Source organism: Microbacterium sp. CJ77 (genome assembly GCF_002911615.1).
GTDB lineage: Bacteria > Actinomycetota > Actinomycetes > Actinomycetales > Microbacteriaceae > Microbacterium.
Genome location: NZ_PQBR01000023.1, coordinates 1 through 115,343, shown reverse-complemented (window position 1 = coordinate 115,343; position 115,343 = coordinate 1). Strand labels below are relative to the sequence as shown.

General features: G+C 67.6%; 96 protein-coding genes and 1 pseudogene (1 of these 97 running past the window's edge). 49 read left to right on the top strand and 48 right to left on the bottom strand.

What is annotated here, in order from left to right; genetic code table 11:
- A protein-coding gene (locus C2868_RS12370; protein ID WP_100812404.1) for a DnaJ C-terminal domain-containing protein crosses the window boundary here: on the top strand, positions 1-532 show its 3' portion. 455 nt of this gene lie to the left of the window's left edge; the window shows 532 of its 987 coding nt (coding positions 456-987); the start codon falls outside the window, past its left edge; its stop codon occupies positions 530-532.
- A gap of 22 nt (positions 533-554) precedes the next feature.
- Positions 555-1,031 carry a heat shock protein transcriptional repressor HspR gene (locus tag C2868_RS12365; protein WP_100812403.1) on the top strand — a complete coding sequence of 159 codons (477 nt, stop codon included), beginning with the start codon at positions 555-557 and terminating at the stop codon, positions 1,029-1,031.
- Positions 1,032-1,042: 11 nt separating this feature from the next.
- Here the strand turns inward: C2868_RS12365 and C2868_RS12360 are convergent, their stop codons facing one another.
- Positions 1,043-2,422, bottom strand: a complete 1,380-nt coding sequence (locus C2868_RS12360; RefSeq protein WP_100812402.1) for a DUF2252 domain-containing protein — start codon at positions 2,420-2,422, stop codon at positions 1,043-1,045.
- A 58-nt stretch (positions 2,423-2,480) separates the two neighbouring features.
- Positions 2,481-3,074 (bottom strand): hypothetical protein, encoded by a 594-nt coding sequence (locus C2868_RS12355; RefSeq protein ID WP_100812401.1) that lies wholly within the window; start codon positions 3,072-3,074, stop codon positions 2,481-2,483.
- Positions 3,075-3,317: 243 nt separating this feature from the next.
- Between C2868_RS12355 and C2868_RS12350 the strand changes: the two genes are divergently transcribed.
- The 4 genes from C2868_RS12350 to C2868_RS12335 all read left to right on the top strand — a co-directional run bounded on the left by C2868_RS12350 (position 3,318) and on the right by C2868_RS12335 (position 9,258).
- The gene (locus C2868_RS12350) at positions 3,318-4,466 is read left to right on the top strand and encodes a glycosyltransferase (protein ID WP_232711354.1); all 1,149 of its coding nucleotides are present in this window, start codon (positions 3,318-3,320) and stop codon (positions 4,464-4,466) included.
- Between the two features lie 9 nt (positions 4,467-4,475).
- A complete protein-coding gene (locus C2868_RS12345; RefSeq protein WP_100812399.1) occupies positions 4,476-5,702 on the top strand; it encodes a glycosyltransferase family 4 protein in 1,227 nt (408 codons plus the stop codon).
- Positions 5,703-5,963: 261 nt separating this feature from the next.
- Positions 5,964-6,956: a GlxA family transcriptional regulator gene (locus C2868_RS12340; RefSeq protein WP_100812398.1), complete on the top strand. Its 993-nt coding sequence runs from the start codon at positions 5,964-5,966 to the stop codon at positions 6,954-6,956.
- A gap of 94 nt (positions 6,957-7,050) precedes the next feature.
- Positions 7,051-9,258, top strand: coding sequence for an ATP-dependent Clp protease ATP-binding subunit (locus C2868_RS12335; protein ID WP_100812397.1), 2,208 nt, complete (start codon positions 7,051-7,053; stop codon positions 9,256-9,258).
- A 50-nt stretch (positions 9,259-9,308) separates the two neighbouring features.
- Here the strand turns inward: C2868_RS12335 and C2868_RS12330 are convergent, their stop codons facing one another.
- Positions 9,309-10,436: an Rv2578c family radical SAM protein gene (locus C2868_RS12330; RefSeq protein ID WP_100812439.1), complete on the bottom strand. Its 1,128-nt coding sequence runs from the start codon at positions 10,434-10,436 to the stop codon at positions 9,309-9,311.
- A gap of 86 nt (positions 10,437-10,522) precedes the next feature.
- On the opposite strand from C2868_RS12330, the gene C2868_RS12325 reads away from it, so the two are divergent.
- Positions 10,523-11,503 (top strand): M15 family metallopeptidase, encoded by a 981-nt coding sequence (locus C2868_RS12325; RefSeq protein ID WP_100812396.1) that lies wholly within the window; start codon positions 10,523-10,525, stop codon positions 11,501-11,503.
- A gap of 42 nt (positions 11,504-11,545) precedes the next feature.
- Here the strand turns inward: C2868_RS12325 and C2868_RS12320 are convergent, their stop codons facing one another.
- The 6 genes from C2868_RS12320 to C2868_RS12295 form a co-directional block, all read right to left on the bottom strand.
- On the bottom strand, positions 11,546-12,427 hold the full coding sequence (locus C2868_RS12320) for a siderophore-interacting protein (RefSeq protein ID WP_100812395.1): 882 nt from the start codon (positions 12,425-12,427) through the stop codon (positions 11,546-11,548).
- Between the two features lie 32 nt (positions 12,428-12,459).
- Complete coding sequence (locus tag C2868_RS12315; RefSeq protein WP_100812394.1) at positions 12,460-13,296, bottom strand: energy-coupling factor transporter transmembrane component T; 837 nt, start codon at positions 13,294-13,296, stop codon at positions 12,460-12,462.
- Positions 13,293-15,143 (bottom strand): ABC transporter ATP-binding protein, encoded by a 1,851-nt coding sequence (locus tag C2868_RS12310; RefSeq protein ID WP_198519617.1) that lies wholly within the window; start codon positions 15,141-15,143, stop codon positions 13,293-13,295. Before C2868_RS12310 ends, C2868_RS12315 begins: the two co-directional genes overlap by 4 nt.
- Positions 15,144-15,265: 122 nt before the next feature.
- The gene (locus C2868_RS12305; RefSeq protein WP_100812393.1) at positions 15,266-15,817 is read right to left on the bottom strand and encodes an ECF transporter S component; all 552 of its coding nucleotides are present in this window, start codon (positions 15,815-15,817) and stop codon (positions 15,266-15,268) included.
- A 73-nt stretch (positions 15,818-15,890) separates the two neighbouring features.
- Entirely contained in the window at positions 15,891-16,937 is a 1,047-nt protein-coding gene (locus C2868_RS12300) for a pirin family protein (protein ID WP_100812392.1), read from the bottom strand.
- A complete protein-coding gene (locus C2868_RS12295) occupies positions 16,934-17,305 on the bottom strand; it encodes a GNAT family N-acetyltransferase (protein ID WP_232711349.1) in 372 nt (123 codons plus the stop codon). The genes C2868_RS12300 and C2868_RS12295 overlap by 4 nt, the downstream gene beginning before the upstream one ends.
- A gap of 120 nt (positions 17,306-17,425) precedes the next feature.
- Between C2868_RS12295 and C2868_RS12290 the strand changes: the two genes are divergently transcribed.
- The 5 genes from C2868_RS12290 (at position 17,426) to C2868_RS12270 (ending at position 27,888) form a co-directional block, all read left to right on the top strand.
- Positions 17,426-20,008 (top strand): RNA helicase, encoded by a 2,583-nt coding sequence (locus C2868_RS12290; protein ID WP_100812390.1) that lies wholly within the window; start codon positions 17,426-17,428, stop codon positions 20,006-20,008.
- Positions 20,009-20,236: 228 nt separating this feature from the next.
- Positions 20,237-22,285: a DNA helicase RecQ gene (recQ, locus tag C2868_RS12285; protein ID WP_232711348.1), complete on the top strand. Its 2,049-nt coding sequence runs from the start codon at positions 20,237-20,239 to the stop codon at positions 22,283-22,285.
- A gap of 691 nt (positions 22,286-22,976) precedes the next feature.
- Entirely contained in the window at positions 22,977-25,091 is a 2,115-nt protein-coding gene (locus C2868_RS12280) for an acyl-CoA dehydrogenase (RefSeq protein WP_100812389.1), read from the top strand.
- Between the two features lie 118 nt (positions 25,092-25,209).
- On the top strand, positions 25,210-25,470 hold the full coding sequence (locus C2868_RS12275) for a DUF6458 family protein (protein WP_100812388.1): 261 nt from the start codon (positions 25,210-25,212) through the stop codon (positions 25,468-25,470).
- A 72-nt stretch (positions 25,471-25,542) separates the two neighbouring features.
- Complete coding sequence (locus tag C2868_RS12270; protein WP_100812387.1) at positions 25,543-27,888, top strand: excinuclease ABC subunit UvrA; 2,346 nt, start codon at positions 25,543-25,545, stop codon at positions 27,886-27,888.
- Between the two features lie 35 nt (positions 27,889-27,923).
- On the opposite strand, the gene C2868_RS12265 is transcribed toward C2868_RS12270, so the two are convergent.
- Genes C2868_RS12265 through C2868_RS12255 form a run of 3 tightly spaced genes read right to left on the bottom strand, consistent with a single transcriptional unit; the run spans position 27,924 to position 31,218 of the window.
- Positions 27,924-28,409 carry a recombinase family protein gene (locus tag C2868_RS12265; RefSeq protein WP_146048066.1) on the bottom strand — a complete coding sequence of 162 codons (486 nt, stop codon included), beginning with the start codon at positions 28,407-28,409 and terminating at the stop codon, positions 27,924-27,926.
- 55 nt (positions 28,410-28,464) lie between these two features.
- Positions 28,465-30,204, bottom strand: a complete 1,740-nt coding sequence (locus C2868_RS12260; protein WP_100812386.1) for a sodium:proton antiporter — start codon at positions 30,202-30,204, stop codon at positions 28,465-28,467.
- 6 nt (positions 30,205-30,210) lie between these two features.
- Positions 30,211-31,218 carry a malate dehydrogenase gene (locus C2868_RS12255; protein ID WP_100812385.1) on the bottom strand — a complete coding sequence of 336 codons (1,008 nt, stop codon included), beginning with the start codon at positions 31,216-31,218 and terminating at the stop codon, positions 30,211-30,213.
- Positions 31,219-31,299: 81 nt separating this feature from the next.
- Here C2868_RS12255 and pip point away from each other — a divergent pair, with 81 nt between their 5' ends.
- Positions 31,300-32,313 carry a prolyl aminopeptidase gene (gene pip / locus C2868_RS12250; protein ID WP_100812384.1) on the top strand — a complete coding sequence of 338 codons (1,014 nt, stop codon included), beginning with the start codon at positions 31,300-31,302 and terminating at the stop codon, positions 32,311-32,313.
- Between the two features lie 35 nt (positions 32,314-32,348).
- A complete protein-coding gene (locus C2868_RS12245; RefSeq protein WP_100812383.1) occupies positions 32,349-33,719 on the top strand; it encodes a glutamate decarboxylase in 1,371 nt (456 codons plus the stop codon).
- Here the strand turns inward: C2868_RS12245 and C2868_RS12240 are convergent.
- The 3 genes from C2868_RS12240 to C2868_RS12230 form a co-directional block, all read right to left on the bottom strand.
- Positions 33,716-35,446, bottom strand: coding sequence for an aldehyde dehydrogenase family protein (locus C2868_RS12240; RefSeq protein WP_232711346.1), 1,731 nt, complete (start codon positions 35,444-35,446; stop codon positions 33,716-33,718). The two genes, C2868_RS12245 and C2868_RS12240, sit on opposite strands and share 4 nt — an antisense overlap.
- A complete protein-coding gene (locus C2868_RS12235) occupies positions 35,427-35,693 on the bottom strand; it encodes a glutaredoxin domain-containing protein (protein WP_100812435.1) in 267 nt (88 codons plus the stop codon). Before C2868_RS12235 ends, C2868_RS12240 begins: the two co-directional genes overlap by 20 nt.
- An 85-nt stretch (positions 35,694-35,778) precedes the next feature.
- On the bottom strand, positions 35,779-36,990 hold the full coding sequence (locus C2868_RS12230; protein WP_100812381.1) for a glycosyltransferase family 87 protein: 1,212 nt from the start codon (positions 36,988-36,990) through the stop codon (positions 35,779-35,781).
- A 190-nt stretch (positions 36,991-37,180) separates the two neighbouring features.
- Here C2868_RS12230 and C2868_RS12225 point away from each other — a divergent pair, with 190 nt between their 5' ends.
- The 5 genes from C2868_RS12225 to C2868_RS12205 all read left to right on the top strand — a co-directional run bounded on the left by C2868_RS12225 (position 37,181) and on the right by C2868_RS12205 (position 42,946).
- Complete coding sequence (locus C2868_RS12225; protein ID WP_100812434.1) at positions 37,181-38,326, top strand: glycosyltransferase family 2 protein; 1,146 nt, start codon at positions 37,181-37,183, stop codon at positions 38,324-38,326.
- Positions 38,327-38,437: 111 nt separating this feature from the next.
- Positions 38,438-39,592, top strand: coding sequence for a glycosyltransferase (locus C2868_RS12220; RefSeq protein WP_100812380.1), 1,155 nt, complete (start codon positions 38,438-38,440; stop codon positions 39,590-39,592).
- Entirely contained in the window at positions 39,585-40,418 is an 834-nt protein-coding gene (locus C2868_RS12215; protein WP_100812379.1) for a phosphatase PAP2 family protein, read from the top strand. The genes C2868_RS12220 and C2868_RS12215 overlap by 8 nt, the downstream gene beginning before the upstream one ends.
- Positions 40,419-40,500: 82 nt before the next feature.
- The gene (locus C2868_RS12210; protein WP_103663412.1) at positions 40,501-42,351 is read left to right on the top strand and encodes a polysaccharide biosynthesis tyrosine autokinase; all 1,851 of its coding nucleotides are present in this window, start codon (positions 40,501-40,503) and stop codon (positions 42,349-42,351) included.
- Between the two features lie 4 nt (positions 42,352-42,355).
- Positions 42,356-42,946 (top strand): low molecular weight phosphatase family protein, encoded by a 591-nt coding sequence (locus tag C2868_RS12205; RefSeq protein ID WP_157814027.1) that lies wholly within the window; start codon positions 42,356-42,358, stop codon positions 42,944-42,946.
- On the opposite strand, the gene C2868_RS12200 is transcribed toward C2868_RS12205, so the two are convergent.
- Both C2868_RS12200 and C2868_RS17265 read right to left on the bottom strand, forming a co-directional pair.
- On the bottom strand, positions 42,943-44,094 hold the full coding sequence (locus C2868_RS12200) for a glycosyltransferase family 4 protein (protein WP_100812376.1): 1,152 nt from the start codon (positions 44,092-44,094) through the stop codon (positions 42,943-42,945). The two genes, C2868_RS12205 and C2868_RS12200, sit on opposite strands and share 4 nt — an antisense overlap.
- Complete coding sequence (locus C2868_RS17265) at positions 44,091-45,401, bottom strand: O-antigen ligase (protein WP_146048064.1); 1,311 nt, start codon at positions 45,399-45,401, stop codon at positions 44,091-44,093. Before C2868_RS17265 ends, C2868_RS12200 begins: the two co-directional genes overlap by 4 nt.
- Positions 45,402-45,509: 108 nt before the next feature.
- On the opposite strand from C2868_RS17265, the gene C2868_RS17490 reads away from it, so the two are divergent.
- A complete protein-coding gene (locus C2868_RS17490) occupies positions 45,510-46,709 on the top strand; it encodes a glycosyltransferase (protein ID WP_181003466.1) in 1,200 nt (399 codons plus the stop codon).
- Here C2868_RS17490 and C2868_RS12185 read toward each other — a convergent pair.
- Genes C2868_RS12185 through C2868_RS17485 form a run of 5 tightly spaced genes read right to left on the bottom strand, consistent with a single transcriptional unit; the run spans position 46,706 to position 52,011 of the window.
- On the bottom strand, positions 46,706-47,704 hold the full coding sequence (locus C2868_RS12185) for a glycosyltransferase family 2 protein (protein ID WP_157814025.1): 999 nt from the start codon (positions 47,702-47,704) through the stop codon (positions 46,706-46,708). The genes C2868_RS17490 and C2868_RS12185 overlap by 4 nt on opposite strands.
- Complete coding sequence (locus C2868_RS12180; RefSeq protein ID WP_181003465.1) at positions 47,701-48,855, bottom strand: glycosyltransferase family 4 protein; 1,155 nt, start codon at positions 48,853-48,855, stop codon at positions 47,701-47,703. The genes C2868_RS12185 and C2868_RS12180 overlap by 4 nt, the downstream gene beginning before the upstream one ends.
- An 8-nt stretch (positions 48,856-48,863) precedes the next feature.
- Entirely contained in the window at positions 48,864-50,036 is a 1,173-nt protein-coding gene (locus C2868_RS12175; RefSeq protein ID WP_181003464.1) for a glycosyltransferase family 4 protein, read from the bottom strand.
- Positions 50,033-51,163, bottom strand: coding sequence for a glycosyltransferase family 4 protein (locus tag C2868_RS12170; RefSeq protein ID WP_157814024.1), 1,131 nt, complete (start codon positions 51,161-51,163; stop codon positions 50,033-50,035). The genes C2868_RS12175 and C2868_RS12170 overlap by 4 nt, the downstream gene beginning before the upstream one ends.
- Entirely contained in the window at positions 51,160-52,011 is an 852-nt protein-coding gene (locus tag C2868_RS17485) for a hypothetical protein (protein WP_157814023.1), read from the bottom strand. Before C2868_RS17485 ends, C2868_RS12170 begins: the two co-directional genes overlap by 4 nt.
- A gap of 192 nt (positions 52,012-52,203) precedes the next feature.
- Between C2868_RS17485 and C2868_RS12165 the strand changes: the two genes are divergently transcribed.
- The 4 genes from C2868_RS12165 to C2868_RS12150 all read left to right on the top strand — a co-directional run bounded on the left by C2868_RS12165 (position 52,204) and on the right by C2868_RS12150 (position 56,409).
- Complete coding sequence (locus C2868_RS12165; RefSeq protein WP_100812370.1) at positions 52,204-53,412, top strand: polysaccharide ABC transporter ATP-binding protein; 1,209 nt, start codon at positions 52,204-52,206, stop codon at positions 53,410-53,412.
- Positions 53,412-54,230: an ABC transporter permease gene (locus C2868_RS12160; RefSeq protein ID WP_036298092.1), complete on the top strand. Its 819-nt coding sequence runs from the start codon at positions 53,412-53,414 to the stop codon at positions 54,228-54,230. Before C2868_RS12165 ends, C2868_RS12160 begins: the two co-directional genes overlap by 1 nt.
- Before the next feature lie 8 nt (positions 54,231-54,238).
- Entirely contained in the window at positions 54,239-55,285 is a 1,047-nt protein-coding gene (locus C2868_RS12155; protein WP_103663411.1) for a glycosyltransferase family 4 protein, read from the top strand.
- Between the two features lie 224 nt (positions 55,286-55,509).
- Entirely contained in the window at positions 55,510-56,409 is a 900-nt protein-coding gene (locus tag C2868_RS12150; RefSeq protein ID WP_157814022.1) for a GT-D fold domain-containing glycosyltransferase, read from the top strand.
- 51 nt (positions 56,410-56,460) lie between these two features.
- On the opposite strand, the gene C2868_RS17480 is transcribed toward C2868_RS12150, so the two are convergent.
- From C2868_RS17480 to C2868_RS12125, 6 genes are all read right to left on the bottom strand, one after another.
- Positions 56,461-57,351 carry a glycosyltransferase family A protein gene (locus C2868_RS17480; protein ID WP_181003463.1) on the bottom strand — a complete coding sequence of 297 codons (891 nt, stop codon included), beginning with the start codon at positions 57,349-57,351 and terminating at the stop codon, positions 56,461-56,463.
- 41 nt (positions 57,352-57,392) lie between these two features.
- Positions 57,393-58,859: a hypothetical protein gene (locus C2868_RS17475; RefSeq protein WP_157814020.1), complete on the bottom strand. Its 1,467-nt coding sequence runs from the start codon at positions 58,857-58,859 to the stop codon at positions 57,393-57,395.
- A 76-nt stretch (positions 58,860-58,935) separates the two neighbouring features.
- Positions 58,936-60,414 carry a hypothetical protein gene (locus tag C2868_RS12140; RefSeq protein ID WP_100812367.1) on the bottom strand — a complete coding sequence of 493 codons (1,479 nt, stop codon included), beginning with the start codon at positions 60,412-60,414 and terminating at the stop codon, positions 58,936-58,938.
- A gap of 91 nt (positions 60,415-60,505) precedes the next feature.
- Positions 60,506-61,672, bottom strand: coding sequence for a GNAT family N-acetyltransferase (locus tag C2868_RS12135; RefSeq protein ID WP_100812366.1), 1,167 nt, complete (start codon positions 61,670-61,672; stop codon positions 60,506-60,508).
- 40 nt (positions 61,673-61,712) lie between these two features.
- A complete protein-coding gene (locus C2868_RS12130; protein ID WP_146048061.1) occupies positions 61,713-62,972 on the bottom strand; it encodes a GNAT family N-acetyltransferase in 1,260 nt (419 codons plus the stop codon).
- Between the two features lie 251 nt (positions 62,973-63,223).
- Positions 63,224-63,829, bottom strand: a complete 606-nt coding sequence (locus tag C2868_RS12125; RefSeq protein WP_100812364.1) for an acyltransferase — start codon at positions 63,827-63,829, stop codon at positions 63,224-63,226.
- A gap of 115 nt (positions 63,830-63,944) precedes the next feature.
- On the opposite strand from C2868_RS12125, the gene C2868_RS12120 reads away from it, so the two are divergent.
- Genes C2868_RS12120 through C2868_RS12110 form a run of 3 tightly spaced genes read left to right on the top strand, consistent with a single transcriptional unit; the run spans position 63,945 to position 67,128 of the window.
- On the top strand, positions 63,945-65,003 hold the full coding sequence (locus C2868_RS12120) for a Gfo/Idh/MocA family protein (protein ID WP_232711345.1): 1,059 nt from the start codon (positions 63,945-63,947) through the stop codon (positions 65,001-65,003).
- Positions 65,000-66,001: an SDR family NAD(P)-dependent oxidoreductase gene (locus C2868_RS12115; protein WP_100812362.1), complete on the top strand. Its 1,002-nt coding sequence runs from the start codon at positions 65,000-65,002 to the stop codon at positions 65,999-66,001. The genes C2868_RS12120 and C2868_RS12115 overlap by 4 nt, the downstream gene beginning before the upstream one ends.
- A complete protein-coding gene (locus tag C2868_RS12110; protein ID WP_100812431.1) occupies positions 65,998-67,128 on the top strand; it encodes a DegT/DnrJ/EryC1/StrS aminotransferase family protein in 1,131 nt (376 codons plus the stop codon). Before C2868_RS12115 ends, C2868_RS12110 begins: the two co-directional genes overlap by 4 nt.
- Here the strand turns inward: C2868_RS12110 and C2868_RS12105 are convergent.
- Positions 67,125-68,027: a glycoside hydrolase family 16 protein gene (locus C2868_RS12105; RefSeq protein ID WP_146048060.1), complete on the bottom strand. Its 903-nt coding sequence runs from the start codon at positions 68,025-68,027 to the stop codon at positions 67,125-67,127. The genes C2868_RS12110 and C2868_RS12105 overlap by 4 nt on opposite strands.
- Positions 68,028-68,355: 328 nt before the next feature.
- On the opposite strand from C2868_RS12105, the gene C2868_RS12100 reads away from it, so the two are divergent.
- The gene (locus tag C2868_RS12100) at positions 68,356-69,462 is read left to right on the top strand and encodes a DegT/DnrJ/EryC1/StrS aminotransferase family protein (protein WP_100812360.1); all 1,107 of its coding nucleotides are present in this window, start codon (positions 68,356-68,358) and stop codon (positions 69,460-69,462) included.
- Between the two features lie 43 nt (positions 69,463-69,505).
- Here C2868_RS12100 and C2868_RS12095 read toward each other — a convergent pair whose 3' ends face one another.
- Together C2868_RS12095 and C2868_RS12090 are read right to left on the bottom strand one after the other, a co-directional pair.
- Positions 69,506-70,501, bottom strand: a complete 996-nt coding sequence (locus tag C2868_RS12095) for a GNAT family N-acetyltransferase (RefSeq protein WP_157814019.1) — start codon at positions 70,499-70,501, stop codon at positions 69,506-69,508.
- A 121-nt stretch (positions 70,502-70,622) separates the two neighbouring features.
- Positions 70,623-71,699, bottom strand: coding sequence for a glycosyltransferase (locus tag C2868_RS12090; protein ID WP_157814018.1), 1,077 nt, complete (start codon positions 71,697-71,699; stop codon positions 70,623-70,625).
- A 151-nt stretch (positions 71,700-71,850) separates the two neighbouring features.
- Here C2868_RS12090 and C2868_RS12085 point away from each other — a divergent pair, with 151 nt between their 5' ends.
- Complete coding sequence (locus tag C2868_RS12085; protein WP_198519616.1) at positions 71,851-72,675, top strand: polysaccharide deacetylase family protein; 825 nt, start codon at positions 71,851-71,853, stop codon at positions 72,673-72,675.
- A 47-nt stretch (positions 72,676-72,722) separates the two neighbouring features.
- Here the strand turns inward: C2868_RS12085 and C2868_RS12080 are convergent, their stop codons facing one another.
- Both C2868_RS12080 and C2868_RS12075 read right to left on the bottom strand, forming a co-directional pair.
- Positions 72,723-73,718: a glycosyltransferase family A protein gene (locus tag C2868_RS12080; RefSeq protein ID WP_157814017.1), complete on the bottom strand. Its 996-nt coding sequence runs from the start codon at positions 73,716-73,718 to the stop codon at positions 72,723-72,725.
- A gap of 143 nt (positions 73,719-73,861) precedes the next feature.
- Positions 73,862-74,818, bottom strand: a complete 957-nt coding sequence (locus C2868_RS12075) for a glycosyltransferase family 2 protein (protein ID WP_100812355.1) — start codon at positions 74,816-74,818, stop codon at positions 73,862-73,864.
- A 148-nt stretch (positions 74,819-74,966) separates the two neighbouring features.
- On the opposite strand from C2868_RS12075, the gene C2868_RS12070 reads away from it, so the two are divergent.
- The 3 genes from C2868_RS12070 to C2868_RS12060 are packed head-to-tail and all read left to right on the top strand — an operon-like array spanning position 74,967 to position 79,044.
- Positions 74,967-75,869, top strand: coding sequence for a glycosyltransferase family 2 protein (locus C2868_RS12070; RefSeq protein ID WP_100812354.1), 903 nt, complete (start codon positions 74,967-74,969; stop codon positions 75,867-75,869).
- Entirely contained in the window at positions 75,862-77,082 is a 1,221-nt protein-coding gene (gene lhgO / locus C2868_RS12065) for an L-2-hydroxyglutarate oxidase (RefSeq protein ID WP_100812353.1), read from the top strand. Before C2868_RS12070 ends, lhgO begins: the two co-directional genes overlap by 8 nt.
- Positions 77,083-77,091: 9 nt before the next feature.
- Positions 77,092-79,044, top strand: coding sequence for a glycosyltransferase (locus C2868_RS12060; protein WP_100812352.1), 1,953 nt, complete (start codon positions 77,092-77,094; stop codon positions 79,042-79,044).
- Here C2868_RS12060 and C2868_RS12055 read toward each other — a convergent pair.
- Positions 79,037-80,182, bottom strand: coding sequence for a glycosyltransferase family 4 protein (locus tag C2868_RS12055; RefSeq protein ID WP_103663410.1), 1,146 nt, complete (start codon positions 80,180-80,182; stop codon positions 79,037-79,039). The two genes, C2868_RS12060 and C2868_RS12055, sit on opposite strands and share 8 nt — an antisense overlap.
- A 68-nt stretch (positions 80,183-80,250) precedes the next feature.
- Here C2868_RS12055 and C2868_RS12050 point away from each other — a divergent pair, with 68 nt between their 5' ends.
- Both C2868_RS12050 and C2868_RS12045 read left to right on the top strand, forming a co-directional pair.
- Positions 80,251-81,279, top strand: a complete 1,029-nt coding sequence (locus C2868_RS12050; protein WP_100812350.1) for a glycosyltransferase family 4 protein — start codon at positions 80,251-80,253, stop codon at positions 81,277-81,279.
- Positions 81,276-82,394 carry a glycosyltransferase gene (locus C2868_RS12045; RefSeq protein WP_100812349.1) on the top strand — a complete coding sequence of 373 codons (1,119 nt, stop codon included), beginning with the start codon at positions 81,276-81,278 and terminating at the stop codon, positions 82,392-82,394. Before C2868_RS12050 ends, C2868_RS12045 begins: the two co-directional genes overlap by 4 nt.
- A 36-nt stretch (positions 82,395-82,430) precedes the next feature.
- Here the strand turns inward: C2868_RS12045 and C2868_RS12040 are convergent, their stop codons facing one another.
- Positions 82,431-83,999, bottom strand: a complete 1,569-nt coding sequence (locus tag C2868_RS12040) for a sugar transferase (RefSeq protein ID WP_100812348.1) — start codon at positions 83,997-83,999, stop codon at positions 82,431-82,433.
- Positions 84,000-84,410: 411 nt separating this feature from the next.
- Here C2868_RS12040 and C2868_RS12035 point away from each other — a divergent pair, with 411 nt between their 5' ends.
- From C2868_RS12035 to C2868_RS12025, 3 genes are all read left to right on the top strand, one after another.
- Positions 84,411-86,135 carry an amidohydrolase gene (locus tag C2868_RS12035; protein WP_100812347.1) on the top strand — a complete coding sequence of 575 codons (1,725 nt, stop codon included), beginning with the start codon at positions 84,411-84,413 and terminating at the stop codon, positions 86,133-86,135.
- A gap of 28 nt (positions 86,136-86,163) precedes the next feature.
- The gene (locus C2868_RS12030; RefSeq protein ID WP_181003462.1) at positions 86,164-87,324 is read left to right on the top strand and encodes a class II glutamine amidotransferase; all 1,161 of its coding nucleotides are present in this window, start codon (positions 86,164-86,166) and stop codon (positions 87,322-87,324) included.
- A gap of 172 nt (positions 87,325-87,496) precedes the next feature.
- Positions 87,497-87,868 (top strand): hypothetical protein, encoded by a 372-nt coding sequence (locus tag C2868_RS12025; protein ID WP_100812345.1) that lies wholly within the window; start codon positions 87,497-87,499, stop codon positions 87,866-87,868.
- A gap of 53 nt (positions 87,869-87,921) precedes the next feature.
- Here C2868_RS12025 and C2868_RS12020 read toward each other — a convergent pair whose 3' ends face one another.
- The 8 genes from C2868_RS12020 to urtA all read right to left on the bottom strand — a co-directional run bounded on the left by C2868_RS12020 (position 87,922) and on the right by urtA (position 95,802).
- A complete protein-coding gene (locus C2868_RS12020) occupies positions 87,922-88,506 on the bottom strand; it encodes a TetR/AcrR family transcriptional regulator (RefSeq protein ID WP_100812344.1) in 585 nt (194 codons plus the stop codon).
- Positions 88,507-88,534: 28 nt separating this feature from the next.
- The gene (locus tag C2868_RS12015; RefSeq protein ID WP_100812343.1) at positions 88,535-89,101 is read right to left on the bottom strand and encodes a TetR/AcrR family transcriptional regulator; all 567 of its coding nucleotides are present in this window, start codon (positions 89,099-89,101) and stop codon (positions 88,535-88,537) included.
- On the bottom strand, positions 89,101-90,855 hold the full coding sequence (locus C2868_RS12010; RefSeq protein WP_374935781.1) for a purine-cytosine permease family protein: 1,755 nt from the start codon (positions 90,853-90,855) through the stop codon (positions 89,101-89,103). The genes C2868_RS12015 and C2868_RS12010 overlap by 1 nt, the downstream gene beginning before the upstream one ends.
- A gap of 67 nt (positions 90,856-90,922) precedes the next feature.
- Positions 90,923-91,606, bottom strand: coding sequence for an ATP-binding cassette domain-containing protein (locus tag C2868_RS12005; protein WP_103663409.1), 684 nt, complete (start codon positions 91,604-91,606; stop codon positions 90,923-90,925).
- 1 nt (position 91,607) lies between these two features.
- Positions 91,608-92,429 (bottom strand): urea ABC transporter ATP-binding protein UrtD, encoded by an 822-nt coding sequence (gene urtD / locus C2868_RS12000; protein ID WP_103663408.1) that lies wholly within the window; start codon positions 92,427-92,429, stop codon positions 91,608-91,610.
- The gene (gene urtC, locus C2868_RS11995; RefSeq protein ID WP_103663407.1) at positions 92,426-93,526 is read right to left on the bottom strand and encodes an urea ABC transporter permease subunit UrtC; all 1,101 of its coding nucleotides are present in this window, start codon (positions 93,524-93,526) and stop codon (positions 92,426-92,428) included. The genes urtD and urtC overlap by 4 nt, the downstream gene beginning before the upstream one ends.
- The gene (gene urtB, locus C2868_RS11990; RefSeq protein ID WP_100812339.1) at positions 93,523-94,407 is read right to left on the bottom strand and encodes an urea ABC transporter permease subunit UrtB; all 885 of its coding nucleotides are present in this window, start codon (positions 94,405-94,407) and stop codon (positions 93,523-93,525) included. The genes urtC and urtB overlap by 4 nt, the downstream gene beginning before the upstream one ends.
- A 93-nt stretch (positions 94,408-94,500) precedes the next feature.
- Entirely contained in the window at positions 94,501-95,802 is a 1,302-nt protein-coding gene (urtA, locus tag C2868_RS11985; protein WP_100812338.1) for an urea ABC transporter substrate-binding protein, read from the bottom strand.
- Positions 95,803-96,267: 465 nt separating this feature from the next.
- Here urtA and C2868_RS11980 point away from each other — a divergent pair, with 465 nt between their 5' ends.
- The 9 genes and pseudogenes from C2868_RS11980 to C2868_RS11940 all read left to right on the top strand — a co-directional run bounded on the left by C2868_RS11980 (position 96,268) and on the right by C2868_RS11940 (position 102,950).
- Entirely contained in the window at positions 96,268-96,570 is a 303-nt protein-coding gene (locus C2868_RS11980) for an urease subunit gamma (protein WP_100812337.1), read from the top strand.
- Between the two features lie 26 nt (positions 96,571-96,596).
- Entirely contained in the window at positions 96,597-96,947 is a 351-nt protein-coding gene (gene ureB, locus C2868_RS11975) for an urease subunit beta (protein ID WP_100812336.1), read from the top strand.
- Positions 96,934-98,631, top strand: a complete 1,698-nt coding sequence (locus C2868_RS11970) for an urease subunit alpha (protein ID WP_100812335.1) — start codon at positions 96,934-96,936, stop codon at positions 98,629-98,631. Before ureB ends, C2868_RS11970 begins: the two co-directional genes overlap by 14 nt.
- A gap of 12 nt (positions 98,632-98,643) precedes the next feature.
- On the top strand, positions 98,644-99,324 hold the full coding sequence (locus C2868_RS11965) for an urease accessory protein UreF (RefSeq protein WP_100812334.1): 681 nt from the start codon (positions 98,644-98,646) through the stop codon (positions 99,322-99,324).
- Complete coding sequence (gene ureG, locus C2868_RS11960) at positions 99,317-100,081, top strand: urease accessory protein UreG (RefSeq protein ID WP_100812333.1); 765 nt, start codon at positions 99,317-99,319, stop codon at positions 100,079-100,081. The genes C2868_RS11965 and ureG overlap by 8 nt, the downstream gene beginning before the upstream one ends.
- Positions 100,078-100,827, top strand: coding sequence for an urease accessory protein UreD (locus tag C2868_RS11955; RefSeq protein ID WP_232711343.1), 750 nt, complete (start codon positions 100,078-100,080; stop codon positions 100,825-100,827). The genes ureG and C2868_RS11955 overlap by 4 nt, the downstream gene beginning before the upstream one ends.
- A 1-nt stretch (position 100,828) precedes the next feature.
- Positions 100,829-101,860, top strand: a complete 1,032-nt coding sequence (locus tag C2868_RS11950; protein ID WP_219811479.1) for a HoxN/HupN/NixA family nickel/cobalt transporter — start codon at positions 100,829-100,831, stop codon at positions 101,858-101,860.
- A gap of 76 nt (positions 101,861-101,936) precedes the next feature.
- Positions 101,937-102,020, top strand: a pseudogene (locus C2868_RS11945) (IS5/IS1182 family transposase); the annotation flags it as partial.
- 243 nt (positions 102,021-102,263) lie between these two features.
- On the top strand, positions 102,264-102,950 hold the full coding sequence (locus C2868_RS11940; protein WP_100812332.1) for a hypothetical protein: 687 nt from the start codon (positions 102,264-102,266) through the stop codon (positions 102,948-102,950).
- Positions 102,951-103,205: 255 nt separating this feature from the next.
- Here the strand turns inward: C2868_RS11940 and C2868_RS11935 are convergent, their stop codons facing one another.
- Both C2868_RS11935 and C2868_RS11930 read right to left on the bottom strand, forming a co-directional pair.
- Positions 103,206-104,954, bottom strand: a complete 1,749-nt coding sequence (locus C2868_RS11935; RefSeq protein ID WP_100812331.1) for an ATP-dependent endonuclease — start codon at positions 104,952-104,954, stop codon at positions 103,206-103,208.
- A gap of 226 nt (positions 104,955-105,180) precedes the next feature.
- Positions 105,181-106,392, bottom strand: a complete 1,212-nt coding sequence (locus C2868_RS11930; protein ID WP_100812330.1) for a Fic family protein — start codon at positions 106,390-106,392, stop codon at positions 105,181-105,183.
- Between the two features lie 699 nt (positions 106,393-107,091).
- Between C2868_RS11930 and C2868_RS17470 the strand changes: the two genes are divergently transcribed.
- The 3 genes from C2868_RS17470 (at position 107,092) to C2868_RS11915 (ending at position 111,609) form a co-directional block, all read left to right on the top strand.
- Positions 107,092-107,832: a GNAT family N-acetyltransferase gene (locus C2868_RS17470; RefSeq protein ID WP_036298075.1), complete on the top strand. Its 741-nt coding sequence runs from the start codon at positions 107,092-107,094 to the stop codon at positions 107,830-107,832.
- Positions 107,833-107,999: 167 nt separating this feature from the next.
- On the top strand, positions 108,000-109,175 hold the full coding sequence (locus C2868_RS11920) for an ATP-binding protein (protein ID WP_036298077.1): 1,176 nt from the start codon (positions 108,000-108,002) through the stop codon (positions 109,173-109,175).
- A gap of 1 nt (position 109,176) precedes the next feature.
- Entirely contained in the window at positions 109,177-111,609 is a 2,433-nt protein-coding gene (locus C2868_RS11915; RefSeq protein WP_081766254.1) for a S8 family serine peptidase, read from the top strand.
- 956 nt (positions 111,610-112,565) lie between these two features.
- On the opposite strand, the gene C2868_RS11910 is transcribed toward C2868_RS11915, so the two are convergent.
- From C2868_RS11910 to C2868_RS11905, 3 genes are all read right to left on the bottom strand, one after another.
- Positions 112,566-113,714, bottom strand: a complete 1,149-nt coding sequence (locus C2868_RS11910; RefSeq protein WP_158497526.1) for a site-specific integrase — start codon at positions 113,712-113,714, stop codon at positions 112,566-112,568.
- On the bottom strand, positions 113,701-113,898 hold the full coding sequence (locus tag C2868_RS17835) for a helix-turn-helix transcriptional regulator (protein WP_374935787.1): 198 nt from the start codon (positions 113,896-113,898) through the stop codon (positions 113,701-113,703). The genes C2868_RS11910 and C2868_RS17835 overlap by 14 nt, the downstream gene beginning before the upstream one ends.
- A gap of 87 nt (positions 113,899-113,985) precedes the next feature.
- Entirely contained in the window at positions 113,986-115,227 is a 1,242-nt protein-coding gene (locus C2868_RS11905) for an IS256 family transposase (protein WP_100809640.1), read from the bottom strand.
- Positions 115,228-115,343 lie beyond the last annotated feature (116 nt).

The following is a 115,343-nucleotide window of genomic DNA, read 5'->3' as shown; positions in this document are numbered from 1 at the left end:
GGCGCGCACCACGGTCGACTTCGTCACGGCGACGAAGGGCGAGACGATCACCCTGCAGGGCGAGGACGGCAGCCCGTTCAAGGTCAAGATCCCCGCGGGCGTGGCGGACGGGCAGAAGATCCGTCTGCGCGGGCGCGGACGGCCCTCGCCGGACGGTGGTGAGACCGGCGACATCGTCGTGCAGGTCACGGTTCGACCGCACCCCGTCTTCACGCGCGATGGGCTCAACCTGCGGGTGACGGTGCCGGTGACCTTCACCGAGGCCGCGCTCGGCGCGACGATCGAGGTCCCGACGCTCGGGGGCGACCCCGTCAAGCTGCGGGTCGCCCCCGGGACCCCCTCGGGACGCGTGCTGCGCGTCAAAGGGCGCGGTGTGCAGACACAGAAGGGCACGGGCGACCTTCTCGCCGAGGTGCAGGTGGCGGTTCCTTCGCACCTGGACGATGCGGCACGAGAGGCGCTCGAGCGCTTTCACGAGCTCGAGCCGAAAGAGAACCCGCGCGCGGATCTGATGTCCAAGGCGCGGGGCTAGGGGCGCCATCACGATGAACGGAATGCGCGGCGACGAGATCGACGAGGATGCCCCGATCTTCGCGATCGCGGTTGCCGCCGAGCTCTCGGCGATGCATCCGCAGACCCTCCGGCAGTACGACCGGCTGGGTCTCGTCGTCCCCGCACGTACGCAGGGCGGCTCGCGCCGCTACTCGACGCGTCACGTGGAGCAGCTCCGAGAAGTCGCGCGGCTGTCGTCCGAGGGCATGAGCCTTCCGGCGATCGCGCGCATCCTCGAGTTGGAAGAGGATGTGCGGACCCTGCGTCGTCAGGTGCGCGACCTCGAGTCGCGCATCCGAGCCGAGGTCGAGAACCGGCCCGGCGCCCGTGTCTTCGCGGCGGGGACGGCGGGCGCGGTCATCACGCTGCGCCACGGCAAGCGGGTCCGGCGGGCGACCGAGCTGGTCGTCTGGCGCCCGCTGGATCGTCGGGCCCCGCGTGCCTCCGAAGACGACGTTCCGAAAGCCGGCGAGGGCTGACCGGCGCGAGCTCAGGCGGGGGCGTCCAGGTACGCCGCGTAGTCGTCGCGGGAAGTCTGGGCGTACGCGTACGACCATTCGAGAATCGATTCGCCGACGATCCGCCCGTTGCCGATGTATCCCGCCACCTCGGCGGCCCGTGGGGATTGGCTGTGCGCGCGAGCCAGCGTCACGCCGCACGATGCGGCGTAACGGACGAAGGGCGCGTCGTCGATCGTCGCGACGTCGATGCCCCCTTTCATGTCGTGGAACTGCCGCACGTACAGGTCGCGCTCGCCCGTCTGCACGTGCCCGAGGAACGGGTCGGACACGCCCTGCAGCACACGCTGAAGCGCGACGACACGTGCCCCGTGGCCCCCGCGTTCGACGATGGTCGCCAGAGAGCGCGGTTGAGCGATCCCGCCGAACTGTTCGAGCACGCTGCGCACCGCCTCCTTGGCCTGGAGGATCAGGGCGTGTCCGTCGCCGTCCTCGAACGCGACGACGTAGCAGCGCGTTCCCACGCTCCCGACGCCGACGACTCGCAGGCACACGTCCACCGGGTCGTACTGGCTGGTCAAGAGCGCGATGTCGACGTTCGTCGATGTCTCGTATTCGCGGGTCATCGGCACCACGGTCGCCGCGATCTCGGGGTCGGCGCGCACCATGGTCGGGGGTCGTTCGATGAACCTCAGGCGCCCGTCGGGTCCGGTCTCGGTGAGCTTGCGCACCGCCCGATTGGACGTGCGGCGCGTGGCGTCGCGGGCCGCCGAGCGCAGAACACGCCGCGAGGCGGGGTCCATGGCGGCTATCGCGGCGTCGACATCGAAGTGCTCGAAGTAGCGATCGAGCGGGCTGCGGGCGACAGCGGCAGCCATCGACCTCGCGTAGGCGCGGGTCGCGGCCAGCGCAGCCGTGCGGATCACGTCGTCATCACGGGACGTCGACTGACCACCGACGACGATGCTCGTCACGAGCCGCTTGACGTCCCACTCCCAGGGCGCCCAGCCGGCCTCGTCGAAGTCGTTCAGATCGAAGACCAGCGAACGCTGCGGCGACGCGTAGAAGCCGAAGTTCGCGACGTGCGCGTCGCCGCAGGACGCGACCACGATGCCCGAGTGCGGGTCGGCGGCGAGATCGGCGGCCATGACGGCCGCGGTTCCGCGGTAGAAGGCGAAGGCGCTCTCCGACATCCTCTCCCGCCGCAGCGGAAGCAGTTCGGGCACACGCGTGCTGTTCTGTTCATCGAGGATGCCCGACGCGTCGCGTGCCGCGTCGGATCGCCGGGCCAGATTGCTCCGCGGGGTCCGATCGCGATGGCGCTTTCCGAGCGCTCGGGCCTCCGCGAGCGGCAGCCGTCGTGTCGACGCGGTCGCTGTGCCCGCGGCATCGGGGGCATCCACATCCGTCATGCGCACATTGTGGCACGGCCCCCGTCGTGGTCGACCGCGCGTGGGGGCCCGGTGATCATCAGGCGGGGTCGATCCGGAGCGTCCGAGTGCCCTCGCCGACGCTCAGGTCGTCGATGAGCCGGATGCTTCGGGCCACCTCGTCGATCGCCGGTAGTACCGTCCCGAACCGCGTGCGGTCGCTGCACACCGCGTTGACGGTCACGAAGTGCGTGCCCGTGTCCCACGTGTAGGTGGCGAAGGGCGGCGTGCGCTCGTCGACGGGCAGGTTCATCACGAGCCGCTCGCCGAGGCCGAGATAGGTGCCGCGGAACGATTCGGTGTCGTCGTACTCCATCGGCATCATGGCACGCGCGGCCCTCAGCTGAGCCGTCGCCTCCTGCACCTGCGCGAGCATGACGACGAGCTCGGGGTCGGACTTCCAGACCCACACGAGCACACGACCCTCCGCGCGGCGCATCAGCAGCGGAGCGGCCTGACTCATCGCCCACGCGGCGAAACCGGAAGAGGGACGCTCGGTCGCCCCCATCGCGCGATTCGCCTGCGACAGCAGCATCCCGATGGCGGCCTTGCGGTGTCGCCGACCGCGCCAGCCGAGCGACCCCGTCACCGCCACCCAGCGGTTCGGATCGGCATCGGCCTGCAATCTCGCCATGTCCCCACAGTAGGACGGATGCCTGGGGGTCCGCCCCGCCGCGGGCGCGGGACCCCGGGCGTGCCAGGACGCTCGGGTAGAGTGGGCCGCGCGCAGCACCCGACCGTGCGACCCCGTTCCGCCGCACAGATTGGCACCCAGCATCCCGTGAGTTCCTCCGAGACCCACGGCGTCCCTCGCGAGTCCGCCTCGGCGGTGCCCGCCGGGGATGCGACCGCTTCCGCGCGTCCGTTGACCGTCGTGATGGGCTGCGACACCTTCTTTCCCGACGTGAACGGGGCCGCTCGTTTCAGCGAGCGACTCGCCGCGGGCCTCGTTCAGCGGGGACACGATGTGCATGTCGTGGCGCCGAATCAGGCGTATCGCCGCAAGGCACCCGGCATCGAGATCATCGAGGGCGAGCCCATGACGGTCCACCGGCTGCCGTCGGTGCGCTGGCCCCCGCACGACTGGTTGCGCTTCGTCTGGCCATGGCGCAGCAAGCACTACGCCCGGCAGGTGCTCGATTCCGTCAAGCCCGACGTCGTCCACATCCAGTCCCACATCGTGATCGGTCGTGGTCTGACTCGCGAGGCGGTCAAGCGGGGCATCCCGGTCGTCGCGACGAACCACGTCATGCCCGAGAACATCCTCGATCACACGACGCTTCCGGGGTGGATGGATCGTCTGCTGGTGAAGTGGGCCTGGGCGGACGCCAACCGCACGTTCCAGATGACGTCGGCCGTGACGACACCGACCCGCAATGCCGCGAACTTCCTCGAGGCGGCGATCGACATCACGGGCGTCGTACCGATCAGCTGCGGCATCGCCGCGTCGAACTATCGGCCGGACCTCACGCCCCGTGATCGCAACCGCGTGCTCTTCGTCGGCCGGTTGACGCGCGAGAAGCAGATCGATCTGTTGCTCGAGGCGATCGTGACGCTCGACCCCGCGCTCGACGTGCAGGTCGACATCGTCGGCGGCGGCGACCAGCGTAAGCACCTCGAGCAGCTCGCCGAGCGCCTCGGGCTCGCGGATCGCGTGACGTTCCACGGACGCGTCGAAGAGGAAGAGCTGCGGGCCCTGTACTCGCGTGCGAGCGTCTTCGCGATGCCCTCGGTCGCCGAGTTGCAGTCGATCGCCACCATGGAAGCGATGGCCTCGGGCCTGCCCGTCGTCGCGGCCGATGCGATGGCCCTCCCGCATCTGGTCCACGACGGCGAGAACGGCTACCTGTTCGATCCGTCGTCGTCCGCGGACCTGGCCGCGAAGCTCACCGCGGTGCTGACCGCCGCACCCGAGGAGCGCCGACGGATGCAAGAGGCATCGCTCGAGGGCGTCCGCATCCACGACATCGACCGGACGCTGCGCACGTTCGAATCGCTGTACCGGGGCGAGCCGGTCGAGGACTGAGGTCACCCCGTGAGCGAGGTTGCGCGTCGGGTCGCGCTGGTGTGTGACTACTCCCTCGACTACCTGGGTGGCGCACAGAGCGCTTTTCTCGACGAGGCCCGGTTGCTGCGCGAGCGCGGGCATGAGGTCGTGATCGTCGCACCGGCCTCGCACCGCTCCGATCGGGGCGCTCTCGGGCGCTGGCAGGACGAAGGCGGCGACGTGATGGCCGTGCGCGCCTGGGTGACGCTGCCCGGAGTGCACCTGCCGGTCATCCGCAATACGCGGCGGTTGCGCGCTCGTCTGACGCGCGAGATCGAGCAGCGCGGCATCGACGTCGTGCACGTGCATTCCGAGTTCGGGTTGTCGGCGGCGGCCGTCTCGGTCGCCCGGGCGCGAGGCATCCGCACCGTCCAAACCGTGCACACGTTCTTCTGGCGGGCCGACATGCCGAGGGGATTCCGGAGGGGGGTCGCGGCTGCCATCGGCGGATTCGGCCGATGGTTGCGCGGCTTTCCCACGACGCGCACCGAACTCGCCCCCACTCCCGTCGACTCCGCGCTTCGCAACCTGACCCTCTCCCTCGCCCTGCGCACGGACGTCGTGGTCTCGCCCTCGGCTCACCAGGGAGAGCGCCTCCGCGCCGCCGGGGTACGAGTCGTGCGCGTCGTCCCGAACGCCGTGACACCCGGTCCCGCGGGCGAGCCCCTCACCGACGCCGGACCCCCGCTGCGCATCCTCTGGGTCGGTCGTCTCGTTTCCGAGAAGCGCCTGATCGAGTGGATCGATGCGGTCGTACAGACCGCGGCGACCGTGAGGCCGGAGAGCTTCGAGGTCGAGATCGTCGGCGAGGGCCCCCTGCGCACCTTGGCCGAGCAGCGAGCGGGCGATGCCCCGGTGCGATTCCTGGGGCGCCTACCGCGGGACCAGGTGCGGGAAAGGATGCGGTCGGCGCACCTCGTCGCGCTGACGTCGTTCGGGTTCGACAACCAGCCGGTGACGATCGTCGAGGCGCTCGAGGCTCGGCGCGGGATCTTCTACGTCGATCCGGCGCTCACGGAGGGCACCGAGCTCTCGGGCATCCGTGCATTCGGTCCGGACGTTCGCGCGATGTCTCAACTGCTGACGACGCTCGTGCGCGACCCGCGGCCGGTCCTCGAGGCATCCGCCCGCGCGGCCGAAGCGGCGCGGGAGTTCGACCCGGTGCTGCACGTGGCCCGCATCACCGATGCGTACTCGGCGCCAGCGTCCGCGTGACGACGTTCCCGGCCGGGTGACGGGGCCCGCGAGGTGACGGGGCCCTCACGGAAGGCGTGAGCGGTCGGTGGGTGTGGCGCGATAGCCATCGCGGCGGACGGCGACGACCGTGGCGGCGATGCCGACGACGGACAGGGCGGCGAAGAGAATGAGAAGGATCATGGCAGAAAAGCTACGGCAGGCCTGATAGTGTCACGAGTGGCAGGAAGGCCGTGTATCGTATGAATCCTGCCAGTAGCGCCGGTGCAGCGAGGAGCGCACATGAAGACTGTCGCCGTGATTGTGCAAGAGGGGTTCGCCCCGTTCGAGTTCGGGGTGGCCTGCGAGGCTTTCGGCCTCGACCGCTCCAACGACGGGGTGCCGAACTTCGATTTCCGCATCGTGACCCCTGACCCGGGGGCGGTCGCGTCGAGCCTCGGTTTCTCGATCAACGTCGACGCGGACCTCTCCTTCGCGTACGAAGCCGATCTCGTCGTCGTATGCCCGATTCCTCGGAAGACGTGGGGCAGCGTCGATTCCCGCGTTCTGGACGCCGTGCGCCATGCCGCCCGGCGTGACGCATGGCTGCTCAGCGTGTGCAGCGGGTCTTTCGTGCTCGCGGCCGCCGGCGTTCTCGATGGCGGCCGCGCTACGACCCATTGGCGCTACACCGACACCATGGCGGCGATGTACCCCGGGGTCGAGGTCGACCCCGACGTGCTCTACGTGCAGGACGGCCGGATCATCACGAGCGCCGGCACCGCGGCCGGTCTGGATGCCTGCCTGCACCTGCTGCGGATCGAGCTCGGTGCCGCACTGACGAACATCATCGCGCGGCGGATGGTCGTGCCCCCGCAGCGGGACGGCGGTCAGGCGCAGTTCATCGCGCAGCCCCTTCCCGAGGCTTCCTCGCTGTCGCTGTCGCCCGTGACGGACTGGATGCTCGAGAACCTGCGGCAGGACCTGAGCGTCGAGGACCTCGCGGCACGCGCGCACATGTCGCCACGGACGTTCGCCAGACGGTTCAAGGCCGACCTGGGCACGACCCCCGCCGCCTGGCTCGCGCGACAGCGAATCATCCACGCGCAGCGGCTGCTCGAAACGACCGACCTCGCTCTGGACCGCATCGCATACGAGTGCGGGTTCGGCTCGGCGGCCGTTCTGCGTCAGAACTTCGCGCGGGTGCTGGGCACGACGCCCACCGCGTACCGCTCGACCTTCAGTTGCTCGACGGATGCGGCGCCCGTGCCGATTCTCGAGGGCTCCGCCGCCTGATCTCCTCACGAGATCCCTTGTCGTCGCGAGCGACCCCTGATAAACTTGAGTCAACCAGGCTCAAGTTTATGGGCCGCAGATTTCGGGAGAATCAATGAACGCCACGCAGCAGCCCGGGCAAGAGGAGCAGCAGAGCGCTCTCGAGCAGTTCGGGATCAACCTCACCGACCGGGCGCGCCAGGGCAAGCTCGACCCCGTCATCGGACGCGACGCCGAGATACGGCGCGTCAGTCAGGTGCTCACCCGCCGCACGAAGAACAACCCCGTGCTGATCGGTGAGCCCGGCGTCGGCAAGACCGCCGTCGTCGAGGGACTGGCGCAGCGCATCGTCGCGGGCGACGTCGCCGATTCGCTCAAGGACAAGGAGCTCATCGCCCTCGACATCTCGGCCCTCGTGGCCGGTGCGATGTACCGCGGGCAGTTCGAGGAGCGCCTCAAGAGCGTGCTGAAAGAGATCACCGAGTCCGACGGGCGGATCATCACGTTCATCGACGAACTGCACGTGCTCATGGGCGCGGGCGGGGGAGAGGGCTCGGTTGCCGCATCCAACATGCTCAAGCCCATGCTCGCCCGCGGCGAGTTGCGGCTCATCGGTGCGACCACGCTCAACGAGTACCGCGAGTTCATCGAGAAGGACGCGGCGCTCGAGCGCCGCTTCCAGCAGGTCTACGTCGGCGAGCCGTCGGTCGAGGACACGATCGCCATCCTGCGCGGGCTCAAGGAGCGGTACGAGGCGCACCACAAGGTCGCGATCGCGGACGCCGCGCTCGTCGCGGCCGCAAGCCTCTCGAACCGCTACATCCCGAGCCGCCAGCTGCCCGACAAGGCCATCGACCTGATCGACGAGGCCGCCTCGCGCCTGCGCATGGAGATCGACTCCGCTCCGCTCGAGATCGACGAACTGCGGCGCCACGTCGACCGGCTGAAGCTGGAAGAGATGGCGCTGAAGAAGGAGAAGGACGAGGCATCCAAGGAGCGTCTCGGGAAGCTCCGGACAGACCTTGCCGCCCAGAAGGATCGCCTGAGCGAACTGCAGGGGCGGTGGGAGCGCGAGCGCGCGTCACTCAACCGCGTAGGCGATCTCAAGACGCGCCTCGACGCGGCACGTGTCGAGGCCGAACGGGCCCAGCGCGAGGGCAACCTCGAGCGTGCATCGCGCCTGCTCTACGCCGATATCCCCGCGTTGGAGCGCGAGGTGATCGAGGCAGAGCGTGCCGAGTCGACCGAAGAGCGCATGGTGAACGACCAGGTCACCGACGAAGACATCGCGGCCGTCATCGCTGCCTGGACCGGCATCCCCGTCGGGCGCCTGCTGCAGGGAGAGACCGAGAAGCTGCTGCACCTCGAGGCCGAGCTCGGCAAGCGCCTGATCGGGCAGAAGGATGCGGTCAAGGCCGTTTCCGACGCCGTGCGCCGTTCCCGCGCGGGCATCAGCGATCCCGCCCGGCCGACCGGATCGTTCCTCTTCCTCGGCCCGACGGGCGTCGGCAAGACCGAGCTCGCCAAGGCGCTCGCCGCGTTCCTCTTCGACGACGAGCACGCCATGGTGCGTATCGACATGTCCGAGTACGGCGAGAAGCACTCCGTCTCGCGCCTGGTCGGTGCGCCTCCGGGCTACATCGGGTACGAGCAGGGAGGTCAGCTGACCGAGGCCGTGCGCCGACGCCCGTACAGCGTCGTGCTGCTCGACGAGGTCGAGAAGGCGCACCCCGAGGTCTTCGACGTTCTGTTGCAGGTCATGGACGACGGGCGACTGACGGACGGCCAGGGTCGAACGGTCGACTTCAAGAACGTCATCCTGATCCTGACCTCGAACCTGGGTTCGCCGATCCTGATCGACCCGACGCTGACGATCGAGCAGAAGCGGGAGGCCGTGCAGGGGCTCGTGCGTCAGGCTTTCAAGCCCGAGTTCATCAACCGTCTCGACGACATCGTCATCTTCCACGCGCTCACGCAGGACGATCTGGCGCAGATCGTCGAGCTGTCGGTCGATGCGCTGCAGCGGCGTCTGCATGACCGTCGACTCACCCTCGCGGTCACGCCCGATGCCCGGGCCTGGCTGGCCGAGCGCGGATACGACCCGGCCTTCGGTGCGCGGCCGTTGCGTCGCCTCATCCAGTCCGAGATCCAGGACCGCCTCGCGATGGCGATCCTCGCGGGCGGGGTGCGCGACGGCGACACCGTGCGGGTGGATGTCGCGGCGGACGGTTCTTCGCTGGTTCTGACCAGCGCGGGTCCGACCGCCCCCACGGCGCCCGCGGCATCCGACGACGACGTGATCGAGGCCGAGATCGTCGAGTAGGCGCCGGCGCAGGCGGGGTGTCTCGCCCGGGTTGGTGCGACGGCTTCGTGTCAGAACAGGGTCGGCGGGTCCACGTCGAAGCGCGGGCCCGCCGTCGACGGTCGTCCCGGCCGGCTATCGCGGCGTGCCGACCACACCGGTCCACCCGCGGACCTTGCCCCGGCCGACGGCGTCGTGATGACCGGACCCGGCCCGCGCGCCCGCATCGTCTGTTCCTCTTCGGCACGCCCATCGAGTTTGTGCGCCCGGATCAGCGGTCGCACGCGTTTCGCGAGCCACTGCCGGTACCCCTTCGGTGCGTTCGCGGTCGCGCCCGGATACAGGCCGCGGTACGACGAGACGAGCTCCGGATGCTCCCGCTCGAGCCACTGCATGAACCAGGGTTTGACTCCCGGACGCAGGTGCAGTGCGCCGTAGACGACCCGCACCGCTCCGGCGTCCTTGATGCGGGCGAGCGCGTCGTCGAGCGCGGGGATCGAGTCGGTCAGATGCGGCATCACGGGCATCATGAAGACCGTCACCGCGAAGCCGGCCGCGGTCGCCGCTCGCACGGCCGCGAGGCGTGCGGTCGCCGTCGGCGTTCCGGGCTCGATCGAGCGCTGCAGGGTGTCGTCGAACACGGCGATCGAGAAAGCCAGATCGACGGGCACCTGTTCGCGCGCGGCGGACAGCACGCCGAGGTCGCGTCGGATCAGTGTTCCCTTGGTGAGGATCGACAGGGGCGTGCCGGACTCGGCCAGGGCTTCGATGATCGACGGCATCAGTGCATAGCGCCCCTCGGCGCGCTGATACGGATCGGTGTTCGTGCCGAGGGCAACGTGCTCGTGCTGCCAGGATCCGGCACGCAACTCACGCCGCAAGACCTCGGCCAGGTTGGTCTTGACGATGATCTGCGAGTCGAAGTCGGCTCCCGCGTCGAGGTCGAGATACTCGTGCGTGCCGCGAGCAAAGCAGTATGAGCATGCATGGCTGCAGCCCCGATACGGATTGATCGTCCAGTTGAACGGCATCGCCGAAGCGCCCGGCACGTGGTTCAGGGCGGACTTCGCGAGCACCTCATGGAACGTGATCCCGGCGAACTCGGGGGTCGTGACGGAACGCACGAGCCCGTCCATGCGCTCCAGACCGGGAAGTGCGGATTCGTCCGCAACTCCGAGTTGTTGTCCCCGCCAGCGCATCCCATATTCGAACATAAAGCCGAAGCATCCGTCAACCGCCACTTCGTCGGGGGCGAGCACCCAGGCTGATCGGACAGAATGATTGGATGACCTCCGCGACCGGGTCACCCGAATCCCGCCGCGCTGCCCGGAACTCAGCACCTCGATCCCCGAGCGCGCGTCGGCTCGCCGCTGCCTCGGTCGTGGTGGCACTCGCCGTGGCCGCTGTGGCGGGCATCGGCGGCGCGCTCGCCGCCCCGCGCCAAGGCTCGTCGCAGAACGCGGCCGAGATCGTGACGCCGCCGCCCCCGGCCGCTACGGCGATCCCGGTGCCGACCCGCTCTGAGGTGCCCCTGGCAGAGGTCGCGTTGTGCGACCGCCCCGAGGTTCAGGCTGGACTCGCGGCCGGCGACGACAGCGCCGTCATCGGCGCGGCCGGTGGGGGAGAGGGGCTCCGGCAGGCGGTGATTCGCGGTATCGCGCCGTGCATCGACCTGCGCGACCCGTCGCACGTGTGGTTCGTCGTCAACAAGGCCATGCCGATGGAGCCGATCGACTACGCACCCGCCGATTGGGTGGCGCCATCGAACGTGCCGCTCGGCAACCTCGCCGCCGTGCGGACGGACATCGCGCCGACCGTCACCGCGATGTTCGAGGCATCCGTCGCCGCCGGAACCGGCCGGATCGGCATGCAGAACGGTTATCGCGGCTACTCCGTGCAGCAGCGCATCCACAACGACCGCGTCGCGTCGCTCGGCAAAGAGGCCGGTGAGCGCCTGGCCGCGCGGCCGGGGTACAGCGAGCACCAGTCGGGCATCGCGATGGACGTTTTCGGATGCACGCCGGGATGCTCGTCGTCGGAGCAGTTCGGGACGACGGCGACCTACCAGTGGGTGGTCGAGCACAGCTGGGAGTTCGGCTGGATCATCCGCTACGAGGACGGCCAGACCCCCATCACGGGGTACGACCCCGAGGCCTGGCACCTGCGCTACATCGGGCCTGAGCTCGCCGCGGCCTACCACGCGGGCGGATTCCACACGCTCGAGGAGTTCTTCGGTCTGCCCGCGGCACCCGGCTACCTCGACTGAGCCCGGCGCGACTCATCGCGCGCCCTTGTGTGTGGCCGCGATTCATCGCGTGCTCTTCTCGGCGGACTGTGGCCCGGCTGCGGAGTGCGCCCCGACGCGCCAGTATCCGCAGAAGCTGATGAGCGACTTGTCGAGCCCGCGCTCCGCGATCAGGTGCCGACGAGCGGCGGCGGGCAGCGCCTGTTCTCCGACGACGTACGCGTGACAGGATGCCGCGGGCACATCGTCTCCCGTCAGTTCGGCCAGTGCCGACAGCGCCAGCGTTCCCGGCACCCGCGCGTAGTCGTCGCGGATGAGCCAGCGCACCTCGACACCGGCGGGTCGGTCGAACGCGAGTGCATCTTCGGCCGAGGGCACCTCGATCAGGGCCAGGCCCGAGGCGTCCGCGGGCAGGCTCGCGCAGATCCCGGCGATCGCGGGTAGGCCGGTTTCGTCCGCGACGAGCAGCACGTTCTGCACGCCGCGTTCGGGGTTGAACGCGATCCCCTCGTCGATGATCACGACGCTCTCGCCGGGCACGCAGGTCTCGGCCCAGCTCGACGCCGGTCCCGCGGTACCGTCCTCGGCCGACCCGTGCAGGACGAAGTCCACGTCGATCTCGGCGCTCGCTGCATCCGTCGCGGGGCGATAGGCACGCACCGTGTAGTTGCGCATGACGGGCCGATCGCCCTCGGGGATGCGCAGGAACCGCAGGTAGCCGATCAGCTTGTTCGCCTTCGCCGGGATGCGCTCGAGCCCGGCTGCACCACCGACAGGAAGGAACAGGCGGAACCACTGGTCGTAGCCCATGGGTACAAAACGATCGACTTCGCCGGCGCCGAGCGTCACCCGTGCCCGGTGCCGCGAGAGGCGCTCGGCGCGGAGCACCTCGAGGCGGATGAGCCGCTGTTCGGTGGGCTTGACGAGTCTGCTGGCCTGCGCCATGCGGCTCCTTTCGAGAGGTGCGGTCCGGGGGGTCACGCCCAGGGGCGGAGAGTCAGGAAGATCGCCGCGGTCGCGCTCCAGAACAGCGCGATGAACACGACGTCGCGCGCCCGGAACGGTATGCGGTACCTCTCGGTGCGGCGGGGGTATGCGCCGAACGCCCGCGAATCCATCGACAGCGCGACGCGCTCCGCATGCCGGATGGCTCCGGCGAGCAGCGGTACGACATACCCCATCCGGCGGCGCACCACGGCGATCGGGCCGCGACCGTGCGAAGCGCCGCGAACGCGGTGCGCCGCACGGATCACCTCGAGCTCGTACCCGAAGCGCGGCACGAAACGGAACGCCGCGAGAGCGGTGTATCCGACACGGTAGGGCACGCGCAGCTGTTGGATCATCGAGCGGGTCAGGTCGGCGCCCGTCGTCGTCAGCCCGCCGACCAGGGCCAGTGTCAGAATCGCCCCGAGTCGCAGCGCGGTCGCGAAGCCGACCTCGAGCGCCTCGCCGTAGAGGGTCCAGGACCCGATCTGCAGGACGACGACGTCGTGCGAGATGCGCGAGGCATCCGTCCACAGCGAGAAGGCGATGCCGATGACGATCAGGGACGCAGGCACGGCCAGCAGCAGGACGGCCAGCATCCTGGCCGACAGGCGCGCCCCCACGAAGATGACGGCGTACGCGAGCACGAGGAACGCGGTCGGCGTCTGCAGGTCCCGCACCGCGAGCAGCGCGAGCATCGCCGGCACGGGTGCGGCGATCTTGGCGAGGGGATTCAGAGCGTAGAGAAAGCGCTCGCGCGGGGCGCGGTCGAGGTGGCGGACGTCGTCGGGGTCGTTCCCGCGTGCGCGCACCGGCGTGGCGGCGGTCATCGCGCGACCCCCTCGGTCGATCCGGGTCGTGTTCGCGCCTCTTCTCCACGGACATGGCCCGAATCCGCGGGGAGCGCCCCCGGCAGGTCGGCCATCCGCACGATGCCCGAGAGTTCCGGATGCGTCGGCAGGTCGGCCAGCGCAGACGCCAACGGAGGCCGGCGCAGTCCCGCGGACCGCAGCAGCTCACCATCCGCGAAGACCTCCGCGGTCGGCGCGTGCGCCAGCAGTCGCCCCTCGGCGACGACCGCGGTGTGCGTGGCGTACTCGGTCACGAGCTGCATGTCGTGCGTCACGACGATGACCGTCGTACCCTGCGCGTTCAGCCCCGCGAGGATCCCGAGCAGTTCATCGGCGCGCGCGCGGTCCTGGCCGAACGTCGGCTCGTCGAGCGCGAGCACCGGCGCGCCGGCGATCAGCGCCGTGCCCACCGAGAGCCGCCGCTTCTGCCCGCCCGAGAGCAGGAAGGGATGGGATGCCTCGCGTCCGGTCAACCCGAAACGCTCGAGCATGTCCGCGACCCGCGCCTGGATCTCGGCCTCGCCCGTGCCGCGCAGGCGGAGTCCCTGCGCGAGCTCGTCGAAGACGGTGTTCGTGATGAACTGGTGCTCGGGATTCTGGAAGACGAAGCCGATCCGTGCGGTCAGCGCCGCGACATCCGCGCGTGCCGGGTCGACGCCGTCCACGAAGACGCGTCCACGGGGCGGCGGAACGACTCCCGCGATCGCCTGCACCAGCGTCGTCTTTCCCGCGCCGTTCGGCCCGACGACCGCGAGGAACTCGCCGGCGTGCACGTCGAGGTCGATGTCGTGCAGCACCGGGGTTCGTCCCCGCCGCACCGAAAGGTCGCGGACGCGGATGATCGGCTCGGGTGGGGAGATCTTCGCGTCGTACGGCGCCGGGCCCGGAGCATCCGTTCGCGTGACATGCGGCCGTGCCTGATCCGCCCCGGGCCGGGGGGCGCTCTCGAGGGCTGCGCGCAGCTCGGCCGCGGTGAGGGGGAGAGGGTCGATCGCATAGCCCGCCGAGCGCAGCCGGAGCGCCGCGAGCGTGGACACCGGCAGCCACACGCCGAGCCCGCTCAGCTCGGCGGCGCGTCCGCGCAGCACGTCATCCGTGGGCCCGTCCGCGACGAGGCGCCCGTTCGCATCGAGCGCGATCACACGGGTGACGAGCTCGATGATGGCGTCCAGGTTGTGCTCGACCATCACGATCGAACGATCGCCCACAGCCACGACGTCGGCGAGAGCCGCAGCGACATCGTCGATCCCCCGCGGGTCGAGATTCGCCGTGGGCTCGTCCAGAACGACGAGGCCCGAACCCATGGCGAGCGCGGACGCGATCGCGAGTCGCTGCCGACCGCCGCCCGACAGGCGGTCGGGGTTGTCGTCACGTCGTTCCCACAGGCCGACGCGACGCAGGGATGCCTCGGCTCGCGCGAGGACCTCGTCAACCGGGAGGGCGAGGTTTTCGGGACCGAAAGCCACCTCGTCCAAGACGGTCGATGTGACGATCTGCGCATCCGGGTCTTGGAAGACCATGGCGACGTCGGTGCTCAGCTCGGCGACCGTTGCCCCTGCGGCGTCCCGTCCGCCGATGCGCACGCTGCCCACGACATCCGCGGGAATCGCGTGGGGGATCAGGCCGTTCAGGGTGAGCGTCAGGGTCGACTTACCGGATCCGCTCGGACCCAGAACGAGGACCACCTCGCCGACGCCGATCGAGAACGAGACACCGTCGGGCGCCGCGTGCTCCGCACCCGGGTATCGGACGGAGAGGCCCGCCGCGGTCACCGAGACGCCCGCGGGACGAAGCTGCGCGGGAGGGGTGTCGTGGGGTGTGGTCACGGAGTCCTCGGGTCGGAACCCAGCGAATCGGGAACGCCCTGATTCATACCCCAATTTAGCTGAGCCTTACCTTGCCCGGCAACGAACGCTCTCACGGGGGGACGCGCGTGGCGCCGACCGTTTCAGCGCGGGACGCGCGCGACGCCCGCGCGACGCAGGGCGGCGCCGATGCCCAGTCCGACGGCGGTCCAGGCGATGGGTCCCAGGATCGAGAGGGCGATGTAGAGGACGCGCGCCCACGGAGCGAGCTGTTCGAGGGGGACCACGAAGCCGACGACGACCGCGATGATGATCCCGATGATCGCCGCCGAGACGAAGAAGCGCCACGCGCCCCACGCCCGATAGCGGGTCAGGGCCGCCACGCCCTCTTGGATGAGGCCGAACAGCAGAGCCGTGCCGAGAAAACGCGGAGCCCACGCGGGGTTGAATGCGCTCGCGACGAGCGCCGCGATCAGATGAGTGAGCAGCGCGACGAAGGGCATGCGCAGGAGTTCCTGCGCGATGATTCCGGCCAGGACGTGCGAGCCCAGCACCAGGCCGTAGGCGACGCCAGCTGTCGCGATGATCACGACCGGCGTGAGCCATCCGGCCACCGCGCCGACCAGACCCGTTGCGACGCCGATCGCCGCGCACGTGAGCAGCACGCGCGTGGTCAGGGGGCTTCGGGTCCGCACCCCGTCAGGTTATCGCCCGGCGGGGCCACGCGGGCGACGCGTGCGCCGGACATAAACGTGCCCCGCGGATGAATCAGGCGCGTCTGCGCCGCGGGGTCAGTCGCACGGCGGGCAGCGGCGGCGCCGGGACGCGCTCGTCGCCGTGATCGACGACATGACCGAAGCGAGCGGAGCCCGCCTCCCACGCGTCCCGGGCTTCGACGATCTCGTCGTGGCTGCGCCCGACGAAGTTCCACCACATGACCAGATCGGATTCGAACGGCTCGCCGCCGATCAGGAACAGGGTCGCGGCCTCGCTCGCGGTCACATCGACGTGGTCGCGGTCGAGGCCGAGATACAGCAGCTCGTGGGGGCCGAGCGGTGCGTCGTGGTGGTCGGCGGAGGGCGGGGCCGACGCATCCGTCCCGGTGTTGAATGGAGCCGTGTTGATCGGAGTCGTGTCGACGCGGGCCGTGCCGAATGCGCCCACGAGCGCGTACTCCCAGTCGCGCCGGAGCGGGATGCGAACTGTCGATCCCGTCGCAATGGCGATCTCGGCGCCGACGAGCGGTGTGAAGGCGCTCGCCGGAGAGGTGGTGCCGCCGAGCTCTCCCATCACGACCGTTGCGGTGCCGCTGGGGGTGCCGTCGGGCGCGGTCAACCCGAGTGTCGGGAGGTCAGTGTGCCGTTCGAAGGCGGGTGCGCCGTGGCGGCGGGCGTCGGGCAGGGCGATCCACAGCTGCAGGGCATCGAGCGGGATCGGTCCGTCGCCGACCGAGTACTCGGAGTGCGAGATCCCCGCGCCGCTCGTCATCAGATTGAGTTCGCCCCGCGTGACGACCACGTCGCTGTCGACGCTGTCGCGGTGGCGCACCTCGCCGACGAAGGGCCACGTCACCGTCTGCAGGCCGATGTGCGGGTGCGGTTCGACGCGCATGAGCGCGTCCTGCGGGCCGAAGCGATCGAGGAAGCACCAGGCGCCGACCATCGGCAACTCGCGGTGCGGCAGGATGCGACGCACCTCCATGGCCCGAACCCCGCCCAGGGGCACGTCGCGTGCCTCGAGGCGGAGCGCACGCGGGCCGTCGCAGTCGGATGCGTGCTGCACATCCTCGGCGCCGGCGGCGTCCAGCCGGGTCATCCCGCAGACTCGCCCGTCGTTGCGGACTCCTGAGCGTCGGATTCCTCCGGCCAGTCGACGATGCCGCCCGGGACCTCATGGTCCTTCAGATAGCTGGCGATGAAGGGGCAGAGCGGGACGATGATCTCGCCGCGGCGTGCTGCGTCCGAGAGTGCCTCGGAGGCGATGATGTCGCCGAAGCCGCGACCGCGGAAGGCCTTGTCGACCTCGGTGTGGGTGAACGCGATGCGCCCGCCCTCGCTGACTTCGAACACGGCGAACCCGGCGACCGCGTCGCCATCCTTCAGTTCGTAGCGGCTGCGTTCTTCGTTGCGGATGACCGTCGGGGCGGCCGGGGACTCGTTCATAGCGCTGCCGTCGTGGCTCATGGAATTCCTTCCCTCGGTTTCTCCAACGTATGCGCCGGACCCGGTGTTCCGCCACGGGGTAGACGGCGCATGAAAGGGCATTCGGTCCGGTTCTCTCGCCGCATGGGGAAGACTCGACGGATGGACCTTCTCGCGCGGATGCCCCCGAGCGCGGACGCGAACGCGCATGCCAGCGCGGACGAGATCTACGATGCATTCGTCGACTGGGCGTCCGAGCGCGGCCTCGGCCTCTACCCGGCGCAGGACGAGGCGATAATCGAACTCGTCTCGGGCGCGCACGTGATCCTGTCGACGCCCACGGGCACGGGCAAATCGCTCGTCGCGGTCGCGGCTCACGCGGCATGCCTTGCTCGTGGCGGACGCACGTATTACACCGCGCCGATCAAGGCGCTCGTGAGTGAGAAATTCTTCGCGCTCGTCGAGATCTTCGGCGCGTCCAACGTGGGCATGGTGACGGGGGACTCGTCGGTCAATCCGGATGCTCCGATCATCTGCTGCACGGCCGAGATCCTCGCAAACCTCGCGTTACGCCAGGGCGCCGACGCATCCGTCGACCAGGTCGTGATGGACGAGTTCCACTACTACGGTGATCCCGACCGCGGGTGGGCCTGGCAAGTGCCGCTGCTGCTGCTCCCCCGCGCGCAGTTCCTGCTGATGTCCGCCACGCTCGGCGACGTGACGCCGATCGCCGAGGACCTCGAGCGCCGCACGGGGCGGCCGGTCGCGCTGGTGACAGGTGTCGAGCGGCCGGTACCGCTGCACTTCTCGTACTCGAAGGACCAGATCCACGAGGCCGTCGAAGAGCTGCTCGAGACGAAGCAGGCGCCGATCTACGTCGTCCACTTCTCGCAGGCCGCGGCGATGGAGCGGGCGCAGGCGCTCTCGAGCGTCAAGATCGTCTCGCGCGCCCAGCGCGACGAGATCGCCGACGCGATAGGCGGATTCCGCTTCACGACGGGCTTCGGCAAGACCCTCTCGCGTCTCGTGCGCGCGGGGATCGGCGTGCACCACGCCGGCATGCTGCCGCGCTACCGCCGGCTCGTCGAGACCCTGGCCCAGCGCGGGCTGCTGCGGGTCATCTGCGGCACCGACACCTTGGGCGTCGGAATCAACGTCCCGATCCGGACGGTGCTGATCACGGCGCTGTCGAAGTACGACGGGCAGCGGATGCGTCAGCTCAGCGCCCGCGAATTCCACCAGATCGCCGGCCGTGCCGGCCGCGCGGGGTACGACACCGCCGGGACGGTCGTCGTGATGGCGCCCGAGCACGAGATCGAAAACGAGGCGGCTCTGCGCAAGGCCGCGGCCAAGCAGGCGCAGAACCCCTCGTCCAAAGCGAAGAACATCGTCCGCAAGAAGGCGCCGCAGGGGTTCGTGTCGTGGGGCGAGGCCTCGTTCGACAAGCTCGTCGTGGCCGAACCCGAGCCTCTCGCGCCGCAGATGCAGCTCACGGCCGCGATGCTCATCAACGTCATCGCGCGCGGGGGCGACGTCTTCGCCAACGTCCGATCGCTCGTCTTCGACAACCACGAGCCTTTCGCGCGGCGATTCGCGCTCGCCCGGCGGGCGCTGGCGATCTTCCGCACGCTCCGCCAGGCGGGCATCGTCGAGCTGGCGCCGGGTGGCAGCATCCGTCTGACCGTCGACCTGCAGCCCAACTTCGCGCTCAACCAGCCGCTCTCGCCGTTCGCGCTCGCCGCGATCGAGCTGCTGGACCGGGACGACGGTCCGGGCGCCGCGGGCACGGGCCACTACGCGCTCGATGTGCTGAGCGTCATCGAGGCGACGCTCGACGACCCGCGACCCGTTCTGTCGCAGCAGCAGTTCCGCGCGCGCGGCGAGGCGGTCGCCGCGATGAAACGCGAGGGCATGGAGTACGACGACCGCATGGCGGCCCTCGAGGAGGTCACCCACCCGCAGCCCCTGGCCGAACTGCTCGCCCAGGCGTACGAGGTGTTCGCGTCGAGCCAGCCGTGGATCCGCGACTTCGAGCTCTCGCCCAAGTCCGTCGTCCGCGACATGTACGAGCGCGCGCTCTCGTTCGGCGAGTTCGTCTCGCTCTATCAACTCGGTCGCAGCGAGGGCCTCGTCTTGCGCTACCTCAGCGATGCCTACCGTGCGATCCGGCAGACCGTCCCGATCGAGGCGCAGACCGACGACCTGCTCGACGTCGTGGCGTGGCTCGGCGAACTCGTCCGCCAGGTCGACTCGAGCCTCGTCGACGAGTGGGAGAGCCTGATCAACCCGGTGACGGACCCGTCCGCGCCCGTCGTGCCCCCGCCGCCGCCCTCGCTCGTGCGCAACCGGCGCGCTTTCACGGTGCTCGTGCGCAACGAGCTCTTTCGGCGCATCCGGCTCGCCGCCCTGCAGCACGACGACGAGCTCGTCGAACTGCGCATCCGGCTCGCCGCCCTGCAGCACGACGACGAGCTCGTCGAACTCGATCCCGACGCCGGATGGCCCGAGGCGCTCGATGCGTACTTCGATGAGCACGACGAGATCCTCACGGGTGGGCCGGCACGCTCGCCCGGCCTCGTCACGATCGACGATACGGATGCCGCGGACGGAATATGGCGTGTCGAGCAGACCGTGGACGACCCTGACGGGAACCACGACTGGCGCATCCGCGCGACGGTGGACCTCGAGGCATCCGACGAGGAGGGCGCCGCGGTGCTTCACGTCGACGAGGTCCTCCGCCTCTGACTTCGAGCCCCCCGAGCCCTTCGCCTCGGTGCCCCGACGTGTCACTCGCTGAGCCCGGTGTCCGCGCAGGACGCTGATGTCCCACATCCCTGGTTGTTGTCCCACTTTCCCCGGTTGTTGTCCCACTTCTCCTCGGTGTGGGCGCCTGATAGTGCTGGAAAGTGGGACATCCCCCGGGCTGGGGAGAACGTCGGCCTCAGCGTCGGGGGCGCTCGTTACACTCGACAGGTGCCCCCCGCCCCCGCTGACCCGACCGCCGCGGGAGACGCGTGGGCCGGTGCGTGGGACGAACCACCACCGGATGACTGGGCCCCCGAACCCGACGACTGGGTGCCGCCGCCCGACACGGGCGCACCCCCGCCCGACTGGGCCGCCTCGACGCCGCTCGCCACCGGCTCCAACCGCCCGGCCGCAGCGACGACCGATCCTCCGCGAGAGCGCCGCGCTGCCGCATCCGGGTACACCACTCCGCTCGACGCCCTCCGCACCGTGTACGGCTACGACGCCTTCCGCGGCGATCAGGCCGAGGTCATCCAGCACGTCGTCGCGGGCGGGGACGCGATCGTCCTGATGCCCACGGGCGCCGGCAAGAGCGTCTGCTACCAGGTGCCGGCGCTCGTGCGTGAGGGCACAGGGCTCGTCGTCTCGCCCCTCATCGCGCTCATGCACGACCAGGTCGATGCTCTCCGTGCCAACGGTGTCCGGGCCGCGTACCTCAACTCGACGCAGGCGCCCGACGAGCGCGCCCAGGTCGAGCGGGCCTACCTCGCGGGCGAGCTGGACATGCTCTATGTCGCGCCCGAGCGCCTCAACACCTCATCCACCGCGCGCCTCCTCGAGGGCGGCAAGCTCAGCGTCATCGCGATCGACGAGGCGCACTGCGTCTCGCAGTGGGGGCACGACTTCCGGCCCGACTACCTCGGGCTCGGCGACCTGGCCGAGCGTTTTCCCGGTGTTCCCCGCCTCGCGCTGACCGCGACGGCAACTCCGGCCACGCACGCCGAGATCGGCGAGCGGCTGCGTCTGCCCGAGGCTCGGCACTTCGTCGCGAGCTTCGACCGTCCGAACATCCAGTACCGCGTCGAACCCAAGGTCGAGCCGCGCAAGCAGTTGCTGGCGTTCATCCGTTCGCAGCCCGAGGGTGCTGCCGGGATCGTCTACGCCCTCAGCAGGAAGAGTGTCGACCAGACCGCGGCATACCTTCGCACGCAGGGAATCAATGCGCTGCCGTATCACGCGGGTCTCGATGCCTCGACGCGCGCGACACACCAATCGCGCTTCCTTCGCGAAGACGGCGTCGTCATGGTCGCCACGATCGCCTTCGGGATGGGGATCGACAAGCCCGATGTGCGCTTCGTCGCCCACGTCGACCTGCCGAAGTCCGTCGAGGGCTACTACCAGGAGACGGGGCGTGCGGGCCGCGATGGCGAGCCATCCGTCGCCTGGATGGTCTACGGCCTCGGTGACGTGGTGCAGCAGCGCCGCATGATCGACCAGAGCCCCGGCGACCGGTCGTACAAGACGCGGCTGGGTCAGCACCTCGACGCGATGCTGGCACTCTGCGAGACGGTCGGATGCCGTAGGCAGAACCTGCTCGGATATTTCGGTGAGGCATCCGGTCCGTGCGGCAACTGCGACACGTGTCTGACGCCCCCGGAGACCTGGGACGGGCTGGTCGCCGCGCAGAAGCTGCTGTCGACCATCGTTCGCCTGCAGCGCGAGCGGGGTCAGGCGTTCGGCGCGGGCCATCTCGTCGACATCCTCCGCGGGGCGTCGACAGACCGCATTCGTCAGCAGGGACACGACAAGCTCTCCACCTACGGCCTCGGGTCCGAACTCAGTGACCAGGACTGGCGGAGCGTCATCCGGCAGCTCTTGGCTCGCGGAATCCTGGTGGCGCAGGGCGAGTACGGCACCCTGGCTCTCGGCGAACCGGCCGGCGCGGTGCTGCGCGGCGAAGCTCCCGTTCCCTTGCGTCGCGATGTGCTCGGGCGGACGGGAGGCGGCGGTGGCGCCTCGCGCTCGCGTCGTGCGGCGGCTTCGGCTGACGTGGATGCCGCGGACCAGCCGCTGTTCGAGGCGCTTCGGGCGTGGCGCGCCGAGACCGCGCGCGAGCTGGGCATGCCGGCGTACATCGTTTTCGGTGACGCGACCCTGCGCGCCCTCGCGGAGCACCGCCCCTCGTCTGCGGCGGAACTCGACGGCATCACGGGCATCGGCGCCAAGAAGCGCGAGGCGTACGGCGAGGCCGTGCTCGCGGTGATCGCCTCCGCCTGACCACGTGTGTGGGGAGCCGATGACCACCCGGCGCACAGGGCGTACCTCTCGTCCGCTCGCGTTATGCGCGTCCCACCCCTTCGTCGAGCACCCGCTCGTCGAGCACCCCTCGTCGACCACCCGCTCGTCTTGGGGCGTCAGAATCACCGCGGGGCGTGGGGTCCGGCGCCCCGCGGTGATTCCCACGCCCCAAGTGCGGGGAAGCGGGGACTCGCGGGTCGTCCCAAGGCGCGGAGCGGAGCCCAGGGTCGCCCCGAGTGCGGGGAGTGGCATCCGTGGGTCGCCCGGAGGCGGGGAGTGGAGCCCGGGGTCGCCCCGAGTGTGGGCCGCGGAGCCCGCCCGTCGCCCACTTGTGTGGGGAGGCGACAATCGGCCCGCGGACGTGGCCGCGCACTTGGGGCGTCAGAATCACCGCGGGGCGTGGGATCCGGCGCCCCGCGGTAATTCCCACGCCCCAAGTGCGGGGGAAGCGGGACTCGCGCGTCCCCCCGAGTGCGGGGAGTGGCATCCACGGGTCGCCCGGAGGTGGAGCGCGGAGCCCGCCCGTCGCCCACTTGTGTGGGGAGGCGACAATCGGCCGGCGGGACGGGGCCGCGCGCTCTTGGTGCTTACGTACAGCCTTGTTGGGTCATCGTTGTCGCAGTCCTACGATAACGACAGACCTCAAGTTTTCCCTGTCGAGAGGACAGTCATGGCTGACACCGCCGTTCGCTCCCCCAAGCCCTCGAGCGACAAGCGCACCCCCGCGGGTGGTGCGGCTCACGCGCCCAACAGCGCCGCCGAGGCGTCCGATCCGCGCATCGATATCGAGCATGTGACAGACCTGCTGCTCGGCACGTGGGCCGACACCCGCCGCGTCGCGCGCGAGATGACGAAGAATCCCGAACTCTGGCGTGACGACTCACTCGCGATGGACGAGCACCGCGCGCGGGTGCTCGGGCAGTTGCATCTGCTCGTCGAGCAGGGCGGCGTGCACCGCGCCTTCCCGAAGGCGTACGGCGGCGAAGAGAACAACGGATCGAACATCGCGGGCTTCGAAGAACTCGTCACGGCCGATCCGAGCCTGCAGATCAAGGCGGGCGTCCAATGGGGCCTGTTCGGTTCGGCGGTGCTGCAACTCGGCACGAAAGAGCACCACGACAAGTGGCTGCCCGGCATCATGAGCCTCGAGATCCCCGGCGCCTTCGCGATGACGGAAACGGGTCACGGATCGGATGTCGCGGCCATCGGTACGACAGCGACGTACGACCCCGAGACCGAGGAGTTCGTCATCCAGACGCCGTTCCGCGGCGCGTGGAAGGACTACCTCGGCAACGCCGCGCTGCACGGCATCGCGGCAACGGTGTTCGCGCAACTCATCACGAACGGCGTCAACCATGGCGTGCACTGCTTCTACGTTCCGCTCCGCGACGAGAACGGCGCCTTCCTGCCGGGCATCGGGGGCGAGGACGACGGCCTCAAGGGCGGGCTGAACGGCATCGACAACGGTCGCCTGCACTTCGACGGCGTGCGCGTGCCCCGCACCAATCTGCTCAACAAGTACGGCGACGTCGCCGCGGATGGCACCTACTCGAGCGACATCTCCAGCCCCGGGCGCCGTTTCTTCACGATGCTCGGCACCCTCGTCCAGGGGCGCGTCTCGCTCGACGGCTCCGCGATGTGGGCCTCGGCTCTCGGTCTGAACATCGCGATCACGTACGCCACGCAGCGTCGCCAGTTCGACTCCGGTACGGGCTCGGAAGAGGTCGTGCTGATGGACTACGGCCGGCACCAGCGTCGCCTGCTCCCGCGTCTGGCGACGACCTACGCGGGCCTCTTCGCGCACGACGAGTTCCTGCAGAAGTTCGACGCCGTCTTCAGCGGTGTGGCCGACACCGACGCCGACCGCGAGGATCTCGAAACCCTCGCGGCGGCGCTCAAGCCGCTGTCGACGTGGCACGCCCTCGACACGCTGCAGGAGGCGCGCGAGGCATGCGGGGGCAACGGTTTCCTGTTCGAGAACCGCCTGGTGGGCCTGCGCGCCGACCTCGACATCTTCGCCACGTTCGAGGGTGACAACAACGTGCTGCTGCAGCTCGTCGGCAAGCGCCTGCTGACCGACTACGGGCGCCAGTTCAAGGACAAGGATGCGCGGGCCCTCGCTGCCTTCGCCGTCGGGCAGACCGCGGGCAAGGTCTTCCACGGTGCGGGTCTTCGTCAGCTCGGTCAGGCCGTCACGGACTTCGGCTCGACGGCACGAGCTGTCGAGCGAGGCCTGCGCGCCGACCAGCAGCACGAGCTGCTCGCCGGACGCGTGCAGCAGATGGTGGCAGACATCGCCGGACGCCTGCGCCCCGCCGCGAAGCTGCCGCGCGACGAAGCCGCGGCACTCTTCAACGCCAACCAGTCCGAGCTGATCGAGGCGGCCCGCGCTCATGGCGAACTGCTGCAGTGGGAGGCGTTCACGGATGCCCTGGCGCGCGTGACGGACGACGGAAGCCGTCAGGTGCTGACGTGGCTGCGCGATCTCTTCGGCCTCAGCGTGATCGAGAAGCACCTGGCTTGGTACCTGATCAACGGACGTCTCTCGACGCAGCGTGCCGGGGCGGTGTCGAGCTACATCGACCGCCTGTGCGTGCGGCTGCGGCCCCATGCACTCGACCTCGTCGAAGCCTTCGGGTTCGCTCCCGAGCACGTGCGCGCGCCGATCGCGACGGGCGCCGAGAAGGTCCGACAGGACGAGGCGCGGGCGTACTACGCGAATCTCGAGGCATCCGGATCGGCTCCCGTGCCCGAGAAGAAGGCGACGACTCCCGCGCGCGCCTGAGTCTTTATCGCATGCCGAAGACCGGGCGCAACCCATCGCGCCCGGTCTTCGGCATGCGTATGGTCGTGCGCGGCACGCCGTTCGGCGGTGCCGAGAATCGGCGAAAGCAGGCACCCCAATGAGCATCGGATTCGGCATCTTCCTCTTCGCGGTCGGCGCGATCTGCGCCTTCGCGCTCAACGTCGACCTGGGCTGGATCGACATCAAGACCGTGGGTTACATCCTGATGGGCGCGGGCGTGATCATCACGATCATCGGCATCGCGCTGCTGGCACGCCGTCGTAGCGTCGCCTCGACCACCCGAAGCGGTGTCGACCCGGTCTCGGGTGAGCGCATCACGCGCAGCGAGACCAGCGCCCCCGAAGACCCCCGGGTCTGAGCACCGAGCACACCGCGGACACATGGCGACCGCGGAGTGCGGCACACTGGACCCCGAGCAAGGGGGGCACAGATGGTCGATCGGTCGGCAGGGCACATCGCGGACGCGCACGAGGTCATTCGGGTCATCGGCGCGCGCGAGAACAATCTGAAGGACGTCTCCCTCGAGATTCCGAAGAGGCGATTGACGGTCTTCACGGGGGTGAGCGGGTCGGGCAAGTCATCGCTCGTCTTCGGCACGATCGCCGCCGAATCGCAGCGGCTGATCAACGAGACGTACTCGACGTTCATCCAGCAGTTCATGGCCGCGCCCGACCGTCCCGATGTCGACGCGCTCGAGAATCTCTCGCCCGCGATCCTCGTCGACCAGGAGCGGATGGGCGCGAACGCCCGCTCCACGGTCGGCACCGCGACGGACGCGCACGCGATGCTGCGGATGCTCTTCAGCCGTCTCGGAGTGCCGCACATCGGCTCGCCGCAGGCCTTCTCGTTCAACGTTCCGTCGGTGAGCGGCTCGGGCGTGATCAAGAAGGACGACGGCACCCGTGAGGCGCGATCGTTCACGGTGACGGGAGGGATGTGTCCGCGCTGCGAGGGGCTCGGCGAGGCGAGCGACATCGACCTGGACGAGCTGTTCGACGCCGACAAGTCCCTCGTCGAGGGTGCCCTCACCATCCCCGGATACAGCGTGGACGGCTGGATGGTTCGCATCTTCACCGAGTCGGGCTTTCTCGACCCGGACAAGAAGATCCGCGACTACACCGAGCAGGAGCGCCAGGACTTCCTCTACAAAGAGCCCGTCAAGGTCAAGATGCGCGACTTCAACATGACCTATGAGGGCCTCGTACCCAAGGTCACGAAGAGCTTCCTGCAGAAGGACCGGGACGCGCTGCAGCCGCACATCCGGGCATTCGTCGACCGGGCGGTCAAGTTCACGGCCTGTCCCGCGTGTGACGGAACACGGCTGAGCGAGGCCGCTCGGTCGTCGAAGATCGGCGGGGTGAGCATCGCGGATGCCGCGGCCATGCAGATCACGGACCTCGCCGCCTGGCTGCGCACCGTCGACGATCCCGAGGTCGCGCCGCTTCTCGCGGGGCTCCGGCACCTGGTCGACTCGTTCGTCGAGATCGGGCTCGGGTACCTCTCGCTCGACCGCTCGAGCGGCACGCTCTCGGGCGGCGAGGCGCAGCGCACCAAGATGATCCGCCACCTCGGCTCGAGTCTGACCGACATCACCTACGTGTTCGACGAGCCGACCGCGGGCCTGCACCCGCACGACATCGAGCGCATGAACGATCTGCTGCTGCGCCTGCGCGATAAGGGCAACACGGTGCTCGTCGTCGAGCACAAGCCCGAGGTGATCGCGATCGCCGACCACGTCGTGGACCTCGGTCCGGGCGCCGGGCGGAGCGGGGGCCGGATCACCTACACCGGGGATGTCCCGGGCCTGCGTGCCTCGGACACGCTGACGGGCCGTCACCTGGACCACCGCGCCCGCCTCAAATCGTCGGTGCGCGCATCGAAGAGCGCCCTGCAGATCCGCGGGGCGACGCAGCACAACCTGCAGAACGTGGATGTGGATGTCCCGCTCGGCATCCTGACCGTCGTGACCGGGGTCGCGGGGTCGGGCAAGTCGTCGCTGATCCACGGGCACCTGCCCTCGTTCGATGACGTGGTCGTCGTCGATCAGGCCCCGATCCGCGGCTCGCGTCGGAGCAACCCGGCCACGTACACGGGCGTGCTCGACGGCATCCGCTCGGCCTTCGCGAAGGCGAACGGCGTCAAGCCCGCCCTGTTCAGCGCCAACTCGGCCGGCGCCTGCCCCGTCTGCAAGGGCCTCGGCATCATCATCACCGAGCTCGGGTTCGCATCGACGGTCGAGACCGTCTGCGAGGTGTGCGAGGGCAAGGGCTTCTCGGACGAGGTGCTCGAGTACCGCCTGAACGGCAAGAACATCCACGAGGTCATGTCGATGTCGGCGGCCGAGGCATCCGAGTTCTTCGCGTCGGGGCCCGCACACACGACGCTCGCCCGGATGGTCGACGTGGGGTTGGCGTACATCACGCTCGGGCAGCGCCTGAACACCCTCTCGGGCGGCGAGCGGCAGCGCCTCAAGCTCGCGATCAGCATGGCCAAGAAGGGCGCGGTGTACGTGCTCGACGAGCCGACGACCGGCCTCCACCTGGCCGACGTCGACAACCTGCTCGGCCTGCTCGATCGTCTCGTCGACGCCGGCAACTCGGTCATCGTGATCGAGCATCACCAGGCCGTCATGGCGCACGCGGACTGGATCATCGACATGGGCCCGGGCGCGGGGCGCGACGGCGGCCGGGTCGTCTTCGAGGGCTCACCGGCCGATCTCGTCGAGTCCGGCGACACGCTGACCGCCCAGCACCTGCGGGCGTACGTCGCGGACTGATGTCTCGGGCCGGCACCGACCGGGGTCGGCCGCGGTCAGCGTCCCGTGTCGAACAGGTGCCGACCGCCGTGGCTGAGGACCTTCACGACGACACCGCGGGCGTGCAACTCGCTGACGGCGCGTGTCTCTTCGTCGATGTCGCGCCCGAGGGCGTGCACATTCGCGACGACGAGCACATCGCCGTGCTGCAGCGTCGCGAAGAAACGAGCGAGTCGGTCCGACCAACCCTCGAGGATCTCGGGTGCGGGGTGGCGGAACCCCGCGATCGGGACCCCGAACCGGGTGAGCTCGTCGCGCTGCTCCGTGACCGAGGGCATTCCCTCCCGCGCGACGACGAGCCCGACGAGCCGGGCGCCGGCGGGCCGAGCGAGCCACCAGTCGCGGTCGCGCTGGAGCTCTGTGAAGCACTTCGGGCATTCCGCGGCGAGATGCGGAAGATTCAGGGGAGCCGTGGCATCCGAGCCGTCGGCCGAGGGCGCGTGCGAGAGACTGTCGCCGACACTGTCGATCGTTTCGCTCATGGGTGCTCCCTGCTTACCGTCCCCGCATGATCAATTGTGCACGAGCACGAGCCCGCTATTCGTCACCCTCATCGAGTCGCATCCGGATGCTGAGTTCGTCGGCGTCGAGGGCCTCCAGCGAGCGGCGCAGCGCCGCGGTGCTGTACGTTCCGTCGCGCCTGAGCTCCAACAGGCGCTCACGCATGGCGCGGATGATCTCGAGTCTGAGCTCGCTCATCTCCACTGCGTGCGCGCTGGACTCGTCTTCGGTCGGCTGCAGGATGCGTGCTCTCACCCGAGAGACGACGTCGGTGTCGAAGGGCGTTCCGCTCGCGCGGCGCAGATCCGCCGAAGCCAGCGCCTGCGCGGCGGCCGTGCGGAGTTCGTCCTCGAGGCCGTCACGTTCCTCATCCGAGGGCCCCCCGCCGGTGCCCGCCAGCCCGAGCCGGCGAGCGAGCCACCCCAGCGTCGAGCCCTGGATCAACAGGGTCCCCGCGGCGACGAAGAACGCCACGAGCAGGAGGGTCGCGCGGCTGTCGGTGTCGCGCGGCAGCGTCTGCGCTGCGGCGACGGTCACGGCGCCACGCATGCCGGCCCAGACGATCAGGGAGCCGTGACGCCAGCCCAGGGGGGACGCCTCGTAGTAATCGAGGTCCGCGCGCGCCCGTGTCATGCGCGTGCGGAAGATGTTCATCCGGCGTGGATTCTTCACGCCCCGCGCGTTGATGCCGCGCGATCCATGGCCCGGCGGGGCATCGGATGCCGCGGCATCCGTGACCTCCTTGTCCCAATCGTCGAAGCGCCCGCGTACCGACGAGATCCGGCGTGCCCGCCGGCTCTGCGCCCAGACGAGGGGCGCGACGTAGACGATGCGGACGGCGAGCACCACGAGGATCGCAACCGACGCGAGGGTCATCGCGTGCCAGACGCCCTCGTGCTTCTGCTCGCTCTCGACGACGAGCCCGTACAACTCGAGCCCCATGATGAGGAAGACGGCGCCCTCGAGCACGAGCTCGACCGTCCTCCAGTTGAGGGTGTCCGACATGCGCTGTTCGGCCGAGAACCAGCGCGCGGATCCCTGGCCCGTCACGATCCCCGCCACGACCGCCGCGACGAGTCCCGAGCCACCGAAGTGCTCGGCGGGAACGTAGGCGAGGAAGGGGATGGTGAAGCTCAGCGCGGTGTTCGCGGTGGGGCTGGCGACCCAGGCGCGAACGCGCAGGTTGACGAACCCGACCACGGCCCCGACGAGGACGGCCCAGAACACGGCCCACCCGAAGTCCAGCACGCTGTCGAAGACCGAAAAGGATCCCGTCACGGCGGCGAGGGCCGAGCTGAGCAGCACCAGCGCCGTCGCGTCGTTGAGCAGGCTCTCGCCCTCGAGCACCGTCACGATGCGCGGCGATATCCCGAGCTTGCGCACGATCGAGGTCGCCACCGCGTCCGTGGGGCTGAGGATGGCCCCGAGGGCCACCGCGAGCGCGAACCCGAGCCCGGGCACCAGGAGGGCGAAGACGCCGCCCAGCACGAGCGACGAGATCAGAACGAGTCCGACCGAGAGCCCGCCGATCAGCCCGAAATCGCGCCGGAACTCCACCGCGGGCAGTGATACCGCCGCCGAGTAGAGCAGCGGGGGCAGGATGCCCGCCAGGATCCACTCGGGCTCCACTTCGAACTCGGGGACGAAGGGCAGAAAGCTGACGACGATGCCCAGCGCGACCAGCGCGAGGGGTCCTGCGACGCCGACGCGCGGTGCGAGGGCCGTCACGAGCGCTATCGCGACGATGCCGCCGGCGACCAGCAGGATCAGATCCATGGCGTTCTACAGGGCCCCGAGGCTGCGAACCGCGTCGCGCTCGGCCTCGAGTTCGGCCACCGAGTGGAACAGCCGGGCTCGCGCACGCTCGTCGAGCGCGAGACCCTCGACGACGTGCCACGACCCCTCCGCGGCCGTCACGGGAAACGAGCAGACGAGTCCCTCGGGCACGTCGTACTCGCCGCGCGAGACGAGGGCGGCGGATGTCCAGCCCGCGGTCGTCCCGTTGACCCAGTCGCCGACGTGCCGGATCGCCGCGTTGGCCGCGCTCGCGACCGACGACGAGCCGCGCACCTCGATGATCTCGGCCCCGCGTCGCGCGACCCGGGGGATGAAGACGTCGTCGAGCCAGGCCCGTGCCGCCTCGGCGGCGCCCAGGCGTTCGGCGAGGGCGTCGATGACCGGGCGTCCGGACACGGTGGCATGCGAGACATCCGGGAACTGCGTCGCCGAATGATTGCCCCAGATCGTGACGTCGCGGAGAGCCGAAGCGGGAACGTCCAACGCCGCGGCCAGCTGTCCGAGTGCGCGATCGTGGTCGAGGCGGGTCAACGCCGTGAATCTTTCCGGCGGGATGTCGCCGGCCGACGAGGCCGCGATCAGAGTGTTCGTGTTCGCGGGGTTGCCGACCACGACGACCCGCACGTCGTCCGCCGCTCCCTCACCGATCGCCGCGCCCTGGGGGCCGAAGATGCCCGCGTTCGCAGCGAGCAGGTCGCCGCGTTCCATACCCGGGCCCCGGGGGCGTGCGCCGACCAGCATCGCGATATTGCAGCCGTCGAACGCCCGACCCGGGTCATCCGTCACCTCCACGTCGCGCAGCAATGGGAACGCGCAGTCCTGCAGTTCGAGCGCCGCCCCCTCGGCCGAGCGAACGCCGGCCGGGATCTCGAGCAGGCGCAACCGCACGGGGCGGTCACCACCCAGCATGTCGCCGGCGGCGATGCGGAACAGCAGGGCGTAGCCGATCTGCCCACCCGCGCCGGTGATCGTGACGGTCGTCGCGTGATCCATGCGATAGAGCCTAGAGGTCGGTGTCGATCGACCACGGGAGGGCGTCTCGGTGTTCGGCGGGGGACGCGATAGCGTGGCCGAATGGTGTCCACCCCCGACGAGAGCTCCGCGGCGCACGCCTCGCCGCATCCCGTCTCGTCGCCCCTGTACCCGCCGATCGAACCCTACGAATCCGGCGAGCTGCTGGTGGGGGACGGCCAGCGCATCTACTGGGAGTGCAGCGGCAATCCGGAGGGCAAGCCCGTCGTGTTCCTGCACGGCGGACCGGGCGCGGGAACATCGCCCTGGCACCGCCGGCTGTTCGACCCCGAGAAGTACCGCATCGTGCTGTTCGATCAGCGCGGCTGCGGGCGCAGCACGCCGCACGCGAGCGACCCCGGCGAGGACCTCCGCTACAACACGACCTGGCACCTAGTCGCCGACATCGAACTGCTGCGCAAGAACCTCGGCATCGCGCGCTGGCAGGTCTTCGGGGGCTCGTGGGGGAGTGCCCTGGCGCTCGCGTACGCGCAGACGCATCCGGCTGTCGTGACCGAGATCATCCTGCGCGGCGTCTTCACCTTGCGTCGCCACGAGCTGGAGTGGTTCTACGAGGGCGGCGCCTCGGCGATCTTCCCGGACCTGTGGGAGGAGTTCATCGCGCCGATCCCGGTGCTGGAGCGCTCGCGCATGATCGATGCCTACCACCGGCGCTTGACCGACCCCGACCCGAACGTGCACGTGCCGGCCGCCATCGCGTGGAGTCGCTGGGAGGCATCCACCCTCACCCTGCGGCCCGACGCGGCACTCGTCGAGCAGATGACCCAGCCCGCGGCCGCCACGGCCTTCGCGCGCATCGAGAACCACTACTTCGTGCACGGCGGCTGGTTCCGCGAGGGACAGCTGATCGAGGATGTCGGGATCCTCCGCGACATCCCCGCCGTGATCGTGCAGGGTCGCTACGACATCTGCACTCCCGCGATGACGGCGTGGGACCTGCGCCGGGCCTGGCCCGAGGCGCACTTCGTGCTCGTCGCCGACGCCGGTCACTCGGCGACGGAACCCGCCATCCAATCCGCGCTCGTTTCCGCGACGGACCGCTTCGCTTCACGCTGACCGGATATCCTCCTCTCCTCCGCCCCGAACCAGGAGTGCACGTGACCGACTCTGAACTGATCCCCGTCTTCTCACGCACGACGCGCAGTTCGTCGGTCGCCCGTGATCGCCTCGGTGCCGAAGAGATGCTTCCCGACACGGCGTACCAGATCGTGCACGACGAGGCGCTCCTCGACGGCAACGCGCGCCTCAACCTCGCGACCTTCGTGACCACGTGGATGGACGATCAAGCCGACCGCCTCTACGCCGAGACGGTCGACAAGAACATGATCGACAAGGATGAGTACCCCTCGACCGCAGCAGTCGAGAATCACTGCTGGCGCATCCTCGCCGACCTCTGGCACGCGCCCTCGGTACCGGATGCCATCGGCACCTCCACGACCGGATCGTCCGAGGCGTGCATGCTCGGCGGGCTGGCGTTCAAGCGCCGCTGGCAGCAGCGCCGTCGCGCCGAGGGCAAGTCGACCGAGAAGCCGAACCTCGTGATGTCGAGCGCGGTGCAGGTGTGCTGGGAGAAGTTCTGCAACTACTTCGAGGTCGAGCCGCGCTTCGTGCCGATGACCGAGGCGCACAAGATCTTCGACGGTCATGACCTCGAGAAGTACGTCGACGAGAACACGATCGGCGTCGTCGCGATCATCGGCGTGACCTACACCGGCATGTACGAGCCCGTGCGCGAGATCGCGGCGGCGCTCGATGCGATCCAGCGCAAGACCGGTCTCGACATCCCGATCCATGTGGACGGGGCATCCGGTGCCATGGTCGCGCCGTTCCTGCAGCCCGACCTGGAGTGGGACTTCCGCCTCGAGCGCGTGCACTCGATCAACACCTCGGGCCACAAGTACGGGGGCGTGTACCCGGGGCTCGGCTGGATCGTGTGGCGCGAGCGGCAGTGGTTGCCGGACGACCTCGTGCTCGACGTGTCGTACCTCGGTGGACACATGCCGACCTTCGCGCTCAACTTCTCGCGTCCCGGCGCGCAGGTGCTGCTGCAGTACTACCTGTTCCTGCGGCTCGGGTACGCGGGGTACACCGAGATGCAGCAGTCGTCGCAGGATGTCGCCGTGCACCTGTCGTCCGGGATCGCCGCGATGGCACCCTTCGAGCTCTGGAGCGACGGAACCGACATCCCGGTGTTCGCGTGGATGCTCAAAGAGGGCTACACCGACAAGTGGTCGTTGTACGACCTCAGCGACCGGCTGCGGATGCACGGATGGCTCGTGCCCGCGTACCCGATGCCCGTTCACCTCACCCACATCACGGTGCAGCGCATCGTCGTCCGCAAGGACCTCAGCCTCGATCTGGCCGACAAGTTCCTCGCCGATCTCGCAACCGAGGTCACCTACCTCGAGGCCCTGAAGTCACCCATGCCCGACATGGGTCGGCGCGCGGGCTTCCACCACTAAGCCCGAAGCGCCAGCGCGAGCGTGCGTGCGAGTCCCGCCGCGTTGTGCGTCATCTGGTACCGCGTGAACCCCTCGCTCACCTCGGCGCCGGTGCGCGCCGTGACGAACCACGGCGGCTTCGGCAGGACGGTCCGCTCGGCGGGGTCGCGCACGTCGCCGAGCGACCGCGGGAAAGGCCGGAACGGCCCGTGCACGACGGTGCGCTCGACGCCCTCGAGCAGGAGGGCATTATGGACGATCCCGATGCCGCTGCCCACGTCTTCGAGCGTGCCGCCGGGGAATGCCCCCCAGGTGCCGTTGGCGAGCAGGAAGTTGAAGCCCGTCCACGCGTTGATCGCGATGGCTCCGTAGCGCAGCTCGGCGATCGCCCGATCGAATCCCGCGCCGAGCGAGGCGCGGGTCGCGGGGTCGATCAGCAGGTTCGCTCCGAGTGTTCCGGTGAGCCGGTCGTTCGCGTAGGTCACCGCGGCGTCGAGGAACCGCTGCCCCGTGCCGGGGAGGTCGACGACGCCGAGGATCGGGGCGAAGTACTCCGTGGTCTCGAGCGCCGAGGCATCCTGATCCGCGTCGAGCACCATGAGCACGCGCTCGCCGCCGCCGTCGTATGTCTCCGCCACGGGTGTGCTCGCCGCGACCTCGGCCACACGCTCGGGCGCGTGCGGGTACCAGGTCGGGCGGTGCGGAGCGCGCAGGTAGGCGGCGCGGAGTTCCGAGAGGAAGGCGCCGCGCTGGGCCCAGTCGCGCGAGATCACGACCATCTGGCCTGCGATGCAGTTGTGTCCGGCGTTCTGCAGACGCATCGTCGCGACGTGCTCGGCCTGGAACCGCAGATCTGCGGCGGTCCATTCGCCGGGAACGACGATGACGGGCGAGACGCCACCGAGCTCCGCGGTGATCGGCTTGGCCAGGGCGGGGTCGTGGTCTTGCCGACGCCGCGCGGCCTCCTCGTCGGTACCCCACACGATCGCGTCGAAGGTGACCGCGGAGCCGGTGATGTGCACGTGATCGATCCCCGGATGCGTCGTCAGGGCCGCGCCGACCGCGCCATCGCCCGTGACGATCCGCACGAAGCTGGCCGCGATGAGCGGAGCCAGCGCTCGCCGGAAGACCGGGGCCAAGGCATCCATCGTCGGGTTGAGCTTCAGGATCGCGACGCGGTTCGCGGCGATCAGCTCGTAGAGCACGTCGAGGACGGGAATGGCCGTGACATTGCCCGCGCCGAGGACCAGGCCCACGCCCGCGCCGACCGCGGGATGCTTCTGGCCGAGGCCAGCCGCGCTGCGGGCGTCGACAGCGGTCACGCCCGGGCGCAGCCACACGTCGGCGGTGAAGCCGGAAAGCAGCAGAGCGTCGGCGCGCGTCGCCGGGAAGGCCGGCACGGTCACACGGCCACCGGGGGCCGTGCCGAGTTTCAACCCGTCGATCGGGCTGTGCCCCTCGCTCAGGGCCGTGAGGGTGCGGATGTACGCGTCGAGGGCGACGATCACCGCATAGGGGCCGCTCAGCCACTCCTCACCGCGCAGAGGGTGCCGACTGTCGAGGCCCTTGATGAGTGCCGCCTGCTCGGCCCAGTCCTGCGCGCACGAGACCACGCTGGCGCGCACGCGCTCGAAGAGGCGCGCGCGCTGCTCGAGCGTCAGGTGGGTCCAGGACGGAAGCCCGGCGCGGAGCGCAGCGACGTCGCGATCGAGCGCGACACCGATCGGGTCAGACGAGGTCGAGCTCACGGAGCTTCGACTCGACGTCGGCGTTCGACGGCTCGACCTGGAACGAAGCATCCGGATACACGACCACGGGGATGTTGGTGCGCCCCGAGATGTCGCGTGCGACATCCGCGGCCGACGGGTCGGCGACGAGGTCGACGTAGGTGTACGCGACACCGAGTTCGTCGAGCTGATTCTTGGTGCGGATGCAGTCGCGGCACCAATCGGCTCCGAACATCGTGATGGTTTCGGGAGAAGTCTCGGTCGTCATGCTGCAAGCCTAGAACCGCGGGGGAGCTTCGGCGCGATTCTCGCGGCCGACGTCTCGTCAGCCGACGCCAGTGACGCTGGGGCGCTCAGGAAGCGGGGCCGTTCGGGCGCGGCTCGATCGCCGTGCGCGGGACACGTCGCCACCGCATCGGGTAGCGCTGCTCGACGACGAACGCGGCCGTGCACACGGAGGCCGCGAGAAGCACCAACGCAGCGAGGATCACGATGGCGAGTTGCGGAGGCTCTCCGCTGCTGCTGCTGTCGAGGGGCGTCCAGCGGAAGGTCACCCCGAAGAACACCGCGCTGATCGCTGTCATGACCCAGTACCACGGCATGCGCGGGCGCGCGAGCAGATGGGCGACCCAGACCCAGACGAGCGGAAGCATGAGCAGGCGATAACCGAGGTGCGAAACGGGGATGAGGAGGATGACCGCGCCGGCGACGTTCCACATGGCCAGCGAGTCGGTCCCGGGCCGTCTCAGGATCAGGACGAGTAGCGCCACGACGGCGACTGCGAGGGTCCAACTGACGATCGCCCCGACCGGCTGGTGCGCCCCGAAGAGATGTCGCCCCACCCCCCACACCGAGTACGCGAGCAGCTGCTGATCGCTGAAATCGATCGTCCGCCTGATCCAGTCGGGAACGGTGGACGGGCCGCCGACGACGGTGATGATGAGGAGGACGGAAGCCGCCGAGATCGCCGCGACGAGGATGCCGCGAGCGGGGCGCGGTGCTCCCCTTCGGAGGAGCCACAGGCCGAGGCCGGCGGCCCATGTCTTGAAGAGGGCCGCACCGACCACCCCGACAGCAGACAGGGCCGCCCTCTGCCGAGACGCCGCGAGGACCGCCAGAGACGCTGCAAACATCACGAGGACGTCGTTCTGACCGAGCCACAGCTGGAGGGCCGTCACGCTGTTGAAAAGCAGCGTGACGAGGGCGACGCCCGCCAGGAGGGGACGCTGCCACCAACTGAGCATGGCCCAGAGGGCGGCGATGACCGCGGCGACCGTCGCCCAGCACGCGGCGAGCGAGAAGACCGTCCACGGGACGATCGCCGACTCGAGGCTCCCGAAGGGAATCATGAGCCAGGCGAAGGGGGGCAGGTACACGTACCCTTCTGCGGAATAGACGCTCTGTCCCGACGCGGCGTACCGGGCAGCATCTACGAAAACCGCCAGATCGATCCCGGGGTCGCCCGCGATCGCGCTGCGAAATCGTTGCTCCGTGAGCAGCGCGCCGACGGCGAGGACCGCCAGCCAGAGCACCGCGCGCACGATGTTCGATATGCGGTCGGACATGAGCGATCCCCGTTCTCAGTGCGTGGGTGAGCACCCGCGATTACGCTATCGGCCCGACGAGGTCCCGCGACACGTCGCATCATGGGGCGGTTCGCTTCAGGTTCTTGCGGCTTTCGCCGGCGTTGGTCGTCATGCCACTATGGAATCCGTCGCTCCACGGGGAGGAGCGCGCAGGCGTAGGGGGCCGCTCATCGAACTCTCGATCATCGTTCCGACGTTCAATGAGGCGCCCAACGTGGCGGAGCTCGTGCGTCGCATCGAAGCCGCTGTCCGGGGGATCGACTGTGAGGTCATCTTCGTCGATGACAGCACCGACGACACCCCCGAGATGGTGCGTACGGTCGCAGCCACGGCGCAGCTACCCGTCCGACTCATCCACCGCGCTCGTCCTGTCGGCGGTCTCGGTGGTGCGGTGATCGACGGGTATGCCGCGGCAGCATCCGATCTATGTCTCGTCATGGATGGCGACCTGCAGCACCCACCGGAGAAGATTCGGGAGCTGTACGAGCGATTCCAGCGGGGAGACGCGGACGTCGTCATCGCATCACGCTACGTCGGCGGGGGGACAGCGGGTGGGCTCGCAGACCAGACCCGTGTGCTCGTCTCGAAGGCTTCGACCATGGTCACGCGGGCGATGTTCCCGGTGCGTCTGCACGACGTCACCGACCCGATGACCGGCTTCTACCTCATCGACCGGCGCGCGATCGACCTCGAGGGGCTGAGGCCTCGTGGGTTCAAGATCCTGCTCGAGCTCCTGGCACGACAGAGCCTGCGCATCGCGGAGGTGCCCTTCGACTTCGCGGGCCGTCATGCCGGCGAGTCGAAGGCGTCGTTGCGCCAGGGTCTGCATTTCCTGACGCAGCTCGCGACGCTGAGGTTCGGCAAGATGTCGTTGTTCGCGATCGTGGGCGGACTCGGCGCGGTGGCGAACGTGCTCATCGTCTGGCTCCTGACGGCGATGAACGTCGATTACATCGTCGCCGCGATCATCGCCGCAGAGCTGACGATCATCGGGAATTTCATCCTCATCGAGCGATTCGTGTTCCACGACATGCGCGATCAGGCGTCGAGCGTGTGGTCACGGTTCGCGAAGTCGTTCGGCTTCAACAATGTCGAGGCCGTCATCCGGATTCCGATCCTGGCGCTCATCGTCGAAAACCTGCACATCTCGAGCGTGCTCGCGACGGGGATCACGCTCGTCGTCGCCTTTTTCGCTCGCTTCGTGTTCCATTCCCTCGTCGTCTACGCGCCGACGAAGGCTGACGCCAGGACCACGGCTTTCCGGCAGGCTGTCGTGAAGATCGATGAGCAGGTCATGCAGCCCGGCGAACTCTAGCCCCGAGGGTGAGGGATCTTTCGAGGACAACCGTGGTGGCCGAGCCGCGGGCGGCCTGAGTAAGGTGAGGGCTTGCGATCCGATCGGGGACGATCGCGAACCGGAGGGCGCATGACCTCGGACGACACGACGATCCAGCCCGTCGACGGACTGACCATCGCGGTCGCGCACGACTATCTGACCCAACGTGGCGGGGCCGAGCGAGTCGCGCTCGCGATCGCTCGGACGTTCCCCCGGGCTGCCTTGCACACATCGCTGTACGATCCGTCGGCGACATTCCCCGAGTTCGACTCGATCGATGTGCGCACGATGCAGGTGAACCGGTGGGGGGTGCTGCGTCGACACCATCGTCTGGCATTGCCCTTCCTCGCGCGGGCAGTTTCGGGTCATCACGTGGACGCCGATGTGCTGGTGGCTTCGTCGAGCGGCTGGGCCCACGGGATCCCCACCAGCGGACGGAAGATCGTCTACTGCCATGCGCCGGCCCGGTGGCTCTACCAGGCCGATCGATACGCGGGTGACCCCGGCTCTCGAGGACTACGGTCCCGTGCTGTCTCCGCTGCGACGTCGATCCTGGGCCCGGGGCTTCGGAGGTGGGACCAGGCCGCTGCGGCATCGGCCGACCGCTATCTCGTCAACTCTCGCGTCGTCCAGGCGGCCGTTCGCGATGTCTACGGGATCGACGCCGAGGTCCTCCCGCCGCCGCCCGCGCCGTTCGACCGCTCGGCCGCGCCCGAAGCGGTGCCGGGCATCGAGCGGCCCTTCGTGCTCTGTGTCGCGCGTCTTCTGCCGTACAAGAACGTCGACGTCGTGATCGAGGCCGTTGCCGCGGTGCCCGACATCGACCTTGTCGTGGTGGGCACCGGTCCCGATCACGCGCGCCTCGAGACGCTCGCGCGTGCCGTCGGTGGGACACATCTCCTCGGACGTGTCTCCGATGCCCGGTTGCGCTGGCTCTACGAGAACTCGTCGGGCCTGGTCGCGGCCTCCTATGAGGACTTCGGTCTCTCGCCGCTGGAGGCGGCCTCATTCGGCAAGGCCACCATCGCCCTCCGCGACGGTGGCTACCTCGACACAGTCGAGGAGGGGGTGAACGGTGTGTTCTTCGACCGCGTGAATCGGGATGCCGTCAGCGCCGCTGTCGAACAGGCCATCTCCGCGGACTGGGATGCAGAACGCATCCGTGCCCATGCCGATACGTTCTCCGAAGAGCGGTTCTCCAACCGGCTCAGGCAGATCGTCTCCGAGGAGATCGGTCGTGGCTGACCGCCCGGTCGCGCTCAGACCCTCTCGTGTCCGCTCCTCGATACTCGCCGCGGTGTGCGCCGTCGGTTTCATCGCCCTCTACGCGACCGCGATTCTCACACCGTCGGGGCAAGCCTTGGACGCCGCGTCCCTTGGCACCTTCCCGACGTTCCGCGGCGAGGGGTGGCTTGCCGTATACGGAGCACGAGACCTCCTGCTTCTGGCCCTCTTGGGCGCTGCCGCTGTCGCGGGTGTCGAGTGCATCATCCGTCGTCGATGGGTTGCAGCGATCGCGGGCTGCGCGCTGATCGGAGCGACAGCGGTGGCCGGTATTCTCCTCAAGTCGGGCCTGCCCCGCCCTGATCTCGGTGAACAGGCGTATCTTTACCAGACCTTTCCGAGCGGGCACGCTGCCGTCGCGCTGGCCGCCGTCGTGGCGACCATCTGGTTCGGACCGCGCTGGTTGCGCCCGATCGTAGTTCTGGTCATGGGATCGGTCGCCGTGTTCATCGCGATGGCTTCGCTGCTGTCCTTCGCCCATCGCGCGAGTGACATCCTCGGTGGCGCGCTGATGGTGGGTGCCTTCGCCGGAGCCACGTCGGCGATTCTCGGTTCGCAGCGCGTCCGCTTTCCGAGCGCGCGTGCCGTGGTTTGTCTTCTCGGGAGCGGGAGCGTTCTCGTCGGTGCGGCCCTCTACGCGATGGCGCTGGCGGTGCTGGCGGCAGGTCTCGCCGGAACTATACCGATCCTCGACGTGATCGCCTCGTCAGTGACACTGACGGTGGGCGGCGTCATGGCGGTGGTGCTGGCCGATCAACACCCCATCCGAACGGCCGCAACATCGTAGCGGGGATCTCCAGGGTACGTATGGTTGTATTAGTGGGCGTTCTCGCGCGTGTGCTTGAGAACGGAGGGGGCTAGGGACTTAGGTGACACTTCGACAGGTCTTGGACGTGCTGTGGAAGCGCAAGTGGACGATCGTCGCGGTGATCGCCATCGCACTTGTCACCGCTGTCGCGTACCTGCAGCTGCGGACCGTCTCGTACCAGAGCGCGGGAATCGTCCGACTGAATTCCGCCGTGACGCAGGCGGCTCTCGCGGGCGAGATCGGTGGCATATCGGTCGAACTCGATGCGGACGTCGTGACGTCGGCCGCTGTTCTCGATCCGGCTGCGGCCTCGCTCGGAGATACCTCGGACGAGCTTGCTTCGGCGGTCCTCGTCGAGGCGACGAGCGACGAACGACTCGTCCGAATCACCGTCTCGGCCCAAGGACCCACTCCCGACGTGGCCCAGTCGCGAGTTCAGGCCGTCCTGGTCTCCTACCAGGCCTACGTCGACGCACAGATGGCATCCGCGCTCACCTCCCTGCAGGATCGACAGCAGGACGCGATCGCCGAGGTTCGCAATATCCAAGCCCAACTGGAGGCGGCCCCCGGCGATCCGATCGCCAACGTCAACCTGGCTACCGAGCTGTCAAAGATGACGTCTGCGACCGGTGCCATAGAGGTGCTCACAAACGCCGGAACGAGTAATACGACGGTGGTCGCTGGGCCCTATCCCGGGGAGCTGACGGTACCCACCCCTCTCGTCATCTTGTCGCTCGCGCTGCTGACGGGTCTCGTCATCGGGGTCGCCATCGTGCTCATCCGCGACCAGTTCGATGACCGGCTCCGAGGCGAGGACGAAGTGGAAGCGCTGACGGGTGTGCGATCCATCGGCGAGCTCAGCTGGGACCGCAAGCTCGGCCGGTTGGACCCGCCATTGCCGGTGGCGCACAACGAGCGGACGGACCTCAGCGAACGTTTGCGGACGCTGCGTTCCAATCTCGCCGTTTCTCTGCCGGCAAGAGGGGCGGCTTTCGTTGTGACGAGCGTGGAGCCGGGCGACGGCAAGTCCTTCGTCTCGGCGAATCTCGCCCTCGCATGGGCGAGAGGGGGCAAAAAGGTCATTCTGGTCGGTGGAGACCTGCGGCGACCGAATCTTGGTCGTTACTTCGGTGACGCGGCTGACGGTGAAGGCCTCAGCGATATCCTCGAAGAGCACGAAGACGGCGCTGACCTCGCGGTCGGGTCGGTCGAGTCTCGGCTCAACTCGACCCGGTACCGAAGGCTCACGATCCTGCCTTCGGGCGCGGAACCTGCAGAGCCGGCGGACCTGTTCGCAACGCCGATCTTGGGAAGCCTGATCCTTCAGCTTCGGACGCTCGCGGATATCGTCATCATCGATTCCCCGCCGGCGATCGGAATCACAGATGCCGCGCTGCTCGCGGCACATACCGATGGCGCGATCGTCCTGGCGTCCGCAAACCGCACGGACCGCGGGCGCCTGGTAGAGACGATCGACGCGCTGCGTGCCGCGGGCACGGAGGTCATCGGCGTCGTCGTCAACCGCAGTCGCCGCAAGCTGCCGAAGTCGTACGCGAGTTACTACCTCGCGGACGAGAAGGATGTGTCGCGCACGCCGTCGTTGTCCCCCGTTCCGTCGGCGGTCGGCCCCGTATCCCGGAGCGAGATGGATGACGAGGAGGCGCCGTTGAGGCGCAGTCGAGTCGGGACGGGTGAGGCGACGGACGACGGGCAGTTAGACGATGAGTTCCTCGATGAGAGCTTCGAGGACTTCGACGACTTCGATGACGAGGATGACCTAGCGGCCGAAGAGTTGTCGACAGGCGACGCCCCGGAGCATGCCGATGCGGAATCAGATCTGTCCGGGTCCGCAGCCCGGGGCGATTCAGCCGCACCATCTCATGACCCCCAGACCCCTCGAGTCCGTGAATAGGGGCATGCTGAGCTTTTCATTCCCCGTCAGGTCACCGGACCCCGAGCCGGGCATCGCGCACGTGCTGATCGTGTGCCAAGCCAACCAGTGCCGCTCCCCCTATGCGGCCGCGATCGCGCGTCAACGCGCGGGGGAGGGGTCCGTCCGTTTCGAGTCGGGAGGACTTATCCGGGGCGGTCGACCGATGCCGGAAACCGGTCGCCTCCTCGCGCCCCAGTACGGGCTGGACTTCGACGCGCACCGCAGTCGGGAGGTGGACCTCGCTGACTTCCGCGGATTCGATCTCGTGCTGGCGATGGCGCGGGAGCAGGCGCGCGAACTCGTGGTCGCCGACCCGGATGCCTGGCCGCGGATCTTCACGGTGAAGCAGTTCGCCCGATGGATCGAGAAGAACCCTCGTCCACCCGGAGTCGACCTGGGTCCCTGGCTCGACACCGTGGCCGCCGATCGACCTCGAACGTCCTTGATCGGATCGGACGAGGCCGATGATGTGGCGGACCCGGTCGGTCTTCCGGCCGCGGCCTGGCACAGCATGATCGCCGAGGTCGCCGCCAACGTCGAGGTGATCGTCGACGGAATCTCCCGCGTCCGCTAGGGGCATGAGACGCGGTCCAGTGTTGACCGCAGCTGCCCCCACGCCCATCCCCAGGTGCGTGATTCCGCGCGGGCACGCGCGGAAGCGGCCAGGCGAGCGCGCTCCCCCGAGTCGGAGGCGAGATGGTCGAGCGCCTCGGCGAGGGATCCGGGATCATCCGGGGGGACGATGATGCCGGCATCACCGATGACATCGGGGATGCCTCCGGTCCGGGCCGCGATCACGGGGAGTCCGGTCGCGAGTGCTTCGCCGGCGGTGAGCGCGCTCGGCTCCGCCCACCGGGAGGGCACGATGAAGACGTCGGCTGTCCTGAGCAGTTCCGGGACTCGAGCCCGGTCCGCGAACCTCTCGAAGACGACGGGACCACGCACGTTCGCCGCGTGGTCCCGCAGGGAGGACTCATAGGCGGTCAGGGGGGCCTCCCGGTCGAAGCCGGCGCTTCCGACGATGACGATCTCGATGTCGTCGCGCTGCAGCCGGGAGGCAGCCTTCAGAAGGATGTCTGCTCCCTTCTCTGGTACTACTCGGCCGACGAACATGACGCGGAGACGGGTCCCCGAGGTGGTCTGCGCCGCCGGATGGAAGGTATCGATGTCGACGCCATTCGCGACGACATGCACGCGAGCGGCGAGGTCACGAGGCAAGCGTGCGACTGTTCGGTCGGCAAGGAATTCGCTCACGCACACGATCGCACGCACGTCCCCGAGGGAACGCCGTGCCTCCGCGTGTCCGATCGTCCGGAGGATGTCGTTGTGGGCATACAACACGACGTCGTGCTCCTGCGCCCTCAGCAAGCGCGGCAGAGCAGGTGCGTTGTGGGCGAGCACGATCGACCGCTCGATGCCCTTCATGACATCGGCGAGCGGCTGGAACGCACGCGCGGCGGATGGTCGGGGAAGCCCCAAGGTTCCCAGGGCGGCGTCCACCGCACGAGCCGCGCGACCAGGATAGGGCGCTCCCTCGTACTCTCGGATCGCAGCGGAGGGATAGCGTGGCTGGAAGGTCGCCGCGTCGAGGAGAACGGTGTGTTCGGCATCCTGCGCCCGCGTCGCGGCTCCCGCGAGCCCGTGCACCACTGTCGGGATCGCCGACCCCGTGCGAGGGGAGAAGTGATCTCCCGGTGTAATCGCGTGGACGACGGGATTCATCGGGTACGGGCCCCTCGTGTACGCCGCCAGACGGTCTGCACGGGGTGAGGTGTGCGCACGATGCCCTCGGCGCGATCGCGCTCCTTCACGCCGTAACAGATCCCCGCGACGATCCACAGGAGCGAAGCGTGACCCGCGACCCAATAGAGGTCGAGCTGGCCCTGCGCGAGACGGGCGACGACGGTCGCCAATCCGATCGTTCCGTATACGGGATCCATGCGCCACAGCAGCCAGATCGCGGCCCCGAACATCCCGAGGAAGCCGATGAGTCCAAGGATTCCCGTCGTCGTGAGGACTTCGAGTTCGGCATTCGGCGGTTGGAAGCCGCCGTATCCCGTATGCCCGGTCGTCCACCAGCGGTGCCCGACACCGTAGATCGGAGACATGAGCCAGACGGCCAGGGAGTCGACATACCAGAGCAGGCGTTGTGAGGCGGAGTTGAACGGGTTGTCCTCGGTGAGCTGCTCGACCACGGCTAGGTAGATGAACCACGCGGTGGGGATCAGCAGGAGCGGCATCCACCGCGAGCGCTTCCCGTTGTGGAACCGCGGGCGCGTGCCGATGATCAGCACGCCGATCAGCGTCCCGACGAGGGCCTGGCGAGAGGACAGCATGCCGAGACCGCAGAGACCGAAGGCTGCGTACGCCCAGATCGGTCTCCAACCCATCCACGGGGGATTGGCGAACGCGATGATCGCACCGTACATCAGGAAGGCGCCGATCGCGTTCTTATGCCACGGTCCGACATATCCGCCGCCGCCTGTCAGGTTCGAGGCGATGGCGAAGAGCGCCATGACGGAGCACAGGACGACGAACAACGAGAGAGCGAGCCTCGCCTTGCCCTCCCGACCGATCACGAAGCCGACGAGGGCGGCGCCGATGACGAGCAGCACCTCGTGCGCCCACTCCACGTAGTTCTCGGTGTAACGATTGAGCACCAGTTGGGGCAGCGTCAACGCCAGGTAGAACGCGCCTGCCCAGAGCAGCGGCTGCAGCGTCTTCACTCCACGGCCCCGAATCATGAGGAGCGCGACGATCATCGCCAGTCCGAGGGCGAGATCCGCGACGCTCATCGGGCCCGCGCGCACGAAGACGAGGACGCTCGCCAGGAAGCCGATGACCAGAACATACGTCAGGTCGATGAACGCGATGGCCAGCAGCAAGAGGACGATCGCGGCAGGGACCGCAAGCTCGGGGTAACGTCCGCTCAGGTATCCGGCAAGCACACCCGCTGCGGCGATCGCCGCGATGCCCGCCGCTCCCCGCACGACGGTGGGAACCGTACCGGAGGGGAGCAGGGTGCGCACGTCCCCATGGTACGGAGCGGAGACGGATTCCGCTTGGCCGCATGCTGCTCGTGCGGATGTGGTGTGATCGATGTCGGAGTACGGGTCGGCAGAGGGAGGGGCGCGGACGTGCAACACAACACCGAGCCGGTTTCGGTGCTCGTCGTGTCCCACACGGGCGAGCTCGGCGGCGCCGAGCGTGCCCTCCTGCGCTTGATCGCGGCAGCCGATGGCCGATTTGAGATCCGGGTCCTGACGATGGCCGACGGAAGCTTCGCGAACGAAGTGCGCGCGGCGGGCTTCCCGCTCAGCGTGCTGGACGGGGGCGATGCCGTTCGTGTGACCCGCGCTCAGGTCGCATCTCTCGGAGGAGCCGCCGGCAACTTCTTTGGCACGCTGTCGCTCTCTCGGAGGCTGCGACGCGCCATTCGAGAGATCGCACCGGATCTCATCGTTGCCAACTCGCTCAAAGCCGCCGTGCTCGTGGGAGTCGTCGCGGGTCGACGACGCTGGGTGTGGCACCTCCACGATCGCCTGGCCTTCGACTATCTCGCCGCGCCGATCGCCATCGCGCTGCGGCTGCTCGCACGGATCGGGCCGCGTCGCATCGTGGCGAACTCCGTCGCGACGGCCGCCACGGCGGGGCGTCTGCCCGCCGGTCGTGTCGCCGTTGCGTACCCAGGGCTCGAGGCATCCGTGTTCGCGCGTCCGAAACGCTCGCCGGGCCGCGGACCGGTCGGGATCGTCGGGCGCGTCGGAGCGACGAAGGGCCAGAAGCAGTTCGTCGAGGCTGCGGAGCGCGTTGCGCGTGTGTATCCGAGATTGCGGTTCCGCATCGTGGGGACAGCGCTCTTCGAGGACGCTCCGTACGCGTCCGCGCTCACCCGGCAGATCGCGTACTCCGAGATCTCCGACCGCGTCGAGCAAGCGGGCTGGTCCGATTCACCCGCGACGGAGTTCCGCCAGCTCGGCCTGCTCGTGCATGCTTCGCCCGTTCCCGAGCCGTTCGGACAGGTGATCGTCGAGGCGCTTGCGGTGGGGACCCCGGTCGTTGCGACGGACGGCGGCGGCGTAGGCGAGATCCTCGACCCACGACGGGAGTCGACCGTCATCGCGGATGGAGTCCGCCGGGGTGCATTCGGGCTGCTCGTGCGCCCCGGAGACGCAGGAGCACTCGCTGTCGCGATCTCGTGGATGCTCGAGCATCCCGGTGACTCTGCCTCCATGGTTCGGGGAGCTCACCGGGATATCCGTGATCGCTTCTCGATCGAACGGACGTGGTCGGTCGTCGCACGCGTGTGGCTGGAGGCGCTCGGCCGCGGAGACTAGGGCGTCCCCACCCCGGCCCGACGGTCACGGCGACGTCCGTCCCATCCCGCCCAGACCCCGGCCGCGAGGCCTGCCAGTTCGACTGCGGAGCGACTGAGGATCACGGGTGCCGTCAGCCGCCGCGTCAGGGAGACTCTCGCGCCGTCCTCATCGACGCCGCGCAGCATGAATCGGGCAACTTGCGCGTAGTAGTGCCGCTGCTGGCGGAGCGCGGTCCGGCCGTACCGTGGCAGGTACGCGCTTCGCCATCCGAAGACACGGGCCAGGAGCATGACATGGTTGCGACGCGAATAGTAGAGGTAGCGGCGGTCGAAGCGCTTACCGCCGATCTGGTACGGAGCCGCGACATGCCGGACCAGAACGGCAGGGTCGAAGATGAGTCGTAGCCCCGCGGCACGAAGCCGCAGGCAGGTGTCCGACTCCTCGCGCAAGCAGGTTCCGGGGTAGTTCCCGCGGATGCCGCCGTGTTCGAGCAGAACGGCCCGACGGTACGTCTGATTCGCTCCCAGGAAATGGTCGACGTCGATCCGTCGTCCGGGGTTTGCGGCGAAGTAGCCGGTGATATCGCCATTCGGCAGAAGCCGTCCGATCGAGGCCAATCCCACCGCATCTTCACCCGGGATGCCGTTGTCGGCCCTCCCCCCGACGCCGGCGACCGAAGGGTCCGCGTACGCAGCGACGAGACGGTCGATCCAATCCTCGGCGACGTAGGCGTCGTCGTCGATGAAGGCGATGATGTCGCCGGTCGCCGCAGCGAGGCCGATCTGACGGGACTCCGACATCGTGCCCTTGCCGAGATCGTTGCGCAGGTACAGGACGTCGGGGTGATCCGAGGCGATCAGGTCGCGCGTACGCGCGTCCGGCGAGCCGTCGACTGCGATGATCTGGTGCGGCGCCGTTTCGAGAGCTCGGAGGTGGCGGATGCACTCCGCGATGTAGTCCGGGCGGGCATACGTGATGATGACGACGGAAACCGTTGTCTGCTCGGGATTCACTCGGGTCTCCTCCATCGGTCTGCGGGTGCCTCGGCGGTCACGGCTCGCAGGACATCCTCGTAGGAATCCGAGACCGCTCGCCACGAGAATCGTTGTGCCGATGCGCGCCCGGCGCGCCCGAGCCGCCTCTGCACGACCGGTTCGGATGCTACGCGAATAAGCAGGCGTGCAAGTTCGGTGATGTCTCGGGGCTCGAAGAGGAGACCGTCTACATCATCGGTCACGAACTCCGGTGGCCCTCCGTGCTTCGTCACGATGACCGGTATGCCGGACCTCCAGCCTTCGAGCACGACGATTCCGAACGCCTCGACGCGACTGGGGACGACGTGAGCGACCGCGCCGTCCAGGAGAGCCCGGATCTGCGCTCGCCGTTGGGATCCGACGAAGTGCACACGTTCCGCCACCCCCAATCGGGCAGCGAGCGTTTCCAGAGGCCCCCGCTCGGGGCCGTCCCCGGCGATGACGAGATCGACACCAGCAAGCGCGGGGTCCGTGTGGGCCTCCGCATAGGCGCCGACGAGGTGATGGAATCCCTTGTTCTCGACGAGCCGTCCCACGCCCGCCAGGTAGCGAGCGGGAAGCGGGGCGTCCACGGGTTCGCTCGACAGGTCCAGGTCGATGCCGTTCCCGACGACGGTCGGGGGCACGGATGCGCCGAAACGAGCGAGGTCTGCGGCAGCGAACCGTGAGCAGGATACGACGGCCGCCGCGCGCGCGAGGGTGCGCCTCAGCGATCGGCGCATCAACGCCGACGCGTCGAACGCCCCGTGGGCGTCCATGAACGTCTCGCCGTGATTGCTGTAGATCAGCGGCGTGTTCGTGCGGCGCGCGAGAAGCGTCGCGTAGGGGCCGTTCGCTCCGAAGCACTGGATGACGATGACATCGGGTCGGTCCAGGCGGTAAGCCCTTCGCCAGGCGCGCCAGGCCCGCGGAGCAGACACGGCCCAACTCAGAAGCCCGCGCAACGAACGGTTGGGCAGCGGAGTGGGCAGATAGCGCAACGGCGTCCCGTCGTCGTCCGCGGGGGTGGCATCGCCTTGATCGACGGCCCAGATGGTGACCGCGTGGCCGTTGGACCTCAGTTCGTGAGCAAGGAACGAGACGTGCTCCTCGACGCCTCCCACGCGGGGGAGGAAGGAGCTCGTCGCCAACGCGATCCTCATGTCGGCTCGACGATCGTTCCCGGGTCGTGCCGCAGCAGAGTCGTCAGCGCGCCCGCCGCGACATCCCAGGTGAAACGAGCGGCCTGCGCCGTTGCGGCCTCTTTCGCGGCGTCCAGCATGTCCTGGTCGGTCGCCAGCGACTCGAGCGCGCGTGCGACGCTCGTCGCGTCCGGTTCGACGATGATCGCCGCGTCCCCGACCCATTCGGCGACACCCCCGAGCGGAACAGCGACGACAGCGCACCCGGAAGCCATCGCCTCGAGCCCTGCCATGAGGAACGGGTCGGGAACCAGGGGGAGGACGCAGGCGACGTCGAACGCGCGCAGTGCCTCCGGAACGTCGTGTGCGGGCATCCAGCCGGTGAACGTGCCGCCGGCGCGGCCCACGGCGTCCTCCAGCGCCCGCATGTAGTCATCCACGGCGCTCTCGTCGTAGCCGAACGTGCGCCGACCACCGATGATGGTCAGCGAGATGTCCGTGCGACCGGCGGCGCGAAGCGCGGCCACGGCCTCAGCCGCCACCAGAAAGCCCTTGTTGGGGTCTATCCGCCCATGGCAGACGACGCGCATCGGACCGGGCGCGCGCTCCGACGGCCCCGGGTGGAAACGGGCGGTGTCGACACCGTTGTGGATCACGGAGATGCGAGCGGGATCGAGCTCCTGCTGCTCGGCGGTCCACCGGCGCACGGCATCGCTCACCGCGACGATCCGGACCGTCGCGGGCAGGTCGCGCAGGGCCCTCGCCGGGGCACCCACGAGATAGTTGTGCAGCCAGAGCACAACGGTGCGCCCCGGATGATGCCGTGCCAACAGCCCGGCGAACTGAGGGTCGTTGGCTACGACGACCGCGTCGGGATTCGTGTCGGTGAGGATCTGCGCGACCTCTCGCAGATACCGTGGTCGCCACGCGCCGTGTGCTCGCCGGATACGTCCGCACGCGGCGTACCACGCCCGTCGGGCGATCGGGAGGTCGCCGGTACCGGCCAGCCAGTCGACTCGGCCATCCGAATACGGAGTTGGTGATTGCGAGCGTGGGCTGATCACCGATGTCGATGTGTGCTGCCGATCGAGAGCTATCACCAGTTCACGGGTGACGGTCGCGATCGCACCGCCCGACGTGGAGTAGCGCTCATCCTCCGGAAGTACGAACGTGATGTCGATAGGCGTCACGGTCCGCCCCTCAGCGTCTCCCACGTCTGCTGCCACGAAAGCTCGTTCGCACGCTCGCGCGCGCGTGACGCGAGATCCGCCCGTCGCTGGGGGTCGTCCAGCAGTGCACTCAGCACGCGCGCCAACGCGGACGGGTCCTCGCGGGGGAACAGCACACCGGCATCCATGACGAGCTCCGGCGAGCCGCCGGTTGCACTGACGACGACAGCTCTTCCGAGAGCCAGACCTTCGAGAGTGGTCAAACCGAACGGTTCATCCCACCGCGAGGGGACGACGTGGATGTCCGTCGCCGCGATCGCACCGGGAACGCTCTTGCGAGGGAGGTGGCCCAGGCGAACGACCTCGATTCCCGCGTGCTTCAGCTCCTCGGCCTGCGCGTCGATCAGCCGGCTGTACGGGCCCCCGTCCGACCGACCCCAGTTGGTGTCCCCGACAAGCTGGACTCGGAAGTCGCGGCGGGACTCCGCGATTTCCAGACAGGCGGCCAGCAGGACATCGACGCCCTTCTCGACCGCCACTCGTCCCACGAAGCCGATGGTCGTGAGATTACCGGTCGGCAAGGGAACGGCTTCGCTGAACGAAGCACCGTTCAAGACGTGCGAGACGCTCAACGGCGTCAACCCATACGCTGCCTCGACCGCGCGTGCGAGATACCGGCTGACCGCCACCGATCGGATGTTGCTCGCGGCGAATCTCCGCCGGAATCGGTCTCCTGCGAGTTCCAGATTGTGGAACCAGTGCACGACGTGTGCGGAGGGAAACGCGCGGGCGAGGGCGACCGCGACCTCCGGATCGTTGTTCACGATGATCTGCCGCGCGTTGAGCACGCGCAGCGCCGCACGGACATCGCGGGCGTATTCGCGCTGGTCCGGGCGGGCCCAACCGTCGACGCGGCGGCGCGCGCGTCGGATCTGTTCTCGGACGCGGCCGTGCGGACCGCTCTTCGAGGGCACGTAGACGAGGGGGTAGCCGGTGATGGGTGATCCGGGCCCTTTGCGCGAGATCACGGTTGGCGCATCCTCACCGGCTACGCGAACGACTTCCAGGATGCAGGTCGCGATGGCGCCACTGTGCGATGTCGTGTATGTCTCGCGGCTGTTGTTCACGATGACCGTGCCGCTGCTCAATCGAACTCTCCCCGCCAGTAGCGCTGCTGTGGGGGAAGCGAAGTCAATCGGAATCGTTCGGTGGGTTTCGCGAAGGGCGTCGCGACGACGGCGGCGATGGGGTGATCCTGTCGAGTGCGCCATCGCGCCAGCTCGCGCGCGTAGTAGTCGGCGTGCGCCGACCATGCGGACTTGCGCTCCATGTAGTCCTGGCTGCGCACCCGCGAATAGTGCCGGATGCCGGCCTCGACCGGGATCACGCGATGCACGACGGCGTCACGGGCGTGGAGGGGGCTTGTCGAATCGGGACGGAAGTCCGTTCGGTACAGCGCGACCTCCGCCTGACGTGCATGGACGAGTCGGCTGCCTGCGCGGACGGCCATCGGCGCCGGGTAGTGCGCGTAGGGACGCCACCACCTTGTCGATGTCTCGAGGAGTCGGCCGCTGCTCGATCGACCCATGAAGTAGCGAGACGGGTAGTCGAGGCCGCCGGCACCATGTCTCTCGGCCTCCTCTATGCAGGCGACGAAGGTCTCCAGATTCCCGACGACCTCGTCGCTGTCGAGCTGGATGACCCAGTCGGCGTCAGCGGATGCCCGTCGGAGCGCCTGGGATCGCTGAAGTGTCTCGGCCTCGAGCGCGTGAATATCGGGTCGGGCGAATGACCCGGGTACGAAGTCGAGCTTGCCTGCGGAATCGATACGGCGTAGTCGTCGCAAGCACTCCTCGACGGGGATGGGTCCGCCTGACCACGATGTGGCGTTCTCGTCGTACGAGACGACGAGGCGATCCACGACGTCGTAGTAGGACAGGACGCTCTCCTCGATCCACCAGGGGTCGGCGGCGAGGACGTATCCCGTCAGACGCACGTACTCTCCTCGGTGTGATGTGTGATCTCGCGCTCGCGCTCGGCCACACGCACATCGTATGCCTCGCCGTGGAAACGTGCCCGTCGCGGATCCCGGAGGAATCGATGCACCTCGTGCGATGCTATCGTTGATCGGCGTGCGCTCAGGTTGCTCCGGGGCCGCGGTGGCATCTTATTGGGGGATCAGAGCCGAATGGTTGACAGCGCGATCACTGTGTCCGACCTGTCGAAGTCGTACCGCATTCAGGTGGCGGGTGAACATGTCGACCGCATCACGACCGCGGTCATCAACCGCATCCGTCATCCGCTGACGCGGACGCACTTCGAGGACTTCGAGGCGCTGCGGGACATGTCTTTCGAGATCCCGTGGGGCGAAGCCGTCGGCATCGTTGGTCGCAACGGAGCAGGCAAGAGCACGCTGCTGAAGCTGCTCACCCGGATCACCGCGCCGACCGGCGGCATCATCGACCTCGGAGGACGAGTCGGCTCGCTGCTCGAGGTCGGAACCGGCTTCTCCGGGGAGCTGACGGGACGCGAGAACATCTATCAGAACGGCGCTCTGCTGGGCATGGGCCGCAAGGAGATCAAGCGTCGGTTCGACGAGATCGTCGACTTCTCGGGGGTTGAGAAGTTCCTGGACGTACCGGTGAAGCGCTACTCGTCGGGCATGTACGTGCGACTCGCCTTCTCGGTCGCGGCGCACCTCGACACCGAGATTCTCGCCATCGACGAGGTTCTCGCCGTGGGCGACGCCGAATTCCAAGCCAAGTCGCTCGCGAAGATGCGCGACGTCGCGCGTGACGGTCGCACAGTGCTCTACGTGAGCCATCAGATGAACACCGTGACGGCGCTCTGCACCTCGGCGATGTTCCTCGACAAGGGCACGCTCGGGTATTACGGCACCGTGGACGGGGCGATCAAGCACTATCGCGACACGTTCGAGAAGTTCCAGCTCGAACAGTTGGATGCGCACAAGCGTCCAGGTTCCGGACAGCTACGCCTTTCGCGCGTCGCCGTGACCGAGCAGACGCAAGAGCCTGACGACGACAAGGTCATCGAGTTCACCGTCGGGCGCAACGTGGATGTGGTCGGTAAGTACTTCGTGTCGGCGCACATCACCGACGTCAACGGTGCGGTCGTCGTGCAGTGCGATTCCCGCCTGACCGGCCAGTGGTTCGATCCGTCGGACGAGCAGTCGGGCGTGCTCCGGATCAAGAACCTGTGGCTCAAGCCCGGTCGGTACACCGTCGACGTGTTCGTCTGCCAGTCGGGCGTCTTCGACGCATGGGAAGGTGCCGACGTCATCGAGGTGATCGAGCACAGTCCGTATCCTGAGCTCACCACCGATGACGCCCTTGCGCACGGCATGGTGCTCGCCGACTTTGAGTACGAGGCCCGTTGATGAACCGCACGATCGTCACGCCTCCGGGCAAGTTCAACATGCCGAACTGGCGCGAGCTCTGGGCGGCGCGCGAGATCGCCTTCCGGTTCGGCCAGAAGGATATCCTGCTCCGCTACCGCCAGACGGCGGTGGGCGTCGCCTGGGTCTTCGTGCAGCCCCTCGTATCGGCCGGTGTCTTCACGATCGTCTTCGGCGGTATCGCCCAACTGCCCAGCGGCGGAGTGCCCTACTTCATCTTCGCCTTCGCCGGGCAGCTGGGCTGGAACCTCTTCAGTAACATCGCAAACGGTGCGGCATCGTCTCTCGTCGCCAACCAGTCGCTCGTTTCCAAGGTGTTCTTCCCCCGGCTGATCGTGCCGTTGTCCGGGCTGATCTCGATCATGCTCGACTTCCTCATAGCCTTCGGTCTCTTCGTCGTGCTGCTGTTCGCCTTCCAGATCAATCCCGGTTGGCCGATCCTCGCGCTTCCGCTGTGGGTACTGCTGACAGCGGTTCTCGCCATGGGAATCGGCCTCGCGGCTTCGGCGGGGATGGTCAAGTACCGCGACGTCGCATACTTCCTGCCCTGGGTCTTCCAGGTGCTCATGTATGGCTCGCCCATCGCGTATTCGCTCGAAGCCGTGCCGCCTGACCTCCTCTGGCTCTTCAATATCAACCCGATCACGTGGCTGATGGAGGGCTATCGCTGGTCGCTCCTCGGGCAGTCCGCCCCGGAACTCTGGCAGGTGTTGAGTCTCATCGGCGCCGCGCTCGTCAGCATCGTCGTGGGACTGATCATCTTCCAACGCGCGGAGCGTGCGTTCGCGGACATCATCTAGGCGCGCCGGTGGCGGCGGAGGGCGCTCCTTTGCGCATCGCGATGATCTCGTATTACCTGCCCAGCGGCAGCAAGATCGGCGTTGGCTATCAAGCCCACGAGTTGGCGAACGCCCTCGTCGCGAACGGGCACCATGTCGACATGTTCTCGGCTTGTCCGCCGGTCGATGGGGCGCTATACGGCCATCGTGAGATCAAGCTGTCGGGGAATCTCCAGACCTTTCGATTCGCGCGCGCGCTCCGGCGCGTCGATTTCGTTTCGTACGACGTGATCCACGCCCACGGCGACGACTACTGGTTGTGGCGCCGCCGCGTGCCCACCCATGTGCGCACCATGCACGGGACCGGGTTCGAGGAAGCCCTGCGCATCCCGGGGTTCAAAGAGAAGCTGCGGATGCTCCTGCTCGGACTGACCGAGGTGCTCGCTTCGCTCGTCGCGGACGCTACCGTCGCCGTTTCGCCGCAGACGAGACGATGGATGCCCTGGGTGCGGCGCGTCATCCCGAACGGTGTCGACACGGGGCGTTTCCGGCCAGACCCGGCGAGGCGGGGGGGCGCTCCCACCGTCCTCTTCGTTGGCACGTGGGGCAACCGCAAGCGCGGGAGCTCGCTCGCACAGGTGTTCCAGCGCGATGTCCTTCCCGCGCTCCCCGACGCCCGGCTCGAGATGGTCTGCCGTGACGCACCGGACGACCCCGGGCCGGGCATCACTGTGCTCGGGGAGCTGACGGATGCTGAGCTCGTCGAGGCGTATCAGCGGGCATGGGTGTTCTGTCTCCCGTCAGAGTACGAGGGGTTCGGCATTCCGTATGCCGAAGCGATGGCGTGCGGCGTGCCCGTGGTCGCGACACCCAACGTCGGTGCGCGGTATGTCACCGATGAGGGTCGGGCAGGCGTGCTCAGTGACCTCGATTCACTCGGTGGCGCGCTTCTTCGAGTGCTGACGGAGGACGACGAGCGCGCGAGACTCGCGGAGGTGAGCCGTGAGCGGTCGCAGGCATTCGCCCTCTCATCGGTTGTCGCGGCGTACGAGGCGGTCTACCGTCGGGAGCGCTGAGCCCGGCCCCTGGCTCGGAACCGCGGCGTCTCGCTCGGTTGGTCGATCGGATGCTGAATCATTCGTGGTGCGCGGGCGGATACGGTGTTCGTGCGTCACCGGAAGCATGCGCTCCGCCGTCGCTCGTGGCGGCAGGCCGCCCGTCCTTGTCATGGGATGATGGCGCGCGGGTGACGGGTGTGCGTACTCTATTGGCCGACTACTGGAGACGCGAGGGGAAGCCCGTGACGTACTACATTCTTCTGCTGCTGGCGAAGCTCATCCCCGGTAGCACTCGTCGACAGCGGTTCGTTGCGGCGGTGCGTCAGCGGTTCAGCGTGAGGGCTATCATCGACGCGGCCATAGCAGAGCAGCGCGCGTCACTCGAAACTCTGATCTACCGCACCCAGATGGCCGAGGCGCCTGTGACCATGACCGTAGACCAGACCCTGGATGCTCTGATCGAAGGCAAGTCGATCGCGCGCTTCGGCGCAGGGGATTTGTCGACGATGGATGGCTGGTTCGAGATGTTCCAGACCCCCGGGGTCGAGCTGACCCGACGACTGCGAGAGGTACTCGTCTCAGACGAGAGCGATCTGCTGGTCGCGATCCCGAGCTTCGCCTATGAACTGAGCCCCGAACTTCTCGAGGGCATGCGGGACTATTTCCTGCGCTGGGCACCCCACCTGCGCCGGATTCTGAATCCGTATCTGCGAACCAGCAAGAGGTACGCGGCCACGGAGGTGTCGCTGGGACACAGCACGTTTGGACCGGGGTTCGACCGTCGCGCCTACTTCGAGAGGTGTCGGCAGATCTGGGACGGCGCGCCGGTCGTCCTCATCCATGGCGAAGGCATCTTCGACGGCTTCACGCATGACATCTTCGACAACGCAGCCTCAGTGGATCACATCCTGGCACCGAGGCAGAACGCGTTCGACGAGTACGACGACATCCTGCGCCGCGCTTCGCTGGCGCCGAAGGAATGCCTCATGATCGCGATACTGGGCCCCACCGCGACCGTACTCGCCTACGATCTCCACCGCGCCGGCTACCGTGCCCTCGACCTCGGCCACATCGCCAAGTCCTACGAATGGTGGCGGAACGAAAGGACAGCGGCGACCGAGGAGTTCTTCGCCGCGGACTGAGGAGACGGACTCGCTGAATCCGCCGGCCGTTCCTGTCTGCAGCCGGTCTACCTATGCGCGCGTCTCGCGCAGTCTTTGAAGGATCGCGTCGGCCGGTGCGAGCGGCGCGAATCGCAGCGCCCAGAGCACGTCGGAGGCTGCTGATCCCCAGCGCCTCGCGCGTGCCTCCGCGCGTGCATGCCGGAGCGCTCCCCACCATGCATAACGGCCATTGGCGCGGAGGCTTTCGCGGTGCGCAGAGACGAGTGGTGCATCGCCGCCGGCTTGTGCGCGTCTGAGATGGGCGCGCACGATGCGGTGGATCGAGTGGGTGAGCTCTCGGTGGCGAGAGGTCGTGTTCGCTCCGTGCAATCGATAGTCGAAGAGCGTCTCGGGCGAAAACACGAAATCGCCACGCTCAGAGAGGCTCAGGACGAGATCGAGGTCTTCAGCGAGGCGCAGTTCGACGTCGAAGCCGCCGACCGCCTCGAAGTCGGCGCGACGGATCATTAGGTTGCCCAGCAGGATCCCGGTGCGCCGCCGCGCGACGTCGAATCGATCGCGCACGGCGGTCTGATCGGCCTCGATGAGCACGTTGTCGTCGGCATCGATGGTGCGCATGCCGCAATAGCACGCGACGGCATCGGGCGCGGACGTCAGCTGAGCCGCCTGCCGTGCGAGTCGTTCGGGGTGGGACAGGTCGTCGTCGTCGAAGAATACGAGCAGCTCTCCGCTCGCGGCGGCGGCTCCCGCATTCCTCGCCGCCGATACCCCGGCGGGAGCGTGACGTAGTATTCGCGCGGACGGCAGCGCGTTCGCGACGGCCGCGTCTATTGCGGAAGGATCTGGAGAACCGTCGTCGACGACTATCGTCTCTACACGCGGATGTGTCTGGACGGCCAGCGAGCCGAGGGCCGCGGACAGGAAGGGGCTCACGCGATTCGTTGCAACGACGACGCTCACGAGCGGCGCGTCAATTGCCGAAGAATCGACCGGTCCCCGGCTCACGATGGGGAGGGGACGCCTGTGGGAAGCTGCACGGGCCATCCCGCATCCCAGATCGGGGCGAAGCGGGGGCTGTCGAGAACTACCGACATGTGCCGAGTCCTCAGGTCGAGGGCATCGGACCGGCGGAACCATGCGTGGGCGAGACCGACCTGGATGTCGCGAAGGACCCGGCCGAACTCGGAGTCTGCGGGGACGTATCCCGTGCCGTAGATGTCGGAAGTGATGTCCCGCACTCTCATGAGAGTCTCGCGCACAGGCATACCGACGGTGTGAATCCACGCCGCCTCTTCGCTGGTGAACACCCCCGCGCGTTCCGTACGCACTCGATCTATGTACTGGGCGTAGCCGCGCAGGCCGAGGGCCAGCATGTCGAGGGAACTCATCGCATCGGCCAGGGCCGTGACATCGTGGGAGCCGGTGTTCACGCCTGCCTGGCGCTTCGAACGGACGAGCTGGAGGGTCAGGTCGACGAGGTGCTGCGCTGCCCCGACCATCACTCCCATGAACGGGAAGAAGTGTGCACCCGTGTCGCCCGTGATCTCGAAACTCCAGCCGCGCGGCACTTCTACGGGTCCGGTGAGTTCGTAGGAAGCGCTCCCCGATGACCGCAGGCCGAGCGGATTCCAGTCGTCGATCTGACGGAGCTTGTCTGAAGGCACCCAGACGCCGATCGCCTTGTGTACGCCGGTCGCTTTGTCGATCACGGGCTCGCCCGCTGCGTCGAAGACGTTTGCCCCCGCGAGCCATCGATCGGCATGGTAGCCGCCGCTTCCGAGCCGCCAGCGCGCCTGCTCGATCCGGTACATATCGGTGCCAGTCTCGATGGCGCGCGCGGGCGGAGTTGCCGAGAAGACGGTGGGGAGGTCCAGGCTCGGATACAGCTGGGTGAAGGACTCCTCATCGAGACGACCGGCGAGTTCGCTGTGAGAACTCAACCAGTGCACCACCCATGCCATCCCGGCGTCGATGCGCGCCACCTGTGACACCGCCTCGAGCCGGTCGGCGTAGGGCGCATCGAGTCCCCCTCGATTGGCCGGGAACGTCCAAAGGTAGACGCCGGTAGCCCGCAGAGCGCCGCCGGCGAGCGGTGTGGTTCGGCCGATTCGGTCGCTTTCGGGAACCTCCTGCCTGAGGAGGGGCTTGATCTTGTCCAGGTTGCGGAAGACCGCGGCGATCGACAGGGGCGCCTCAAGGCCGAGCGCGATGATGCGCGGATCGTCCCGCACGACGTCACCCTTCGGAACGGGCTCGTCGGCCGTGTTCGACCGTCCGGCCGACGCGCGTGGTGGCGTTGCGGGTGCTGCGGGCGGCACTGTGACCGGTGCCGACGTTCGGCGGGCTCGGGGACGACCGCGAAGTCGGCGGATCAAGAAATAGAACAATCCACCGCCCGCGATGAGCGCGAGGCAGAGCAGCGCCGAAACCATAGTCACGAGCAGAGCGAGGAGTTGGTCGGTGGTCACGAGCACCCTCTCCGTTCGCGGCGACGCGCTTGCGCGCGCCCCCGCGCCCCAGTCGCTTTGTATTCTTGCATGATCATCAACGGTTCTCCGCGGAGTCGGGCCCGTCGGCAGCGACACGCGGCCACGGGGAGTCCCACACGCCGGACGAGGTTGAGCCGGTGAGCACGCCGTGAACCCGCTCTCGCTTGCCGGGAGTGATGGTGAGACGGAAGAGCACGTGCGCCAGGATGACGTCGATGTCGCGAAGCGCACGCGCGAACTCAGACCCTGCCGGCACGTAGCGCGTGCCGCTGAGATCAGTGCTGATGCCCCGGATCTTCAGCAGTAGGTCGCGCACCGGCACGCCGGCGCTATGCACCCAGTTCGATTCGTCCACCGTCAGTGCGCGAGACGTGCGCGCTTCGCGTGCTCCGTCGATGTATGAGGCATACCCGCGAAGCCCCAGGACGAGCATGTCGAGAGACGCCAGTGCATCACCGAGCACGCTCGCGGCGTAGGCGTCCACGGGCTCGGTGCGCGGACCGCTCAAGGTCTCGACGGTGAGGTCGATGAGATGTTGAGCTACACCCATGGCGATACCGAAGAAGGGGAAACGGAATGGCCGCAGATCGCGAGTGTCGTTGTAGGTATGATGCCGCGGGATCTCGACGGCCTCGATCAGTTCATACGACGAGCTTCCCGATGAACGCACTCCGAGCGGATCCCAGTCATCGATCTGGCGCACCTTGTCCGCCGGCAGCCAGGCGCCGATGACCTTCTGCCAGCCCGTCTCTTCGTCGAGGACGGGATTGCCGGCGGCGTCCCACACTTTGGCCCCGCCGATCCATCGTTCCGCGTGATAGCCACCGCTGCCCAGCCGCCAGCGCGCGGGCTCGATGAGATACTTGTCGCCGGCGATCTCGATAGCGCGAGCGAACGGGACCGCCGAGTAGACGGTCGGCACGTCGGCAGTCGGATACAGGTAGGCGCATGCCTCGTCGTCGAGGTATGCGACGCAATCTCCGTGGCTGCTGAGGATGACCATCGTCCACGCCATCCCGGCGTCGATGCGCGCGACCTGCGAGGCTGCTTCGAGCCTGTCGGCATGCGATGCATCGAGACCGCCGCGCTCGGCGGGAAAGCACCACAGGAAGAGACCCGCCGATCGTAGAGCACGGCCCGCCAGTGGCGTGGTGCGAGCCATTCGGTCGCTCTCAGCAGCCTCGGCGCGCAACAGCGGCTTGATTTTCTCGAGGTTGCGGAACACCGCTTCGGTCGAGGTCGGCGCTTCTAGTCCCAGCGCGATGATTCGCGGGTCGTCGGCGGGTGCGTCGCCCCTCGGCACCGGTTCCGATGCCGGCCGTCCGCCGCCGCGCCCCGCGCCGCCGCTCCGATTTGACTCAGCCGCCGTCGCATCCGTCACCGGTGTTTTCCTGGATTCGCGTAGCGGACGCGGATGGGCCCGCCGCCAGCGTCGCCACAGCAGGATGCCGACGATCATCCCGCCCGCGAGCGCGACGAGCAGTAGCAATCCCACCATCAATGCGACCAGCGTTATGAGCGCATCGGTCGTCATTTCATCCTCCTCGTCGGCGGTGCGGCGCGTGCGGATTCACGAGCGTAGCCCCAGAGCCACATTCTGGCACCCGCGGCGGCCCGGTATCGCGTCACGTCTTCGGCTTCAGACGCCGCTGCAGACCGTTGAGCGCCCGCATTGCGAATCGGTCCGCCCTGCTCATCGCGATGAGCATCTTCCGCAGTAAGGGCGACTTCTCGGCTCGAGGAAGCAGCCGAACGGCAAGGGACGGTACGACGCCGATCCCGACGACGATGTCGGCGAACTCCCGACGATCGGGGAACACCTTCATCGCCTCATCGTCGGTGTAGTAGTAATAGCCGGGGTTCACCGCGTCGAGGCGCGGCAGATGCCGCAGATGGGCGCTTGCTGCGGTGCGTCCGAGCTTACCCGCAGAGAATTGGCCGTACTCGTGCTGATAGGCGTCGAGAATACCCAGCGCGACATTTCCCGACACCACGTAGACGTGCGAGTAGACGAGCTGCGCCCCAGCTCGCAGTTCCAGCACGATGAGGTCGCCGGAAGCGCGGAACGCGTCGGCTTTCCCCCGGAACGCCCGTTCGCGCTCGGGATCCAGCGCGACGGCGTAGCCGCCGTTGTCGCGATCTCCTTTCCATCCCGACGCCTGCATCGCGACGAAGCGGTCGATCGCCGCCGGATCGTCGCTCGCGTCGTGCAGCGATAGGGGACCGCCGCCCGCTTCGGCCAGTCGCCGCGCCGAACGACGGAGTTCCTTGCGGGAGCTGACACTGCGATGGTCGGGATCGGTCTGAGCGACGAAAACCCGTTCATCCGGCGCGTGTTGCCCTGGGTGGACATCCACCCATGGTGCGCTGTTCGTCGCGACGACGATCGCACCGAGCGCCGGTCGTCGCTGGAGCCTCTGCATTGCCTCGGCTAAGGGCCCGAAGGCGGGATAACCCTGCAAAGGGAGATAGCCGCTGTGCAGGAGTCGACGGACCCCCCGCGCGATCACGGTCAGAGCTTCGACGGCGTGAGCTCGATCCAGCAGGGGGTAGGGCGGGCCAAGGTCGGAGGGTTCGAGGGTGCCGTACGACGCGATAGGGAGCGTCGCGGACACGTTAATCGAGAACACCCGCACCAGGCCGAGCCATTCATCGTCCTCCTCGGCCACGACGAGAAGGTGGCCGCCGCTGCTTTCACGGTCGGGACGGAGGAATCGGGGATCGAGCGCAGCGTTGGGTTCGGCGGCGCGCTCCGCCAGCGCCGTCCAGCGCTCCCATTCGTCGTCGCTCACCTCCGCTAACCGCAGCAGTCTCGCCCGCACATCCGCCTCCTCAGGTCTTCGGTTTCAGTCTGTGACGTGCGGCGCCCACGACGCGCATCGCGAACTGGTCGGCTCGCGCCAGCGCGAGGAACACCTTTCGCGCAAGCGGCGACGCTTCCGCACGCGGCAAAACTCGCACGATGAGCGACGGCACGATGCCGACACCGATGACGACGTCGAGGAACTCTCGACGGTCGGGATAGATCGTCGCAGCATCGGGGTAGTAGTCGTAGATCCCCGGGCTCACGGCGACCAGCGGCGGCTGTCGATGGGATTCCGCCAGGTGAGCGTATGCTGCCGTTCGGCCCAGCTTGCCCGCGGAGAAGTCGCCGAACTCGTGCTGGTAGGCGTCGAGAAAGCCCTCGGCGATGGCTCCGGTGACCAAGTAGACCGACGCGTAGACGCACCGCTCACCTGCCCATAGCTCCAGGACGATGAGGTCGCCGTCGGCACGGAAAGCTGCAACCTTCTCACGGAACTTCAGCTCTACCTGCGCCTCGAGGGCTACTGCGGTTCCGCCGCGCTCGCGATCACCCTTCCATCCCGAGGCCTGCATTGCGATGAAGCGGTCGATCGCCGTAGGGTCATCGCTCGCGTCGCGCAGGGTGAGAGGGCCGCCGCCGGCCTCGGCGAGCCGCCGGGCCGCGCGGCGTAGCTTCTTCCGGGTGTCGGAGCCGTGATGATCGGGATCGATTCGGGCGGGAAAGGTGTTGGTATCCGTTGCCGACCCGGCGTGGTGCGAGGTCACCTCCGCCCACGCCGCCGCATGCGACCCGATGATGATCGCGCCCAGGACCGGTCCGCGGCGGATCTCCCGGAGCGCCTCTGCGAGCGGGCCGGATGCGGGATAGCCACGCAAGATCAAGAAGCCACCTCGCAGATGTCGGCGGACGCCACGCGCAATCGCCGCGAGGGCATCAACGGCGCGCGAGTGATCGAGGAGGGGATGGGATGCGCCGAAGAGCGGCGGATCCCATGTGCCGTATGTCGGGACGCTCATCGTCGAGGAGACGTCCATCGCGAAGACGCGCAGTAGTCCGTACCATTCGCCGTTCTCCTCCGCGACGACGAACAGGTAATCGACGTCACCGCCGGAACCCTGTTCCGGGGTGAGGAACCGAGGGTCAAGCGCGAGGTTGGGCTCGGACGCCCGCTCTGCAAGTGCTCGCCAGCACGCCCAGTCCGCTTCCGTCACCTCAGCGAGCCGCAACAGCATCGCCCGCACGCCCACCTCCTGGACAATGTGCCGATCCCGGGAGGTTCCCGACACGCACACGCCTAGTATGACGGCACGAACACGGTCGCATGGGTGAGTCGCAGCGGATGGTCGTTGTCTGGGTGTGGACGTGGTCTCGTCGCGCCCTCCAGAGGTCGTGGAAGCGAGACATGCCGCTTTGGCTCGTCGCGTTCGCTCGCGATGAGAGAGCCAGGCCGCCCGGAATCGCCCTCAGGGATCCTGTCCCAGACAGGACTCGGCAGGTTCCTGCTGTCGTCCCACCGATGCATCCGCTGCGCCGGGGGTCAGCCCTCCGCGTTCCGTAGAGCACCCCCCACTTCGCGGAAGCGCTCGCCCGAGCGAGGGCACACCCACTCGTCCCCCTGGCGCTCCAGCGGCGCGCCCGCACGACCGACCCAGCCGATACGCCGCGCGGGGACTCCCGCGACGAGGGCGAAGTCGGGGACGTCTTTCGTCACGACGGCGCCGGCGGCTACCAACGCCCAGCGCCCTACCGTGGCGGGCGCGACGACGACGGATCGGGCGCCGAGTGAGGCGCCTTCGCGTACGGTCACACCGACGGCCTCCCAGTCGCTGGCGTCCTTGAGAGATCCATCCGGGTTGACGGCTCGCGGATAGTAGTCATTGGTGAAGACGACGGCCGGTCCGATGAAGACCCCGTCCTCTAGGACGGCGGGTTCGTAGAGAAGCGCATAGTTCTGAACCTTGCATCGCCTGCCGAGTCGGGTGCCCGGGCCGATATAGGCCCCGCGGCCGATGACGCACTCCTCGCCGACGAGCGCGTTCTCACGTATCTGAGCCAGGTGCCAAATGACGCTGCCGGCGCCCACGACGGCGCGCTCATCGACGTCGGCGGAGGCGGCGACTCGAGGTTCGGGTAGGTTCGTCAAGTCTTCTCCAGGTCATGGCCGAAACGCAGGCCGACTATGGTCGCACACTATCGGAACGCGGCATCCCGTACCATGGGCGCGGGAGAGGGTCGATTCGATCCGGTCGGGGGGCTTCGTGGGCAACGGTCAGCTGGGTGTCGTCGTGGTGGGCGCGGGCTACTGGGGTCCGAACCTCGTGCGCAACTTCAATCTCGGCGATGACTGGCACGTCATTGCGGTGTGCGACCTCGATCTCGAACGCGCCGAGCGGCTCGCATCGACCACACGCACCGCAGTCGCGGTCAGCTCGATAGAAGAGGCCCTCGCGCTGGACGGCGTCGATGCTGTTGCGATCGCCACGCCGGCCCGCACGCACAAGCCGATCGCCCTCGCCGCTATTGCCGCGGGCAAGCACGTTCTCACCGAGAAGCCGCTCGCCGACAATGTCGAGAGCGGGGAGCAGATGGTCGCCGCGGCCGCGGCGGCGGGCGTGATTCTGATGGCCGATCACACGTTCTGCTACACGCCCGCCGTCCTGAAGATCGCCGAACTCATCCAGGCAGGTGAGCTCGGCGACATCACGTTCGTCGACTCGGTGCGAATCAACCATGGACTCGTCCAGCCGGACGTCGATGTGTTCTGGGATCTCGCGCCGCACGATCTCTCGATCCTCGACTTCATCCTGCCGGGAGGACTGCGACCCTCGGGCGTCTCGGCCCACGGCGGCGACCCACTGGGCCTCGGCAAGGCATGCGTCGGGTATCTCGTGATGCAGCTGGGAAATGGGGTCATCGCCCACGTCCACGCCAACTGGCTGAGCCCGACGAAGATCCGTCAACTCATCGTCGGAGGCACGCGTCGGACCCTGGTATGGGACGACCTCAACCCCACCCAGCGGGTGAGCATGTACGACCGCGGCATCGATTTCATCACGGCGACCGGTGACGCCGAGCGAGCTGCGGCTCAGGTGTCGTACCGTTACGGAGACACGTGGGTGCCGGCATTGCCCGAGAAAGAGGCACTCTCGCTGATGGTGGCCGAGTTCGCCGCGTCGATCCGCGAAGAACGCCCCCCGCGTACCGACGGCCTGGCGGCCCTTCGTGTGCTCAACGTCCTGGATGCGACCACGCGGAGCCTGGACGCAGGCAGCGCGCTGGTTACTGTCGACAGCGATATCAAGGAGAGTGTCGTATGACCGAACTCGCAGGCGCCAACGTCCTCGTCACGGGTGGAGCCGGCACAATCGGATCGACCCTGGTCGACCAGCTCCTCGACGCGGGGGTCGCTCACGTCGACGTTCTGGACAACCTCGTTCGTGGCCGGGTCGCGAACCTCGACGACGCGCTCGCGTCCGGCAGGGTCACCCTCATCGAAGGGGACGTTCGCGATCGCGACACGGTGCACGACACGGTGAGGGGGAAGGACGTCGTCTTCCATCAGGCGGCGATCCGCATCACGCAGTGCGCGGAGGAGCCCCGCCTGGCGCTCGAGACGATGGTTGATGCGACGTTCAACGTGCTCGAGGCGTCTGCGGAGCATGGGGTTGCCAAGCTCATCGCCGCCTCATCGGCGTCCGTGTACGGGATGGCGGAGTCTTTCCCCACCACAGAGCGTCATCATCCCTATAACAACGACACCTTCTACGGCGCGGCGAAAACCTTCAACGAAGGCATGACGAAGAGCTTCCGGGCGATGTACGGTCTCAACTACGTGCTGCTCCGCTACTTCAACGTGTACGGACCCCGAATGGATGTCCATGGGTTCTACACCGAGGTACTCGTGCGCTGGATGGAGCGCATCGCGGACGGCAAGCCGCCGATCATCTTCGGTGACGGAAGGCAGACGATGGACTTCGTCGTCAGCACCGATATCGCCCATGCGAACATCCTTGCCGCGCAGAGTGCCGTCGACGAGGGCGTCTACAACATCGCGAGCGGCACCGAGACAAGTCTTCTCGAGCTCGCCGAAATGCTCCTCAAGGTGATGGGCTCGGACCTTTCGGTCGAGTTCGGGCCCGCTCGCGGCGTGAACGATGTCGTGCGCCGTTTGGCAGATACGTCCTCGGCAGAACGTGACCTGGGATTCCGGGCCACGACCGACTTAGAGCAGGGCCTTCGTGAGCTCGTCGAGTGGTGGCGGCCGTTGCGGGACGAGATCTCGGCGGGACGCACGACCGCGAAGACCGGCGCATGAGTCGGATCAACGTCATGCGTCCCTGGCTGGGCGCGGAAGAGATCGCGGCGGTGACCGAGGTGATCGAGTCGGGTTGGGTCGCTCAGGGCCCGAAGGTCGCGGCATTCGAGGCTGCCTTCGCCGAGAAGCAGCAGGCGGCGCACGCCGTCGCCGTGTCGAACTGCACCACCGGCCTGCACCTGGCGCTCAAGGTCGCCGGCGTGGTCGCGGGGGACGACGTGGTGGTGCCGTCCTTCTCGTTCATCGCAACCGCGAACGCTCCCACGTACGTCGGAGCCAATCCGGTATTCGCCGACGTCGACCCGGTGACCGGAAACCTCACCGCGGCGACGGTCCGGGAAGCACTCACACCGAGCACCCGCGCCGTCATCGCCGTGGATCAGGGCGGCGTTCCCGTCGACATCGACGCGATCCGTGCCGTGTGTGACCCGCTCAGCATCGTCGTCGTCGAGGACGCCGCCTGCGGTGCGGGATCGACATACAAGGGCCGTCCCGTCGGTGCCGGCGCCGAGATCGCCGCGTGGTCGTTCCACCCGCGCAAGATCTTGACGACCGGCGAAGGCGGGATGATCACCACTTCGCGCGCCGATTGGGCGGATCGGGCACGCAAGCTCCGCGAGCATGCGATGAGCGCCTCGGCGGCCGCGCGCCATGCCAGCGTCGTGTCGCCCCCCGAGGAGTACACCGAGATCGGCTTCAACTTCCGCATGACCGATCTGCAGGCGGCGGTCGGGCTCGTCCAACTGGGGAGACTCGACGAGGTCGTTCAGCGTCGACGCGAGATCGCGGCGACCTATGCGAGCGCGATCTCCGAGATCGATGGCCTCCGCGCGGTCGCCGATCCTGAATATGGCACCGCCAACTTCCAGTCGTTCTGGGTCGAGGTGTGTAGCGAGTACCCGCTCACTCGAGAGGAACTGCTTGTCGCTCTGGGAGATGCCGACGTCTCGGCGCGTCGTGGCATCATGTCGACGCACCGGGAACCCGCCTACGACCACATCGACGTCGTGCTTCCGGTCACCGAGCGGCTCACGGACAACACCCTCATCCTGCCCGTATTCCATCAGATGACCGCCGTCGAGCAGGATCGCGTGATCGACGTTCTTCGCGGAGCCTCAGCGCGCTAGTCCGCCGGAGGTGGCAGCCACGACTGGGGTACCTCGTGAACCTCGGAGTCGTACACGCGGACATAGTCGACGAGATAGTCCGCGGGAAGCAGTTCATCGGCGATGCGCGGGTCTGGCCATCTCCCTCCGACGGCGATGTTCATGATGATGTGTGCCGGGTTGTCGAAGCTCCAGAGCTGGTCGGACTCGAGGTCCGCCTTGCGGATCACGCCGAGTGTTTGATCGTCGACTGAATAGGTCACCGAATCCGCCGTCCATTCGACGGCGTACACGTGCCAGTCTCCGCTCCAGCCCGCGGGGTTCGGATGCGACTCGACCCGACTCCAGGCAGAGCCGTCCTTCTTCGCACCGACGACCCCGTTGTTCAGATCACGGGCCTGATCGACGTACTCCATGAGGTCGAGTTCGCCCACGCCAGGCCAGCTGGCGTCCGGGGCGCTGAATGTACCGAGCATCCAGAACGCCGACCACAGGCCCGAGGCAGCCGGCACCGCGATGCGCGCCTCGATGCGACCATAGCGGAACGCGGCGTAAGTCATCAGCCGTGCCGAAGTGTAGTCCGACGAGGTGCCCGATGCATCGACGGAGGGCGCTTTCCTCGCCACGATGTGCAGGATGCCGTCGGCGACATAGGAGTTCTCGTCGGACGCGGTGTAGTTCTGCAACTCCTCGTTGCCCCATCCGCCCGCGCCCTCCATGCGCTTCCAGAGCGTCGACGGCGACCCTGGTGTGTCGAACTCCTCCGACCAGACGAGCCCCTCGCCGGCCTCGACAGGCTTCGTCGGCGAGCCCGCCGACGAAGACGGTGACGGCGCGCCGGTGTCCGGCGACGGTCGGCCGACCGCGGGCTGCGCCGAACAACCGCTCAGCAGCAACGCCGCCGCGGCAATCACGCTCACCGCCGATCTGGAGCGGGGCGACAAACGACGGTCACGCTCGCGCATACGGCCGGAGGGCGTAGCGGGCGTCCCTCTGGTCTCCCCCGGAACCATCGGATGGCACCCCGTCATCTATTCCGGCCGACCCGCCCACACGCTTCTTGGTCACCTGGTACCCCCTCGGATGCAATGGTACAAGCGTTCAAGACCTCACCGGCCTGCGCACGGAGGTGATGGAATCGGCTGGAGCGCAGTCGCATCATCGTGGACGTCGGTCGCAGCGCGAGGCAGTGGGGAAAGCGGCGGTAGTGTCGGTGTCAGACCGTCCTGGAAACGAGGAGTTGTCAGCATGACCGAACGGCGTACCGTCCCCTTGGTCGATCTGGGCTGGCAGACCGCCCGCATCCGTGCCGAGGCGGATGCGGCGATCGGGCGCGTCATCGACAGGTCGAGCTTCATCCTCGGCGACGACGCCGATGCCTTCGAGCGCGCCTTTGCGAGTTATAGCGGTGTCGAGCACTGCCTCGGCGTCGGCAACGGCACGGACGCCCTCGAACTCGCCCTCGAGGCTGCTCACATCGGAGAGGGCGATGAAGTCATCCTCCCGGCGAACACGTTCGCCGCGACCGCGGAGGCCGTTGCGCGGGTCGGCGCCGTGCCGGTGCTCGTCGACTGCACCGACGACTACCTGATCTCGGTAGAGGCCGTCGCCGACGCGCTGACGCCCCGCACGCGGATGGTGGCGGCGGTCCACCTCTACGGACAGGCGGCGCCGGTCGAGGCGCTGCGTGCGGTGGTGGGCGACGGGGTCCTCATTCTCGAAGACGCCGCGCAGTCGCAGGGCGCTCGGCGCTACGGCGAGATGGCCGGGAGCCTCGGCGATCTCGCAGGGACCAGCTTCTACCCGGGCAAGAACCTGGGTGCGTTCGGCGACGCGGGCGCGGTTCTGACGAACGACGGAGAGCTCGCCGATACCGTCCGAAAGCTGCGTAACCACGGGGGCGTAGCGAGGTACGAGCACAGTCTGCTGGGACGCAATTCACGACTCGACAGCATTCAGGCGGTTGTCCTGACGGCCAAACTCGCTCACCTCGACGAGTGGAACCGGTTGCGGCGTGAAGCCGCGAACGTATACGGCGAGTTGCTGGGCGGCGACGCGCGCATCCGGCTCCCCGGCGTCGCCGATGGCAACGAGCACGTCTTCCATCTGTATGTCGTCCGGGTATCCAACCGGGATCGCATGCTCGCGGGACTCTCGGACGCCGGGATCGGCGCGGGCATCCACTACCCCAGGCCCATCCACCTGCTGCCTGCCTTCGGGTTCCTCGCGCAGGGCCCGGGCAGCTTCCTGCGAGCCGAGGCGTTCGCCGACGAGATCGTGAGCCTGCCGATGTATCCGGGCATCACGGTCGAAGATCAGCAATACGTCGCGGAGACCGTGCTCGCGCTGCTCTAGACGACGTGCTTCGCGCGCGGATGCTAACGAACGGCGCGCCGTGTCACCGACGTGCGAGCCTGCGGAGCCCGCGCTTCGTGGATCGCGCAATGTGCTCGGCACGCTCAGCCATACCCGCGGAGAAGATTCGCGGCTCGATCTCCACCCCGTACGCGACTCTTCCCGCTGGGGTGAGGCGGCGCTTGTAGTGGTCGTGGTAGCCGCCGATGTCGACCTTTGCCAGTCCGGCGCTCCGAGCCGCATTGAAGCACTCGACGGCGACTCGAGTGCCGACGGATCCGGTGGAAGTCGGCATCGCCACATCCCGAGCGGTGATCAGTCCCACGAGCGTGTCGCCGTCGATGATATTGACCGTTGACGCCACCGCGCTGCCGTCGGGCATGACGAGCGCGGTCGACATGAGCCGCTTCCTGCGCAGCAGTTCGGGCCACAGCGCCCGCAGATCGTCGGCCGCACCGGCTTCGTCATTCGGATGATCGGTCCAGCGGCCCTCCCACGTGTCGATAGACCACTCCAGCGTCGCTGGGTCGTCGTGCACGATGTCCCACTCCGCTGTCTTGCGCTCGACGCGTCGGAGGTCTTCCCACAGCCGGGTGGAGCGCCAGTACGCCTCGAAGTCGAACCCGTTCAGCGTCGCGACATAGGAGTCGAACGGTACGAGGCGGTGACGCGCGAAGTCCGCGTGCGCGTCACCGACGTGATCCACGATGAGAATGCGCAGCCCGAGTGAGGATAGGGCGGGCTCGAGCATCCCCTCTAGACACGGGATCGGCAGCGTCGGGGCGACGGTCGTCGTCGCGATCTCCCAGCGGTCCTGGCGTGCCCGGACCGTCGTCGCCAGGATCGGTTCACCGCGCTGCATCACGATGACGTTCTTCTTGGGCACGCTCGTCGGCTCCGAGAGCGTGCGATGCACGAGGCGCGCGACCTCATCGTCGGCTGGTACGAGATGCTCGAGCGCGTCCTGGAACTCGGCGCTTGGCGTCTCCTCGATGACGACCCGCAGCCCCCGCAGCCGAGCCCGCAGCGATTCGGTCATGAGGCTCAGACTCTCGACCGCACCCAACGTGGTCCCGCCTTCACTTGGTAGCATCACCGTTCGCCCTACAAGCTAGCAGTCGCTGGAGAGGCGCTCGCGCGGAGCGTGCCTGCGTGACACATCAATGGACGCCGGTGTCCTCGTTGCGGACGCGTCGGCGCCCCGTCGCGAGAACACGCGGCAACACCACCAGGCTTCGCGCCCCGGTGCGGGTGAGGATGCGCGCGAGGCGTCTGCGAGTGCCGGAGGCCGCCCATGCGGCACGCAGCCTGGCGGTCGGATCCAGGGTCGCCGCGAATGTGACGAGCTCATCGATGTACTCGCCGGATTCCGGGGACGAGTCCCGTTCGATCCGCGCGAGAAGAAGCGCGTACTTTGCCGCGCCGCGCCGCGCGACTGCAAGATACCGTTTGCCGTGAGCGAAGCACTTCGAGGCAGACTCGAAGGCGTCCATCCGGTGACGCAGCTCACGCAGCTGTCGTCGCTCGCCGGTCATACCGCCCTGAGTCATGGACATGTTCGAACCGTGCACACGGTAGTACGCCTGCACGGTGCCGGCGATGAAGCCGACCTTCGCGCGCGCAGCGAATCTGAGCCACATCTCCACGTCGGATGTGTACGGCAGCGCCGGATCGTAGTCGCCGACCTCACGCATCGTGGAGGTCCTGACGACCGCCTCCGGTGAATAGATCTGGTTTTCGGCGTTGCGATACAGGCGACTCGCCCATTCGACGCCGTCCCAGATCACCCAGTGGCTTGCGGGGTCCGGCACTTCCTGGGGCAGCTCCGCCTCGGTGGTGTAGTTCACCGGACCGTAGGTGAGCCCGACGTCGGGATTCGCTTCCATCAGCGCCGCTGCACGCGCGAGTGCGCCCGGCGCGAGGGCGTCGTCGGCGGATATCAGCAGCGCGTACGTGCCGGTGACCGTCGCGAGACCCTTGTTTGCCGTGCCGATGAGACCGAGGTTTTCCTCATTGCGGACGACCCGCACGCGAGAAAACCGCGACGCCAATTCTTCGGCGACGTGAAAGCTGTCGTCTGTCGAGGCGTCGTCCACGATCAGGACGTCGACGTCGACGCCTTCTTGGGTAGCCACGCTCTCCACGGCGTTCGGGAGGAAGTGCCCGTAGTTGTAGCACGGGATGACGACGCTGACAGTGGGCCGCGTCGTCAACGCGATGGGCTCGGCCTTCCTCATCGGTGCGGATTCCCTCCGGTGACGACGCGTAGAGGTTAAGTCCTCGACGCCGAGCCGATCGTACCCCACAGTCAGAGTCCGCCCGGCGGGGTCCACCTGTGGACGCGATCCGTCGGATGAGATGATCGCGACGCGCTGTAGAGTCGGACCGGTGGACATCCGATTCGGGCTCGGGATTCGCGAACGGCTTGCGACGGTAGGCGAGGGCGTCAAGAACACGGTAGGCGCTGCGCGTCTGTACGTCGATCGGCATGCGTTGGCTCGCTTCGGCCGAGACTCAGGACGTTCGGAAGGTCGGATCCTCTGCTATCACTCGCTGGACCAGCCCCGGTGGGGCGTCAATGACGTCAGTCAGGTTCGGTTCCGCCAGCAGATTGAGCTGGCGCTCGAGGCCGGCTATCGTTTCGTTCCCGCATCGGAGCTCGCTCGGACGGGTGGCGGACCGCGGGACCTGAGCATCACCTTCGACGACGGCCCGCGAAGCGTTCTTTCGGCGGCGGCGCCCATTCTGGGGTCCTATGACATCCCTTTCTCGGTGTTCGTCGTGTCGAGGTGGTCGGAGGAAGGGCTGGGAGGGAACGCGCTCAGTTGGTCTGATGTCAGCCGCGTCGCCGAGCTGGGAGCAGAGATCGGCAATCACTCTGCCACCCATCCCGACTTCTCCCGGGTCACGAAGGACCAGGCGTTGCAAGAGATCCGCGACGCGGAGGAGCTGATCGAGAAGCGCACAGGTATTCGGACGACCACGTTCGCCATCCCGTGGGGGCAGTCGGGCAACTGGCCCGTCCACGCCGATGAGGCGGCGCGGGAACTCGGGTACGACGTGCTCTACGCGCAGGCGGAGCAGACGCGCGCGCCAGGTACGGTCGCTCGCACGTTCGTGACCAAGTTCGATTCGCCGCGCGTCTTCGACGCGCTTCTGCGTGGCAGATATGACCGGTGGGAGGAGTGGATCTGGCCCGCTCGCAAGCGTTGAGCGGACGTCTCATCCCGCTCCGTCTCAGCGTCGACGCTGCGTCTGCGTCATCCGAACGGGCGTTCCGTGTCGAGATACTCGTGAGCGAGCGAAGCGGGAAGCTGCCGGTGGGACGTGTCGATCCTGCCGAGATGTCGTCCCAGTGAGAGCCCGAGGGATCTGGCTGCGCGGATGCGTGATGATCGCACCACACGACGCACGAAGTGTCGTAGCTCGTCCGGGTCGCGGAGATAATGCGCCAGACGTCCGAGCCGTGAGGCGGGCGCTGGCACCCCGACGGCATCCACCGAGTTCACGACGACGCCGACCTCCCAGTCGCGCTCCTGTGTGGGCGGTCCTCCGCGCGCAGCATCGAACTCGCCGATGACGAGCGCGTAGCGGTGTTGCAGTTGGCGCCTCCCCTGCTGGTATCCCATGAACTGGCGCACCGTCGCAGCGAACCCCGCTCGACGACTGTGGTCGATGATCGCGCTGCGGCACTCGGTGAGGGGGTAACCCCCTAACTGGAGCCGCCACGAGAGGTCGACGTCCTCTGCAGTGCGTAGTGTCTCGTCGAATCGACCGACGTGGTGAAAGGCCTCGGCATGGACGGCGAAATGTGCGCTGCTCCCGAACGGCAATTCGGGCAGGAACGGCATACGCAAGGTCGTGACCAGGTCGAACAGGGGGCGCTCGGTCGTGGAATACGTCGACTCGATGCGTGCGCACGTCACCACGAACGGATTCTTTGAGAGAACCGGCAGGAGATGTGCGAGCCAGTCGTCGGTGACCGCGTCGTCGGCGTCGCAGAAGGCGAGCAGCGGCGCGCGCGCCGCGATCGCTCCCGCGTTCCGCGCGGCGGATGGCCCGCGGCGGGAAGAAGCATCGATGATTCGGAGCGGCAGTCGGCCGATCCACGCGCGCGCGACCGCAGCTGTGCGGTCTGTGGAACCGTTCTCGCTGATGATCACTTCCCACTCGACATCCATGCGCTGTCGCGACAGGGCCTCCAACTGCCGACCGAGGGTCGCCTCCGCATTGTAAGCAGGGATGATCACGCTCACGACCGGCGCAGATGCTGCGATTGGAGCGCTGTCGGGGGCCACCCGGCGATCGTAGCGTGGACGCGAGCGCGGGCGCCTTCCGATCATGGACTGCGGTCAGGTGCGCACATGCACTGGCGCCTGTCGCGTGACTTCGATCGTGCTCACGCGGTCGGGAGACGACGGGGGACCGGCAGCTGCGCAACGCCGTCGACATTCTCCCTGCGGTATCCCCATCGGAATGCGAGGGCGGCGAGGTAGGGGGTGATCGAGACCGGGTTGCGTATCACTTCGAGCGCCTTGCGGGGGAGCCGGCCCAGCCTGTCCAGGGCTCCTGCGAGCCGGTGCGCACCCTTCGCTGGCACGGCGACGGGTGCGGCCACCTGTGGGGCGACCTGGCGCGCGTAGGCGGCGCGAACGAGCGCGTACCGATACGTGAGCACTCGTGTCCCCGCCCCTTTGGCGCGTGCCTGCCGGATCGCCGCCAGGATTCCGGCGCGCTTGCGATAGTGCACGACAGCTGACGGTGCATCCACGAGCCGGTTACCGGCGAGTTGCACTCGCCAGGAGAAATCGAGATCTTCGCCCGCAAACAGTGACTCGTCGAACCCGTCCACCGCCGCGAAGACGTCGGCGCGCACCCCCATGTTGTTGGACCCGCACGCGGGCAACTGTGGCAGAGCCGGGTCGTGGAAGGTGGGTCGGTCCCAGCCGTAGTCCCACTCCCGTCCGGGATTCAAGAGCTTGTGTTCGACTATGCCCGCGACGAACGGTGCGTCCGCGAGCGCGTCGTGAAGCGCACGAGTCCAGCCCGCCCCGACGACGTCGTCGGCATCGCAGAACAGGAGCAGTGGCGCGATAGCGGCCCCGGCTCCGATGTTGCGTGCCGCCGAGGCGCCGCGGCGGCACGAGGCATCGACGAGCCTCAGGTTCGGCATCCGATCCACGAAGGCGCGGACGATCGACGCAGTGTCGTCGTTCGAGCCGTTGTCGCACACCAGCACTTCGAACGGGAAGTCGACATCCTGGTCGGCGAGCGCCTCCAGTTGCTCGCCGAGGAAGGCCGCCGCGTTGTACGCGGGGATGACGATGCTCACGACGGGTCGTGCACGCAACGCCATCGTCCTCTCCTCTCGTGCGCGCCGACCGCCGGTGCCGCACCGTTGATTCCATCATGGGGGATCGGAGGGCGGTAGTCGGTGCTCCCATATGCTGGACCGTAGCGGCGCCGATAGGCAGGCGGGGTGCCGGAGCGCAGCGGGGGGTGCGATGGTCGGCGATGAGGGGGCGGCATCCGCGGCGTTCGACGACGTCGAGATCGTGGTCGTCGCCTACGGCGCTCCCGAACTACTGCGCGGCGCCCTCGCGCCGGTGCGCGGCTTCGCGGTCACGATCGTGGACAACTCTTCGATGCCCGAGATCGAGAGTATCGCGCGCGAGGAGGGCGCTGCGTATTGGGACCCGGGCGCGAACCTCGGATTCGGCGCGGGCGTGAACTACGCGCTCGCGCGTCGTCGCCTGCCCGGAGCCGACGTGCTCCTGCTCAACCCCGATGCGGTCGTGGCGGCCGAGGTCATCGGCAGATTGCGCGAGTCGTTGCATGCCGAGCCGCGGATCGCGGCGGTGGGGCCCGCGCAGGTGTACGCCGATGGCAGCCATCAGCAGGTCACGTGGCCGTATCCTCGGCCGCTCCAGTACCTCGCGAGCGCGGTGATGCTCGGCGGGCTCGTGTCCGTTGAGCCGCGCTACGTCATCGGCTCGGTCCTGCTTGTCAATTCCGCGGCGCTTGAGGAGGTCGGCGGGTTCGACGAGGACTTCTTCCTGTACGCCGAAGAAGCCGATTGGGAGTACCGCGCGCACAAGGCGGGCTGGCGCAACGTCGCTGTCGACGATGTCACCGCGCTTCACGTCGGTGCCGGCACGAGTCTCGACCTCGACCGCCGCGAGGTGTTCCTGCACGCCGGTCTGGAGCGTTTCCTGCGCAAACACTACGGGTGGTGGGGGTGGCAGGTCGCGCGATGGTCGATCGTCGTCGGCGGCATCCCGAGGGTGCTGGTATTTCGCGGTCAGCGCGGGCGCGCGGCGCGCGCCCGCGCTGACTTGTTCCGGCGGGGACCCGTAGCGGTGGAAGCGTCGATCCGTCAGCGACCGGGGGTGCGCGTCGATGACTGAGCGTGTAGGCGTCGTCGGGGGCGGCATTGTGGGAGTCGCTCTCGCCCGACTGCTGACCGGCCGGGGCGATGACGTGACCATCTTCGAGAAGGAGTCGCACCTCGCTCAGCACCAGACCGGCCACAACTCGGGCGTGGTGCACGCGGGACTGTACTACAAGCCTGGTTCGCTGAAGGCGACTCTATGCGCGTCAGGTCGGGTCAAGATTCGCGAGTTCTGCGAAGAGAAGCGTCTCCCGTACCGGGAGGTGGGAAAGCTCGTCGTGGCGGTCGACGCGTCGGAGCTCGCAGCGCTCGCCGAAATCGAGCGTCGCTCTATCGAGAACCGTGTCCCCGATCTCGCACGGATCGACGACATCGTCCGCCTGCGCGAGATCGAGCCACACACCGCCGGCGTCGCGGCGGTCCACTCGCCGCACACGGCGGTCGTCGACTACTCGACGATTACCGAGGCCATGGCGCAGGATGTGCGCGCGGCGGGCGGGCGCATACTGCTCAGTCACGAGGTGACGGGTATGGCTGAGGAGAACGGTCGAGTGCGCGTGACGACGCCCGTCTTCGATGATGTCTTCGACCGTGTGATCGTGTGCGCGGGGCTTCACTCGGACGCGGTCGCACGATTCGTCGGTGCGGATCCCGCGCCCAAGATCCTTCCGTTCCGTGGCGAATACTGGGAGATGACGCCCGAGAGTGCGTCGCTCGTGCGCGGCATGATCTACCCCGTTCCCGACCCGCGGTTCCCCTTCCTGGGCGTGCATTTCACGCGCGGCGTCTACGACGCCGTGCATGTCGGCCCGAATGCGGTGCCCGCTCTCGCGCGCGAGGGTTACCGCTGGCTGCGGATATCGGCGAGGGACACGTGGGAGTCGCTCTCCTGGCCGGGAGCATGGCCGCTCGCGAAGCATCATTGGCAGATGGGGGTCGACGAGATCTCGGGCTCGCTGATCAAGCCGCTGTACTACCGAAAAGCGCGCCGATTCCTGCCGGAGTTGAAGATCTCGGATCTGTCACACAGGGCTGCTGCGGGTGTCCGGGCTCAAGCATGGGGACGCGCGGGAGAACTGATCGACGATTTCGCCGTCGACCAGGTCGGAGCCGTCACGCTGCTGCGTAATGCTCCTTCGCCTGCTGCGACCTCCTCGATCGCGATCGCGGAATATGTCGCGGAGCACTACCTCGCCCCGACGCCGCGCTCGCGACACCACCGTCGCTAGGCTCGACGGGTGAGAGTGCTGCGGGTCGCCCACCATGCCGTCGTGTCGGCGTGGCGCGAGCGCGAACGACGGCTGCGCGGTCTCGGCGTCGATCTGAAGCTGATCTCGGCCAAGCGCTGGAACGAAGGCGGCCGCGATACCGACCTCGAGGCGGACGGTGACCGGTTCGTCGCGGCGGCTTCGACGCTCGGCACACACCCGAACGCCTTTCTGTACGATCCGCGCCCATTCTGGCGCTCGCTGAAGGCCCGTCCCGACATCATCGATCTGCACGAGGAGCCGATGGCCCTCGCGACGGCCGAACTGCTGCTGCTGCGCAAGCTGAGGGGCACCAGGGCGCCCTACGTGCTCTACTCCGCGCAGAACATCGACAAGCGCTACCCGATCCCGTTCCGCTGGTTCGAGCGTGCGGCGCTCCGGGGCGCCGCTGGCGCCTATGTGTGCAACCGGGAGGCGGGGGAGATCCTCGTGCGAAAGGGCCTGCGCGGACCCGCGCGGCTCATCCCCCTCGGAGTGGACACGGCGCGATTCTCGGTCGCGGAGCGGGACGAGCCCGGGGACGCACCGATCATCGGATATCTCGGGCGTCTCGAGCCGTACAAGGGCGTCTCGACGCTCTTGCGCGCCGCCGCTGATCGTCCGCGGTGGCGCATCGAGATCACCGGCGACGGGCCGCAGCGAGCAGAGCTGGTCGCGCTCGCCGCGGAGCTCGGCATCGCCGACCGGGTCGCGTTCCTCGGCTTCGCGCAGGGCGACGAGCTCGCCGACCGGTATCGTCGCGTCGACGTCGTGGCGGTGCCGTCCGTCCCGTGGCCGGGGTGGCTCGAGCAGTTCTGTCGTGTGGCCGTCGAGTCCATGGCCTCGGGCGTTCCCGTCGTCGCGAGTCGCTCCGGCGCCATTCCCGACGTCGTCGCCGAATCCGGCATCCTTGTCGAGCCCGGGGATCCCGAGGCGCTTCGCGACGGCATAGATGCGGCGCTCGTGCCGTCGCGCTGGAGAGACCTCCGAGTACGCGGAGTCGCTCGGGCGGCGGACTTCACGTGGGAGCGCGTTGCGGAGCAGCAGCTCGCCCTCTACCGAGAGGTGTCTCCCGAAAGAGATTCCGGGGCGGCCCGCCCGCCTCAGGTCGTCGCGGTCGCCTATGGCGACGCCGACATGCTCGACGGCGCGCTCGAAACTCTGGGCGACGGGTTCGGCCTGACGATCGTCGACAACTCTTCTTCGGGCGAGACACGCGCGATGGCCGAGCGGCGCCGCGCGCACTACATCGATCCCGGAAGCAATCTCGGCTTCGGCGCAGGCGTGAACGTGGCTCTGAAATCGCTCGCCGAGCGCGGTCTTGCGGCGGACGACGTGCTTCTGCTGAACCCTGACGCTCGGATCGGCGTCGACGCGGTGACCGAGATGCACCGCCTGCTGCACTCGGGCGCGCGCATCGCGGCCGTCGGGGCGACGCAGACCGAGCCCGAAAGCGGGGAGCGGGTGCGCGCTGCCTGGCCGTTCCCGAGTCCGTTTCGCGCGTGGATCGACGCGCTCGGACTCGGCCGCTTCGACCGCGCGCAGCACTTCGCGATCGGATCCGTACTGCTGCTGCGCGCCGAGGCGATCTCGGCGATCGGCCTGCTCGATGAGCGGTTCTTCCTCTACGCCGAAGAGGTCGACTGGCAGAAGCGCGCGACGGATGCGGGCTGGCGCATCGCTATCGCGCAGGTCGACGCGACGCACATCGGCGCAGGAACGGGCGGCGACGGCACGCGGCGGGAGGCCCTGTTCTTCGCGAGCAACGAGGAGTACCAGCGCAAGCACTTCGGCGCAGCGGGGTGGCAGTCGTTCCGCATCGCCGTCATGCTCGGCGCGGCGGTACGCGGCGCTCTTCTGCGGGGGGCACGTGGTGTCGATGCCCGTAGGCGCCTGGCGATCTTTCGCGAAGGGCCGATCGCGCATCTTCGCCGTATCAGCTGAGCGTGTGCCCCGCGAGCTTCTCCTGGTGGACGCGCTCGTAGACGGCGAGCGTCTGCTCGGCGACGGATTCCCAGGACGTGTAGCCGGCGGCATCCCTGCGTGCTCGCTCGCCCATCCGGCGCCGTAGGTCGCGGTCGTCGACGAGCGGACGCAGCGCCCGGGCGATGGAGGCCCCGTCGCGCTCGATGACCGCACCGTTCTCACCCTCGACGATGAACTCCTCGGCCACGCCGAGGTTGGTCGCGACGAGGGGGAGCCCGGATGCCGCTGCCTCGAGTTCGACGAGCCCGAACGGCTCGTACATCGTCGGGAAGACGAAGATGTCGGATGCCTGGAAGTAGTCCTCGACGATGGGGGAGTGGCCGACGAACGTGACTCTGTCGGCCACGCCGAGTTCGGCGGCGCGCGATCGGAAGGGCCCAGGGTCGTCGCCACCGACGACGAGCAGCTTCACCGTGGCCGGCAACGCGGGGAGGGCGTCGATGATCGCGCGCAGGCCCTTGCGGCGAAACTCCTTGCCGACGAACAGCAGCACGACGTCGTCGTCGATGTAGCCGTGCTGAGTGCGGATGCGGGCGCGGCGGGCCGCGGCATCCGTCGGCTGGAAGCGCGTCACGTCGACGGCGTTGGGGATCACGGTGATGAGGTCGGGGTCGACGCCGTAGTACCGCGTGAGCTCGCGTCCGACGGTCGGGGAGACGGCGATGGCCCGGCGCACGCCGCCCGGCCGGTAGTTGCGCTGTTCAACCCGCAGCACCGCGTGGTGGAAGGGATTCGCGAGTGCCCGCAGCGCTTCGCCGTTGCGGAACTTCATCTCCCACCAGGCGCGGTGGCAGCTGTGGGCGGTGATGACGTCCTGCACGCGCGTTGCGCAGCCGCCCTGGTTGTGGATGATGTCGAAGCCCTGGCCGGCGAGCGCTCGCGTGGCCGCGGCCGAGTATGTAACGGGCACGATGAAGCCCGGTCTGCTGCGCGCCTCGACCCGCAGCCACTTCAACGGCGGCTCGGGGTGCGGATCGACATCGGTCGCCACGAGCGTCAGATCGATACGGTCCTGGACCCGCAGCGCGAGTTCGTACGACGCGCGCTCGATGCCACCCTCGTTGTTGAACCGGAAGGACGACATCGCTACACGCACACGGCAATGCTAGCCAGGCACGAGGCTGCCTCGGTTGCTCATAGACTGCAACGGGATTACGCGAGGGGGTGACTGACGTGCGGGTAGTGCACCTCGTCTGCTCGACGGGCTTCGCCGGCGTCGAGAACTACATCGTCAACGTCGCCTCGGGGCTGGCCCGCGACGGAGTCGACGTCACCGTCATCGGCGGGTCGTCCGCGCAGATGCAGAGGGCGCTCGCAGCGACGGATGTCGACTGGCTTCCCGGAGACGACATGCGTGGCGCGCTGGCATCGCTGCGCAGGACTGCGGCCCCCGACATCCTTCACACGCACATGAGTCAGGCCGACCTCGTCGGATGGCTGCACCGCCGCTGGCGTGGCCGCAAGAGCCGACAGGTGAGCACGCGCCACTTCGCCGGTATGCGCGGTACCAGCACCCTCGCACGAGCAGCCTTCCGCCCGGTCGGCCGCTCACTCGCTGCCCAGATCGCCATCTCGGAGTTCGTCGCTCACAACGTCGAGCCGCCTACGGAGGTCGTCTACTCCGGAGTCGAGTCCGCGGATGCCGCGATGTCCCGTGAGCCGTTCGTTTTCGCGGCTCAGCGCCTCGAACCCGAGAAGCGCACCGCGGATGTGATCGAGGCGTGGGCGCGCTCGCGAGGCGCCGACGAGGGATGGACGCTGCGGATCGCGGGCGACGGCTCGGAACGCGGTCAGCTCGAACAGCTCGCGCGCACGCGGGGGGTCACGGGAAGCGTGGAATTCCTCGGGCATCGCTCCGATGTTCCGGAACTGCTCGCGCGGGCCGGACTGGTCGTCGCTCCGACTCCGCGCGAAGGGCTCGGAATCCTCGTGCTCGAAGCCATGGCCCAGGGAACCCCCGTCGTCGCATCCGCGGGCGGGGGACACCTGGAGACCGTCGGCGTCGCCACGCCCGATCTGCTCTTCGCCCCCGGTGACGCGACCGACGCGGCCCGCGTGATCGATGCACTGCTCGTCGATCCCGGGCTTCGTTCGGAGGCGGGAAGCGCGCTCCGCCGCCTTCAGCGGGACCGCTTCACGATCGGTGGCCAGGTCGCAGGAACCCGCGCGGTCTACGAGCGGGTGCTCGCGTGAATCGCGACCTCGTCGTGCTCTCGCTCGAGCCATGGGATGACGTGTGGCGCCGCAACCAGTACCTCGTGGACGGACTCCTGCGCGCCGATCCGACCCTGCGCGTGCTCTTCGTCGAGCCTTCGAACGATCTGCTGCACTCCGTCGTCGCGGGCCGGGGTATCAATCGCGGCCGAGGCCTTCGGATCGCGGACGGGTACGCCGGTCGCCTGAGCCTGTTCCAGCCCGACAAGGTGCTGCCGCGATTCGCGGGGCCCGCCGCCGACGCGCTTCTTCGACGGGACGTGCGCCGGGCGGTCACGAGAGCGGGACTCGTGGAGCCTGTGCTCTGGGTCAACGACCCCAGCTGGGCCGGTCTGGTGGCGAGGACGGGCTGGCCGAGTCTGTACGACATGACCGACGACTGGCTCGCCGCCGACCGCGGCGAACGTGAGCTCCGTCGGATCGCCGCGAACGAAGCGGTGCTGATGCAGCGTTGCCGCGCCGTCGTGGTCTGCTCCACAGGGCTCTTCGACACGCGCAGCGAGGAGCGGTCCGTGGTTCTCATCCCCAACGCCGTCGACGTCGCTCGCTATCGCGTGCCCCATGATCGGCCCGCTGACCTGCCGGAGCGGTCCGCTCTCTATGTCGGCACGCTCCACGAGGACCGGCTCGACGTCGATCTCGTCCTGCGGACGGCGGATGCCGCGGCATCCGCTTCGGGATCGGTCGTGCTCGTCGGTCCTTCGGCCCTGGCCGCCGCCAACGTCGATCGACTCGCGGCTCACCCCGCGGTGGCGCTGCTCGGCCCGAAGTCCTTCACCGATGTTCCGGCGTATCTCCAGCACGCCGCCGTCCTGATCGTGCCGCACATCGTGGACGCGTTCACGGACAGCCTCGATCCGATCAAGCTCTACGAATACCTCGCGGTCGGCCGACCCGTCGTCAGCACCCCCGTGGCGGGGTTTCGTACGCTGGCGAGCGACTCCCTGACCGTCGCCGATGCCGCCGCATTCCCGGATGCGGTGTCCGCGCTCCTGGCGGATCCCGCACCGTCCGTGGTCGTGGAGGACGTCCCCGACTGGAAGGACCGGGTCGCGGCCTACGTCGAGGTGCTCGCGCCGCTCAGGGCGGAGTGAGGCGGTTGCCAGGGCGGACGGCTCCGGCTGGCGGGCTCAGTAGGCGCCGTCGGCCTTGAGGACCGAGCCGACCGTACGCCAGACGAGCCGGAAGTCCCCGACCACGGACCAGTTCTCGACATAGCGCAGGTCGAGGCGGACGCTCTCCTCCCAGGAGAGGTGGCTGCGGCCGCTCACCTGCCACGGGCCGGTGATGCCCGGCTTGATGTAGAGACGTCGATACGTCGAGGTGCCGTATTCCTTGGTCTCGGCCAGGAGGGGCGGGCGCGGACCCACGATGCTCATGTCGCCGGCGAAGACGTTCCAGAACTGCGGCAGCTCGTCGAGCGAGTACTTGCGCAGGAAAGCGCCCACCCGCGTGACACGAGGGTCGGACTTCAGCTTGAAGAGCGGACCGGATCCCTCGTTCTGCTGCTTCAGCTTCTCGAGCTGCTGCTCGGCATCGACGTGCATCGAGCGGAACTTGAGCATGAAGAACTCCACGCCGTCGCGTCCCACGCGTCGCTGGCGGAAGAACACCGGTCCGCGGCTGTCGAGCTTGATCGCGAGCGCGATGAAAGGAGTGGCGAGACCGATGAAGAGCAGCGCGATGGAAGAGAGCGCGACATCGAAGGCTCGCTTGGTCAGGTGACGCCCACCCTCGAAGGTCGGGATCTCGACCTGGATGAGAGGCAGGCCCTCCATCGGCCGGAGCGACATGCGGGGTCCGGCGACGTCGACGAGCGGGCTCGAGAGGACGAGCTCGGCCGCGGTACCCTCCAGCTGCCAGGACAGACGCTTGATGAATCCGCGGTCCTCGTCCGGAGTGCTCGCCAGGATGATCGCATCGGCGCCGAGCGCCGTGGCCTGCGAGGCGATGCTCCGGAGGTCGCCGTACGCGCGGTAGTGCTCGCCGCCGACGACGATCTCGCTGTCCTCGCCGGTGTCGAGCGTGATGCCCACGACGTGGTAGGCCATGCGGCCGTCCGCTTGGAGCGAGGAGAGGACGTACTCGACATCGTGGCGGTTGCCGACGACCATCGCACGCGAGACGTAAAGGCCCGCCACCCGCTGGCGCTGAAGCCATCGGCGCCACAACCAGCGGCTGAGCACGAGGCCGACGATACCGACGGGCATCGCGATGAGGAGCTGTGACCGGATCCCCTGCGACTGCATCAGCACGAAGCCGATCGCGAGGATGCCGAACGCGAGACCCGTCGCGTGCAGGACTCGCTTGTACTCCGTCATCCCCTGTCCCATGACGCGCGAACTCCGCGACTGGAAGAGTGCGAGCAGTAGCAGCCAGATGGCGGCGGTCACGAGGAACACGCGACCGTACTGCCACGGTGCATCGGTCAGGTCGACCTGCGCGATCGTGTCGATCTGGATCCACGCTGCGAGTCCGGCGGACGCCAGGACGATGACGAAGTCGGTCCAGACGAGCCGCATCCGGTAGTAGCGCTCCCAGCGCTGCCGCCGCTCGAGCGCGGCGGTCGTGACGGGAGACGCGATCGCCCGCGTGGCCGGTGCGACGATGGCCGGTGCGACGATGGTCGGCGCGGCGACGGGCGTCGCGACGAACGATGAGCGCAGCGCGGCAATCCGCGCGTTCTCGACGGTAGTCATGGCTTTCCGTCACCCACGGAAGCCGCAATTGCAGATGCCTGCACGTGTATCCCCAGTTTTTCCCCAGATCGCGGCGCCCAAGCCACGACAAATTCCCCAAGTGCATCACCAAGAGGTACCCCTCGGATCGAACCCCACGTTCAATCACCCAGAAAGACCCAACCCCAAGTTCGGTCTTTCCTGACAGCTGGTGCCAGGTGATGCAGTGTTGATGCTACCGGAGTCCTGCGACGATCCGGAAGCGGAGAATCCTCAGATTGTGCTCAGTTTCCGCGCAGCATCGGATCGAGGCCCGTCGCGAGCGTATGCCGAACAAAGGGAACGGTTCGGTATGCGCCATCATGGGGGAGACGATCTCCGATCGTCTTGTATTGGGTTCATGCACGAGGACGGCCCTACATGGAGGCCCCAATGACCGACTACATACTGACCGCCGGTGCCATCCTCACGATGGACCCGAAGAAGCCTCGAGCAGAAGCCGTCGCGGTGTCGGGCGAGCGGATCGTCGCGGTCGGGTCGCTCGACGAATGCCGGTCGGCACTTCCCGGTGCCGACGTGCGCGACTCCGGCGTCGCGGTCCTCATGCCCGGGTTCATCGACCCCCATTCACATCCGGTCCTCAGCGGCATGGCGACGATGCCGCCCGGCTACTACATCGCCCCGTGGGTCGCGCCGACCTGGGATGCGGTTCTCGCGATCTTCCAGAAGGCGATCGACGAGACGCCCGCGGGCACGGCGCTGTCCTTCTTCGGCTACGACGGACTCCTGCAGAACCACGAGGCCCCGACCGCCGCATCCCTCGACGCGATCTTCGGCGACCGGCTCGTGCTGGTCTTCGGCAACTCGGGGCACACGGCCTACGTGTCTTCTGCGGTGCTGCGCACGCTCGGCTGGATCGACAACCCGCCCGCAGACCCGCCCGGCGGCAGCTACGGGCGCCTCGCCGACGGGAGCCTGGATGGCTCGGCCACAGAGGTCCCCGCATGCCTGGCCCTGGCGCATCCCGTCCTTGCCGCCCTGCCCGGAAAGCCGTTGCAGGGCGCCGTCGAGTACTACGCCTACATGTCGCGCGCGGGCATCACGTCCACGTCCGAGCACACGTATCAGACGAGTCTCAAGCCGGCGTACGAGGCCCTCGCGGCGCTCCCGAGTTCGCCGTTGCGCGTCGCTTTGTACCACATGTCCACCGAGGTCGACTGTGGTGAGCCGTTCGTTTCGACCGCGCCCCAGACCATGTTGCACAAGCGTGGAATCAAGCTGTGGGCCGATGGCTCGCCCTGGGTCGGCAACGTCGCGATGTCCGAGCCGTACCTCGACACCCCCGCCACGCGCGCGGCGGGGATCGCGCCGGGCGTGGCGGGCGAGAAGATGATGAACTACCCGCGCGAGCGCCTCGACGCGCTGCTCGACGAGCACGCGCCCGAGGGTTGGCAGATGGCCTTCCACGTGAACGGCGACATCGGGCTCGACATCGTGCTCGATGCCTTCGGACGCGCGCTGGAGAAGCACGATCTGCTCGGCACCGATCACCGCTGGCGCGTGGAACACGTCGGGGGAGCGCGCGGCGAGCAGTTCCGGCGGGCGGCGAGCCTCGGTGTGGTCGCGTCGATGGGCCCCTTTCAGTACTACTACTGGGGCGATCTGCTCGACGGGCAGCTGTTCTCCACCGAGACGGGCGTGGGATGGCAGCGGTTCCGCGACGCTTTCGACGCGGGGGTGCATCCGTCCTTCCACAATGACGGCAGCGTCTCGCCGCCGACGCCCCTGCTCAACGTGCAGACGGCGGTGACACGCCGCACGAGTTCGGGCGCCGTGCACGGGCCCGACCAGGCCGCGACGCTGTGGGAGGCGCTCTGCGCGCAGACGATCAACGCCGCGTACGCGCTCGGCACGGACGGCGATGTCGGATCGATCGAGCCCGGCAAACTCGCCGACTTCGTCGAACTCTCCGCCGACCCCTACGCCGTCGCGCCGGAGCGGATCGGCGAGATCCGGGTGCACGGCACGTGGCTCGGCGGGCAGCGCATCGACGTGAAGGAGTTCGTCGAGGCATCCGGACAGGTCGATCATGCGTCGTTCGAGAAGCTGCGCGCGATGGGTCCGCCGGCCTGCTGCCACCACGCCGCGCACGCCTGATCGGGCACCACATAAAGAGGAGCGCCGGATGTCCCGGATGCTGGCCTACGTCGCCGATCGCCCGCTGACACCGCGCGAGGCTTGGGACGAGGGGGTGCTCGATGCGTTTGCGGACCTCGCGCGCCTGCACGCAGACGGGTGGGGCAGTGCATGGATCGATGCCGGTGGCGGGGTCGGGAGCGCGGGCGGCGTCGAGGCGTTCGAGCCGGGCAACCTCGATGGGGCCGCGGCCAGCGTCGCGCGGATCGTGTACCTGCGCTTCGCGAGCAAGGGATCGCCCGCCCTGCCTGAGAACACGCAGCCGTTCGTCCGCGATGGGCTCGCGTTCCAGCACAACGGACTACTCGCGCCGCGCGACCGGGGGCTGGGCCTGTTGGCACCCGCGGATGTCGCGCAACTCGTCGGCACCACCGACAGCGAGGTGTACTTCGCGGTCGTCCGCCGGCACCTGCGCGCGGCGGGTCCCGACGAATCCGCTCGGCTCACGGCGATCGCGGCGGCGGTCAACGAGGTGCGCGCGGTCTACCCCGATGCCTGTCTGAACGCGTTCCTGCTCGACGATTCCGGCCTGTTCGTCGTGCACTCGGCAGGCCGTGCGGCGACCCCGCTGCCCGCTTTCGCGGAGCGCGGGTTCACGCCCGACCTGCTGCCCCCGGGGCACGGCCCGGACTACAACACGTTGCGCGTCGTGCGCGCGGCATCCGGAGCGTTCGTCGTTGCGACGACGGGTGTCGATCAGGACGGTTGGGATGCGCTTCCCGTCGACTCGGTGTCGCGCATCGACGTCGCGGGCATCCGATCCGTTCCCATCGAACCCGCGGTCGCTGGCGCAGGCATACGCTCGGTCTTGATGACTCTTCCCAATTTTCGCGAGGCGGCCCCGAATGCCGTGGCGACGCTCGTCGTGCAGCTCGCCGTCACGAAGCTCGACGCGCTCGCCGTGATCTCGCTCGCGGTCGACAGCCCGGTGCTCGCCGCGGGTTCGGCGCGGCCCCGTATCGAGCTCGACGGGGGAGCGTGGGCCGAGGTCGACATCCCGAAGTTCGGCGAGCCGCCGCCCCTCGCGATCGATGTGCGTTCGCCCCTCGGGCTCGAGCACGCGCGACTGTCGGCGCTCGCGCTCGCCGCGGCGCTGGAGCGCGAGGCGGGCTGGAGCGTCTACCCGGACTTTCCCGTCGCCGCTCCCTGAGCCGAATCCACGCTCCCCGAGCCCGTCGAAGGGAGCACCCGAACCGCGGTGTCATAGCCTCGACGACGAGCGTTTCGTCGTGCCGCTCGGGGACGAGGCGCCCGCTCGTGGCCGCCACGCTGGGATCGCTCGAAGGCTGATGCTCCGGATGCTGAGCCCGCTACGGTGAGTTGTGCTCTACGCGATCATCCTCACCGTCGTGCTCGTCGGTCTCACGGGCTTCCAGCTCGCTCTCGCTGTCGGCGCACCCTGGGGGCACTTCGCGTGGGGCGGCCAGCACCGCGTTCTTCCCGTCGGCCTGAGGATCGGCAGCGTTGTGTCGATTCTCGTCTACGCGCTGATCGCGGTGATCGCGTGGGACAGGGTCGGGACGATCGACGTCTTTCCCGATTCGTTCTCCGAGGTCGCGATGTGGGTGATCTTCGGGTATTTCGTGCTCGGAATCGCGGCGAATGCGATCTCTCGAAGCAAGCCGGAGCGGTACACGATGGTGCCCGTCGTGATCGTCCTCGCGGTGCTGTCGCTGCTCATCGCGCTGGGCTGAGCGGTTCGGGGCGCCCGCGCGGCGTCGTGACCGTGCGGCGTCGTGACCACGCCTCAGCCGACGCGCCCGCGGATGGGGTCGAGCACCGCTTCGGCTGCCCAGGCGGCGGCGTCGGCGATGTCGCGGCGGTTCATCCCGAGTTCGCGGCGGAGGGTGACCCACGTCGCCGCGGAATCGATGTGCGAGAGGGCTGCGACGATCGCCCGGCGATCCGCGTCATCCAGCGTTGGCACCTCCGCGCGGAGCAGCTGCTCGAGTCGCTGGCGGCGCGGGGTCGGCGCCGCGCCGCTGACGCCCCGCATCGTCGTCTCGGCGACCACGTGCGTGAGCTCCGGACGCTTGTCGTATGCCTCCATGGCCTCACGGATCGACAGGGGGGTGTCGAAGACCGACTCCGACTCCTCCCGCGTGAAGATACTGCGCTCGATCCACGCGGCCGTCGCCAGGAGGAGGTCCACGCGCGTGGCGTAGTTGCGGAACACGGTGCGCTCGCCGACTCCCGCGCGGCGCGCGATGAGGCGGAACGAGACGTCGTCCGTGCCGAGCTCCTCGATGAGCTCCGCGTAGGCGGAGAGGATCGCCTCCTGTGTCCGATTGAGGTCCGCGCCGGGGGATGCCTCGTCGGAAGCGGTCGTCATGGCGCCCCCGCCCGTTCCGCCCGCGACATCAGCTGGCGGTCCGCGTGACGGACGGGAGCCGACCGAGCGTCTGCCCGACCGTGCGGTCGAAGACATCCGAGGTCTCGGAAGCACCCATGTCGAACCCGGTGCGCATGCGTGCCCAGAACTGCGCGGACGAGAAGTATCGCAGCGTGGCAGCGACGCGGCGGAGGTCGCGGGCGTCGACGCTCGGATAGGTGGTCTGCAACATCGCCTCGACGGTGCGGGTCAGGAATGTCGGTTCGGGATCGCCCGTGGGAGAGATCGAGGCGGCGCGAGCGCACACGAAGGCGAACGCGGGGGAGGCATCGAACTGGCCGAAACGGGCCCGCACCGCCGCCTGGAACTGCGGGATCGTGACGAAGGCCGGGAGAGGGAACTCGGTCTCTTCGATCCACTGAGCCAGGCTCTCGAGAAGGTGCGAGCGCGTCGGGAATTGGCGATAGATCGTGCGCTCCGAGACGCCGACGGCGTCGCCGAGGGCGCGGTAAGAGATGTCGTCGAAGGTGTTCTCGCGCAACGACGCGGCAGCGCTCGCGAGGATCGCGGTCGGTGTGTCCACCGTCTCCGCCATCATTGTCCTCTTCCCCTCCCGGAGTGTCGTCCCGTCGCCCCGATGCTTTCGGCGGAGACCTTCGGTCGCGCCGGTGCCGATGCCGGCTCCGGCGGTAGGACGTAACGGTCGGAGTCGTCGAGTGTCAGTGCCAGCGACGAGACGTACTGCGTCTCCCCGTGCGGTCCGCGTTCCGCCGAGGCCAGCATATCCGGGCGCTCGAACGTGTAGCCGGTGACATGGCAGCGCAGTCGCTCACCGGATGGGTTTCCGTCCGCGTCGAGGATGGGCGATGCGATGCCGTCGGTCTGACGACGCAGGTAGAAGCGACCCCGTGTCGCCAGTGCCATGACGGGCGTCGTGATCATGGCCACGCCTATCGCGATCAGGACGGAGTACGACCGCATGTCCGCACCGAACGCGCCGGCGAAGGCCGTCAACGACAGCACGGATGCCAGCCCCACCGAAACGAGGCCGACCGGGTTCCAGTCGAAGAGCATTCCGCGGCGGAATTCGGGGTACTTCGGCGAGATGCGCAGGAGGTGCTTGTTGATCACGATGTCCGCCGCGATCGTCACCAGCCACGCCATGACGACGTTGGCGTAGAGGCTGAGGACGAACGAGATCAGGCTGAAGACATCCATCCACATCAGCGCCAGCGCGATCGCCAGGTTGAAATACATGAAGACCGACCGGCCGGGATAGGTCTTCGTCAGACGGGTGTAGACGTTCGACCACGCCAGCGAGCCGGAATACGCGTTCGTCACGTTGATCTTCACCTGCGCGATGACGACGAGGATCAGAGCGAGCCCGATCGCGAGCCATTCGGGCATGATCGATGCGTAGAGTCCGACGAACTGCCGCACCGGTTCGGTGGCCCGCGTGCCGAGGTCGGGATCGATGCGGGTGAACAGGTAGACGGCGAGGAAGACCCCCACCACCTGTTTGATTCCGCTGAAGAGAACCCATCCGGGTCCCGCGAACAGCAGGGATGTCCACCAGGAACGTCGGTTCTGGCGCGTGCGTGGCGGCATGGCCCGGATCACGTCGATCTGCTCGGCCAGCTGGGGGGTGAGGGCGAAGCACACGGCCGCGCTGGCGACGATGGCGCCGAAGTGCAGGTCCCCGTCCGAATTGCCGGTGAACGACACGAATGCCTGCACGGCTCCGGGGTCCGAGACTATCACCCACAGGAGGGGAAGCAGAGCGAGGGCGAGCCAGAGAGGCGTCGTCCAGAACTGCAGGCGCTCGAGCGCGCGCATGCCGTAGATCACGATCGGGATGACGACGACGGTCGAGATGAGATAGCCGATGGGCAGGGGGATGCCGGTGGCGACCTGCAGGCCCTGCGCCATGATCGCGCCCTCGAGCGCGAAGAAGATGCACGTGAAGACGGCGAAGATGACGGTCGTGATCGATGAGCCGTAGTAGCCGAACCCCGACCCCCGCGCGATCAGGTCGAGGTCGAGGTTGTATCGCGCCGCGTAGTAGGCGATCGGTACGCCGACGATGAAGATGGTGACGGACGCGAGCAGGATGCCGAGCACGGCGTTGATCGTGCCGTGCTCGATCCCGATGCTGGCGCCGATGGAGAAGTCGGCGAGGAACGCGATGGAGCCGAGCGCGGTCACCCCCACGGCTCCGGCGCTCCACCGCCGGAACGTGCGGGGCACGTACCGGAAGGCGTAGTCCTCGAGGCTGTCCTCGGCCGCCGCCCGCGCGTTGTCTGCACTGGTCACCGTCGCAACTCCTTGCGCCTCACGCGTGGGGCTCATTGTGGCGGGTCACGTGTTACAGCCGTATTGCGCCCGGATCGCCCTCGATCACGTTCTTCTCCGATGCTCAGATGGCCATGGCCGCGCGGACCCCCTCTGCGGCGGAAGCTCCGCCCCTCCCCGTGTTGGATACGAAGCCGCTGGCCAGGACCAGGTACTCGTCGGCAGCCTCCAGGGCGAACCCGATGTGCTGCTCGACGAGCAGGACCGAGAGTCCTTCGCTCGCGAGCTGCATGATCGTGTGCTCGATCTCGGCGACGATCGTGGGCTGGATGCCCTCGGTGGGCTCGTCGAGGATCAGCATCTTCGGCTCGGTGATGAGCGCCCGGGCGATCGCGAGCTGCTGACGCTGGCCGCCCGAGAGCAGCCCGGCTTTGCGCGTGGCGAACTTCTCGAGCGCCGGGAAGCGCGCGAGCTGCTGCTCGATGAGCGCCTTGCCGCGCTTGCGCCCATCGGCCACGAGTTGCAGGTTCTCCATGGTCGTCAGCTGCGTGAACGACTGCTGACCCTGCGGCACGTACGCCATACCGCGTGCGCTCCGCTTGTTGGGGGCGAGCGCGGTGATGTCGGCGCCGTCGAAGATCACCTTGCCGCTGCGCGGCTTGATGAGACCGATCGCGACGCGTAGCAAGGTGGACTTGCCCGCGCCGTTGTGGCCGAGTACCGCGACCGTCTGCGCGCTGGGCAGGGTCACGCCGTGCAGCACGAGTGTCCGGCCGTAGCCGGCCTGGATGTCGTCCATCTCGAGCATGTCAGGCGTCCTCTCCGTAGGGCGTGGTATCCGTCGTCGGGCTCGCCCCGTCGGCCACCGCCATCATTCCCGTCGTCGTCGGAGCGGCCGCGGTGCCGAGATAGACCTCCTGCACCTTCGGATCGGCCTGCACCTGTGCGACGCTGCCCTCCGAGAGCACCTTGCCCTGGTGCAGCACCGTGACGCGCGACGCGTAACGGCGCATGAAGTCCATGTCGTGCTCGACGACGAGCACCGTTCGGCGCTCCGCGATGCGCTCCAGGAGCTCGCCCGTGGCCGTCCGCTCGTCCTGGCTCATGCCGGCGACGGGCTCGTCGAGAAGCAGCGCGCGGGGATCCTGAACCAGCATCATCCCGATCTCCAACCACTGCTTCTGGCCGTGCGAAAGGATGCCGGCGGGCGTCTCGCGCTCGTCGGCGAGCCCCGTCTCTTCCAGCGCCATCTCGATAGCGGGATCGATGCCGCGGCGGGCCCGAAGGAGCGACCACGACGAGCGGTGCAGACCGGCGGCGATGTCGAGGTTCTGCAGGACCGTCAGCTGCTCGAAAACGCTGGCCGTCTGGAAGGTGCGTCCGACGCCGAGCTTGACGATCTTGTTCACGGCCTTGCCCAGGAGTTCCTGGCCGCCGAGCGTGACGGATCCGGTGCCCTTGGACAGGCCCGTGATGGCGTCGATGCAGGTCGTCTTGCCGGCGCCGTTCGGCCCGATAAGGAACCGGACCTCGCCGGGGTGGGCATCGAACGAGACGCCGCCGACGGCGACGAATCCGTCGAACTCGACGCGCAGATCCGTGACGACGAGCGAGCCATCCGTGGGGGTCATTTCTTCACCTCTTCGAGGACGGGCGCCGCGGCCGCGGGCTCGGTGGGTGCGGGGCGCGGGCGCCACACCGCACTCTTCGCCTTTCCCCAGAGCGAGGACAGTCCCATCGGCAGGAAGAGGGTCACCAGGATGAACACCAGGCCGAGGATGTAGATCCAACCGCTCGGCCAGCTCGATCCGAGGCTGGATTGCCCCCAGCCGATCGCCATGGCCCCGAGGGCCGGACCGAACAGCGACGCTCGTCCGCCGAGCGCCACGCCGGCGATCATCAGGATCGACGCGGAAGCGCCGATTTCGGCCGGGGTGATGATGCCGACGATGGGAACGAACATCGCTCCCGCGATACTCGCCATGACGGCGGCGACCACATACGCGACCAGCTTGATGTTGGCGGGGTCGTAGCCGAGGAAGCGGACGCGCTCTTCGGCGTCGCGGGTGGCGATCAGCAGTTCGCCGAAGCGGCTGCGGTTCAGCTGCCACACCACCAGCAGGCACACGATCAGCAGGGCCGCGGCGATCATGAAGACCATCACCTTGTTGGCGGCGTCGTCCAGGACGAAGCCGAAGAAGTAGGTGAAGTCGCTCAGCCCGGTGTCTCCCCCCGTCTCACGGATCGTCGAGCTGATCAGCACGGCCAGGGCGACCGCGAGCGCCTGGGACAGGATCGCGAAGTACGCCCCCTTGATGCGCCGCTTGAACAACGCGTAGCCGAGGATCCCGGCCACGATCACCGGGAGCAGGACGATGGCGAGCAGAGTGAACAGGTCGCTGCGGAACGGCTCCCAGAAGGCGGGAAGGGGTGCGGACGGGTCGTACAGGATCATGAAGACGGGGAGGCTGTCGGGGCCCGCGCTCTCGAGGGTGAGATGCATCGCCATTGCGTAGGCGCCGAGACCGAAGAAGACGCCCTGACCCAGCACCAGCATTCCGCCTCGGCCCCAGGCGAGGCCGATGCCCACTGCCGCGATCGCCCAGCAGCAGTACTTTCCGAGGTTGTTGATCCAGTGCGTCGAGAGCACGGCGGGTGCGACGACCAGCAGCAGGACGGCGAACACGCCGATCCCGATGAGGGGAAGCCACGGTTTGATCTTGGTCATGTCAGCCCCCGGGTGCGGACCGTGAACAGGCCCTGCGGTCGGAATTGCAGGAAGACGACGAGCAGGACGAAGGCGAGCACCTGCGCCATGCTGCCGGTCGTCCAATCGGCGAAGTAGGACAGGGCGATGCCGAACGCCAGCGCGGCGATCACGGTGCCCTTGATCTGGCCGATGCCCCCGGCCACGACGACGAGGAAGGCCGGGATGATGTACTGCGTCCCCATCTGAGAGTTCGTGCCGCCGATGAGCGAGGCGGCAACCCCCGCGACGCCGGCGAGGCCCGAGCCGACGAAGAAGGTCAATCGGTCGATGGCGCGGGTGTGGATGCCGCTGGTCTCAGCGAGGTCGCGGTTCTGCACGGTGGCCCGGATCCGGCGTCCGAAGGCCGAGTACTTCAGCCACGCGGCCAGAGCGGCCAGGCACAGCGCGGCGAGCAGGATCGTGAAGACCTGACGGAGCGGCCAGCCGTAGCCGAACACATCGATCTGCCCGTCGAGCCAGTCGGGGCTTTCGACGGGCACCCCCTGCGCGGGGAAGACCTGCAGCGCGATCTGCTGCAGGATCAGGCTCACACCCACGGTGACGAGGAGGGTGTCGAGGGGGCGTCGGTACATCCACTGGATGATGCCGATCTCGAGCAGGAGTCCGAGCAGCCCCGCGCCGATGAAGGCGAGGGGCAAGGCGACCACGATCGAGAGGTTGATCGAGGTCATGACCAGCTGGGTCAGATAGGCGATGAAGGCGCCCGCCATGATGAACTCGCCGTGCGCCATGTTGATCACCCCCATCTGACCGAAGGTCAGGGTGAGCCCGAGCGCTGCGAGCAGCAGCAGCGCACCGAGCGCGGCGCCGTTCAGGAGCGGCGGTATGAGTGCATCCACGTGCTGTCGCTCTCTCTGTGTGGGAAGTTCGGGGGAGGTTCTGGGGCGTGGGGTCCCGTACCGGTGGCACGGGACCCCACGCTCAGGGGTGGGTCAGCCCGCGGCCGCTACGAGAGCATCGCGGACGTCCTCGGGGAACCAGTCGTATTCCTCGAGGAAGGGGTCCGGTGCGATGGGACCATCCGACGACCAGACGATGTCGAACTGGTTCTCGGCGTTGATCTTTCCGATGTGGCCTTCCTTGGAGATGTGGTGGTTGTCGCCGTCCAGGGTGACGGTGCCCTCGGGCGCGTCGAAGCTGATGCCTCCGGCCGCAGCCGCGGCGTTCACGTCGTCGACCTCGAACGATCCGGCCGCCTCCACGAGCGCCTTGTACAGGTACAGCGAGATGTACGCGGCTTCCATCGGGTCGGAGGTCACTCCACTACTGCCCGGGTAGGCCTTCCAGTCGGCGATGAACTTCTCATTGGCAGGCGACTGGATCGACTGGAAGTAGTTCCAGGATGCGTAGTTGCCCGTGACCTCGTGGCCCATCGACGGCGCCTCTTCTTCGGCGATCGACACCGAGATGATCGGCGTCGTCTCGGGGGTCAGGCCGGCGTCGTAGTAGGCCTTGACGAAGCCGACGTTGGACGAGCCGTTGATCGTGTTGAAGATGAAGTCGGGGTCGGCCGCGACGATCTTGGCGACCTGGGTCGTCCAGTCGTCCTTGTCGAGCGGCACGTACTCCTCGCCGACGATCTCGATGCCGAGCTCGGCCGCGTAGAGCTTGATGATGGCGTTCGCCGTGCGGGGGAAGACGTAGTCCGAGCCGGCGAGGAACAGCGTCTTCACACCCTGCGAGGCGAGGTAGTCCATCGCGGGAAGGATCTGCTGGTTCGTGGTCGCGCCGGTGTAGTAGATGTTGGGCGAAGCCTCGAGACCCTCGTACTGCACGGGGTAGAAGAACAGGCCGTTGTGCTCTTCGACGACAGGTTTGACGGCCTTGCGGGACGACGAGGTCCAGCCGCCGAAGATCGCCGCGACGCAGTCCTGCGTGAGGAGCTTCTCGGTCTTCTCGGCGAAGGTGGGCCAGTCGGTGGCGCCGTCTTCCTGGATGTACTCGATCTGCTTGCCGAGGATTCCGCCGTCGGCGTTGATCTCGTCCGCGGCCATGTGCAGCACGTTCGAGACGGTCTTCTCCGAGATCGCCATGCCGCCCGTGAGGGAGTTCAGGAAGCCGAGTTTGATCGTGTCGCCCGAGGTGTCGATGCAACTCTCGGAGGCGGCGACGGACTCGGATGCCTCCGAGTCTCCCGCTCGTGCGCCGCAACCGGCGAGCACGAGGGCCGCGGCCGCCGCCATGGCCGGAACGGCCAGGAGACGTCGGGCCCGTCGGGTCCGTGTCGTAATCATGTGGATCTCCGTTTCTGTGTGAAGCAGGTTGGTGCGTTCTCGGATGGGTGGTACGTCTGCGGGCACGCCGAATAACGCCGTCGTGCCGCCACGGTCCCGAGGCACGCCGAAGGAAGGCGTGCCGAGGAACGACGGTGCGTGCTGATCGGTGAATCAGGGCGTGGTGCAGGGGTGGACCGGTGGTGCGTGCGTTTCGAGGCCGGATAGTGCGGGCTTCGCGTGCCGGTTTGGGTCGGCCGAGGGTGCTCGCCGACTGCTGCGGTAGCAGTCAGCATGGGACCGTGACATTACTCTGACATTTCTCGATTGTTCCGATCGTGTAAACCGTCGGAAGCTCATCCGGCCAAAACGCCTGTATTTGCAGGGCACATCGGCCCAGCGGGCGTGATTCCGGCCTTTTCTCCGTCGTCTCCGCCATCGCGTTGTGACACACTTCTGACATCGATCCGACGTCGGAGGGACGCGATGCACTTCACGCCAGCCGAGACCGAGAAGCTCCTGCTCTCGGTCGCCGCCATGGTCGCGCGCGACCGGCTCGACCGCGGCATCGCCCTGAACCATCCCGAGACCATGGCGCTGCTCTCGTGCTGGGTCATCGAGGGGGCGCGGGAAGGCCGAGGGGTCGCCGAGCTGATGGACGCCGGGCGGCGCGTCCTGACCCGGGAGCAGGTCATGCCGGGGGTTCCCGAGATGATCGCCGACGTGCAGATCGAGGCGACGTTCCCCGACGGGCGAAAGCTCGTCACCATCCATCACCCCATCGACTGAGTCGACCTCCCGCGAAAGGGGATGCCGTGGCATCCGCATCGAGTGAAGGCCCCGGGGCCTTTCGGATCCGTCCGGGGCAGATCGAGTTGAACGGCGATCGGACGGACGACGAACGCATCCGGTTGGTCTTCGTCAATACCGGCGACCGCCCGATTCAGATCGGTTCGCACCTGCACCTGCCCGACGCGAACGCGGGGCTGCGATTCGATCGGGCGCGAGCGCACGGCTTCCGGCTCGATATTCCGTCGGGCACGTCGCAGAGGTTCGAGCCCGGTGCGTCGCGCGAGCTCGATGCCGTCGCGCTGCGCGGTGCGCGCCGGGTTCCCGGCATCCAGCTCAAGGCCGACGGTGAGGAGATGCTCGATGGTCTGGATTGACCGCGCCCGGTATGCCGCGATCTACGGTCCCACGGTCGGCGACCAGGTGCGTCTCGGCGACACCGATCTGTGGATCGAGATCGAACGCGACCTCACGGCGGGGGGTGAAGAGGCGGTCTTCGGGGGCGGCAAGTCGATTCGCGAGTCGATGGCGCAGGCCACGACGACCAGGGCGGACGGTGCCCTCGACACCGTCATCACGAACGCGATCATCCTCGACTGGTGGGGGATCGTCCGCGCCGACATCGGCATCCGCGAGGGCCGGATCGTCGGCATCGGTCACGCCGGCAACCCGGATATCAGCGATGGGATCGACATGACCATCGGCCCGTCGACGGATGTGATCGCGGGCGAGGGGCGCATCGTCACGGCGGGCGCGATCGACTCGCACGTGCACCTGCTCTCGCCCTCGCAGATCCACGAGGCGCTCGCGACCGGCATCACCACGATCGTGGGTGGCGGGACGGGCCCGTCGGAGGGATCGAAGGCCACGACGGTCACCCCCGGCGCATGGCACCTGCAGGCGATGCACCGCGCCCTGGACCCCCTGCCCGTGAACGTGCTGCTGCTCGGCAAGGGCAACACGGTCTCGGCGGCGGCGCTGAAGGAGCAGGCGCTCGGGGGCGCGGCCGGCTACAAGGTGCACGAGGACTGGGGCTCGACCCCCGCCGCGATCGACGCGTCGCTGCGGGCGGCGGATGACTGGGGTCTGCAGGTCGCGCTCCATTCCGACTCCCTCAACGAGGCCGGCTTCGTCGAGTCGACGATCGCGGCGATGGGCGGGCGCTCCATCCATGCCTTCCACGTCGAGGGCGCCGGCGGGGGCCACGCCCCCGACATCCTGTCGATCGCCGGCCTGCCGAACGTGATCCCGGGCTCGACGAACCCGACGCTGCCGCACACGGTCAACACGGTCGCGGAGCACCTGGACATGCTGATGGTCTGCCACCACCTGAACCCCGCGGTTCCGGAGGATCTGGCCTTCGCCGAGTCGCGCATCCGTGCCACCACGATCGCCGCAGAGGACATCCTGCACGACATGGGGGCGCTCTCGATCACCTCCTCCGACGCGCAGGCGATGGGCCGTATCGGCGAGGTGATCACGCGCACGTGGCAGGTGGCGCACGTGATGAAGCACCATCGCGGACCGCTCGGCGGGGGGATGGCGGCGGACAACGAGCGCGCGCGGCGCTATGTCGCGAAGTACACGGTCAACCCGGCGGTCGCGCACGGTATCGCGTACGACGTGGGCTCGATCGAGGTGGGCCGGATGGCCGACCTGGTCGTGTGGGACCCGAAGTTCTTCGGTGTGCGCCCCGCCGTCGTGGTCAAGGGCGGCTCGATCGCCTGGGCGGCGCTCGGGGATCCGAACGCCTCGATCCCCACGCCGCAGCCGGTCATGATGCGCCCGTCCTTCGGCGACACGATCGGCGCCGATCTGTCGGTGACCTACGTCGCGCCCGCGGCTCTTGAGCAGGGGCTCGCCGAGACCCTGGGGCTGCGCCGACGACTCGCCCCGGTGGAGCCGACCCGGCACATCGGCAAGGCCGACATGAAGAACAACGACCTGCTGCCCGACATCCGCATCGAACCCGACACGTTCGAGATCGCGATCGACGGCGAGCGCGTCGCGCCCGCTCCCGCGGAGTCCCTGCCCCTCGCCCAGCTGTACAACATGTTCTGACGCGGTGACCCGATGAACCCCGCCGCGCAGACGATCACCCTGCTTCTGGCCGACGCCCGCCTGCCATCCGGCGGCCATGCCTTCTCATCCGGCCTCGAGCCGGCCCTGCAGGGTGGACTCGCGCCACGGCAGGTGGCGGCGTTCCTGCGCGCACGAGCCCGGACCACCACCCTGGTCGACGCGGCGGTCGCGGTCGTGGCGCGTCACATCGCGCAGGCGGATGCCCCGTCCTTCGACGCCCTCGAACGCGCATGGGCCGCCCGCACCCCGAGTGCCGCCGCGCGGCACGCCTCCCGCGAGCTCGGTCGAGGGTTCCTGCGGTTGGCTCGCGGGCTCTGGCCGGAGTCGGCGTCGATCGCCGCTGTCGTGAGCATGGCGTCCGGTTCGGGCGTGCCGCGACCGATCGTGCTCGGCGCCGTCGCGGCGCACGCCGAGGTGGACGCCGAGACGCTCGTGCGTCTCGCGGTCTACGACGACATGGCGTGCGCCGTCGCGGCCCTGCTGAAACTCGAACCCGGAGACCCGGTCGAGGGGGCGCGGCTCGTGCTCGACGCGTGCGAGTCCGTCGACCCACTCGTCCCGCACCTCGCGATCATCACCTCGCCCGACGCGATCCCCGCGTCCAGCGCTCCCCAATCCGAGGCGTGGACAGAAGCCCACGCCGCCAGCAACAGGAGGCTCTTCCGTGCCTGATTCCCCCGCATCCGACCGCGCGCTCCGGCTCGGCGTCGCCGGCCCCGTCGGGACCGGCAAGTCGTCGCTCATCGCGACCGTCTGTCGCGCGCTCGCCGACGATCTGCGCCTCGGCGTGATCACGAACGACATCTACACGGACGAGGATGCACGCTTTCTGCGGTCCGCTGGGGTGCTCGATCCCGAACGCATCCGCGCGGTCGAGACGGGTGCGTGCCCGCACACCGCCATCCGCGACGACATCACGACCAACCTGCTCGCCGCGGAAGACCTCGAGCGGGATTTCGCACCGCTCGATGTCGTGCTCATCGAGTCGGGCGGCGACAACCTGACCGCGACGTTCTCGCCCGCGCTCGTCGATGCCCAGATCTTCGTGCTCGACGTGGCCGGGGGTGGTGACGTCGCGCGCAAGGGGGGCCCCGGGATCGGCCGCGCGGACCTGCTCGTGGTCAACAAGACGGACCTCGCGCCGTACGTCGGGGTCGACGTGCCGCGCATGGTGGCGGATGCTTCGGACGCGCGGGAGGGGCGCGCCGTCCTCGCGCTCTCGCGGCACGATCCGGCGTCCGTGGCAGCGCTCCGCGCCTGGGTGCTGAGCATGCTGGCGGATCACCGAGCCGGAACGCACGTCCCGCAGGACCCGGGACCGATGGCGCCGCACTTCCACGCCGACGAGGAGCATCCCGAGGGCGGATTCGTACACGCGCACGAGCACGCGCACGAGCACGCGGGCGTCGGGACGCACACGCACGAGTGATCCCCACACGCATCGCCGTCCGCCAGGGCGACCCGAGGGCCCGGGTCGACCTGACCGTCGGCGCGCTCGCACCGCGGCTGGTCGCGCGGGACGACTCCCGCGCGCACGTCGCGCTCGCCGCGGCGGGCATGATCCTCCTCGGCGGCGACCACGTGCACGTCGAGGTCGTCGTCGGGGCGGGCTGCCTGCTCGAGCTCGAAGACGTCGGCGGAACCATCGCCTATCGGGCGGACGGACGGCCCTCGGCCTGGACCATGTCGGTGCGAGTTGAGGAGGGAGCGACGCTCTTGTGGCGCGGACTCCCGTTCGTGGTGACGGATGGCGCCGAGGTCGAGCGCCGCACGACGCTCGACCTCGCGGCGGGGGCGACCGCCGTCATCCGCGAGACCCTCGTCCTCGGGCGGCACGGCGAGAGCGGCGGGCGATTGCGCTCGGCTTTCACGGCGCGGGATGCCGAAGGTCCGCTGCTGGTCGAGCAGCTCGACCTCGACGGGCTCGCTCCCGAGCCGGGTGTGCTGGGCGAGCACAGGGTGCTCGACGCGGTGATCGCGCTGGGATTCCGGCCGTCGACGACGGCGGACGACCTCGTGCTGGAGCATCACGGTGCGATCGCGCGTCACTTCGGCGCCGAGACGCACACGTCGCGCCTCGACCGGGTGTGGGACGGATGGGCCGAGCGGGCGCGACAGAGAACGGCACCGCACGGCGACGAACCAGCGAACGAAGCCGCGGTCGGAGGGAACTGAAGTGACGTCACTGTCTGAATTCGGCACGCGGACGGTGCCGCGGCGCGGCACGATCGCGGTCATCGCGCTGATCGGGCTGCTGCACGTGCTCGGCTGGGGCGTCCTCCTCCTGATCGTCATCCCGGCTGACATCCCGCTCGGTGGTGGGGGTGGCGCACTCGTGACTCTGGGGGTCGGGCTCACGGCCTATGCGCTCGGAGTACGGCACGCTTTCGACGCCGACCACATCGCAGCGATCGACAACACCACCCGGCGGCTCGCCGAACGGGGGCGCCCGGCGACGACAGTCGGCTTCTGGTTCTCCCTCGGGCACTCCACGATCGTGGTGGTCCTGTGCATCCTGTTGACCCTCGGGATCGCGGCGATCGGCTCCTCGCTGGCAGACGACTCCTCCGCGCTGCGCACCTGGACGGGGATCATCGGCCCCACGGTCTCCGGAGTCTTCCTCCTCGCGATCGCCGCGATCAACGTCGCGTCGCTGCGCCGTCGCGATCAGGTGGGCCACCAGGGGGGCCACCAGGCGGTGGGAGGGCCCGTACTCCGCTTGCTCGGACCTTTCGAGAAAGCGGTCGATCGTCCGTCGCGCATGTACATCGTCGGGTTGCTGTTCGGACTTGGGTTCGACACCGCGACCGAGATCGGGTTGCTTGCTCTCGCCGGCGCCGCCACCCTCGTTGCCGTGCCGTGGTGGGCGGCGCTCACTCTGCCGGTGCTGTTCGCTGCCGGAATGAGTGCTTTCGATACGACGCAGGGTGCAGTCATGCGTCGCGCGTACACTCTGCAGCCCGGCCGTCGCCATATCGGTGCGGCGTACGCGATCGCGATGACCGGACTCTCGGTCGTCGCCGCGGTGCTGATCGCGATCGTCCAGCTGGCGGGCGTCCTCGTCGACAACCTCGGGCTCGGCGGCCCTCTTCCGTGGCTGGCATCGTTCGGCATCGACGACCTCGGGTTCATCTTGACCGGCGTGCTCGTGACGATGTGGGCCGTGGTCCTGGTCCTCGCACGCCGACCGCGGGTGAGCGAGAGCTGAGCCGAGCGCCGAGGTCAGCACCGTCGTGTGGCTGGAAACTGCGGGAAGAGCCGCTTGATCATGGCATCGGCCGCTCTCCCGGGGCGGCCTGTCGACGAAGATTCACCAGCTCGTCGTTGGCAACGGGCTCCCCGTGGTGACGCTGATCACACCCGGTCAGGCCGGTAACTCACCAATGTTCCTGCCGCTGATGGCGCACCTGACCACTGTCTCTACCGCGCTGCCGCCGTGCTCAGCGCCGTCATCGCCTGGACACGGACATTGTCAGACACGCCCTCGTGCTCGTTCCTTTCCAATCGTCATCGCGGTCATGTCGTCGGGCGCGGAGGGCGGCCGTTTCCGGTAACGTCTGGACATGTTCGGCGGCGTGCCGCGGGCGATCCCTGGGCCAGGAGGAGGCGCCGTGGTGACGGCGATAGCGTCGGCGCGTGCGTTGATCAACGCCGGGAACGTCAAGGCCGCCCTCGAGGTGCTCCGCAAAGCTGCAGAGCAGGACCGTCCTCCTTTCGAGACGCGGCGCGCGTTGGCCGAGATCTATCGCGGCCTGAACTCTCCCGATCAGGCCGGTCGGTGGGGGATCGTCCTCGACGGGTGGACGACACCGATAGAACGGGATCGTCTCGCTCGGATGATCGCGGCCAGCGGGCTCTCCGAGCGTTGGACGCGAGCCTTCCTGGCGATACCTCCGGATGTTCCCGATCCTGCAGAGCTCAGGGACGTCCTGATCCTGGTGCCTCTGTATCGCCAGAAGTTCGGTGAACGGGCTACGCGCGAATTCGTTCGACGGGAGAGCGGCGGCGCCGAGCGCTTTCGCGAGGCGTCCCTCGCCGGGTTCGTTCTCTCTGTCGCCATCTGCTTCGTCGGTGTGTTGGTGACCTACTTCATGGTCGTATTCGGGGGCGACGGTGCTCGATATTGGGGCACCGTCCTGGGTGGACTGGCGATGGTTGTCGCGGGAGTCGCCCTCGTCGCTCGTGCGGTCGCTTACGCCATCGAGCGCCGCGCGATACGAGCTCTTCTCGTCGCCGCGGGCGGGTTTGCGCTGTTGTCGGCCGGGGCTTTCGCGCAGTTCGTCCTGGCTGCCATGTGATGGTGCGCTGTGGGTCTCGACCCGGAATGAAGAAACCCCCGTGCGTAGAAGCCACGAGGGTCCCAGTGGCTCCGACGGGCGTCGATCCCGTGACCTCACGATTTTCAGTTGTATGCGGTGGCCCGGTGGGTGCTCGTTGATCTTCGTTTGCTGCGTGATTACGCGGAAGTTGTCATGGTTGGTCGCGGCTAGTTGAGGGTGATCTCAGTGGAACTACCGGCACAGAACCGGCACGGTCCGTGGACCACAGGCGGACTACTTGTCGTTCCAGATGGCTACGCTTAGGGCTTCCATCACCGTCATTGCGGTGGGCTTTGCGGATTGACTGCTGGCGTGGGAAACGGAGTGGCTGACGACCATCTTCGCTTCCTTGAGGAGATCCGCTGGCGCTCCAGAGAGGCCGACTGCCGAGGCAGCGGCGACGAAGTTCTGCGACCACTTCTTGCGCGGATTCTTGAACTGGTTTTCCTTGAACTGTCTGCCGAACTTCGTCTTGAGCGCATCGAGGTACACCGAAGGATTGATCAAGTCTTCGATCTCTGACGCATCGCGGCCCGGATCTCGCAGGACGAAGATGTTTGCGCGGTCGAGTACGCCGTCGTCATGCAGCTGCTGCGCTTGCGCATCACCCGCCGCATCACCATCGAGCACTGCGAGAATTCGGCACGCGGTGGAGCGCTCGCGCTGGATGAGGCGGCCTATTTTCCCAGTGCCGGTTGCGGCCTTGAATACGATGCGTCCTGAGGAGATATCTTTCGTTGCTTTTGTAGTGATGTGGGCGAGAACCGCGGGGAGGATCTTTGCGTCGGTCCAGCCTTCGGTTAGGACAACGACCTCCGCTGAATCGAGGTTGTCGTGTAGTTCGACGCCCATCACCTCGCGGATGCTCTGCACGGTGCGGGCAGCAGTGGCAGCGTTGCTGCGAACGAGCACGTTGGCGGCGATCGATTCTCGATTCACGAAGATCGGGTTGTGAGTCGCGAGAACAACTTGCTGTTGGCGCGCGATCTTGGTGAAGAGGGCGAGTAAATCATGTACAGCGCGCGAATGCAGGTGAGCTTCGGGTTCGTCTACGAGTAGTACGAGGCTCGATCTCGCTTGATCGACGCGCTGATTTGCCAGGTGTTGGATCAGAGCGAGGGCGAACAGGCTTTTGACGCCGTCGCCCTTTTGGGCGAGCGACGTCGGAGATCCATCATCGATCACTACTCGGTTGATGGTCTCTGCGGTGCGGACGTCTCGACGTATCAGCTCAACGCTGGATACGTTCGAGAGATAGGTCGAAATAGTGTTCTTCAGGTCCGCCTGGACGCTCTCGACCACGCTGGAGCGGAGTTCGTCGACCTGTCGTAGTGCCACCCGGTATGCGTCTGTTCTCGCGAGTTCATTAAGCCTCAATGTCGCAAGGCTGTTCAGCAACTCCATGGCCTGCTCCATCGTTCGAACAGCTGGTACGAGGACGTAATCGATTCGCTGGCTCACGAACTTTGCGATAGTAGGTGCTTTGCTGGTGTACCCAGCAGCGCCGCGGCCGGGCTTCACGACTTGGAGTGAGGTCTTTGATCGGCTGAACTTCAGCTCGATGGGTAACGTCCCATTGTTGGAGAGTCCGGTTTCCTCCCGAAATTCCGCGACTTCCTCCTCTGTGAGGCTGAATGTAATCCGCACCACAGTGGGCTGAGGGCTCCTCGCCCCTTGCTTCGAGAGGGGGTAGTCAGCTGACCAGTCGTAGCTGACATCTCTGTGACGGTCCGGCCTTCTGCGCGGGTGGAACGGGTCATACACTAGTCCGAGCTGAGGGCCCGAAAGCTCACCCGTATTCGTCAACCGCTCGGGCAGGTTCCCCCATGCCTCGATCACACGAAGTCCAAGAGCCAAGGACCGGAGTAAGTTGCTCTTGCCTTCGTTGTTGGGCCCGATCAAAGTCGTCAGGTCCGAGAGCGCGAAGTGCGTCTGCTTCCCGATCGACCTGTAATTTCCGACGGTCGCATCTGTGATCCGCATTGATCTCCCTTGAGCTTTCAGTAGCTACAGGCTCAAGCTACTGCGGGCGACGCGTGTAATCGATGAAGACGACGGCGACACGGCCTGGCGGGTGCGGGTGAGGGGGCGCCGAGGAGCGCCCGGACCGGAGCGGAGCGAGGACCGGACGCACCGCAGTGCACCCCCTCACCCGCACTGTCGGCCGTAGGCCGGCCTTGAACGAGTAAAGAAAGTTCTCACAGTTCGCTCACCGAACCCGCTCGCGTCTGCCTGCGCGCTCGGCGAATCCATCGATTGCCGCGAGCACTTCTTCGCTGCGCCAGAACGGACCGAGCCTGTGTTCTGCCTTGGATCGGAGGATCCCTGCATCTACCAGGGCCTTGAGCGGGGGATACACGTTTGGCGGCTTCACTCCGAGTTCTGCGGCTGCGATCGTGGCGTCGATCACAGGACGCCGCAGGATTACATCCAAGAGTTTCCATGCATTGCTCGATTTGCGGACGTTCAGCTGTCGATCCCACCCCATCCTGATCGCGTCTAGCTCAGCGACTAGCTCGCGCGCATTGGTCACGGCCCGCAGAGATGCGTTCGCGAACGCGCGGGTGATGGGCGATACGTTGCCTTCGCGATAGCTTGTCAGCGCGCGGTGGTACCCCTCCACATCGGCAAGTAGGCCGGCGGAGACCGGGACCGCCACGTTGCGGGTGGTTCCGCGGCGCCGCAGCATCGCCTGCGCCAGCGCTCGCCCGGTGCGACCGTTGCCGTCTGTGAATGGGTGGATCGTCTCGAATTGCGCGTGCGTGATGGCGACGGAGGCGAGCACCGGCACATCGGTGCGGCGTGCGAAGGACAGCGCGTCGTCGAGAAGCGCGGGGACTCTTCCATAGAAGGGGGCGACAAACTCGGCCCCGACCGGCGAATCGGACCGGGTGCCGATCCACACGGCCTCGGTGCGGAACCGGCCTGGAGTGTGTCGAGGGTGCTCTGCCATGAGTGTCGCGTGCATCTCGAGGATCATCTCGACAGACAGATTCTCCGCCAGGTCCAGAGCAGTAGTCATCGCCCGAGTATTGGAGACGATATCGACAGCATTGCGGCTCCCCGTCGCGCCCAGTTCTGCACTGAAGATGGCGCGCGCACTCGCCGTGAGGTTTTCGATCTGCGACGACGATGCCGCTTCTGATCGCAGAAGCACGGGCGCGAGCGTCGATAATCTGTGGCCGAACTCGGCGTCAAATCTGCTGAGTTCCTGCGTCGCTTCTTCGGCAAGCGCGGCGGTCTCGTGGTCTATCGCCGGTAGGAGGTTGGCGATCGCTGCGGGCACCGTCGCGCGGTAGCGCCTGGGCGCTAGTGATGAGGCGTGGGTGTGAAGTGCGGGCGCCCACTCCAGCTCTTCGGTGGAGACGTCAGGCCACGGTCGGGTCGCGCCTGAAATCTCTTCGTTCGGGCCCTTGCTCATAAGAACCAACTCCAAAGTTATGAGTAATGACATTACTCATAATTCGAGTCGCTTGGATTATGACTTGCGCAACACGCCGGCCCCAGACCGGCCCAGTCCAGTGGCGACAGCGGCCTCATCCATGCGTGCCGCGCGTTTCGTCTCGCTGCGCTCGCTCAACGACCGGGCGCCTACAGACCACGGGAGCGGTTCGGAATCTGCCTCTCATCAGGGCAAAGCAAAACCCCCGCGGATAGAAGCTCCGCGAGGGTTTCTGGGATGACGTAATGATCACCCGTGTGGCTCCGACGGGCGTCGATCCCGTGACCTCACGATTTTCAGTTAGGCGCGTCGACTCCACGTGTCTCAGTTGGTACTCGTTGGTCGCGCGATTCCGCGGGTCGAGTGCTCATTGGTGCTCGTTGATCGTCGTCGATTCCATGGAGCTCCCGGCACTTTCCCGGCACGTAAGGGCATCAGGTGTGGATGTCGGAGCCCCTGCTCAGCAGCACGTGCTGGACTACGACGATAGTCCGTGCCTTTGCGGCCGCCCATTTGCTGATGGAGTCGGTGACGCGTTCGCACCATATCTCATGCTCCATCTGTGCGAGCGCGGCAATGATCGTGAACCCATCGACCCATCGACCCATCGGCCCTGTGGGGCGGATCCGACCTCGGAGCAACCGCCTACCGTCGGACCGGAGTCGATACTGTCTCCCCATGACCACACCGCGTCCCCGCATACGATTCGCCACCCCCGCCGACCGTGAAGCGCTCAGGTTGCTGGAGCACGAGTACTTTCCGGCAAAGTCTGGAGTGCGCCACGCGGGCTACTTATACGACGACGAGAATCTCGCCGCTATTGCCCTCACAGAACGGCTCGCCGCGCCGATGCGCGCCTTCACCTTCGTCGCCGAAGTAGAAGGGGAAATAGTCGGATTTGCAGTCGGGGTGCCCTCCATGATGACGTCGGGCGATACGGACGCGCAGACCATGAACCTCCAGTACCTCGCTGTCCAGCCGGAGCACCGGGGGCAGGGTATTGGCGCAGCGCTGGTAAAGAAGATCATTACGCGATCGCAAAAGGTTGTGCAGAATCTCATTCATGCGCACATCCCAGTAGACCAGGTGGGTTTCTACGAGGGGTTGGGGTGGAAGGTCGAGCCAATGGGTCACGGGCTCGCGTGGCTCCCCGATGGAGACCATCTCCGCGCGGATGCCGGCGATCCTGCCTTCGGCTTCCCGCTGATGGCGAGCAAGGTGCTTAGGTCGCGCGGTGTCCTACAGTCTTTCCCCTACCCGGTCGTCACTGGAAAGCCGACCCTCGACGCGTCGATGGAAGCAGCCCGGCTCGTCGACGCAGGCAAGCTCGACCCGTCAAAATTTGATGAATTCACCCGCGACTTCGTCACGATGGGTCGTGCCGAAGCGCGATCTCTCGCCGCGAAAACTACGCCATAAAGCATTGCGTTTCACAACCGTAGGGATAGGAGACATTTGCCAGGATCCCGTCGCGGTGGCGGGCCGACGCGATGCACTCGAGTGAACACCGTCGCGTGTCCCATCTCGAGGCCCGAGTGCCCCATCGGGGCGAGTGAATGTCGCACCCAGCGTCTAGTGTTGTCCACATGGAGAACTTCGATGTCATTCAGGCGCTCGCCCGCACTGCTCTCGCTGGCAACCCGGAGGCTATCGAGCACCAGGTAACCCGCCTTGCCGAGAGGCTCGCCGAATCAGGAGATGACAGCAACGCCCGCAAGCTTCGGTCGCTGATTACGCGAGCTCGCAACCGCCAGGCGGTTGAGCCCATCAATTTGCAGCCCTCCGATGTCGCAACGGCTGCTCCGACGGCTCAACGACTAGGGCCGAAGACGGCGCTCCCCGTAGATCGTGAGTCTGGAGCGCCGCTGTGTGAAGTCGTGACGCCGGACCGTCGCCGCGCGCTACCGGTCCTCCCCGTGCAGGCGCAGGCAGCGTACGACTCGCTGGTGCGCGAATGGCAGCACGAAGCTGAACTTGCGCAGGTGGGGCTCCCCATCAGCCGCACCCTGCTGATCTATGGGCCTCCCGGGACAGGTAAGACCACGCTGGCGCTCGCAATCTCCGTGCGTCTCGGTCGTCCAGCAGTGATCGCGCGTCTCGATGGGCTTATCTCTTCGCTGCTTGGCAACACCGCCAGGAACCTCGGGGCTCTCTTCGATTTCTGTAACCGCTACGACTGCGTGCTGATCCTCGATGAGTTCGATGCTGTCGCGAAGATCCGCGACGATGCGAACGAGGTAGGAGAGATCAAGCGTGTAGTGAACGCGTTGCTGCAGAACCTCGATAAGCGGACTGAGTTCGGCTTGACGATTGCTGTCACCAACCACGAGAAACTCCTCGACTCAGCAGTGTGGCGTCGGTTCGAGCATCAAATTCACCTCGGCATGCCGACGTACGAGGGTCGGGTTGAGATCGGCCATCTTCTTCTCGACCGGTTGGAAGAAGTGGATCCGCTCGCCAAGGCCGTCGCCAGTGTGACCTCTGGTCGATCAGGCGCTGATGTCAGAACGCTGGCAATGGCATTCCTGAAATCCACAGTGCTTGCGACTCGGGATGCTCGGTCACCTGTAACCGTGCTTCGCGAAGCAGCGCAGGCCACGGGTATACAGGGCGCGGATGGGCTCGACTCGACTGACCAGCAGCTCGCGAAGCATCTCAACGAGCCGCCAGCATCTTTGAGCCAGAGCGAGCTTGGAGTGATTTTTGGCAGGGATAGAAAAACGATCAGCCGCTGGCTGAACCCGAGCGAAGTGAAGGTGTGAAATGGCTGGCGGCCCTGTTCAGATTGTGATGAACCCCGATTGGTTTCGTGGGGATCGCGACGGTCGTCGCGGTGGCGGTGCGGCGAAAGACTTCTTCCGAGGTGACGACCGCGGATTTGCTGAGCACAGAACAGCCATCGTCGGTGCGCTGCGTTCCATCCTGAGAAACAACCTCGCAAGCGACCGAGTCAACGTTGCAGTTCGGATGCGACCGGATGCGTTGGCGAAGTCCCACCGGCCGTTCGGCACACTATTCAGATCATCGCGCGCGTCCCATGTGGGCACCGGGGACTACGGGGAGCTCGTCTTCGCGATAACGCCGACGAAGCTCGAAGAGGTCATTGATCTGGTCGCTGACGCCGAGGTCGAAGAACGGTGGCGGCCGGACGCTTCCGGCGCACTGGTGTACAGTCCGTCGCCGCCACGCACAGAAGTGAGTGCGATCCAGGACGTGCGGGAGTGGGCACCTGCGGAAGAACGTGGATACACACTTGACGAAGCCGATGCTTGGTTGACGATCGATGGCGCCGCGAAGGCGCAGGTTGAGCTATTTGATCTTCCCGAGCGCGAGCCCCTTCGCTCGGCAACGCTTGCCGAGGTTGGAGCGTTGACTGCTCGGTTACGCGAACTGCAGACCACCTTCACTATCGCGCCGCCTCCTGCAATCGAGGCAAGCGTGAGACGTGCGCTTGAAGCGTCGCCGCCCGGCCCGTCTGACGTCGCTCACCACCCACCGGCGACTGTCCCATTCCGGGAGGGGCTGGCGGAGTTCGAGGCGAGCTCGTCGGTAAAGCGCGTGAGGCTTGAGGACCGAGTTCCGCCCTCTACTGAAGCGCCGGCTGCAAGCACGGGCGAGGAATCGGCCGCACGTACGCCGGATCCTGCAAGCGTGCGACCAGTAGTCGGAGTCATCGACGGTGGAATCGGTGGACCGTTCATCAACTCAGCGTGGGTCGCCGGACGGGCAGACTTTCTTGCGCCAGGAGACCGTGACGTCAGTCGAGTGAATCACGGAACGACCATCGCCTCACTGATCGCGTTGGGAAGCGCCTTCAACTCTGGGATCTTGGATCCCGATGAGGACTGCCGCGTCTACGATCTCGATCTGCTCCCTGCGGGCAGCGCCTACGACAACTACTACGCATCTCTCGAGGACTTTCTTGATGAGGTTCGTGCAAGCGTCGCGCGCGCGAAGCAAGAAGCAGGTGTCCGGGTTTTCAATTTGTCGTACAACCTTCGGAGGGCACCGGGTGGAGCCCCCTACAGTTTGGCTGCCCAAGGACTCGACAGAATCGCGCTCGATCTGGACGTGCTCTTCGTGATCTCGGCTGGGAACCTGACCGAGACCGAGCAGCGGGAAGAATGGCCTCCCAACAGCACCGAGGTCAACGCGATGCTCGCCCGCCATTCCGGCCCGGACGGGCTCCTCGCGCCAGCTGAAAGTCTGGTCAATGTCAGTGTCGGCGCGACCAATCCACCCGGACTCGCGCAGGGCGTTGAAGGCGTACCTGCGAGATACACACGTCGCAGCGATCAGACCCCGTCAGCGCTCAAGCCCGATTTCGCTGCGTATGGAGGCGGGGGACCCGAAGGTCCCGCACGAGCGACCGGCCTGACCGCGATTAGCTCCTTTGGCACCATCCGCGACGTTGCGGGGACCAGTTACGCAGCACCGCTGGTGGCCCGATACCTCGCAACCTTGGATGCGGCTATCTCCGGCGATGTGTCGCGCGATCTCCTCATCGCGCTCGCAACCCATAGCGCCAGACTCCCCGCAACCCTCCTCGCGAAAGAAGTGGCGGTCGTCGCGCCCTCGTTCGTTGGTCGCGGCCATCTTCCCACAGTCGCCGAGACTCTCGAGGGTGAGCCGCACCGGATGACTATCGTCCTCAGTGACACCATTCAGCCTGGACGGAACGTGAAGTTTCCGTTCCGCTGGCCAGACTCACTCTCCGACACCAACGGCAAGTGTCGTGGCCTTCTCAAGCTCACACTGGTGACCGAGCCCATCATCAACTATGCCCACGGTGTCGAAATGGTCCGTGTAAATCTCGACGGCGCCGTGAAGCAGTCTGACGAGAACGGTGTCTTCGAAAGCCGCGCACAACCGACGCACGAGTTCTTCTCTGGCTATCGATATGCGAACGAACGCACGTTGGCGAGCGTGCTTGGCAAGTGGTACCCGGTAAAGTCCTACACGGCACGCATGCCAAACGGACGAGGCAAATCGACCGACTGGCGCCTCGATCTCGAATACCTCACGAGAGCAGCCGAATCCTTTCCAGCCGAAGGTGTTCGATTCGCTGCCGTCCTTACAATCGAGGACCTACGGGGTGCAGCACCCGTGTACGACGAGATGCGTGCCTCCCTCTCCGAGATTGGTGTCACCCTGAGCGACCTGCGCACAGCTGTAAACGTGGGAGTTCGCGCTTGAGTCCTGTCATGAAGGACCTGATCGTGCGCCGCGGCTCCGCATGTGCTCACCGGCCGCATGCAGGTTGCTCGCCTATGTCAGTCATCTGACATAATTTGGATTAGCGGAAGTTGATACGATCCGCTTGCAACCTGCGCCCCGAGGGACCCGCATCGAGTGTGTGGCGCCAGTGGCAACAGCTTCTTAAGAGCGAATCGCGGCGATGCTCAACGGGCCGCCGGTGATGCAATTGCGGGTGTGAGTGGGCGATGGGAATCGTGCAGTCACTGCCAATCGGCCACTTCGCACGCGATTGCAGTTCGTCGCAGTTGGCGCTCATTTGTGTTCGTTCGTCAACGCCCCGGACGATGCGATCAAGCGGCGCAGGGGCATCAGCTCATTTGTGCCGGGAGGTGACGGGCACTTTGCCGGCACAGATGGCGCAGTGGACGCCCGTATGGAAGTAGCAGTTGCCAGTGGGCGGCCATTTGCACTACCCCGCATTCCGATAAATGGCCTCTGACCGGGCATAAAGAAACCCCCTCCTGTAGAAGCCAGAAGAGGGTTTCAGTGGCTCCGACGGGCGTCGATCCCGTGACCTCACGATTTTCAGTTAGTTGCGGGGGCTTCTTGGGTACTCGTTGATGCTAATCAGCCGCGTGATTCCGCGGTTCGAGTGCTCATTGAGCCTCGTTGATCGTCATTGTTTTGGTGGAGTTCCCAGCACATTCCCGGCACAGATCGTGCGGTGATTCCGTCCCCGCCAACCGAGTACGCCGTCGTCGATGGCCGCGCGCTGCATGCTACCGATTCTTCCATTTCGCAGGCCGCCGCGGCGAGGCCCCATCCGACCGATCGGCTCTCGCCGAGGTCAGTCGCGCGCCAATCTGCGCGCCCCACGAAGGCCACAAGGCAGGGCTGATCGGGGTGAATCTAACGCGACGCCCGCCGCCGAGTCGCCAGGGCTTCGCGGGTGATCAGAGGGATGGCCCGCTTCGAGGCGGCACTCCGAACAGGCCATCAAGTCTCTCCGCACCGCGTCTCGCTGCGTCCGACCTGGCGCGGCTGTACCGCTCGGTCATTTGCAGGGTGGAGTGCCCCATGATGGCTTGCACGTCGTTCGCAGCAGCGCCGCCATCGAACAGCAGCGTAGCGAGTGTGTGGCGAAGGTCGTGAAGACGGTAATCGTCACGGTCTAGGACCGCTCTGATCGCGTCCCACTTGATGGCCCTGCGGACGTTGGACCCGTTGATCCGGCCACCTTTTGGGCCGGTGAACACGAGCGAGGAGCGCGATTTGCCGGTCATTGCGTCATCAAGGTGCGGGACGAGCACTGACGGAATCGGGACGTCTCTCTCCTTGTGGCTCTTCGGCGTGTATTCCTTGATCCGACCATCGAGATCGGCGCTGAAGCTGCGGTGCACGTGGATTGATCGCGCATCGAGATCGACGTCGCCAACCTGGAGGGCGGCGGCTTCGTTGGCGCGCATGCCGGTGTAGATGAGGCCGGCGAGATAGTTGCGATAGGGGCCTGCCGGAATCGCGTTCAGCACCACGCCGACCTCCTCCGGTGTGAGTGCACGCGATCGGAGGTTGAGCTGTGGGTCCGCGACTGGTCGCCGTGCGAGGCGTGCTTGATTCATCGGGATCAGTTTGGCGCGTACTGCGCCGTCGAGGAGACGGCTGAGGACAGCAAGCGCGTCGATCTTGGTCGACGCCCCGCCGGTCCACTCGGTGAGCGCTTGTTCGACATCGCCTGCCGTGATCGTCTCGAGTCTGCGGTGCCCGAGCCATGGTTGGACCCGCAGCCGCCAGCCGCGCTCGTATGCGCGCGTTGTAGCGGGGCGGACACTGTCACGGATCGTCGGCCAGTATCTCTCATACCAGTCGCCGAGTCTCATTGACCCCTCGGGGAACTGCCGTGCCGCACCGTCTGCGCGAAGTGCTTTCGCCTCCTTGAGTGAATCGACGAGTGTGGCGCGCTCCTTCCACTCGCCATTGCGGCCGACACCCCAGATACGCACTTGGTACTTGCCCCCGCGGTCGGCACGGTATCGAATCCCTTCAGGAAGTGTCCGAAGAGTCTTGGGGTCGATTCGGCTTGCAGGCCCGTCACCGGAGGTCACGGGTGCCTCCGGACTCGAGGAAGTCGTCGAGTGTCGCGCGCTTCCAGAGCATGTGTTTGCCCATTTCCGCATCAGGGTGGGGGATTTGGTTTCTGCGGCGTAGCGAGTCGAACGTCGACATCGGCACTCGGCAGTACTCTGCCGCTTCGCGCCGATCGAGGTATGCGGAGCGGGGCGTTCGCACGTCCACGTCGGCGAACGGTGATGCATCCAGCGTGGTCAAGTCCTGGGACGTGGTGTATCGGTGATCGTGTGATCCCTCGTGTCGAGGTCAGGCTGTGAGGGCCCGAAGGTCGGGTTCGATCACCTCCTCTGTGGTGGGTTCGCCGACGCGGCGTGCGGCGGCGAGGGCGTCGAGGCCGAGGTAGCGGCGTTGCTCGGCCCACTCGTCGTGTTGCTCGGCGAGGACGGCGCCGACGAGCCGGATGATCGCGTCGCGGTTCGGGAAGATGCCCACGACGTCGGTGCGGCGGCGGATCTCCCGGTTGAGGCGTTCGTTCGGATTGTTGGACCAGATCTGCCGCCAGATGCTCTTCGGGAACGCGGTGAACGCGAGGATCTCCTCACGTGCGGCCTCGAGGTGCTCGAACGACCTGGGGAGCTTGTGCTCGAGCGCGTCCAGGACGCGGTCGAACTGGGCGTGCACGGACTCCGCGTCGGGCTGGTCGAAAACCGTGCCCAGCAGGGTCTTCACCCATGGCCACGAGGACTTTGGGGTCACGCTCATCAGGTTCGCCGCGTAGTGGGTTCTGCACCTCTGCCAGGACCCGCCGACGGTCGCGCCGATCGCTGCGACCAGACCTGCGTGTGCGTCGGACGTGACGAGCTTCACGCCGGTCAGGCCTCTCGCGACGAGGTCGCGCCAGAACGTCAGCCAGCCGGCGCCGTCTTCGGTCGAGTTGACTTGCAGACCGAGGATCTCGCGGTAGCCGTCGGCGTTCACGCCGGTCGCGACCAGCACCGCGACCTTCACGACCCGGCCGCCCTCGCGGACCTTCATGGTGAGCGCGTCGGCGGCGACGAACGAGTACGGGCCGGCGTCCAACGGCCGGGTGCGGAACGCGGTCACCTGCTCGTCAAGGTCGCGCGCCATCTCCGACACCTGCGACTTCGACAGCCCGGTGATCCCGAGGGTCTTCACCAGGTCATCCATCCGACGGGTGGACACGCCGAGGAGGTAGCTGGTCGCGACCACGGTGGTCAGTGCGGCCTCCGCGCGGCGGCGGCGTTCCAGCAGCCACTCCGGGAAGTAGGTGCCCTGCCGGAGCTTGGGGATCTTCACGTCGATGGTCCCGGCGCGGGTGTCGAAGTCGCGGTGGCGGTAACCGTTGCGACGGTTCACCCTGTCGTCGCTGATCGTGCCGTAAGCGGCGCCGCAGATCTGGTCCGCGTCCGCGGATAGCAGCTGGTTGATGAACGTGCCGAGCATCTCCCGCAGCAGATCGGGAGACGCCTGCGCGAGGTGGTCTTCGAGGAAGCGGGCAGGGTCGATATCGTGGGGTGAGACGGTCATCGTCGGGGTCCTTTCGAGATGGATGTGAAGAGTTCTCTCGAAGGATCACGCGGTGACCGTCGCTACGTCCGCAGCGACACGGTCACCCGATCCGTACACCACCTTGCCGGACGCCA

Bases quoted from the DNA above. Each gene is read 5' to 3' on its own strand.
- C2868_RS12365 (WP_100812403.1), top strand. From the start codon at position 555: ATGCGCGGCGACGAGATCGACGAGGATGCCCCGATCTTCGCGATCGCG.
- C2868_RS12360 (WP_100812402.1), bottom strand. From the start codon at position 2,422: ATGACGGATGTGGATGCCCCCGATGCCGCGGGCACAGCGACCGCGTCG.
- C2868_RS12355 (WP_100812401.1), bottom strand. From the start codon at position 3,074: ATGGCGAGATTGCAGGCCGATGCCGATCCGAACCGCTGGGTGGCGGTG.
- C2868_RS12350 (WP_232711354.1), top strand. From the start codon at position 3,318: ATGGGCTGCGACACCTTCTTTCCCGACGTGAACGGGGCCGCTCGTTTC.
- C2868_RS12340 (WP_100812398.1), top strand. From the start codon at position 5,964: ATGAAGACTGTCGCCGTGATTGTGCAAGAGGGGTTCGCCCCGTTCGAG.
- C2868_RS12335 (WP_100812397.1), top strand. From the start codon at position 7,051: ATGAACGCCACGCAGCAGCCCGGGCAAGAGGAGCAGCAGAGCGCTCTC.
- C2868_RS12330 (WP_100812439.1), bottom strand. From the start codon at position 10,436: ATGCGCTGGCGGGGACAACAACTCGGAGTTGCGGACGAATCCGCACTT.
- C2868_RS12325 (WP_100812396.1), top strand. From the start codon at position 10,523: ATGACCTCCGCGACCGGGTCACCCGAATCCCGCCGCGCTGCCCGGAAC.
- C2868_RS12320 (WP_100812395.1), bottom strand. From the start codon at position 12,427: ATGGCGCAGGCCAGCAGACTCGTCAAGCCCACCGAACAGCGGCTCATC.
- C2868_RS12315 (WP_100812394.1), bottom strand. From the start codon at position 13,296: ATGACCGCCGCCACGCCGGTGCGCGCACGCGGGAACGACCCCGACGAC.
- C2868_RS12300 (WP_100812392.1), bottom strand. From the start codon at position 16,937: ATGACCCGGCTGGACGCCGCCGGCGCCGAGGATGTGCAGCACGCATCC.
- C2868_RS12295 (WP_232711349.1), bottom strand. From the start codon at position 17,305: ATGAGCCACGACGGCAGCGCTATGAACGAGTCCCCGGCCGCCCCGACG.
- C2868_RS12290 (WP_100812390.1), top strand. From the start codon at position 17,426: ATGGACCTTCTCGCGCGGATGCCCCCGAGCGCGGACGCGAACGCGCAT.
- C2868_RS12280 (WP_100812389.1), top strand. From the start codon at position 22,977: ATGGCTGACACCGCCGTTCGCTCCCCCAAGCCCTCGAGCGACAAGCGC.
- C2868_RS12275 (WP_100812388.1), top strand. From the start codon at position 25,210: ATGAGCATCGGATTCGGCATCTTCCTCTTCGCGGTCGGCGCGATCTGC.
- C2868_RS12270 (WP_100812387.1), top strand. From the start codon at position 25,543: ATGGTCGATCGGTCGGCAGGGCACATCGCGGACGCGCACGAGGTCATT.
- C2868_RS12265 (WP_146048066.1), bottom strand. From the start codon at position 28,409: ATGAGCGAAACGATCGACAGTGTCGGCGACAGTCTCTCGCACGCGCCC.
- C2868_RS12260 (WP_100812386.1), bottom strand. From the start codon at position 30,204: ATGGATCTGATCCTGCTGGTCGCCGGCGGCATCGTCGCGATAGCGCTC.
- C2868_RS12255 (WP_100812385.1), bottom strand. From the start codon at position 31,218: ATGGATCACGCGACGACCGTCACGATCACCGGCGCGGGTGGGCAGATC.
- pip (WP_100812384.1), top strand. From the start codon at position 31,300: ATGGTGTCCACCCCCGACGAGAGCTCCGCGGCGCACGCCTCGCCGCAT.
- C2868_RS12235 (WP_100812435.1), bottom strand. From the start codon at position 35,693: ATGACGACCGAGACTTCTCCCGAAACCATCACGATGTTCGGAGCCGAT.
- C2868_RS12230 (WP_100812381.1), bottom strand. From the start codon at position 36,990: ATGTCCGACCGCATATCGAACATCGTGCGCGCGGTGCTCTGGCTGGCG.
- C2868_RS12220 (WP_100812380.1), top strand. From the start codon at position 38,438: ATGACCTCGGACGACACGACGATCCAGCCCGTCGACGGACTGACCATC.
- C2868_RS12205 (WP_157814027.1), top strand. From the start codon at position 42,356: ATGCTGAGCTTTTCATTCCCCGTCAGGTCACCGGACCCCGAGCCGGGC.
- C2868_RS12200 (WP_100812376.1), bottom strand. From the start codon at position 44,094: ATGAATCCCGTCGTCCACGCGATTACACCGGGAGATCACTTCTCCCCT.
- C2868_RS12165 (WP_100812370.1), top strand. From the start codon at position 52,204: ATGGTTGACAGCGCGATCACTGTGTCCGACCTGTCGAAGTCGTACCGC.
- C2868_RS12160 (WP_036298092.1), top strand. From the start codon at position 53,412: ATGAACCGCACGATCGTCACGCCTCCGGGCAAGTTCAACATGCCGAAC.
- C2868_RS12140 (WP_100812367.1), bottom strand. From the start codon at position 60,414: ATGACGACCGATGCGCTCATAACGCTGGTCGCATTGATGGTGGGATTG.
- C2868_RS12115 (WP_100812362.1), top strand. From the start codon at position 65,000: ATGACCGAACTCGCAGGCGCCAACGTCCTCGTCACGGGTGGAGCCGGC.
- C2868_RS12110 (WP_100812431.1), top strand. From the start codon at position 65,998: ATGAGTCGGATCAACGTCATGCGTCCCTGGCTGGGCGCGGAAGAGATC.
- C2868_RS12100 (WP_100812360.1), top strand. From the start codon at position 68,356: ATGACCGAACGGCGTACCGTCCCCTTGGTCGATCTGGGCTGGCAGACC.
- C2868_RS12095 (WP_157814019.1), bottom strand. From the start codon at position 70,501: ATGACCGAATCGCTGCGGGCTCGGCTGCGGGGGCTGCGGGTCGTCATC.
- C2868_RS12090 (WP_157814018.1), bottom strand. From the start codon at position 71,699: ATGAGGAAGGCCGAGCCCATCGCGTTGACGACGCGGCCCACTGTCAGC.
- C2868_RS12075 (WP_100812355.1), bottom strand. From the start codon at position 74,818: ATGGCGTTGCGTGCACGACCCGTCGTGAGCATCGTCATCCCCGCGTAC.
- C2868_RS12070 (WP_100812354.1), top strand. From the start codon at position 74,967: ATGGTCGGCGATGAGGGGGCGGCATCCGCGGCGTTCGACGACGTCGAG.
- lhgO (WP_100812353.1), top strand. From the start codon at position 75,862: ATGACTGAGCGTGTAGGCGTCGTCGGGGGCGGCATTGTGGGAGTCGCT.
- C2868_RS12040 (WP_100812348.1), bottom strand. From the start codon at position 83,999: ATGACTACCGTCGAGAACGCGCGGATTGCCGCGCTGCGCTCATCGTTC.
- C2868_RS12035 (WP_100812347.1), top strand. From the start codon at position 84,411: ATGACCGACTACATACTGACCGCCGGTGCCATCCTCACGATGGACCCG.
- C2868_RS12030 (WP_181003462.1), top strand. From the start codon at position 86,164: ATGTCCCGGATGCTGGCCTACGTCGCCGATCGCCCGCTGACACCGCGC.
- C2868_RS12020 (WP_100812344.1), bottom strand. From the start codon at position 88,506: ATGACGACCGCTTCCGACGAGGCATCCCCCGGCGCGGACCTCAATCGG.
- C2868_RS12015 (WP_100812343.1), bottom strand. From the start codon at position 89,101: ATGGCGGAGACGGTGGACACACCGACCGCGATCCTCGCGAGCGCTGCC.
- C2868_RS12010 (WP_374935781.1), bottom strand. From the start codon at position 90,855: ATGAGCCCCACGCGTGAGGCGCAAGGAGTTGCGACGGTGACCAGTGCA.
- C2868_RS12005 (WP_103663409.1), bottom strand. From the start codon at position 91,606: ATGCTCGAGATGGACGACATCCAGGCCGGCTACGGCCGGACACTCGTG.
- urtD (WP_103663408.1), bottom strand. From the start codon at position 92,429: ATGACCCCCACGGATGGCTCGCTCGTCGTCACGGATCTGCGCGTCGAG.
- urtC (WP_103663407.1), bottom strand. From the start codon at position 93,526: ATGACCAAGATCAAACCGTGGCTTCCCCTCATCGGGATCGGCGTGTTC.
- urtA (WP_100812338.1), bottom strand. From the start codon at position 95,802: ATGATTACGACACGGACCCGACGGGCCCGACGTCTCCTGGCCGTTCCG.
- C2868_RS11980 (WP_100812337.1), top strand. From the start codon at position 96,268: ATGCACTTCACGCCAGCCGAGACCGAGAAGCTCCTGCTCTCGGTCGCC.
- C2868_RS11970 (WP_100812335.1), top strand. From the start codon at position 96,934: ATGGTCTGGATTGACCGCGCCCGGTATGCCGCGATCTACGGTCCCACG.
- C2868_RS11965 (WP_100812334.1), top strand. From the start codon at position 98,644: ATGAACCCCGCCGCGCAGACGATCACCCTGCTTCTGGCCGACGCCCGC.
- C2868_RS11935 (WP_100812331.1), bottom strand. From the start codon at position 104,954: ATGCGGATCACAGATGCGACCGTCGGAAATTACAGGTCGATCGGGAAG.
- C2868_RS11930 (WP_100812330.1), bottom strand. From the start codon at position 106,392: ATGAGCAAGGGCCCGAACGAAGAGATTTCAGGCGCGACCCGACCGTGG.
- C2868_RS17470 (WP_036298075.1), top strand. From the start codon at position 107,092: ATGACCACACCGCGTCCCCGCATACGATTCGCCACCCCCGCCGACCGT.
- C2868_RS11920 (WP_036298077.1), top strand. From the start codon at position 108,000: ATGGAGAACTTCGATGTCATTCAGGCGCTCGCCCGCACTGCTCTCGCT.
- C2868_RS11915 (WP_081766254.1), top strand. From the start codon at position 109,177: ATGGCTGGCGGCCCTGTTCAGATTGTGATGAACCCCGATTGGTTTCGT.
- C2868_RS11905 (WP_100809640.1), bottom strand. From the start codon at position 115,227: ATGACCGTCTCACCCCACGATATCGACCCTGCCCGCTTCCTCGAAGAC.